This is a genomic window from Plantibacter sp. Mn2098, from assembly GCF_049319745.1.
In the GTDB taxonomy this organism is placed as follows: domain Bacteria; phylum Actinomycetota; class Actinomycetes; order Actinomycetales; family Microbacteriaceae; genus Plantibacter.
On record NZ_JBMOUH010000006.1, the window covers coordinates 56,901 to 172,243 of the forward strand.

At 68.4% G+C, this 115,343-nt stretch carries 94 protein-coding genes (2 of these 94 cut by a window edge); 51 read left to right on the plus strand and 43 right to left on the minus strand.

All coding sequences use genetic code 11. The annotated features are described in order from the left end of the window. The 3 genes from ACL9RL_RS10495 to ACL9RL_RS10505 all read right to left on the minus strand — a co-directional run. Nucleotides 1-112 carry the start of a glycosyltransferase gene (locus tag ACL9RL_RS10495; RefSeq protein ID WP_422780197.1) on the minus strand. The gene continues 707 nt to the left of window position 1, outside the view, so 112 of the gene's 819 nt are visible here — the first part of the coding sequence; the start codon lies at nt 110-112; the stop codon falls past the left edge of the window. A gap of 130 nt (nt 113-242) precedes the next feature. After that, nucleotides 243-1,949 (minus strand): glycosyltransferase, encoded by a 1,707-nt coding sequence (locus ACL9RL_RS10500; protein ID WP_422780198.1) that lies wholly within the window; start codon nt 1,947-1,949, stop codon nt 243-245. A gap of 112 nt (nt 1,950-2,061) precedes the next feature. Beyond that, nucleotides 2,062-3,837 carry an ABC transporter ATP-binding protein gene (locus ACL9RL_RS10505; RefSeq protein ID WP_422780199.1) on the minus strand — a complete coding sequence of 592 codons (1,776 nt, stop codon included), beginning with the start codon at nt 3,835-3,837 and terminating at the stop codon, nt 2,062-2,064. A 163-nt stretch (nt 3,838-4,000) separates the two neighbouring features. Between ACL9RL_RS10505 and ACL9RL_RS10510 the strand changes: the two genes are divergently transcribed. Continuing rightward, a complete protein-coding gene (locus ACL9RL_RS10510; protein ID WP_422780200.1) occupies nt 4,001-5,308 on the plus strand; it encodes a glycosyltransferase in 1,308 nt (435 codons plus the stop codon). Then, the gene (locus tag ACL9RL_RS10515; protein ID WP_422780201.1) at nt 5,305-6,060 is read left to right on the plus strand and encodes a PIG-L family deacetylase; all 756 of its coding nucleotides are present in this window, start codon (nt 5,305-5,307) and stop codon (nt 6,058-6,060) included. The genes ACL9RL_RS10510 and ACL9RL_RS10515 overlap by 4 nt, the downstream gene beginning before the upstream one ends. Nucleotides 6,061-6,095: 35 nt before the next feature. Here the strand turns inward: ACL9RL_RS10515 and ACL9RL_RS10520 are convergent, their stop codons facing one another. After that, nucleotides 6,096-7,325 (minus strand): MFS transporter, encoded by a 1,230-nt coding sequence (locus tag ACL9RL_RS10520; RefSeq protein WP_422780202.1) that lies wholly within the window; start codon nt 7,323-7,325, stop codon nt 6,096-6,098. 145 nt (nt 7,326-7,470) lie between these two features. Between ACL9RL_RS10520 and ACL9RL_RS10525 the strand changes: the two genes are divergently transcribed. After that, nucleotides 7,471-8,238: a DeoR/GlpR family DNA-binding transcription regulator gene (locus ACL9RL_RS10525; protein WP_422780203.1), complete on the plus strand. Its 768-nt coding sequence runs from the start codon at nt 7,471-7,473 to the stop codon at nt 8,236-8,238. Nucleotides 8,239-8,262: 24 nt separating this feature from the next. On the opposite strand, the gene ACL9RL_RS10530 is transcribed toward ACL9RL_RS10525, so the two are convergent. The 5 genes from ACL9RL_RS10530 to ACL9RL_RS10550 all read right to left on the minus strand — a co-directional run bounded on the left by ACL9RL_RS10530 (nt 8,263) and on the right by ACL9RL_RS10550 (nt 14,772). Further along, entirely contained in the window at nt 8,263-9,552 is a 1,290-nt protein-coding gene (locus ACL9RL_RS10530) for an ROK family transcriptional regulator (RefSeq protein ID WP_422780204.1), read from the minus strand. An 82-nt stretch (nt 9,553-9,634) separates the two neighbouring features. Further along, the gene (locus ACL9RL_RS10535; protein ID WP_422780205.1) at nt 9,635-11,092 is read right to left on the minus strand and encodes an ROK family protein; all 1,458 of its coding nucleotides are present in this window, start codon (nt 11,090-11,092) and stop codon (nt 9,635-9,637) included. A gap of 132 nt (nt 11,093-11,224) precedes the next feature. Then, complete coding sequence (locus ACL9RL_RS10540; protein WP_422780206.1) at nt 11,225-12,226, minus strand: sugar phosphate isomerase/epimerase family protein; 1,002 nt, start codon at nt 12,224-12,226, stop codon at nt 11,225-11,227. Between the two features lie 82 nt (nt 12,227-12,308). After that, nucleotides 12,309-13,487, minus strand: a complete 1,179-nt coding sequence (locus ACL9RL_RS10545; protein WP_422780402.1) for a Gfo/Idh/MocA family protein — start codon at nt 13,485-13,487, stop codon at nt 12,309-12,311. Between the two features lie 241 nt (nt 13,488-13,728). Next, nucleotides 13,729-14,772 carry a substrate-binding domain-containing protein gene (locus ACL9RL_RS10550; protein ID WP_422780207.1) on the minus strand — a complete coding sequence of 348 codons (1,044 nt, stop codon included), beginning with the start codon at nt 14,770-14,772 and terminating at the stop codon, nt 13,729-13,731. A gap of 357 nt (nt 14,773-15,129) precedes the next feature. Between ACL9RL_RS10550 and ACL9RL_RS10555 the strand changes: the two genes are divergently transcribed. The 4 genes from ACL9RL_RS10555 to xylB all read left to right on the plus strand — a co-directional run bounded on the left by ACL9RL_RS10555 (nt 15,130) and on the right by xylB (nt 20,776). Beyond that, entirely contained in the window at nt 15,130-16,695 is a 1,566-nt protein-coding gene (locus ACL9RL_RS10555; RefSeq protein WP_422780208.1) for a sugar ABC transporter ATP-binding protein, read from the plus strand. A 133-nt stretch (nt 16,696-16,828) separates the two neighbouring features. After that, entirely contained in the window at nt 16,829-17,902 is a 1,074-nt protein-coding gene (locus ACL9RL_RS10560) for an ABC transporter permease (protein ID WP_422780209.1), read from the plus strand. An 88-nt stretch (nt 17,903-17,990) separates the two neighbouring features. After that, on the plus strand, nt 17,991-19,184 hold the full coding sequence (gene xylA, locus ACL9RL_RS10565) for a xylose isomerase (protein ID WP_422780210.1): 1,194 nt from the start codon (nt 17,991-17,993) through the stop codon (nt 19,182-19,184). 110 nt (nt 19,185-19,294) lie between these two features. Further along, the gene (gene xylB / locus ACL9RL_RS10570; protein WP_422780211.1) at nt 19,295-20,776 is read left to right on the plus strand and encodes a xylulokinase; all 1,482 of its coding nucleotides are present in this window, start codon (nt 19,295-19,297) and stop codon (nt 20,774-20,776) included. Between the two features lie 60 nt (nt 20,777-20,836). Here the strand turns inward: xylB and ACL9RL_RS10575 are convergent, their stop codons facing one another. Continuing rightward, a complete protein-coding gene (locus ACL9RL_RS10575; protein WP_422780212.1) occupies nt 20,837-21,640 on the minus strand; it encodes an SDR family NAD(P)-dependent oxidoreductase in 804 nt (267 codons plus the stop codon). 70 nt (nt 21,641-21,710) lie between these two features. Here ACL9RL_RS10575 and ACL9RL_RS10580 point away from each other — a divergent pair, with 70 nt between their 5' ends. Next, complete coding sequence (locus ACL9RL_RS10580; RefSeq protein WP_422780213.1) at nt 21,711-23,150, plus strand: DUF2252 domain-containing protein; 1,440 nt, start codon at nt 21,711-21,713, stop codon at nt 23,148-23,150. 258 nt (nt 23,151-23,408) lie between these two features. Continuing rightward, nucleotides 23,409-24,797, plus strand: a complete 1,389-nt coding sequence (locus tag ACL9RL_RS10585) for an APC family permease (RefSeq protein WP_422780214.1) — start codon at nt 23,409-23,411, stop codon at nt 24,795-24,797. A 114-nt stretch (nt 24,798-24,911) separates the two neighbouring features. Here the strand turns inward: ACL9RL_RS10585 and ligD are convergent, their stop codons facing one another. Beyond that, on the minus strand, nt 24,912-25,931 hold the full coding sequence (ligD, locus tag ACL9RL_RS10590; RefSeq protein WP_422780215.1) for a non-homologous end-joining DNA ligase: 1,020 nt from the start codon (nt 25,929-25,931) through the stop codon (nt 24,912-24,914). A 158-nt stretch (nt 25,932-26,089) separates the two neighbouring features. On the opposite strand from ligD, the gene ACL9RL_RS10595 reads away from it, so the two are divergent. Further along, the gene (locus tag ACL9RL_RS10595; protein ID WP_422780216.1) at nt 26,090-27,244 is read left to right on the plus strand and encodes an NYN domain-containing protein; all 1,155 of its coding nucleotides are present in this window, start codon (nt 26,090-26,092) and stop codon (nt 27,242-27,244) included. Between the two features lie 51 nt (nt 27,245-27,295). On the opposite strand, the gene ACL9RL_RS10600 is transcribed toward ACL9RL_RS10595, so the two are convergent. The 7 genes from ACL9RL_RS10600 to ACL9RL_RS10630 form a co-directional block, all read right to left on the minus strand. Then, entirely contained in the window at nt 27,296-28,627 is a 1,332-nt protein-coding gene (locus tag ACL9RL_RS10600) for an LCP family protein (protein ID WP_422780217.1), read from the minus strand. A gap of 190 nt (nt 28,628-28,817) precedes the next feature. After that, on the minus strand, nt 28,818-29,690 hold the full coding sequence (locus ACL9RL_RS10605) for a class I SAM-dependent methyltransferase (protein ID WP_422780218.1): 873 nt from the start codon (nt 29,688-29,690) through the stop codon (nt 28,818-28,820). A 117-nt stretch (nt 29,691-29,807) separates the two neighbouring features. Continuing rightward, nucleotides 29,808-31,049: a helix-turn-helix transcriptional regulator gene (locus ACL9RL_RS10610; protein ID WP_422780219.1), complete on the minus strand. Its 1,242-nt coding sequence runs from the start codon at nt 31,047-31,049 to the stop codon at nt 29,808-29,810. 531 nt (nt 31,050-31,580) lie between these two features. Further along, nucleotides 31,581-33,074 carry an NtaA/DmoA family FMN-dependent monooxygenase gene (locus ACL9RL_RS10615; protein WP_422780220.1) on the minus strand — a complete coding sequence of 498 codons (1,494 nt, stop codon included), beginning with the start codon at nt 33,072-33,074 and terminating at the stop codon, nt 31,581-31,583. Further along, nucleotides 33,071-34,405 carry an LLM class flavin-dependent oxidoreductase gene (locus tag ACL9RL_RS10620; RefSeq protein ID WP_422780221.1) on the minus strand — a complete coding sequence of 445 codons (1,335 nt, stop codon included), beginning with the start codon at nt 34,403-34,405 and terminating at the stop codon, nt 33,071-33,073. Before ACL9RL_RS10620 ends, ACL9RL_RS10615 begins: the two co-directional genes overlap by 4 nt. Further along, nucleotides 34,402-35,496 carry an LLM class flavin-dependent oxidoreductase gene (locus ACL9RL_RS10625; RefSeq protein ID WP_422780222.1) on the minus strand — a complete coding sequence of 365 codons (1,095 nt, stop codon included), beginning with the start codon at nt 35,494-35,496 and terminating at the stop codon, nt 34,402-34,404. Before ACL9RL_RS10625 ends, ACL9RL_RS10620 begins: the two co-directional genes overlap by 4 nt. Then, nucleotides 35,493-35,912, minus strand: a complete 420-nt coding sequence (locus ACL9RL_RS10630; RefSeq protein ID WP_422780223.1) for a DUF427 domain-containing protein — start codon at nt 35,910-35,912, stop codon at nt 35,493-35,495. The genes ACL9RL_RS10625 and ACL9RL_RS10630 overlap by 4 nt, the downstream gene beginning before the upstream one ends. Nucleotides 35,913-36,115: 203 nt before the next feature. Here ACL9RL_RS10630 and ACL9RL_RS10635 point away from each other — a divergent pair, with 203 nt between their 5' ends. The 5 genes from ACL9RL_RS10635 (at nt 36,116) to ACL9RL_RS10655 (ending at nt 42,558) form a co-directional block, all read left to right on the plus strand. Then, complete coding sequence (locus ACL9RL_RS10635; RefSeq protein ID WP_422780224.1) at nt 36,116-36,961, plus strand: DUF427 domain-containing protein; 846 nt, start codon at nt 36,116-36,118, stop codon at nt 36,959-36,961. Nucleotides 36,962-37,154: 193 nt separating this feature from the next. Beyond that, nucleotides 37,155-38,738 (plus strand): ABC transporter substrate-binding protein, encoded by a 1,584-nt coding sequence (locus ACL9RL_RS10640; RefSeq protein ID WP_422780225.1) that lies wholly within the window; start codon nt 37,155-37,157, stop codon nt 38,736-38,738. A gap of 68 nt (nt 38,739-38,806) precedes the next feature. Beyond that, entirely contained in the window at nt 38,807-39,913 is a 1,107-nt protein-coding gene (locus ACL9RL_RS10645; RefSeq protein ID WP_422780226.1) for an ABC transporter permease, read from the plus strand. Nucleotides 39,914-39,916: 3 nt separating this feature from the next. After that, the gene (locus ACL9RL_RS10650; protein WP_422780227.1) at nt 39,917-40,864 is read left to right on the plus strand and encodes an ABC transporter permease; all 948 of its coding nucleotides are present in this window, start codon (nt 39,917-39,919) and stop codon (nt 40,862-40,864) included. Beyond that, nucleotides 40,861-42,558, plus strand: coding sequence for an ATP-binding cassette domain-containing protein (locus ACL9RL_RS10655; RefSeq protein ID WP_422780228.1), 1,698 nt, complete (start codon nt 40,861-40,863; stop codon nt 42,556-42,558). Before ACL9RL_RS10650 ends, ACL9RL_RS10655 begins: the two co-directional genes overlap by 4 nt. Here the strand turns inward: ACL9RL_RS10655 and ACL9RL_RS10660 are convergent. Together ACL9RL_RS10660 and ACL9RL_RS10665 are read right to left on the minus strand one after the other, a co-directional pair. Continuing rightward, on the minus strand, nt 42,548-45,031 hold the full coding sequence (locus ACL9RL_RS10660; RefSeq protein ID WP_422780229.1) for a bifunctional lysylphosphatidylglycerol flippase/synthetase MprF: 2,484 nt from the start codon (nt 45,029-45,031) through the stop codon (nt 42,548-42,550). The genes ACL9RL_RS10655 and ACL9RL_RS10660 overlap by 11 nt on opposite strands. Before the next feature lie 323 nt (nt 45,032-45,354). Next, on the minus strand, nt 45,355-46,869 hold the full coding sequence (locus ACL9RL_RS10665; protein ID WP_422780230.1) for a hypothetical protein: 1,515 nt from the start codon (nt 46,867-46,869) through the stop codon (nt 45,355-45,357). A gap of 305 nt (nt 46,870-47,174) precedes the next feature. Here ACL9RL_RS10665 and ACL9RL_RS10670 point away from each other — a divergent pair, with 305 nt between their 5' ends. The 10 genes from ACL9RL_RS10670 to ACL9RL_RS10715 all read left to right on the plus strand — a co-directional run bounded on the left by ACL9RL_RS10670 (nt 47,175) and on the right by ACL9RL_RS10715 (nt 58,535). Then, the gene (locus ACL9RL_RS10670; protein ID WP_422780231.1) at nt 47,175-48,161 is read left to right on the plus strand and encodes an ABC transporter substrate-binding protein; all 987 of its coding nucleotides are present in this window, start codon (nt 47,175-47,177) and stop codon (nt 48,159-48,161) included. A gap of 343 nt (nt 48,162-48,504) precedes the next feature. Continuing rightward, a complete protein-coding gene (locus ACL9RL_RS10675; RefSeq protein ID WP_422780232.1) occupies nt 48,505-50,136 on the plus strand; it encodes an ABC transporter substrate-binding protein in 1,632 nt (543 codons plus the stop codon). Between the two features lie 19 nt (nt 50,137-50,155). Further along, entirely contained in the window at nt 50,156-51,109 is a 954-nt protein-coding gene (locus ACL9RL_RS10680) for an ABC transporter permease (RefSeq protein ID WP_422780233.1), read from the plus strand. A gap of 2 nt (nt 51,110-51,111) precedes the next feature. After that, nucleotides 51,112-52,041, plus strand: a complete 930-nt coding sequence (locus ACL9RL_RS10685; protein WP_422780234.1) for an ABC transporter permease — start codon at nt 51,112-51,114, stop codon at nt 52,039-52,041. Then, a complete protein-coding gene (locus ACL9RL_RS10690) occupies nt 52,035-52,883 on the plus strand; it encodes an ABC transporter ATP-binding protein (RefSeq protein ID WP_422780235.1) in 849 nt (282 codons plus the stop codon). The genes ACL9RL_RS10685 and ACL9RL_RS10690 overlap by 7 nt, the downstream gene beginning before the upstream one ends. Then, complete coding sequence (locus tag ACL9RL_RS10695) at nt 52,880-53,725, plus strand: ABC transporter ATP-binding protein (protein WP_422780236.1); 846 nt, start codon at nt 52,880-52,882, stop codon at nt 53,723-53,725. The genes ACL9RL_RS10690 and ACL9RL_RS10695 overlap by 4 nt, the downstream gene beginning before the upstream one ends. A gap of 1 nt (nt 53,726) precedes the next feature. After that, on the plus strand, nt 53,727-54,767 hold the full coding sequence (locus ACL9RL_RS10700) for an LLM class flavin-dependent oxidoreductase (RefSeq protein WP_422780237.1): 1,041 nt from the start codon (nt 53,727-53,729) through the stop codon (nt 54,765-54,767). Further along, nucleotides 54,764-55,774 (plus strand): LLM class flavin-dependent oxidoreductase, encoded by a 1,011-nt coding sequence (locus tag ACL9RL_RS10705; protein WP_422780238.1) that lies wholly within the window; start codon nt 54,764-54,766, stop codon nt 55,772-55,774. Before ACL9RL_RS10700 ends, ACL9RL_RS10705 begins: the two co-directional genes overlap by 4 nt. Continuing rightward, nucleotides 55,771-57,147 (plus strand): LLM class flavin-dependent oxidoreductase, encoded by a 1,377-nt coding sequence (locus ACL9RL_RS10710; protein ID WP_422780239.1) that lies wholly within the window; start codon nt 55,771-55,773, stop codon nt 57,145-57,147. Before ACL9RL_RS10705 ends, ACL9RL_RS10710 begins: the two co-directional genes overlap by 4 nt. Continuing rightward, nucleotides 57,144-58,535 (plus strand): LLM class flavin-dependent oxidoreductase, encoded by a 1,392-nt coding sequence (locus ACL9RL_RS10715; protein WP_422780240.1) that lies wholly within the window; start codon nt 57,144-57,146, stop codon nt 58,533-58,535. Before ACL9RL_RS10710 ends, ACL9RL_RS10715 begins: the two co-directional genes overlap by 4 nt. 83 nt (nt 58,536-58,618) lie before the next feature. Here the strand turns inward: ACL9RL_RS10715 and ACL9RL_RS10720 are convergent, their stop codons facing one another. Then, complete coding sequence (locus ACL9RL_RS10720) at nt 58,619-60,166, minus strand: O-acetylhomoserine aminocarboxypropyltransferase/cysteine synthase family protein (protein WP_422780241.1); 1,548 nt, start codon at nt 60,164-60,166, stop codon at nt 58,619-58,621. Nucleotides 60,167-60,375: 209 nt separating this feature from the next. Between ACL9RL_RS10720 and ACL9RL_RS10725 the strand changes: the two genes are divergently transcribed. Both ACL9RL_RS10725 and ACL9RL_RS10730 read left to right on the plus strand, forming a co-directional pair. After that, a complete protein-coding gene (locus tag ACL9RL_RS10725; protein ID WP_422780242.1) occupies nt 60,376-61,035 on the plus strand; it encodes a pentapeptide repeat-containing protein in 660 nt (219 codons plus the stop codon). Between the two features lie 163 nt (nt 61,036-61,198). Continuing rightward, nucleotides 61,199-61,768 (plus strand): NUDIX hydrolase, encoded by a 570-nt coding sequence (locus ACL9RL_RS10730; protein ID WP_422780243.1) that lies wholly within the window; start codon nt 61,199-61,201, stop codon nt 61,766-61,768. A 7-nt stretch (nt 61,769-61,775) separates the two neighbouring features. Here ACL9RL_RS10730 and ACL9RL_RS10735 read toward each other — a convergent pair whose 3' ends face one another. The 10 genes from ACL9RL_RS10735 to soxR all read right to left on the minus strand — a co-directional run bounded on the left by ACL9RL_RS10735 (nt 61,776) and on the right by soxR (nt 73,763). Beyond that, the gene (locus ACL9RL_RS10735; protein ID WP_422780244.1) at nt 61,776-62,771 is read right to left on the minus strand and encodes a metallophosphoesterase family protein; all 996 of its coding nucleotides are present in this window, start codon (nt 62,769-62,771) and stop codon (nt 61,776-61,778) included. Then, the gene (locus tag ACL9RL_RS10740) at nt 62,768-63,853 is read right to left on the minus strand and encodes an HAD hydrolase family protein (protein WP_422780245.1); all 1,086 of its coding nucleotides are present in this window, start codon (nt 63,851-63,853) and stop codon (nt 62,768-62,770) included. The genes ACL9RL_RS10735 and ACL9RL_RS10740 overlap by 4 nt, the downstream gene beginning before the upstream one ends. Continuing rightward, complete coding sequence (locus tag ACL9RL_RS10745; RefSeq protein ID WP_422780246.1) at nt 63,840-64,979, minus strand: ABC transporter ATP-binding protein; 1,140 nt, start codon at nt 64,977-64,979, stop codon at nt 63,840-63,842. The genes ACL9RL_RS10740 and ACL9RL_RS10745 overlap by 14 nt, the downstream gene beginning before the upstream one ends. A gap of 54 nt (nt 64,980-65,033) precedes the next feature. Next, nucleotides 65,034-66,329, minus strand: coding sequence for an extracellular solute-binding protein (locus ACL9RL_RS10750; RefSeq protein ID WP_422780247.1), 1,296 nt, complete (start codon nt 66,327-66,329; stop codon nt 65,034-65,036). Between the two features lie 82 nt (nt 66,330-66,411). After that, nucleotides 66,412-67,236: a carbohydrate ABC transporter permease gene (locus ACL9RL_RS10755; protein WP_422780248.1), complete on the minus strand. Its 825-nt coding sequence runs from the start codon at nt 67,234-67,236 to the stop codon at nt 66,412-66,414. Further along, nucleotides 67,233-68,102 (minus strand): carbohydrate ABC transporter permease, encoded by an 870-nt coding sequence (locus tag ACL9RL_RS10760; protein WP_422780249.1) that lies wholly within the window; start codon nt 68,100-68,102, stop codon nt 67,233-67,235. The genes ACL9RL_RS10755 and ACL9RL_RS10760 overlap by 4 nt, the downstream gene beginning before the upstream one ends. After that, a complete protein-coding gene (locus ACL9RL_RS10765) occupies nt 68,099-69,013 on the minus strand; it encodes a MurR/RpiR family transcriptional regulator (protein ID WP_422780250.1) in 915 nt (304 codons plus the stop codon). Before ACL9RL_RS10765 ends, ACL9RL_RS10760 begins: the two co-directional genes overlap by 4 nt. A gap of 75 nt (nt 69,014-69,088) precedes the next feature. Further along, nucleotides 69,089-71,266 carry an ABC transporter ATP-binding protein gene (locus ACL9RL_RS10770; protein ID WP_422780251.1) on the minus strand — a complete coding sequence of 726 codons (2,178 nt, stop codon included), beginning with the start codon at nt 71,264-71,266 and terminating at the stop codon, nt 69,089-69,091. Then, the gene (locus ACL9RL_RS10775; RefSeq protein ID WP_422780252.1) at nt 71,266-73,002 is read right to left on the minus strand and encodes an ABC transporter ATP-binding protein; all 1,737 of its coding nucleotides are present in this window, start codon (nt 73,000-73,002) and stop codon (nt 71,266-71,268) included. The genes ACL9RL_RS10770 and ACL9RL_RS10775 overlap by 1 nt, the downstream gene beginning before the upstream one ends. A gap of 269 nt (nt 73,003-73,271) precedes the next feature. Then, nucleotides 73,272-73,763, minus strand: a complete 492-nt coding sequence (soxR, locus tag ACL9RL_RS10780) for a redox-sensitive transcriptional activator SoxR (RefSeq protein WP_422780253.1) — start codon at nt 73,761-73,763, stop codon at nt 73,272-73,274. Nucleotides 73,764-73,894: 131 nt separating this feature from the next. On the opposite strand from soxR, the gene ACL9RL_RS10785 reads away from it, so the two are divergent. The 7 genes from ACL9RL_RS10785 (at nt 73,895) to ACL9RL_RS10815 (ending at nt 79,515) form a co-directional block, all read left to right on the plus strand. Next, nucleotides 73,895-74,404 (plus strand): flavin reductase family protein, encoded by a 510-nt coding sequence (locus ACL9RL_RS10785; RefSeq protein ID WP_422780254.1) that lies wholly within the window; start codon nt 73,895-73,897, stop codon nt 74,402-74,404. A gap of 79 nt (nt 74,405-74,483) precedes the next feature. Next, on the plus strand, nt 74,484-75,107 hold the full coding sequence (locus ACL9RL_RS10790) for a superoxide dismutase (RefSeq protein ID WP_422780255.1): 624 nt from the start codon (nt 74,484-74,486) through the stop codon (nt 75,105-75,107). Nucleotides 75,108-75,260: 153 nt separating this feature from the next. Then, complete coding sequence (locus ACL9RL_RS10795) at nt 75,261-76,232, plus strand: HAD family hydrolase (protein WP_422780256.1); 972 nt, start codon at nt 75,261-75,263, stop codon at nt 76,230-76,232. Nucleotides 76,233-76,241: 9 nt separating this feature from the next. Beyond that, nucleotides 76,242-76,709 carry an SRPBCC family protein gene (locus ACL9RL_RS10800; RefSeq protein WP_422780257.1) on the plus strand — a complete coding sequence of 156 codons (468 nt, stop codon included), beginning with the start codon at nt 76,242-76,244 and terminating at the stop codon, nt 76,707-76,709. Between the two features lie 89 nt (nt 76,710-76,798). Next, complete coding sequence (locus ACL9RL_RS10805) at nt 76,799-77,455, plus strand: SRPBCC family protein (RefSeq protein WP_422780258.1); 657 nt, start codon at nt 76,799-76,801, stop codon at nt 77,453-77,455. A 102-nt stretch (nt 77,456-77,557) separates the two neighbouring features. Next, the gene (locus ACL9RL_RS10810; protein ID WP_422780259.1) at nt 77,558-78,286 is read left to right on the plus strand and encodes a hypothetical protein; all 729 of its coding nucleotides are present in this window, start codon (nt 77,558-77,560) and stop codon (nt 78,284-78,286) included. 107 nt (nt 78,287-78,393) lie between these two features. Next, entirely contained in the window at nt 78,394-79,515 is a 1,122-nt protein-coding gene (locus tag ACL9RL_RS10815; protein WP_422780260.1) for a bile acid:sodium symporter family protein, read from the plus strand. On the opposite strand, the gene ACL9RL_RS10820 is transcribed toward ACL9RL_RS10815, so the two are convergent. Further along, nucleotides 79,483-80,382, minus strand: coding sequence for a LysR family transcriptional regulator (locus ACL9RL_RS10820; protein ID WP_422780261.1), 900 nt, complete (start codon nt 80,380-80,382; stop codon nt 79,483-79,485). The two genes, ACL9RL_RS10815 and ACL9RL_RS10820, sit on opposite strands and share 33 nt — an antisense overlap. 74 nt (nt 80,383-80,456) lie before the next feature. Here ACL9RL_RS10820 and ACL9RL_RS10825 point away from each other — a divergent pair, with 74 nt between their 5' ends. Continuing rightward, on the plus strand, nt 80,457-81,542 hold the full coding sequence (locus ACL9RL_RS10825) for an FUSC family protein (protein ID WP_422780262.1): 1,086 nt from the start codon (nt 80,457-80,459) through the stop codon (nt 81,540-81,542). 22 nt (nt 81,543-81,564) lie between these two features. Here the strand turns inward: ACL9RL_RS10825 and ACL9RL_RS10830 are convergent, their stop codons facing one another. After that, nucleotides 81,565-82,518, minus strand: a complete 954-nt coding sequence (locus ACL9RL_RS10830) for a MetQ/NlpA family ABC transporter substrate-binding protein (RefSeq protein ID WP_422780263.1) — start codon at nt 82,516-82,518, stop codon at nt 81,565-81,567. 225 nt (nt 82,519-82,743) lie between these two features. Here ACL9RL_RS10830 and ACL9RL_RS10835 point away from each other — a divergent pair, with 225 nt between their 5' ends. The 3 genes from ACL9RL_RS10835 to ACL9RL_RS10845 are packed head-to-tail and all read left to right on the plus strand — an operon-like array spanning nt 82,744 to nt 85,712. Next, nucleotides 82,744-83,766: a methionine ABC transporter ATP-binding protein gene (locus ACL9RL_RS10835; RefSeq protein ID WP_422780264.1), complete on the plus strand. Its 1,023-nt coding sequence runs from the start codon at nt 82,744-82,746 to the stop codon at nt 83,764-83,766. After that, nucleotides 83,763-84,425, plus strand: a complete 663-nt coding sequence (locus tag ACL9RL_RS10840; RefSeq protein WP_422780265.1) for a methionine ABC transporter permease — start codon at nt 83,763-83,765, stop codon at nt 84,423-84,425. The genes ACL9RL_RS10835 and ACL9RL_RS10840 overlap by 4 nt, the downstream gene beginning before the upstream one ends. An 18-nt stretch (nt 84,426-84,443) precedes the next feature. Next, on the plus strand, nt 84,444-85,712 hold the full coding sequence (locus ACL9RL_RS10845) for an acyl-CoA dehydrogenase family protein (RefSeq protein ID WP_422780266.1): 1,269 nt from the start codon (nt 84,444-84,446) through the stop codon (nt 85,710-85,712). Between the two features lie 75 nt (nt 85,713-85,787). Here the strand turns inward: ACL9RL_RS10845 and ACL9RL_RS10850 are convergent, their stop codons facing one another. Next, nucleotides 85,788-87,191, minus strand: a complete 1,404-nt coding sequence (locus ACL9RL_RS10850; protein ID WP_422780267.1) for an NtaA/DmoA family FMN-dependent monooxygenase — start codon at nt 87,189-87,191, stop codon at nt 85,788-85,790. Between the two features lie 184 nt (nt 87,192-87,375). Here ACL9RL_RS10850 and ACL9RL_RS10855 point away from each other — a divergent pair, with 184 nt between their 5' ends. Further along, on the plus strand, nt 87,376-88,683 hold the full coding sequence (locus ACL9RL_RS10855) for a bifunctional phosphopantothenoylcysteine decarboxylase/phosphopantothenate synthase (protein ID WP_422780268.1): 1,308 nt from the start codon (nt 87,376-87,378) through the stop codon (nt 88,681-88,683). A gap of 6 nt (nt 88,684-88,689) precedes the next feature. On the opposite strand, the gene ACL9RL_RS10860 is transcribed toward ACL9RL_RS10855, so the two are convergent. The 3 genes from ACL9RL_RS10860 to ACL9RL_RS10870 all read right to left on the minus strand — a co-directional run bounded on the left by ACL9RL_RS10860 (nt 88,690) and on the right by ACL9RL_RS10870 (nt 91,952). Then, nucleotides 88,690-89,922, minus strand: coding sequence for a P1 family peptidase (locus ACL9RL_RS10860; protein ID WP_422780269.1), 1,233 nt, complete (start codon nt 89,920-89,922; stop codon nt 88,690-88,692). Between the two features lie 10 nt (nt 89,923-89,932). After that, a complete protein-coding gene (locus ACL9RL_RS10865) occupies nt 89,933-90,790 on the minus strand; it encodes a phosphatase PAP2 family protein (protein WP_422780270.1) in 858 nt (285 codons plus the stop codon). Between the two features lie 175 nt (nt 90,791-90,965). Further along, complete coding sequence (locus ACL9RL_RS10870) at nt 90,966-91,952, minus strand: iron-siderophore ABC transporter substrate-binding protein (RefSeq protein ID WP_422780271.1); 987 nt, start codon at nt 91,950-91,952, stop codon at nt 90,966-90,968. A 191-nt stretch (nt 91,953-92,143) separates the two neighbouring features. Here ACL9RL_RS10870 and ACL9RL_RS10875 point away from each other — a divergent pair, with 191 nt between their 5' ends. Then, nucleotides 92,144-94,897, plus strand: a complete 2,754-nt coding sequence (locus ACL9RL_RS10875; protein WP_422780272.1) for a hypothetical protein — start codon at nt 92,144-92,146, stop codon at nt 94,895-94,897. Nucleotides 94,898-95,125: 228 nt separating this feature from the next. Next, entirely contained in the window at nt 95,126-97,222 is a 2,097-nt protein-coding gene (locus ACL9RL_RS10880; RefSeq protein ID WP_422780273.1) for a hypothetical protein, read from the plus strand. Between the two features lie 110 nt (nt 97,223-97,332). On the opposite strand, the gene ACL9RL_RS10885 is transcribed toward ACL9RL_RS10880, so the two are convergent. The 3 genes from ACL9RL_RS10885 to ACL9RL_RS10895 all read right to left on the minus strand — a co-directional run bounded on the left by ACL9RL_RS10885 (nt 97,333) and on the right by ACL9RL_RS10895 (nt 101,948). Further along, a complete protein-coding gene (locus ACL9RL_RS10885) occupies nt 97,333-97,881 on the minus strand; it encodes an NADPH-dependent FMN reductase (RefSeq protein ID WP_422780274.1) in 549 nt (182 codons plus the stop codon). 112 nt (nt 97,882-97,993) lie between these two features. Further along, a complete protein-coding gene (secA2, locus tag ACL9RL_RS10890; RefSeq protein ID WP_422780275.1) occupies nt 97,994-100,330 on the minus strand; it encodes an accessory Sec system translocase SecA2 in 2,337 nt (778 codons plus the stop codon). A gap of 118 nt (nt 100,331-100,448) precedes the next feature. Then, a complete protein-coding gene (locus ACL9RL_RS10895) occupies nt 100,449-101,948 on the minus strand; it encodes an MDR family MFS transporter (protein WP_422780276.1) in 1,500 nt (499 codons plus the stop codon). A gap of 269 nt (nt 101,949-102,217) precedes the next feature. On the opposite strand from ACL9RL_RS10895, the gene ACL9RL_RS10900 reads away from it, so the two are divergent. Continuing rightward, nucleotides 102,218-102,802 (plus strand): TetR/AcrR family transcriptional regulator, encoded by a 585-nt coding sequence (locus ACL9RL_RS10900; protein ID WP_422780277.1) that lies wholly within the window; start codon nt 102,218-102,220, stop codon nt 102,800-102,802. 154 nt (nt 102,803-102,956) lie between these two features. Here ACL9RL_RS10900 and ACL9RL_RS10905 read toward each other — a convergent pair whose 3' ends face one another. Then, the gene (locus ACL9RL_RS10905; protein ID WP_422780278.1) at nt 102,957-103,550 is read right to left on the minus strand and encodes a hypothetical protein; all 594 of its coding nucleotides are present in this window, start codon (nt 103,548-103,550) and stop codon (nt 102,957-102,959) included. Nucleotides 103,551-103,691: 141 nt separating this feature from the next. On the opposite strand from ACL9RL_RS10905, the gene ACL9RL_RS10910 reads away from it, so the two are divergent. After that, on the plus strand, nt 103,692-104,234 hold the full coding sequence (locus ACL9RL_RS10910; RefSeq protein WP_422780279.1) for a CGNR zinc finger domain-containing protein: 543 nt from the start codon (nt 103,692-103,694) through the stop codon (nt 104,232-104,234). 58 nt (nt 104,235-104,292) lie between these two features. Here the strand turns inward: ACL9RL_RS10910 and ACL9RL_RS10915 are convergent, their stop codons facing one another. Next, nucleotides 104,293-105,324 (minus strand): LacI family DNA-binding transcriptional regulator, encoded by a 1,032-nt coding sequence (locus ACL9RL_RS10915; RefSeq protein WP_422780280.1) that lies wholly within the window; start codon nt 105,322-105,324, stop codon nt 104,293-104,295. A gap of 254 nt (nt 105,325-105,578) precedes the next feature. On the opposite strand from ACL9RL_RS10915, the gene ACL9RL_RS10920 reads away from it, so the two are divergent. From ACL9RL_RS10920 to ACL9RL_RS10950, 7 genes are all read left to right on the plus strand, one after another. Beyond that, nucleotides 105,579-106,526 carry a nucleoside hydrolase gene (locus tag ACL9RL_RS10920; RefSeq protein WP_422780281.1) on the plus strand — a complete coding sequence of 316 codons (948 nt, stop codon included), beginning with the start codon at nt 105,579-105,581 and terminating at the stop codon, nt 106,524-106,526. Continuing rightward, nucleotides 106,523-107,959: an MFS transporter gene (locus tag ACL9RL_RS10925; RefSeq protein WP_422780282.1), complete on the plus strand. Its 1,437-nt coding sequence runs from the start codon at nt 106,523-106,525 to the stop codon at nt 107,957-107,959. Before ACL9RL_RS10920 ends, ACL9RL_RS10925 begins: the two co-directional genes overlap by 4 nt. A 238-nt stretch (nt 107,960-108,197) precedes the next feature. Next, the gene (locus tag ACL9RL_RS10930) at nt 108,198-109,166 is read left to right on the plus strand and encodes a ribokinase (RefSeq protein ID WP_422780283.1); all 969 of its coding nucleotides are present in this window, start codon (nt 108,198-108,200) and stop codon (nt 109,164-109,166) included. A 198-nt stretch (nt 109,167-109,364) separates the two neighbouring features. After that, nucleotides 109,365-109,772, plus strand: coding sequence for a hypothetical protein (locus ACL9RL_RS10935; protein WP_422780284.1), 408 nt, complete (start codon nt 109,365-109,367; stop codon nt 109,770-109,772). Between the two features lie 123 nt (nt 109,773-109,895). Next, complete coding sequence (locus ACL9RL_RS10940; protein ID WP_422780285.1) at nt 109,896-110,108, plus strand: hypothetical protein; 213 nt, start codon at nt 109,896-109,898, stop codon at nt 110,106-110,108. 147 nt (nt 110,109-110,255) lie between these two features. Then, entirely contained in the window at nt 110,256-110,792 is a 537-nt protein-coding gene (locus ACL9RL_RS10945; protein ID WP_422780403.1) for a DsbA family protein, read from the plus strand. A gap of 3 nt (nt 110,793-110,795) precedes the next feature. After that, on the plus strand, nt 110,796-111,638 hold the full coding sequence (locus tag ACL9RL_RS10950; RefSeq protein WP_422780286.1) for a cytochrome c biogenesis CcdA family protein: 843 nt from the start codon (nt 110,796-110,798) through the stop codon (nt 111,636-111,638). Between the two features lie 78 nt (nt 111,639-111,716). Here ACL9RL_RS10950 and ACL9RL_RS10955 read toward each other — a convergent pair whose 3' ends face one another. Further along, nucleotides 111,717-112,520 carry a siderophore-interacting protein gene (locus tag ACL9RL_RS10955; protein ID WP_422780287.1) on the minus strand — a complete coding sequence of 268 codons (804 nt, stop codon included), beginning with the start codon at nt 112,518-112,520 and terminating at the stop codon, nt 111,717-111,719. Nucleotides 112,521-112,865: 345 nt separating this feature from the next. Between ACL9RL_RS10955 and ACL9RL_RS10960 the strand changes: the two genes are divergently transcribed. Beyond that, nucleotides 112,866-115,343 carry the 5' portion of an OmpL47-type beta-barrel domain-containing protein gene (locus ACL9RL_RS10960; RefSeq protein WP_422780288.1) on the plus strand. 396 nt of this gene lie beyond the right edge of the window, so 2,478 of the gene's 2,874 nt are visible here — the first part of the coding sequence; the start codon lies at nt 112,866-112,868; its stop codon lies beyond the right edge, outside the window.

A 115,343-nucleotide genomic window follows, 5' to 3' on the forward strand; every position in this document is an offset into this window, starting at 1 on the left:
TCACCGTCGGGCGGCCGTCGACACGGTCCGGGAGGTCCGGGAGTTCAGAGAGGTCCGGGAAGTCGGGAACGCCGGCATGTTCTGCATCGTCGGGCAGGTTGCTCTGGTTCATTGCGCTGATCCTTTGTTCGGTGGGCGTCGGTTGCACAGAGGCAGGAGGCGTGAGGCAGGAGGCGTGAGACGACGAGCATCGACAGCGAGCCGATCGCATGGGCGAGCGGGCTTGTGCACGTCAGCACGACTCAGACCGCCTGGAGCGCCACCGGTGAGGCGATGGGTCGGGTTCCGACCAGTTCGTCGACGCTCGTGAACGCCCCGACCGATCGGTCTCGCCCGCTGAACGCAGTGAGGTACCACGCGGCGCCCGCACACCCGACGAAGACAACAGCTGGGGCGAACGACTGGACGAGCAGCAACGCGAGGGCGATGGCGACCACGGCGACGCCGGCCTCGATCGCCGCGGTGGCCCGCCATCCCTTCGCGCTCCGTCGCTTCGGGGTCACCGCGAAGACGGCTCTGGCGCCGAAGGCGACACGGGCGCTCGAGCGGATCGTGACCCACAGCACCGAGGCGAAGAGTGCGAGCGCGCGACCCAGGAAGACGATGGCGGCAACGGGTCGACCGGTACCGATCCGGCGGAGGACCTCGCCGAGGAGCGGCGCAACACCGCAGATCGCAAGCGTCGCACCCATCCAGGACGGCAGAACCGCTCCGCCGTCCGGGCCGAGCGGAAGCAGGCCGGCGAGGAACAACACGAGGGCGAACGCGGCACCGGCCGGAGCCATGACGGTCTCGAGCAGGAGGTCGATCTTCTTCACAGCGCTCAGCTCCGAGCGGAGGATCGTCGACGAGTACCGTCCGACGAACTCGGTGGCGCCCTCGACGAACTTCCCGTGCTGCTTCTTGAACGCGTGGTAGTCGACCGGGTAGTCCTCGGCGCTGACGAGTTCCGGTGCGTAGACGATGTCGAACCCGGCGCGCTGCACCTCGAGGCTGAACGCGAGGTCCTCCATCACCATCTCGGGGAACCCGCCGACGGCCTCGACGCACTCCGCGGTGATGAGGGCGCCGCGCCCCATGAAGAACGAGAATCCGTGCCTGGCGCGGACGAGCTGGGTGACCCGGACGTGCGTCTCGAACATCTGGCCGAACTCGTCCGCGAACCGCGAACGCCCGCGGTTGGCCAGGTGACGGCCCTGGACGACGCCGACGGCACGGGTCTTGGATTCCTCGGCAAGACGGGCGAGCGAACGCTCGACGAAATCAGGCTGGATCACCTCGTCGCTGTCGAGGATCACGTACGCGTCGTATCCGGGCCGCGTTGCGAAGAAGTGGTTGAGGTTGCCGGCCTTGTAGCCGGTGCGCTCCACCCTCCGCACGACCTGGGCGCCGGTCGCACGGGCGAACGCGTCGATCTCCCGCCTGACCGCGGCGTCGCTCGAATCGTCGAGGATGACGGTGCTGACACCCGGGTGGGTCTGACGCATCGAGGCGGTGAGCGCCCCAGCGTCGAAGTCGTTCGCCGTGCAGTAGAGCAGCGCGACGTGTGCCTGCCGGCGGGGGCGCTCTGCGGAGACGGAGGCGACCGCCAGAGCTTCGGCGTCGATCTCACGCGCCGCCCGGGCGGCGCGCTCCCGGCGGGCGACGAACGGATAGGCGGCGAGGATCCCGATGGTCCTGAAACCGCCGAGCCAGAGTGTGCCGATGAGCGCGCCGACCAGGACGATCACGATCATCGCGAGCCAGTTGGACGTTCCGGTCGCAGCAACGAGGCCCGCGACGGCGGCAGCGATGAGCCCCGCCCAGAGTGCGAGCGTGACGACGGTGATGAGCACATCGCCCCGTGATGCGGCCGCGCGAGGAGCGCCGGCGAGATCGGCCGCGCGAGGAACGGCGGTGGCCGCGGTGGCAGCGGAAGCAACGATTGGAAGCTCATCTGATCGACTCATATTTCCAGTGTCGCGAGCCGCCAGCCTGATTACCTCATACTCCAGTACGATCTTTTGGCGCGCCGAATCGCACCGTCGGCAGTTTCAGAAATACGTGAGTGCCAGTTACGGCTCAGAGCGCCTGGGCGCGATGCAGCGCGGCGTACCGGCCGTCGGCTGCGAGCAACTCGTCGTGGGACCCGATCTCCACGATCCGACCGGCATCGACGACCACGATGCGATCAGCCGAGCGGATGGTCGACAGCCGGTGCGCGACGACGAGCGTCGTCCGATCCCGCATCAGCCGGGCGAGCGCCTCCCGCACCTGCGACTCCGACTGCGCGTCGAGCGCCGACGTTGCCTCATCGAGCAGCAGGATCCGCGGATCGCGCACGAGCGCCCTCGCGATGGCCAACCGCTGTCGTTGCCCGCCGGACAGCCGCGCACCGCGCTCGCCGACGATCGTGTGCCAGCCCTCTGGCATCGCATCGACGATCTCCAGGGCGTTCGCATCCCGCAACGCCTCGATCACCCGATCGTCCGAGACGTCGTCGAGACCGTAGGTCACGTTGTCGCGGATGGTCCCCTCGAACAGCACGGACTCCTGCGGCACGACGGATACGGAGGACCGGAAGCTGCGGAGGTCGATGGATTCCATGTCGACGCCGTCGAGCAGGATGTGCCCGCTCGTCGGCCGGAGGAAGCCGAGCACGAGGTTCAGGAGCGTGGACTTCCCTGAGCCGGACGGACCGACGAAGGCCACGGTCTCCCCCGGCGCGATCGCCAGATCGATGCCGTCGAGCGCCGGCGGGGCGCCCCGCTCGAAGCGGTAGCCGACATCGCGCAGCTCGACGGCGCCGTTCACCCGGTCCACCCGGCGTTTGCCCGCGTTGTGTTCGAGGTCGGGCTCCTGCATCACCTCGCCGATCGACTTGATCGACTCCATACCCTTGCTCATGATGGGCACGAGCATCAGCAGACTCGTGATGCCGCCGGTGAGGATCGTGAAGTAGGTGCTCACGAGGACGACCTCGCCAGCCGTGATCGGGATGAAACCGGTGAGCGAGAACACCGCGGCGACGATGAGGGTCCCGAAGGCGAGCACCTGCATCACGACCCACGTCGCAGACCCGAACCGGCCGTTGAGCATGTCGAGGGTGAAACCGGCGCTCCGCACACCCTCCGCGGCGTTCGCGACTCGCGACTGCGCGACGCCTTCCAGCCCGTGCGCTCTCGTGATCGGCATCAGCGTCGCCATCTCGCCGACGCGCGCCGAGAACTGCTCGACCTCGAGGCGGAAGAGCTCGTTGCGGCGGTTGGCCCGCAGCCGCACCATCGCGAACAGGCCGACCGCGATGGGCACGGTCAGCGCGAACACCACGATGAACTGCGGGACGAGGATCGCCGTGGTCGTGATCGCACCGATCAGCACGAACACCGCGGACAGCGCGGGCGCACCGGCCTGCTGCAGCATCAGCTCGACGTTCTCGACGTCGCGGACCACCTTGGTCTGGATGATCGATGCGCTCGCCCGCGAGTGGAACCCGATCGACAGGCTCTGCAGGCGGGCGGCGAGCGAGTTGCGGAGATCAGCGCCGAGGTGCCTCGTCGACCCGCTGTAGAGACGCGTCCACAACACATGCGACGGGTAGTTCTGCACCAGCACAACAACCGCGATGCTCGCGTACAGCCACAGCTTGCCGAGCGGTCCGCCCGCGACCACGACGTCGATGATCGCCGAGGTCAGGATCGGCATGAGCCACAACGGGCTGTCCTTCACCGCGAAGACGAGGACGGCCGGGATGAGCTTGCCCTTGTACCGCCCGAGCAGGTGCAGGAGCGTGCGGGCCGGGTGTGTGCCGTCGACCGTCACCGTCCTGGTCGACGCCGTCGTCGTAGCTCTCTCCACGCTCACCCCTCTGTGTGCTTGCCGCGCCGCGCCGTGCGGTGCTGTGCTGTGCTGTGCTGCGCATCGCCGCGCCGCTGCACCAAGCACCAATTATGGGTGCGAAACAGGTCTCACGGGCACTCCTGGACGGGCGCGGGGGTTCACGGCCCGTTAAGCTCGGGATGTGCCTCACGAGTCGACCACCCAACTGCCAGCATCGGAACCCCTCCGCATCGCGATGGTCTCCCTCCACACCTCCCCGGGCGACGAACCGGGATCGGGCGACGCCGGCGGGATGAACGTGGTCGTGCGTCACCAGGCGGACGCGATGGCTGCGGCCGGTCACACGGTCGACCTCATCACCCGACGATCCTCCCCCGACCAGCCGGAGCAGGTCGAGCTGGCCGACGGGGTGACCCTCCGGTTCATCACGGCAGGCCCGGCACGGCCGGTGCCGAAGGGCGACCACGAAGGGTTCATCGCCGAGTTCGAGGACGGCCTGCGGGCGCTCGGACCGTGGGACCTCATCCACTCGCACCACTGGTTCTCCGGAATGGCCGCGTTGCCGATCGCACGAGAACGCCGCATCCCGCATGTGCAGAGCTTCCACAGCATCGCGGCAGACGAACGCACACCGCTGTCGGAGGGCGAACGACCGGAGTCCGCAGGGCGCCTCGCGGGTGAGGCCTGGCTCGCGCAGCACTCCGACGTCGTTGTGGCGATCAGCGAGGCGGAAGCCGAGACGGTCGTCACGAGGCTCGGCGGCTCGCCGGATCGGATCGCCGTGGTCCCGCCAGGGGTGGACGGTGCGCTCTTCCACCCGAGCGCAGGTGCGGACGGGGCCGCCGGATCACCCGCAACCGACGCCGGATACGCGATCGTCGCGGGCCGCCTGCAACCGCTCAAGGGGTTCGACCTCGCGATCGAAGCCGTCGCAGCCGTTCCGGAGGGTCTCCGACCCGAACTGGTCGTCGCCGGCGACGTCTCGGCGGACTACGACGAGTACATCGCCGAGCTCGAACGCCTCGCAGCAGCAGACGGCATCGAACGCGAGGTCCGATTCGTCGGTCCGCAGTCCAGAGCAGGACTCGCCGGGCTCCTCCGCGGCGCGCGCATCGTGCTCGTGCCGTCGCACTCGGAGACCTACGGGCTCGTCGCGCTGGAAGCGGCGGCCTCCGGGGTTCCCGTGATCGCCGCGGCGTCCGGAGGGCTCCGAGAGGCCGTCGTCGACGGTGTCACGGGCATCGTGCTCGACTCGCGTGATCCTGCCGTCTGGGCGGAAGCCGTCACACGCGTCCTGTCCGACCGGCCGTTCGCCGACCGGCTCGGAGCCGCCGCACGGACGCGGGCAGAAGCGCTCGACTGGGAACGCTCCGCCGCTGGGCTGGTCACGGTGTACCGCGCGGCACTCGCGGACGCGGATCGCGCTGAGACCCCCACGGCTGCAGACTCCGCCCACGACGCCACCGCCCCGGCGGACTGCGCCAGGTGAGCGGCATCGTGTCGCTGCACCATCCGGGGACGGTGCTGTTCGTCCACGCGCACCCCGACGACGAGACGATCTCGACCGGTGCGCTCATCGCGGAACTGATCGCGCGAGGCAGCACCGTCGTCCTCGTCACGGCGAGCAGGGGCGAACGGGGCGAGGTCGTGCCCGGGCCGCTGTCGGCGCTCGTCGGCACGGAGGAACTCGCACACGAACGCGAACGTGAACTCGATCGCGCGACGACGACGCTCGGCGTCGCGCAACGCTTCTGGCTCGGGGAATCACCCGCGAGAGCTGCGGGCCTCGAGTCGCGGAACTATCGGGACTCCGGAATGCGGTGGGTCCGTCCCGGACTCGCCGGACCGGCCGACGACATCGATGACGACGCACTCGTCGCAGCACCGCTCGACGAGGTCGTCGGCGACCTCTCGCACCTGATCGATCTGCTGCAGCCGAGCCTCGTCGTCAGTTACGACGACGGCGGCGGCTACGGACACCCCGACCACGTCCGGATGCACGACGCGACACTCGCGGCATGCGCGGCGCTCGGGGTGCCGTTCGCGGAGGTCGTGCCTGAACCCATCGTCGACGCCGAATGGTTCGATCTCGGGAGCCGCCTGGGCGTCGTGACCGATGCGTTGCGCCACTACGCCAGCCAGCTCACGGTCGACGGGACCGACATCGTCCACTCGGGCGGTCAGCGCGAGCCCATCACCACCTCGGTCGGCCTGCGCCTGCACGAGAACCGCTCCGCGTAACCGACTCGCACGCGGACGGCCGTCCGGGTCGGAGTTCAGCGACGCTTCGTGGAGGACACGATCGGCGCGAGGATCACACCGAGCACGCAGAACGCGATCGGCAGGATGAACGCCATCGTGAGCCCGATCACCCCGCCGAGGAAGCCGATCACCGCCGGCCCGGCCAGGATGCCGATGTACCCGACGCCGACGACGCGCGACAGGGTCACCCCTGAGCTCGCTGCGTCGAGATTGCCGGCCGCCGTGAAGATCTGCGGGACGATGCCGGAGATGCCGATGCCGAACAGGGCCCACCCGACGAGCGTCAGCCCGAACACGGGCGACAGGACCACCACGAGCATGCCGAGGGCCGCGATCGCCGAACCGTACCTGACCACGTTGACCGGCCCGAACGCGTGCGAGACCCGGTCGGCGCACAACCGGCCGATCGTCATCATGATGGCGAAGGTGCCGTAGGCGAGCGATGCCGCAGCCTCCGGCTGGGCAAGGTGCTCGACGGCCTGCAGCGCACTCCAGTCGCTCGCGACGCCCTCGGAGAGCATCAAGAGGAAGGCGAGCGTTGCGAGGGCGAACACCCGACGCTTGATGTTGATCTGACGCGCGGGAGCGCCCGCGTCGACCGTCGCCTCCAGGGCGGCAGCAGCATCGAGCTCCGCCTTCCGCTCCTCGAACGCCCGTTCGTCGCTCGTGGACAGGAGCATGGACGCGCAGAACAGCGCGAGCACGGCACCGATCCCCGCCGCACCGAGCAGCGACCAGTGCAGGTCGAGCCCGATCGACTGGGCGAGCGCACCGAGCAGGGCGCCGGCCGCTCCGCCGAAGGAGAAGAACGCATGGAACGCCGACATGATCGGGCGCGGGTACTCGCGCTCGACGACGACCGCCTGGTGATTCATCGCGACGTCGGCAGCACCGTTGCCGAGACCGAAGACGAACAGGGCGATGCCGAGGGTCACGGCGTCCGTCGCGAGCCCTGGGAGGTTCACAGCGACGATCATCAGTGCGACTCCCGCCATCGTGGCGAAGCGGCTGCCGAGCTTGTCGATGATGACGCCGGTGATCTGCATGGCGATGAACGATCCGAGGCCGAGCAGCAGGATGAGTCCGCCGAGCATCGCGTGCGAGACGCCCGTCTGCTCCTGGATGGCCGGGATGTTGACCAGCCAGATGGCCATCAGGAACCCGACGACGAAGAAGATCCCGAAGACGCCGAAGCGGGCGCGTCGGAGACGGGGTGTGACGCCGGGGAGGGCGGTGGTGGTCATGTGGGGTTCTCCGGTGCTGTGTTCGAGGTTCGGAAGGTGTTCGCCGTGCGGTCGCGCTCGATCGAGTCGTGATCGATCTCAACGAAGATACACGAAACATGCACGAAGTACGTTCATTTGAACATTTCCAATGTATGTTTATTCCATGAGCGGAACCACTCGTCACGAACAGATCCTCGATCGCCTGAACCAGGACGGACGCGTCGACGTGGCGGCGCTCGCGCTGGAACTGAACACCTCCGAGGTCACCATCAGGCGCGACCTGGATCAGCTCGCGCAGGTCGGCGTCCTCCGCCGGGTCCGCGGCGGCGCCGTGAACCTCATGATGCGCGGAGAAGGACTCCCGTTCGCGATGCGCGGACTCGACGCGAGCGCCGTGAAGGAGCGTATGGCGGCAGCGGTCGGCGCACTCGTCGCGGACGGCGAGGCCGTGACGATCGACAGCGGCACCACGGGAACCGCCGTCGCCAAGGAACTGGCGAGTCGCCGCCTCACCGTGATGCCGTTCTCCGTGCAGGCCATCACGAACCTCGCCGGCAGCACCACGGTCACACTCATCCTGCCCGGCGGAACCGTCCGCCCGGACGAGGGATCGATCGTCGGCCCGCTGGCGGAGGCATCGCTGCGTTCGCTGCGCTTCGACACCGCGGTCCTCACCTGCTGCGGACTGTCCACCGCGGACGGCATCATGGCATACGACCTGCAGGACGCCGCCGCGAAGCAGGCGATGATCGGTGCGGCCAGACGGGTCATCGCCGTCGCCGAGGGCGCCAAGTTCTCCAGATCGGCGATGGCCGTCGTGTGCGAGCTCTCGGCGATCGACGTGCTCGTCACCGACGACTCGGCACCGCAGACAGCCCTCGACGAGATGCGCGCGCAGGGCATCGAGGTCGTGGTCGTCCCGGCGACGTAGTCCGCGGCGCAGCGCGGCGCCGGGTCAGCCCGCGAGCACCCGCTCGACGGAGGCCGGATCCGCGAGGATCGGCGCGAACGCGAGTTCTGCTGCGCCGACGATCAACAGATCCCGTCCGAGTGCGGCACGGACGGTCGACACGTCGTCACGAGGACCCATCATGGCCGATGTCGCAACAGCGTGTTCGATGCGCTCCGGCGCGATCTCCGACAGGGCGCCGAGGAACCCGCCGAGGATCACGAGCTTCGGGTTGAAGACGTTCACGATGTTGCGCAGCGCCACCCCGAGGTACGCGAGCTGACGGTCCACCACCGCTGCGATCTCCGGGGCCACCCGGTCGGGATCGGCGTATGCGGCGAGCAGCGCGCCCTCGAGCTGATCGCCCTCGGTCGGATCCAGTCCGAGTGCTTGGAGCAGGGGCTCGCGTCGCACCTCGGTCTCGAGGCAGCCGGTGGCGCCGCAGTGGCACACGACGCCCGCGCTGTTCACGAGGGTGTGCCCGAGCTCCCCCGCGTAGCCGTTGACGCCGCGCAGCAGCCGGCCGTCGCTGACGATGCCGCCGCCGATGCCGCTCGCCCCGCCGTTGAGGTACACGAGGTCCTCGACCCCGCGCCCGGCTCCGAAGATGCGCTCGGCGACGACCCCGACCGATGCGTCGTTCGCCGCGAACACCGGCAGCCCGATCGCGTCCTGCAGCATCTGGGAGAGCGGTTCGTTCCGCCAGCCGAGGTGCGGCGTCAACGTCACGACGCCATCGCCAGCGCGCACCAGTCCGGGGACGGCGAGCCCGATGCCGACGGTGTCGTAGTGCGCATCGAGTTCGTCCCGCATTCCGGCCACGACCGCGGAGACGATGTTGACGACCTCTTCGACCGACGGGATGCGGATGGTGTCGTAGCGGATGCGTTTGATGATGCGACCGCCGAGGCCCACCAGGCCGATCGTCACGGCGTCGAGTTCCGGGTTGACGGCGAGCGCCACCGTCCGCGTGCTCGGCATGATGACGGGCGACGGGCGGCCGACCTGCTTCGTGGTCGTCGGCTCTGCTTCGTCGACGAGCCTCAGGTTTACGAGTTCCGCGACGAGCGCGCCGACGGTCGACCGGTTCAGTCCGGTCTCTCTCGTCAGCTGCGCGCGGGACACGGCGCCGCCCGTGTGCACGAGGCCGAGCACGGCCGCGAGGTTGTTGCGGCGCACGTCGTCGAGGTTGTTGCCCTTCGTGCCGACGACGGCGATGGGCGGGGTCGCCGCGGCGGGGTTCGCAACGTCCGCGGACGGCACGCGGCCGGAGGTTGCGACGCCGGATTCTGGCATCCCGTATCCCTTCTCATTCACCACCTCCGCCGGCGGTGCTGCGAGCGTTCCAGCAGAGGCGACCGGGTGGGATCACAGCATGTTACAGCGGCGATGCCCGCGCACCCTCTGATTGGCCCGCGTCGCGGCCGATCTCGGTAGTCGTGTGCGGTGATACCGGCGCCGGTCCCTGCGTTGATCCGTGAGGAGATCCGTGTACTGATCCCTGCGTCGCCCCGTGCCAGGCGCCGTGCCAGCCGCCGTGGCCCGCTGGGTCGGCGAGCACGCCGGAGAAGGCGAGCTCCGCGGCGCCGATCATCAGCAGGTCCGATCCCAGCTGGGCGCGCAGGATCGTCACGCCGTCGGCCGGGCCGTCCATCGACTCCGTCAGGACGAGCGCGCTGAGACGTTCTCCGGCGATGGAGAACAGTGTGCCGAGGAAGCCGCCGAGGACGATGCGCTCCGGGTTGAAGACGTTGACGATGCCCCGCAGCGTCACGGCGAGACAGTCGAGCTGTCGTTCGACCTCCGCCAGCACGGCTGGGTCGTTCGACGCCGCGAGCGCCTGTTCGAGCTGTTCGTTGTCGCCGATGGGTGCTGGATCGCTTCCCGCTCCGTGCTCGTGCACCGCATGATCGGGCGCCGCATCGTCGAGCGCCGCCTGACCGGGTGCCGCACGACCGAGCACCGCGAGCAGCCGCTTCCGGCTGACCTCGGTCTCCAGGCAGCCGACCGCCCCGCAGTGGCACTGCGCCCCCTCGGAGTTCACGAGTGTGTGACCGAGTTCACCGGCATATCCGCTCGAACCGGTCCGCAGGCTGCCGCCGCTGATGATGCCGCCGCCGATGCCGCTCGCCCCGCCGTTCAGGTACACGAGGTCGAGGGTGCCGCGGCCTGCGCCGAAGATGATCTCGCCGCCGGCGCCGAGCGAGGCGTCGTTCGAGGCGTGCACCGGATATCCGGTCGCCGCGGACAGCATCGCCGCGACGGGCTCCTCCGTCCAGCCGAGGTGCGGCGCATAGGTGACCATGCCGTCCTCCGCCCGCACGAGACCTGGGACCGCGACACCGATGCCGACGATGCGGTACGACGCGTCGAGTTCGTCCCGCATCCCCGCGATGACCGCTGCCGCGATGTTGACGACCTCCTGGACGGTGGGCCGATGCTGCGTCTCGTACCTGATGCGCTTGATGACCTTGCCGCCGAGGCCGACGAGACCGATCGTCACGGCGTCGACCTCCGGGTTCACGGCGAGCGCCGCGGTCGCAGGATCTGCGTGGACGTGCGGGCTCGGACGTCCGACCGTCGCGCTCGACCCCGGCGCCGTCTCGTACACCAGGCCGAGTTCTCCGAGCTGGGCGATGAGCGTCCCGACGGTGGACCGGTTGAGCCCCGTCGCCCTGGCGAGTTCCGCCCTCGTCAGCACCCCTCTGTGGTGGACGAGGGAGAGCACGAGTGAGAGGTTGGTGCGCCTGGTGTGGTCGTTGGTCGTCGCGGCGCTCGTCGCACCGAACAGCGCCGATCCGAAGAGCGCGGACCGGTCTACGGCTCGTTCATCCATGGTCTTCCCTCCCCGTGCGATTCATCGGCGCGCGCTGGCGTCGGCGGGTGTTCCCGCCGGTTCCGCGCACGCCGGATGCGGGTGTCGCGATCCGCACACACAGAACGATCGCGACACCCGGTCAGAGACGACTCAGCGGGTGCTGAACGCCGAGTCGAAGGCCGCCGTCGGCGCGTCGAAGGCGAGACTCTTCACAAAGGCGAGAGCCTCTGGCGCCCCGACGAGCCGGTCCATGCCGGCGTCCTCCCACTCCACTGAGATGGGACCGTCGTAGCCGATGGCGTTGAGCGCCCGGAAGCTCTTCTCCCACGGGACGTCGCCGTGGCCCGTTGAGACGAAGTCCCAACCGCGACGCAGGTCGGCCCAGGCGAGGTGCGACCCGAGGCGGCCGTTGCGGCCGTTTCCGGTGTTCATCTTCACGTCCTTGCAGTCGACGTGGTAGATGAGGTCGCCGAACTCGAGGATGAACGCCACCGGGTCGAGCTCCTGCCAGACGAAGTGGCTCGGGTCCCAGTTGAGGCCGAACGCCGGGCGGTGCCCGATCGCGTCGAGGGTGCGGATGGTCGTCCAATAGTCGTAGGCGATCTCCGACGGGTGCACCTCGTGCGCGAACCGCACGCCGACCTCGTCGAACACGTCGAGGATCGGGTTCCACCGGTCCGCGAAGTCCTGGTACCCGGCGTCGATGGCCTCCTGGCTGACGGGCGGGAACATCGCGACGTACTTCCAGATGCTCGATCCGGTGAAGCCGACGACGGTCTTGACGCCCAGCTTCGCGGCGAGTCTGGCGGTGTGCTTCATCTCCTCCGCAGCACGTTGACGCACGCCCTCCGGGTCGCCGTCTCCCCACACGACGTCCGGCAGGATGTCCTGGTGGCGCTGATCGATGGGGTCGTCGCACACGGCCTGGCCCTTGAGGTGGTTGGAGATCGTGTAGACCTTCAGCCCGTGGCGTTCAAGGGTGTCGAGCTTGCCCTGGACGTACTCGTCGTCGTCCCAGCGCCAGGGATCGAGGTGGTCGCCCCAGCAGGCGATCTCGAGGCCGTCGTAGCCCCAGCCGGCTGCGAGCGCGCAGACCTCTTCGAACGGCAGGTCGGCCCACTGGCCGGTGAACAGGGTGATCGGTCGTGCCATGGTGTTCTGCTCCTTGTGGTCGGGAGTTGGTGCGTGATCTGACGTGGGTGGGTGATCTGGGGTCGGGCCGGGCGCGACGCGCTCAGGCGCCGATCGCGGTCCAGGCGCTGCCGTTGTCCGAGCTCGTCTCGACGGCGTCGAGCACCTGCTGGACCTGCAAGCCGTCTGCGAAGGACGGATGCGGCTGCACGCCGGCGACGATCGCCTCGACGAAGTCGCGCGCCTGGTGCGAGAAGCCGTGCTCGTAGCCGAGCATGTGACCGGCCGGCCACCAGGCGGAGATGTAGGGGTGCTCTGGTTCGGTGACGAGGATCGTGGTGAACCCCTGTTCGCCTGCCGGAGCGGTGGCGTCGTAGAACTGCAGCGAGTTCAACTGTTCGAGGTCGAAGGAGATCGCGCCCGCTGAGCCTGCGATCTCGATGCGGAGGGCGTTTTTGCGTCCCGTGCTGAACCTCGTCGCTTCGAAGGAGCCGAGGACCCCGTCGTCGAAGCGGCCGGTGAACAGGGCGAGGTCGTCGACGGTGACCGTGCCGCGCGCGGAGGCGGCTTCGTCTCCCGCTGCGTCCGTCGCACCGGCGGATGATGCGGAGAGCCCCCGTCCGTCGGCGACGAGCGGACGATCGCGCACGATCGTCTCGAGGACGCCGGAGACGGAGACGAGGCGTCTGCCCGCGATGAACTGTGCGAGGTCGACGGCGTGGGCGCCGATGTCGCCGAGTGCGCCCGAGCCGGCGAGTTGCTTGTCGAGGCGCCAGCTCATGGGGGCGTCGGCGTCCATGAGCCAGTCCTGCAGGTAGGAGGCGCGCACCTGGCGGATCTCGCCGATGCGACCGGCGGCGACGAGGTCGCGTGCCAGGGTCGCTGCCGGGACACGGCGGTAGGTGAAGCCGACCATCGCGAGGACCCCGCGGGCTGCAGCGCTCTCGGCTGCTGCGGCCATCGCCTCCGCTTCCTCGACGGTGTTCGCAAGCGGCTTCTCGCACAGGACGTGCTTGCCGGCTGCGAGGGCTGCGATGGCGATCTCGGCGTGCGAGTCGCCCGGGGTGACGATGTCGACGACGTCGATGTCGTCACGGGCGATGACCTCACGCCAATCGACGGACGTCTCGGCCCAGCCCCACTGGTCGGCCGCGGCCTGTGTGCGCTCCGCGTTCCGTCCGACGAGCACCGCCATCTCGGGTGTCGCCCCGAGATCGAAGAATCGAGGGGCGACGCGCCAGCCCTGGGAGTGCGCTGCCCCCATAAAGCCGACGCCGATCATCGCGACTCGCAGTGTGGATGCGGGGGCGGTTCCGGTCACGGGTGTGCTCTCTTTCTGTCACGGTGTGGTGCGGTGCTTGGTCGTACGGTGGCACTGGTGGTGCTCGATGTTGTTGAGCGGTGCTCGGCGGCGCTGAGCGATGCTCGGTGGTGCCGCCCGGCGGGCGCCGCCCTCAGGAGAGGACGACACCCGCCGGACGTGGTGCGGTACTGCGATGCTGCCGTTCCGGCGCCGTTTCGGCCTAGGACTCGAACGCGCTCGGCAGGTAGACCGCCACGTTGTCCTTCGTCACGACGGGTGCGTACAGCTGCACCTTGCGCGGGACGCTCGACTCGACGAGGTCGCTCATGCCCTTGCCCTGCACGATGAGGCGGGCGAGTGCGATGCCGTCGGCAGCCTGCGTGGACGGGTAGATGACCGTCGCCTTGAGGACCGAGTCGCCGGCCTCGATGGCGCGCATCACGTTGGCAGAACCTGCGCCGCCCACCATAAAGAACTCGTCGCGACCGGCGGTGTCGATCGCCGCGAGGACGCCGACGCCCTGGTCGTCGTCGTGGTTCCAGATCGCGTCGATCTTCGGTGCTGCTGCGAGGAGCTGCGATGCTGCAGCCTCGCCGCCCTGCACGGTGAAGTCGGCTGCGACGCGGTTGTTGACCTTCAGGCCGCAGTCGCTCAGCGCGTCCTTGAAGCCTTCGCTGCGCTCCTGCGTGAGCGGCAGGCTGTCGATGCCGGCGATCTCGGCGACGACGGCGTCCTTCTTGCCGTCGAGCTGCTCGCAGATGTAGGTGCCGGCGCTGACGCCCATGCCGTAGTTGTCACCGAGGATCGTGGTGCGTGCGGCGAAGGTGCTGGAGAACTCCCGGTCGACGTTGATCACGGGGATGCCGGCCTGCATGGCCTTGATGGCGACATCGGTCAGCGCAGCACCGTCGGTCGGCAGCAGCACGATGGCGTCCACCTTGTCGTTGATGAAGGTCTCGACCTGGCTGATCTGGAGGTTCGCGTCGTTGGTGCCCTCCGCGATGACGAGGTCGACGTCGCTGAACTTCTTTGCCTCGGCGATCGCCGCCGTGTTGATGGCGCCGAGCCAGCCGTGGTCGGCGGCCGGGCCGGAGAAGCCGATCTTGATGGTTTCGCCGGTCTTGGCGTTCTCCGCTGCGGTGTCGACAGCGGCGGTCGTCGATTCCGGCGTTCCAGCCGTACACGACGTCATGAGTCCGATCACGGCGAGAGATGCGCCGGATGCGATGAGCAAGCGGCGACGCAGCGTGCGTGATGCGAGCATGTGTTCCTCCTTGGGTTGTGCGTGCGGCGTGAGCCGCATGCAACTTGAGTGCAGTGTGAGTGCAGTTCGGGCTCGCCAACGGGAGGTGCATTGGCGAGCATCCGGGCCGGGTGTGCCCGTCTACTCGACGAAAGTCCACATTGACGTTTGATGCAACATAACAGACTTTCGCCGCACGTGTCGGATTGTTTTTTGCCGGATTTGTCACAATCAGATCACCGACGCCTCGCCTGCAACAAACGTGTTGCGACGAAACAAACCCCGGAAAGACGCGAGAGTACGCATCTGAAACACGCATTTGAGTTTCATGGACCGAATTGCGTGCATAGCCGCAACAATTCTGTTAGCTTGCCTCTCATGATCAACGTGGACCATGCCGCTGGGGCGTCCCAGCCATCAGCATCCCGACCCCCGTCGGACCTGGCTCCGCTCCTTTCGGTGCGCGGCCTCACCAAGAGCTTCGCCGGAGTCCAGGCCCTCAAGGGCGTCGACCTCGACATCGTCCCTGGCGAAGTGCACTGCGTGCTCGGCCAGAACGGCGCCGGGAAGTCGACCCTCATCAAGACGCTTTCCGGCGTGCACCAGCCGGACGGCGGCGAGATCGTCTGGCAGGGCGAGACGATCTCCATCACCGACCCGATCGCGGCCCTCGGCCTCGGCATCGCGACGATGTACCAGGAACTCGACGTCGTCGACGGGCTCACCGTCGCCGAGAACATCTTCCTCGGACACGAGTACGCGACAGCCGGCGTCACCAACCGCCGCACCACGAACAAGCGCGCCAAGGAGATCATGACGCGCCTCGGGCACGGGGACATCTCCCCCGGCCGCGAGGTCGCGACGCTCTCCGCCGCGAACAAGCAGATCGTCAGCATGGCTCGGGCGCTGTCCCACAACACGAAACTGATCGTGATGGACGAGCCGAGCGCCGTGCTCGACTCCGAAGAGGTCAAGAACCTGTTCCGCGTCGTCCACGAACTCACCGCATCGGGCATCGCCGTGATCTACATCTCGCACCGCCTCGAAGAGATCCGTCAGATCGGCGACCGCATCTCCGTCATCAAGGACGGCCAGAGCGTGGCCAACAACCTGCCGGTGAGCGACACGCCGACAGCCGACCTCATCAAACTCATGACCGGCCGGGCCGTGACGAACGTGTTCCCGGTCGCCGCTCCGATCCCGGCCGACGCGCCGGTGCTCCTGTCCGTCGACGGGCTCTCCCTCGGGACGGTGTTCCAGGACGTGACCTTCGACATCAAGGCCGGCGAGATCGTCGGTCTGGCCGGACTCGTCGGCTCCGGTCGGTCCGAGATCATGGAGACCCTCTACGGCGCCCGGAAGGCGACCTCAGGCACGGTCAGCGTCGATGGCAAGGTCCTGCCGGCAGGCTCCGTCCGGGCCGGCGTCCACGCCGGCATGGGGCTCTCCCCCGAGGAGCGCAAGAGCCAGGGCCTCATCCTCGACGAGCCCGTGTACCGCAACGTCACCCTCGCATCGTTCGCCAGATGGGCGAAGTTCGGTCTGCTGAACGAGCGCAGCGAACGCGCCGTCTCGCGTGCGGAGCTCGAATCGCTCGAGCTGCGACCCGCTGACCCGGATCGGGCTGCCAGGACGCTGTCCGGCGGCAACCAGCAGAAGATCCTCCTCGCCAGATGGCTCGTGCACGGCACCCGGGTGCTGCTGCTCGACGAGCCGACCCGTGGCGTCGACGTCGGCGCGAGAGCCGAGATCTACGCCCTCATCCGCAAACTCGCCGAAGCAGGCACGGCCGTCCTCGTGATCTCGAGCGAGATCGAAGAGGTCCTCGGACTCTCCGATCGTGTGCTCGTGATCGCCGAGGGCCGCGTCGTCCACCAGGCGCCGGCGAGCGACATCGACGAGCACCGTGTGCTCGACCTCGTGATGCAGGGCAGCGCGGCATGAGTAGCGCACCGTCCGTCCAGGGACGCACCGGCACCTGCAGCACGATGCCGAACGGCACGCCGGCACACTCCAACACCCCACACACCTCCACCCGATTTCCAGCCCGAACCATCCTCGAGAAAGTGAGTGCCGCGTGAGCGAGCAGACGACAGTGACCGGACAGGTCGCACTCGACCCCAACGGCGGCCCCATCCAGCCCCACTCCGGCAAAGACGCCGGCGGAGGCTCCGGCAGCATCTTCAGCCGCGTCTTCAGCGGATCCGCCGCGCGCAGCATCGGCCTCATCGTCGCTCTGGCCGTGCTCTTCCTCGTCGGAACCATCACCGCCGGCGATCGCTTCGCGAGCTTCGACAACGTCCTCACGATCGTCAGGTACGCCTCCATCATCGGTGTGGTCAGCATCGGTATGACCTTCGTGATCACGGCTGGCGGCATCGACCTCTCAGTGGGCTCCGTGCTCGGCCTCTCCTCCGTCGTCGCGACGATGGCGTGGGCCCAGCAGCTCGCGAACTCGACCAGCTGGGTGGTCATGGTGATCCTGGCGATCGCCGTCGGCGCCGGAGCCGGCCTCATCAACGGCATCGTGATCGCCTACGGCAACGTCGTGGCGTTTATGGCGACCCTCGCGATGCTCGTCGGCGCGAGAGGACTGGCAGAGGTCCTCGCCAACCGCACGACCCAGATCGTCAACGTCAAGGGCTTCCTGACCTTCTTCCGCGGCGACTTCCTCGGCATCCCGGTGCTCATCTGGATCTTCATCATCGTGATCATCGGCGGATGGTTCCTGCTCAACCGCACGACCTTCGGTCGCCGCACGGTCGCGATCGGCGGCAACCTCGAAGCGGCCCGACTGGCCGGCATCAAGGTCAAGCGCCACCTCGTCTACGTGTACGTCCTCTCCGGTCTCCTCGCCGGTGTCGCCGGCATGATGATGCTCGGCCGCACCACGGCAGGCACCTCCACCCACGGCGGACTGATGGAGCTCGACGCGATCGCCGCCGTCGTCGTCGGCGGAACCCTCCTCATCGGTGGTCGCGGAACGATCATGGGCACCGTCCTCGGTGTGCTCATCTTCGCGACCCTCACCAACGTGTTCACCCAGAACAACCTCTCTACATCGGTCCAGGCCATCGCGAAGGGCGTCATCATCGTCGCCGCCGTGCTCCTGCAGCAGCGGTTCGCGTCGCGCGCGAAACGGAGTCGATGAGTCGCCCCGCAGCGACGCAACACCGTCCAAGTCGTACCACCGCGTCCCCGGACGCTCATCACCGCAACACTCAACAGAAAGACCACTCATGACGATCACTCCCACTCGCGCCGACCGGTTCTCTTTCGGCCTCTGGACCTTCGGGTACAACGGAACCGACCCGTTCGGTCCGGCGACCAGACCGGCCGTCGACGTCGTCGAGGGCATCAACAAGCTGTCTGAGCTCGGCGCGTACGGTCTGACCTTCCACGACGACGACCTCTTCGCCTTCGGCTCGACCGATGCAGAGCGTCAGAAGCAGATCGACCGGATGAAGCAGGCCCTCGCCGACACCGGCATCGTTGTGCCGATGGTCACCACCAACCTGTTCAGCGCGCCGGTGTTCAAGGACGGCGGCTTCACGTCGAACGACCGCGGCGTCCGCCGCTTCGCGCTCCGCAAGGTGATGCGCAACGTGGACCTCGCAGCCGAGCTCGGTGCGAAGACGTTCGTGATGTGGGGCGGCCGGGAAGGCGCGGAGTACGACACCGCGAAGGACGTGCAGAGCGCACTGGAGCGCTACCGCGAAGCCGTCGACCTGCTCGCGCAGTACACGGAGGACAAGGGCTACGGCATCAAGTTCGCGATCGAGCCGAAGCCGAACGAGCCCCGCGGAGACATCCTGCTGCCCACGCTCGGCCACGCGCTCGCGTTCATCTCCACGCTCGAGAGGCCGGAGCTCTTCGGTGTGAACCCGGAGGTCGGGCACGAGCAGATGGCCGGCCTCAACTACACCGCCGGCATCGCACAGGCGCTGTACCAGGGCAAGCTGTTCCACATCGACCTGAACGGTCAGCGCGGCATCAAGTACGACCAGGACCTCGTGTTCGGTCATGGCGATGTGCAGAACGCGTTCTCGCTCGTCGACCTCCTCGAGCACGGCGGCCCCGGTGGCGGCCCCGCCTACACCGGCCCCCGTCACTTCGACTACAAGCCCTCGCGCACCGAGGACATCACGGGCGTGTGGGAGTCGGTCAAGGCGAACATGCGCATGTACCTGCTCCTCAAGGAGCGCACCGAGGCCTTCCGCGCCGACCCTGAGGTGCAGGAGGCACTCCTCGCCGCCCGCGTCGCAGAGCTGGCTCAGCCCACGCTCAACCCGGGTGAGGGCTACGACGAGTTCCTCGCGGACCGCAGCTCCTACGAGGACTACGACGCGGACGCGCACTTCGGCGGCAACGGCTACGGTTTCGTACGCTTGCAGCAGTTGACCATCGAGCACCTCATGGGCGCGCGCGGCTAGTCCGAGCCTGCCCCCGGTGGCGTCGCGGGAGCACCCGCGGCGCCACCGATCGTTCACCGAGATCCATGCCAACGCACCACCCCAGATCCCGCATCAGAAACAGGAGCACCGTGACCCTCGTCGCCGGCGTCGATTCATCGACACAGAGTTGCAAGATCGTCATCCGCGACGCCCAGAGCGGTGCACTCGTCCGTGAGGGGCGTGCATCGCACCCGAACGGGACGGAGGTCGCTCCATCCGCATGGTGGGACGCGTTGCAGGAGGCGATCCTCGACGCCGGCGGACTCGACGACGTCGCGGCGATCTCGGTCGCCGGGCAGCAGCACGGTCTCGTCGCGCTCGACGCCGACGGCCGGGTCGTCCGAGACGCGCTCCTCTGGAACGACACCCGTTCGGCGCAGGCCGCCCTGGACCTCATCGCGGAGTTCGGTGCCGACGAGCTCGCACGACGGACCGGATCCCTGCCCGTCGCATCGTTCACGTCGACGAAGGTGCGCTGGCTGCGCGATGCGGAACCGGAGCACGCCGCGCGCGTCGCGGCCGTCGCCCTCCCGCACGACTGGCTGACCTGGCGTCTGCTCGGGTACGGTCCGGCCGGCGACGACGCGAGTCCGCTCGGCCCGGTCCTCGACGCGCTGACGACGGATAGATCCGATGCGAGCGGCACCGGCTACTGGGACCCGTCGACCGGCGACTACGACCGGAGTCTGTTCACCGCTGCGCTCGGTCACGACGCCGTACTCCCCCGTGTCCTCGGCCCCGGCGACCGCGCCGGCGTCACCGTTCAGGTGAACACGCCGTCCGGTGCCGTTGTGCCGGCCGGACTCGTCGTCGGTGTCGGCGCCGGTGACAATGCGGGCGCGGCGCTCGGCCTGGGAGCCCGTGAGGGCGATGTCGTTGTGTCGATCGGCACGAGCGGCACCGTGTTCGCGGTCACCCCGGAGCGGGTGAGCGATGTCACGGGAACCGTTGCGGGGTTCGCCGATGCGAGCGGCGCCTTCCTGCCGTTGGTCGCGACGCTCAACGCAGCACGCGTCCTCGGATCGATCGCCGAAGTGCTCGACGTCGACCACGCCGAGTTCGCACGCCTCGCGCTCGAAGCAGAGCCCGGTGCCGGCGGGGTCGTGCTCGTGCCCTACTTCGAGGGAGAACGAACCCCCAATCTGCCGGACGCGACCGCGAGCATCACCGGCCTGACGATCGCGTCGAGCACCCGCGCGAACTTCGCGAGGGCCGCCATCGAGGGCATGTTGTGCGGCTTGGCGGCCGGCCTCGACGCCGTTCGTGCGGTGGGAGTGGCCGACAAGCGCTTGCTGTTCGTCGGCGGGGCGGCGCAGAACCCGGCCGTGCAGCAGATCGCGGCCCAGGTCTTCGACACCGAGGTCGTGATCCCGAAGCCGGGCGAGTACGTCGCCGATGGTGGCGCCGTGCAAGCCGCCTGGGCGCTGACCGGTGTCCGGCCTGACTGGGAGCTGGAGGTCGTCGGGCGACCGGCGCCGGACCACCGGCCGGAGATCCGCGCCGCGTACACGATCGCGGCGGCGGCTGTTGCTGAGGCGACGGCGACTCGTGTGGCCACGTCAGGTCACTGATCCACCAGCTGACGGAAGACGTCCGTCACCTCGGGTCGACGGAGCGCAGCGCGTGCGAAGCTAGTAGTCAGTCGGCGCGATCCTGCGGAGGATGCCGCCTGCGACCGGCTTCGGCAGGGCGCGGAGGGTCCGCACCAGCGCCGCCGTCTGCCAGGGGAACAGGACGTCACTGCTGCGTGACTCGATCGCACGGATGATGTGCGCTGCAGCCCGGTCCTCGGAGATCTCGAACGGGGCAGGAACTCCGTCGTCCGCGCGGCGCTTGGTCGCGATGAATCCCGGATAGACCGAGAGGAACCGGATCCCCGAGCCGCGCAACTCGATCCTCGCGGTGTCGATCAGCACCCGAGCGGCGGCCTTCGCCGCGGAGTACGGTCCCTGCATCGGCATCGCGAGGAAACCGGCGAGCGAGTTGGTGTGCACGATGACGGCGTGCTCGCGACCCGCACTCGAACCGCGTCCGCGCAGGTGGGCGATGAGCGGCACGAGGAAGTTGACGGTCGTCGAGTAGTTGAGCTGCATCGCATCGGTGATCTCTACTGCACTCGCCCGCCGGAGATTCGCGACGGGACCGGCGCCGATGTTGAGCAACGCGACGTCGATCGGCCCGACCTCGGCGACGACCCGCGCAACGAGAGCGGCTGTGCCCTCCGCGTCAGCGGCGTCGCCGTCATAGGCGACGCATCGGCCGGCACCCCCACCTCCCGACGACTCGGCCACGACCTCGTCCAACAGCTCCCGCCGCCGTCCGGTGATGACGACCGTGTGCCCCGCCGCCACGAGCCGACGTGCGACGGCACGACCGATGCCCGTCGAGCCGCCCGCGACGAGCACGGTGCGCCGAGTACCGTTCTGCAACTTCATCGATGCCTCCAGCTGGCGTGTCCACCGAACATAGCGGTCGAACACGGCGCCGGACCAGCAGAATGAGACCATGTCGACACACCTGAACCGATTGCAGGAACTCCACGCGCCAACTCGCTCGCACGCTGAGGTCGTCGAGGCCGGCCGTGTCGAACGGTCGCAGGTGCCCAGGTCGGCTCACGCCGACTACCGGATGGGCGACCGCGACCCGCTCGCGATCCTCACGGAACAGAACAACACCAGGGTCCAGTCGCTCGTCCCGCTGCGGATGGGTCGCATGCTGCAGAGCCCGTTCACCTTCTACCGAGGCACCGCCGGCATCATGGCAGCCGACCTCGCCAGGAACGCGTCGACCGACATCGAGGTCATCGCCTGCGGCGACGCACACATCAGCAACTTCGGCTTCTTCGCCTCCCCACAACGGACCCTCGTCTTCGACCTCAACGACTTCGACGAGGCGGCGCCCGCACCGTGGGAATGGGACCTCAAACGGCTGATCGGCAGCGTTGTGATCAGCGGACAGCAGTCCGGATACTCGGAGACCGACATCCGTGCGGCAGCGCTCGGCACCGCTCGGGTGTACCGCGAAACGATGGCGGCGCTGTCCCGGGCCGATGTCCTGAAGCGGTACTACGCCATCGCCGACGTCGAAACGGTGCGGAACCAGCTCAACGCCGAGGGCCGCAAGATCCTCGCCAAGGCCCGCAAGCAGGCGATGAAACGGACGTCGAGCGCCTTCCTCGAGAAGGTCACCACCCGCGCGGCCGACGGCACCCGGCTCATCGTCGAGCAGCCGCCCGTCCTCACCCACCTCCCCGAATCAGGCGAGACCGACGTCGAAGCGCTCTTCGAGCAGTACCGCGCGACCGTGTCGCCCGACGTCGCGCTGCTGCTGTCGCAATTCCGCTTGACCGACCTCGTGATGCGCGTCGTCGGCGTCGGCAGCGTCGGGACACGATGCTTCCTCCTCATCCTGACCGGGCCGCAGCAGGAGGGTATCGTGCTGCAGATCAAGGAGGCGCAGCAGTCCGTCCTCGAAGGCTACGGAGCGATCCCGGCCGGCCCGGGCGGGTTCGGCACGCCGGAGCGGCACGAGGGGCGCCGCGTCGTCGGCAACCAGCGCATCCTGCAGGCGGTGTCCGATCCCTTCCTCGGCTACCTGCGGAGCGACGGACCCATCGCGCCTGGCGGACCGGCGCCGACGAGTGCACCGCACCACGACTTCTACGTGCGGCAGTTCCGCGACATGAAGGGATCGATCGACCCAGAGTCCCTCGACCCGCAGTCGTTCACGAGCTATGTCGAGGGATGTGCGATCCTGCTCGCCCGCGGACACGCCCAGAGCCCGGACGCACCGGCCATCGCCGGGTACCTCGGTCGATCGGACGTGTTAGACCGGGCGGTCGTGGAGTGGTCGTTCGGCTACGCGAGGCAGTCGTTGCAGGACTTCCACCGGCTGCGCGACGCCGTGGCCGCGGGCGAGGTCGAGGTGGTGGACGAGGAGCGCTGAGGCTCGGCGCTGAGGCGCGACGCTGAACGTCGGCGCGCCGGCTGAACACACCTCTCAGCAGCGGCGGATGTGATCCGGCCGCTGCTTCGTCGTGTAACCGCGACGTTTCGTCCGCGTTACCTCTTACGGCCAATTTAACACCACACCTATACCACTATGACGATTGGGTGTATGAATGGGTAAACGGTTTCCCGGCTCGGGGCCGATGCGTACCTGACGCGAATCCCGAGCGCTCCAACGCAAGGATCGACGCACTCAATGACGACAGCGGCACTCCAGACCGGCGGCGACAACAGGCTCAGAAGAAGCCTCGGCACGCCGGCCCTCCTCCTCTTCGGCCTCGCCTACATGCTCCCCCTGGCGGTCTTCACCACCTACGGCCTCGTGACCGAGATCACCTCCGGCCACCTGGCCGGCGCCTACGTCGTGACCACGATCGTGATGCTGTTCACCGCGAACAGCTACGCGAGCATGGTCCGCGCCTACCCCGTCGCCGGATCGGCGTACACCTACACCCAGCGCACCTTCGGGTCCCACCTCGGCTTCCTCACCGGGTGGACGCTCCTGCTCGACTACCTCGCGCTCCCCCTGCTCAACTACCTCGTGATCGGCATCTACCTGAACGCCTCGTTCCCGGCGATCCCGATCTGGGTGTTCGTCGTGGCGTCCGTGCTCCTCGTGACCGTCCTCAACGTCGTCGGCATCATGCTCGTGTCGAGCATCAACCTCGCCCTCGTCGGTGTGCAGCTCATCTTCCTGGTCGTCTTCGTCTCCACCGGCATCAGCTTCCTCGGCGGCACCGGCCAGACGCCGGACGTCTTCGGTCCGTTGTTCGGCGGCGACGCGTCGATCGGCAGCATCGCGGCCGGCGCAGCCGTCCTGGCGCTCGCGTTCCTCGGCTTCGACGCCGTCTCCACCCTCTCCGAGGAGGCGAAGGAACCGCGGAAGTCGATCCCGCGGGCCATCCTGCTGTGCACCCTCGTCGGCGGTCTGCTCTTCACCGTCACCGCGTATGTCGCAGGACTCGTGTTCCCCGACTTCCAGAACTTCGGCAACGCGGACTCCGCGGCCCTCGACGTGATGACCCGCATCGGCGGAGCCGCCCTGTTCACCTTCTTCACGGCGGCCTACATCGCCGGTTCCTTCGCATCGGCGATCACCTCTCAGGCGAGCGTCGCCCGCATCCTGTTCGCGATGGGACGCGACGGCCAGCTCCCGAAGCGCGTCTTCGCGGTGCTGCACGCCCGCTTCCGCACCCCGTGGATCGCGATCGTCATCGTCGGACTCGTCGGGCTGTTCGGCGCACTGTTCATCCCGCTCGACGTCGCGGCATCGGTCATCAGCTTCGGCGCGCTCGTCGCATTCAGCTTCGTGAACCTCGCCGTGGTCAAGCACTACATCTTCGACAAGGGTGAGCGAGGCACAGCTGCGAACATCCGCTACGGCGTCGCACCGATCATCGGCTTCGCTCTCACGGTGTGGCTGTGGACGAGCCTCACGAGCACAACGCTCATCGCCGGTGCGATCTGGGTGGTCGTCGGCGTCGTGATCCTGGCCGTCCTGACCCGCGGATTCAAGAAGCGTCCGCCGGTAATGGACTTCACCGAGGAAGACCCGGCCGTCGAGGAGCCCGTTCCAGCGGCGTAGGTGCCGGATCCCCGGTCGCTGAGATTGTCGAAGGGCAGCACGCTTCGACAAGCTCAGCGACCGGCGTGAAAGTACAGCGACCGGGACGGACGGGAGGGCGAGCAGCCGACGGCGTCAGTCGTGCCGCGCCCGACTCGGCTGGACGCGCGGGGGCTCACCTGGCATCTTCGGGAAGTCCGGCGGGAACGGCAGCTCGCCGAGGCCCGACGCCGCATCGTGATCCCACCAGGCGAGGAGGGCATCGATGCGACCGGGTCGCTCCCCCATCCCGGCCCACGGATCGCCAACGGAGCGCAACCGCTCCGGAACGGTGAGGACCGTGAACGCGGCAGGATCGACCTCGTCGAGTTCATCCCACCCGACAGGACAGGAGACGGACGCCCCCGGCAGGGCACGCGGGCTGTACGCGCCGGCCATCGTGCGGTCACGGTTCGCCTGATTGAAGTCGACGAAGATCTTCGCTCCGCGCTCCTCCTTCCACCACTTGGTGGTCACCGTCTCCGGCAGGCGCCGCTCAAGCTCCCTGGCCGCCGCGATGACGGCGTGCCGCACCTCGAGGAACTCGTGCGTCGGCTCGATCGGTGCGAAGACGTGCAGCCCACGGTTGCCGGACGTCTTCACAAACGCCTCCAACCCCGCATCGTCGAGGACCCGCCGCAACTCGTGCACCACCGGAACCGCATCCGAGAAATCCGTCCCCGGCTGGGGGTCGAGGTCGATGCGCAACTGATCCGGGTCGTCGGGGTCGGCGGCTCTGGACGCCCACGGATGGAAGACGACCGTGTTCATCTGCGCGGCCCACACGATCGACGCCGGCTCGTCGAGGACCAGTTGTGGGTGCGAGCGGCCGCTCGGATAGACGACCGTCACCGTCCGCACGAAGTCCGGCGCCCCCTTGGGCGGGTTCTTCGAGAAGAACTGTTCGCCATCGATCCCGCCCGGGAAACGTTGCAGCGAGACGGGACGGTCGCCGTTGGCGGCGAGGAACGCCCCGGAGACCTCGATGAGGTAGTCGGCGAGCGCACGTTTCGTGACGCCGAGCTCCGGCCAGAGCACCCGATCCGGGCTGGACAGGCGCACCTCGCGGTTCCCGGACGGACCGGGAACGGTGAGCACAACGGCGTCGCCTGCCATGTCCGTATCGTACGCTCACCGACGCTCGGAGCACACCGCAACGGCGATGGCGGCCCGTGCTGCACCTGCTGAAATCACCCGAGACGCGAGTTCGATTGTCGCTCATGCCGAACACCCGACAGACTGGGTGCACATCTCCAACCGGGAAGAGCTCCGACATGACCGAACCCATCGACGCACGCGTCGCCGTCTACATCGACTTCGACAACATCGTGATCTCGCGGTACGACCAGGTGCACGGCCGCAGTCAGTTCATGCGCGACAAGCAGAAGGGGCTCACCCGAGCAGACCGGCAGGCGGATCCGGACATCGCGGAGAAGCTCAACCGCGCCACCGTGGATGTCGGGTCGATCATCGACTTCGCGTCCTCCTTCGGCACGCTCGTCCTCACGCGCGCGTACGCCGACTGGTCGGCTCCGGTCAACGCGGACTACCGCGGCCAACTCGTCAGCCGCGCGGTCGACCTCGTGCAGCTCTTCCCGGCGGCAGCGTATGCCAAGAACGGCGCGGACATCCGGCTCGCGGTCGACGCGGTCGAGGACATGTTCCGCCTGCCCGATCTGACCCACGTCATCATCGTCGCCGGCGACTCCGACTACATCGCGCTCGCCCAGCGCTGCAAACGACTCGGCCGCTACGTGGTGGGGATCGGTGTCGCCGGGTCGACGAGCCGTTCGCTCGCTGCCGCGTGCGACGAGTTCGCCACCTACGACGCACTCCCCGGCGTCAAGCCCATCCCGCCGGCGACCGTCGTCGTTGCCGAGCAGACGGGACGCGCTCCGCGCGGCACCGCAGGCAAGGACGCTGCCGAGACGCCGAACCTCAAAGCGAAGGCGACGATCCTCCCCACGTTCAGCGCCGAGGCGGGAGCCGGCCCGCAGTCGGAGTCCGGCACCATCCCGGAGCCGCTGCCCGTCATCGACCTCGGTGAGGATGACGCTGCGACCGACCGCGATGCGGCGGGCGCCGGCGCCGGCGGCGCCAAGAAGCGGCCGACGCGCCGGGCGAAGTCGCCGGTGCAGCTCGACGACGACCTCGACGACGACCTCGAGGCCGAGGACCCGCAGGACGTCGCGACCGGGCTCCTCGAACGGGCGCTCCGTCTTGGTCATGAGAAGGACGACGCCGACTGGTTGCACTCCTCCAATGTCAAGACGCAGATGAAGCGCATGGACCCCTCGTTCAGCGAGAAGGCGCTGGGCTTCCGGACGTTCTCCGACTTCGTGAAGTCGCACGACGACATCGCGGAACTCGACGAGAGCAGCACCGCACGCCTCGTGCGGCTCGCCCCGGATCTCGCCGACGAGGACTGACCCTCCGACAGAGCCCGCGAACTGGCAGTCCTGGTCGTTCTGGCGGGCTGACTACTTGGCGCAGGTGGCGTCTGCGGCGGTCTGGCCCTTCGCCTGGTCCGGCAGGGCCACTGAGGTCACCGGCGGAGCGGCCGGAGCCTCCGTCGATCCGTCCGCTGGCGTGTCCGTCGGGGCGTCGCTCGGCGTGCCGGTCCCCGGATCGCTCGCGAACGTCAATGGCTGATCCGCCTTGAGCGCCGCGAAGATCGCAGCAGACTGGTCCGCGATGGGCTGCACCCGGTTGGGGTCCGGCAGATAGTCCTCGACGGGCAGCTGGATGAGCACCATCCTGTTGAGGTCCACCCCGGCGAGCGTCCCGGCCAGTCCGACGAGCGCTGCCGGGTTGCCGAGGCCCTCGTCGACGGTGATGGACTTCGTCGCGGAATCGGCGAGGTTGAACAGCGCGACCGGGTTGGTGAGCGTCCCGGCGCTCTTCACCTTGCGCGCGAGCGAGGAGAGGAACGTCTGCTGGGCGGAGATCCGACCGAGGTCGCTGCCGTCGCCGAATCCGTGCCGCGTCCGCAGGAACGCGAGCGCCTGCGCACCCTGGATGGTGTGCTCGCCAGCGGTCAGCTGCAAGCCGGAGTACGGGTCGTCGACGTCTTCGGCGACACACACGTCGACCCCGCCGATCGCATCCGTCATACCGATCACGGCGTCGAAGTCCACCACGATGAAGTGGTCGATGTCGAGCCCCGTGAACGCCTTGATGGCGTCGAGCGAGCAGAACGGCCCGTTGTCGAGCGCGCCGTTGATCTGGGCGACGCTCTGGGCGTCGACGACCGTCCCGTCCGCCTTCGTGCACTGCGGGATCGCCATCATCGTGTCGCGCGGGATGCTGATGAGGGTCGCGTTCTTGTGGTCGGCCGAGACGTGCAGGACCATCATGACGTCGGAGCGGGCGCCCGATTCGTCCGCCTGCCCGTAGTCGCCGGTGGTCTGGCCGGTTCGGGTGTCAGATCCCATGATGAGCAGGTTGACGGCGCCGTCCCAGTTGGGGATGGTCGGCGCCTGCGACGTGCTTGTCGAGCCAGGTCGCGCGACCACGTTCTCCGAGATGTTGCCGACGACGCGGAAGTAGGTCGTCGCGGCGAAGGCGATGACCGCGATGAGGACGACGGCGAGGGAACCCGCGGTCCACCAGACGATCCGACGGCGCCTCGTCCGCTTGGTGACGCGCGAGCGGCGGGCGACGTGCCGAGGAGGGGTTTCGACCGGGATCTCGGCTTCGCGGGCGGCCGCGCGGGCTGCTGCACGGGCGTCATCCCCGCCGGCGTCGGAGCGGAGGCTCCTGCGGGAGGGCTGATCGCCGCCTGACGGTTGGGAGGGGGTCGGTCGTCGCACACGGATCCAATCAGCTCGAACCGCGCGACGAGGCACCGTCTGGACGGTCCCGGGCAACGCAGTTCTCGTTCACCTGCGTGGCCGGAACACGGCCACCGGGGCAGCCTATCCAGCGCTTGCTGAAGAGTGTCTGATACTGGGCTGATTCATCGAAACCCTCCGTTCGATGCCTCGAACTTTCAGTTTCGCATCAGGACGAGGCGTCCGTGGCTGCTTCCTCCGGCCGCCCGATGATGAGACACAGCGATCCCTCGAACTCCGGCAAGGCGCGCAGCCCACCGTGGGCAGCGTCCCACGCCCCAGATGCAAGGTCAGCGCGGAGGTCGCGTTCGAAGCGGTCCTGCACCGCCTGATCGACGAAGCTCCACGCTGAATTCGCCAGGCGTGCACCGGGGTCCAGCAGCGCCTCAGGTCGTCCGAAGTACGCCTCGCTGAACCCGTCGGTGCAGTCGAGCGGGATGGGCAGCGACCGAACTTCGACATCCCCTCCGAGCAGCCGTGCGATGTCGCGGGGCGCCGGGTAGCGCCTGGCCTCCGTCGCGATGACCTCCGGTGCGTACTCGGTGATCCACGAGCGGTCGAGCAGTTCAGGATCGCACGTCAGGATGACGACCGGGCCGGTCGTCACACGGCGTAATTCGCGCAGTCCGCCGGCGAGATCCGACCACTGGTGCACCGTGAACGTGGCCATCGACGCATCGAACGCACCGTCCGCGAACGGCAGGTCCTCCGCCGTCGCATCGATCGCCTCGACGAGGACCGCCGGACGCTGCGCACGCATCGAAGCACTCGGTTCGACCGCCGTCACATCGAGGTTGCGCGGCTCGTAGGACCCGGCCCCCGCCCCGACGTTGAGCAGCGTTCTCGCGTCGCCGAGCGCCGAGCGGATGGCCGCCGCGAGATGCGGATCCGGCTGCCGGTAGTCGATGTAGCCGCCACCGATTGCCCCGTAGTCCGCGTCGCCGGCGCTGCCGTCCGTGCTCCGAGGGTGCTCGTCGTGCGTGGTGGTCCGACCGTCGCCGATGCCGTGTGCAACGGCGGTGTTCGCGTGATCTACTCCCATCAGACGAGTGTTCCAGAACCGGGGGTCGACGCACGACCCCCAGTTCTGCACAACCGCAGATCAGGCGTCAGGCGCAGCAGAGGCCGCAGGAGAAGCAGCAGCTGCAGGAGCAACCGCTCAGAAACGCATGTCGTGCAGCAGGTCCGCCAGCTCGTCGCGGCTCGAGACCCCGGTCTTCGCGAAGATGTTGCGCAGGTGCGATTCGACCGTCCGCTTGGAGATGAACAGGCGCTTCGCGACGTCCGCCGAGGAGAAGCCGAGACCGGCCAGGTTCGCGATCTCCCGTTCACGGACGCTCAGATCGTCGAGCGTCGACGAGAACGGCGGCACCCAGATGCCGTGCCTCGCGAGCTCGCGGACACCGACGGCCGTCCGGCCGACGTCGATCTGGTCGACGAGTGCGTCAGCCACCGGTGCGTCGCACAGACGTGACAGGACCTCGGCGCGCGAGATGAGCGCCTCGCTCCGCTCACCGCAGAGCGAACGGAGGTGGATGGCGTGCAGCTCCATGAGCGGCAGGTTGTGGCGCGCAGCATACGCGTGCAGCTCACGTGCGTCCTGGAGGGCGACGTCGTCCATCCGCGCCCACAGCGATGCGAGGGCGCACAGGTACCGGATGTGGGCTTCCAGCGAACGGTTGCCGATCGACATCGCCGCGAGGGCGTCGTCGCGGGCGATCGATGCGACGAGCTGGTCGCCCTGCACCGCCGCGACGAGGGCGAGGTAGGCGGCGATGTGCGCGCTGCCGTCCGCCGGGTCGACGAGGCGTTTCGTCCGCCACTCCGTCGTGTCGAGGACGATCGCGTCGAGGAGTTCACGGGCTTCCGTCCACCGTCCGTGGGCGACGTGGATCATGGTGTGGCCGAGGGACACGAGCGATCCGTCGCGCTGCTGAGTCAGCTGGACGCCTTTTGTGCGCATCATCGCCTCACCCGTGGAGAGGATGAGCCCCGCCCGGCGGGGGCGACCGGCGAGGAGCTCGGCGAGGAGGATGCCGGCGCCGAGTTCGAGGAACGGGAGCGCCGCCCGGGAACCACAGGTGAGCTGCGCGCGCACCGCACGCTGGAAGACGTTGCCGGCGTCGCCGCGCCGCCCCTGCAATCCATGGAGGGCGACGAGTGAGGCGAAGCACTCCTCCGTGTCCGGGGTGGGTGTCGGCGCACACGCGGCTTCGAGCATCCGCGCCGCGCCGAGGAGGTCGCCGGCGTAGAAGTGGTGCTGTGCGCGCAACGCTTCCAGGCGAGCTGGCGTCGGCGGCTCTGCGCCTCGTTCCATGTCCTCGATGATGCGCAGCGCCTCATCGAGGTCGCCCGCGCCGAGGTTGGCAGCCATGGCCAGTTGGCCGAGCTCATCGTGCATGGGATGCTCCTGACGGGTCGAGCCGCGGCAGCGCGCGTGACGTCGGTCGGGCTGGGCAAGGACACGACATGATCGCATCCGCCAGTGAACAGTGTCCACGTCATCGTGAAGCACACCAGGACCGGTCGTTTTTCGGGCTCGACCGTCCGGGGCGTCGCGCGCGCTGCACACGACATCGTCACGATACCGTGAAGCGCGGCGTCGATGTCATCGGTGAGAATTACTCAGTGGCCCCCGAACGGGGACCACGGTACTCTCTCCGCCGCATCGTGTGGTGCGTCGTGATTCCCGCATCGCGAGGCGCTCGTGACGTTCGCAATTCAGGAGCACGCTCGGCGTGTCGCCGCCGCGAGGCTGGTGCGGGCTCGACACGCCGAGGCGCTCCTGAATTGCGAACGGACCGCGATGCGGATCAGCGGGATGGCGCGGGCGAGGGACTACCGTCCGCGGACGGCGACGGCCAGGCCGAACCGTCCCCGGAGCCGACGGCCGTGGTCCCGTGGATCGCCGGGTACCAGAACAGCAGGTCGTTCACGCGGACACCGAGGTGGCGGCCGGGAGGGACGCCGTTCCGCTTGCGGTCGCGGCCGCATCCGCGACTCCCGGAGGAGCAGACACAGCCGCAGGCGCGTCCGAAGCCGAGGCGCGCCGCACTGGGCGGTCGAGACCGAACCGCTCCCGCAGCGTCTCGTCGCGGTACTCGGTGCGCGTCAGCCCGCGCCGCTGCAGCTCGGGCGTCACGAGGTCGACGAACCGTTCGAGGCTGTCCGGCTGCGTGAGCCCCTGCACGATGAACCCGTCGGCGGCCCGGGACGTGAACCGCTCCTCGATCTCGTCGGCGATCTCGGTCGCCGTGCCGATGAGCGTGTGCTCGCGGAACGCCTTCGCGTAGATCTCCCGTGCTGTGACCGGGCCGGCGCCGAGCAGCGCGTCGTGGATCCGGCCAGGCGACTTGGACTCGTTCGAGACGTCGACGTCGGGTGCGTGGATGAAGGGGTCGTCCGCGGTGAGACCGGTGAGGTCCTGCCCGATAGAGTGCGAGACGTCCTCCAGGATGAGCGCATCCGGCGTCGACGCGAGCAGTTCCTCCGCGATGTCCTCTGCCTCGGCCCTCGTCGTCGCGACCACGGGGCGGATGCCGGGGAGGATCGCGAATCGCTCCGGGTCGCGACCGTGCGCTGCGACCCGTTCCTTCAAGCCCGCATAGAACTGCTGCGATGCTTCGAGCGGCAGCAACCGCGCGAAGACGGCATCGGCCGTCGCCGCGGCGAGCTCCTGCCCGGCCGGAGAACCGCCGGCCTGGAACTGCACCGGGTAGCCCTGCGGCCCCCTGGCGACGTTGAGCGGACCGCGCACCGTGAAGAACTCGCCCTGGTGGTTCGTCGTCCGCAGCTTCGCCGCGTCGGCGAACACCCCGCTCTCCTTGTCGGCGACGAACGCGTCGTCGGCCCAGCTGTCCCACAGCGCCTCGACGACCTCCACGAACTCGGCCCCGCGCTCGTAGCGCCTGGAGTGGTCGAGGTGGCTGTCGCCGCCGAAGTTGCGCGCCTCCTCGTCGTAGCGGGAGGTCACGAGGTTCCAGGCCGCTCGGCCACGGCTCAGGTGGTCGAGCGTGGCGAGGGCCCTGGCGACGTGGTACGGCTCGTTGTAGGTGGTCGAGATCGTCGCAGCGAGTCCGATGTGACGCGCGTGCACCGCGAGCGCGGACAGCAGCGTGAGCGGTTCGGGCCGCACCTGGCTGTAGTGGTCGGTCCCGGACGGGAACCGGTCCCACAGGTACAGCCCGTCGGCGAGGAAGATCGTGTCGAAGACGCCGCGCTCCGCCGTCTGCGCGAACCGCTTGAAGAAGTCGATGTCGAGGTGCCCCTCCGCATCGGCCGTCGGGTGCCGCCAGCCGGTGACGTGTCCGCCGCCAGGGTGGAAGAGGAACGCGCCGAGGAGCAGGCGCCGCTCGAACGGGGCGTCGGCGCTGCCGCCGCCGGATCTGCCGCCGCCGCTGCCGTAATACCCGTCGTTGCCGCTCATGATGCGTACCTTCCTACTGGTCGGGAGAGACCCAGGTTCTCGCGAAGCGTGTCTCCCGCGTACTCGGCGCGGTACACACCGCGGTCGATGAGACGGGGCACGATGCCGGCGACGAAGTCGTCGAGCGAATCCGGCAGGGTGGGGAACATCACGATGAAGCCGTCGGCCGCACCGCGCTCGTACCGCTCGGCGATCCAGTCGGCGAGGGAGTCCGGCGTGCCGAGGACGAACCGTCGGCGCAGGAGCGTCCGGTACAGCTCGCGGATCGTGAGGTCCTTGCCCTCGACGAGGGCGGCGATCGACGCATACCCCGACTTCGACTGGTTGAACGAGTCGTGGTCGAAGTCGAAGACGAACCGCTCGTCGATGTCCCGGTCGCTGATGTCCTCGCCGAGATAGTGCGAGAGCAGGTCGAGGGAGACCAGGTCCGGCGTGAGTTCCTCGATGAGCCGCAGCTTGTCCTCGGCCTCTGCCCTCGTCCGACCGATGATGGGCGACAGGGCCGGCAGCACACGCAGGGCTTCCGCATCCCGGCCGGCGGCGACGGCACGGCGCTTGTAGTCGTCGTAGAGCGCCGTGGCGCCGTCGATGTCGTCCGGGCTGATCGTGAAGACGGCCTCGGCGGTCCGACCGGCGAGCGCACGACCGGCCTCGGACGCTCCGGCCTGGAACAGCGGCGGATGACCCTGCGGCGGGCGCGGGACGTTGAGCGGGCCGCGGACCTGCAGGAACTCGCCGTGGTGGTCGAGGACGTGGAGCTTGTCGCGGTCCGCGAAGATCCCGGATTCGCGGTCGTAACGGAATGCGTCGTCGTCCCAGCTGTCCCACAGGCCTTGCACGACGTCGACGAACTCCTCGCCGCGCCGGTATCTGACACCGTGGTCGAGGTGGCTGTCACGACCGAAGTTGCGCGCCTCCTCGTCGCTCGCGCTCGTCACGAGGTTCCAGGCCGCACGGCCGCGGCTCAGGTGGTCGAGCGATGCGAGCTTCCTGGCGACGTGGTACGGCTCGTTGTACGTGGTGGAGATCGTCGCCGCGAGGCCGATCTTCGACGTCAGCTGCGAGAGCGCGCCGAGGAGCGTGAAAGGCTCTGGCCGGATGTTGACACCGTGCTCGATGCCGGAGGCAAAGCGGTCCCAGACGTACAGTTCGTCCGCGATGAACAGGGTCGCGAAGACGCCCTCCTCCGCGGTCTTCGCGAAGTTCGCGTAGTAGTCGAGGTCGAGGTACCGGTCGGGCTGGGCCGCCGGGGAGCGCCAGCTCGTGACGTGCTCGCCTCCCGGGTAGAAGATGCCGGCTCCGAGGGCGAGCGGCGCGCGGGCGTCGCTCATCGCGATGCCCCTGCGAAACCTGCGTCCGCGGCGGCCAGGTCGGACTCGGCCGCCTGGACCGCAGCGCGCTCCGCCGGTGGCACCCAGCCGAGCGCAGGCGCGACATCGCTGACGAACAGTTCGAGGGCGTCGTGCCTCCTGGCGAAGCTGTCGTACAGCAGCTCCACCTGCACCTGGAGGTGGGTCGTGTGCTGGAAGGACGGGTGCGATGCGATCGACTCGGTGATCTGCTCGGCCGTGCCGTAGTGGATGTTGAGCGACGCGGCGATCTCTTCGAGCGTGTTCGCGGCGGGCAGGAAGTCCTTGCCCCACTCCCACTTCTTCAGGATGCCGGCCTCCGCCTCGCGCAGTCCCGTCTCCCGGTCGACGGCCGGGTAGATGAGCGTCGAGACGGCGACGCGGGGTGTGACGCCCTCCGGCAGTCCGCGGAAGTACGCCGCCGTCGTGACCTCGCCCGGGATGGTCTGGGTCGTGCCGACGAGGACGCCGTGGCCGCGCCCTGCCGCTTCGAAGGCACTCGTGTCGCTGAGCGTCGCCTGCCAGATGCGGTCCGTGATCCCCGGCGTTGTGGGCGAGAGGATCTGGCCGGCCTCGTTCACGGGTTCGCCGTCGAGGGCTGCGATGAGCGCGTCGAGTGCACGCAGGTGGTCGGCGCGGCGCTTGCCGAGGTCGTCGGAGAGCCGCTGGCCGTATGCATCGGCGAGGCCGGGGATGCCGCCGCCGTTCGCGATGCCGAGTTCGACGCGCCCGCCGCTCAGGATGTCGAGCACCGCCGCGTCCTCAGCGACCCGGAGCGGGCTCTCCAGCGGCAGGGTGACCGCGGCGGTGCCGAGGCGGAGGGTCGTGGTGCGCTGAGCGAGGGCTGCGAGGAAGACGAACGGGGACGGCAGCCCGCCGGCGCGACGGCCCTGGGCGTCCTGCAGGTGGAACTGGCGGAGCCAGGCGTAGCCGAAGCCGAGTTGTTCGGCGTGGGCGAAGAGGTCGAGGAAGTCGCCGTACACGTCCTTCGCGGACTGTTCCTCCGCGAAGTGCGCGAAGACGCCGAGCTCCAGCGGAGCATCCGTCACGCGGTCGATCGAGAAGGCGCTCATGCGAGCACCGCCGCGGCCGCTGCGCCGTCGGCCGGAGCCGACGCCGTGATCGTGAGCGTGTCGTAGAAACCGAGGTGACCGGCGATCGGAGCCGATGCGTCGATCGGGTCGGGGTACGACCAGGCCACCGGCGTCCCTGACTCGTCGCCTGCGAGCGTCCAGTAGTCGCTCGCGTCGCCCTTGAACGGGCAGTGGCTCGTCGTGTCGATGGCGCGGAGCGCTGTCAGATCGACGTCGTCTCTCGGCAGGTAGTAGCGGACGTCGTGCCCGCGCTCGTGCAGTTCGAGCGCTGCAGAGGACCGCGCGATGAGCTGTTCGCCGTTGTGGACCTCGACCGTGCCCTGGGCCTGGACGATGCGGATGCGCTGCGCCGCCACGCGGTTCTGGGCGGTCAACGTGTCGGGAGCTGTAGTCATGGGAAGCCTCCAGGCGTGGGGTCGTCGGTAGTCGAATTGGGGCAACGCTAACGGCGTCGGCGCGGGGCTCCGTCGATGATGACGGCATGTTTCCTCCTGGCGGGCGCAGGAGTTCCCTCCACGAGCGCCGTCACCGCACACTGATCACTCGGCGCAGACGACACGTCTTCCCTGCGCCACACGCACGGAACCGATTGGACACCATGACCGCCACAGACCCCACCGCCAGGACGACCACGCCTGTGCCTCCCCGCGCACTCCCCCAGGCCGGGCCGAACCTCGTTGCACGCTTCGAGTACCCGTCGACCTGGTCGTTCAGCCCGAGCGAACGATGGCTGCGCGGCGTCGTCGGCGAGGTCGCGATCGTCGACAGCCGCGACCAGATCCTCGTGTGGGAGCCCAAGGCGAAGGTTCCGGAGTACGGCTTCCCGCTCGCCCAGGTGCGCACCGACCTGCTCGTCGAGACCGACGCGCCGCCGGCCGACCGCGGCTTCTACCGTCCACGACGCCCGGCAAGGACCTGGTACGACCTGCACGTCGACGGCCGCATCATCCGGCACGCCGCGTGGACCTGGGACATTCCGGAGCTCGAAGGATTCATCGCCGTGAACTGGTTCCACGACGTCCTGGACGCCTGGTACGAGGAGGACGAGCGTGTCATCACCCACCCGCGGGACCCGTGCAACCGCGTCGATGCGCTGCCGAGCAGTCGGCACGTCGTCGTCTCTCACGACGGCCGGGTGATCGCGGACAGCACCGACGCGGTCCTCGTGTTCGAAACGGGACTGCCGACGAGGTACTACCTGCCGAGGAACGATGTCGACCTCACGGCACTCGGGGCGTCGACCACCTGGTCCGAGTGCCCGTACAAGGGATTCGCGACCGACTACTGGACCCTGCCGAACGCCGAAGGGGTCGACGAGGACGCCGCCTGGTCGTACCCGGATCCCAAGTACCCGGTCGCCCCCATCGCCGGCCGTATTGCGTTCTTCCCCGAGCGTGTGCAGATCACGGTCGACGGTGTGGACGTCGGGACCGGTCGCCGCTGAGCGCCCCCCGCACCTCGGGGCCGTCACGCCGATGTTGCGCGATGTGTCACGGGACATTCGACCAAACGACGGATCGACTGTTCGATGGTCAACCACCGGCACCGCGCGCACCAGCGGCGAACACCCGAACAGCCTCCACACCTCCCGCCGGCTTCACAGCTCGAAGCCAGGCCGACTCCAAGGAGCCACCACGATGACCAGCAGCACAGCCCCACGCGAACGGCGCGTCCCGCGCCTGCCGCGACTCCCCCGAATCCCCGGTTTCCGCGCCATCGCGGCGGCCGTCACCGTCGGCGCACTGGCCGTCGCCCTGTCCGCGTGCGGCGCGCCGGCCGCCGGCGGCACCGCATCGGCCGCTCCCGCCATCTTCAAGGTCGGCATCAACGACCCGGGCGGTGACATCGACCCGACGACCGTCGCCGACTACAACGCGATGATCGTCACCGGCCTCGCCTCCGACGGCCTCGTCGGCGTCGACGCGAAGGGTGGACTCTTCCCGCGCCTCGGCACGAAGTGGGAGCCCTCCGCGGACGGCCTCACCTGGACCGTGACGCTCCGCGAGGGCGCGAAGTTCAACGACGGCACCCCGGTCACGGCGAAGGACGTCGCCGCGACGTTCGAGACGATCATCGCCCCGGACAGCACCTCACCAGGCAAGAGCAGCTTCGCCGGGGTCCTCGACCACGCCGCCCCGAACTCGGACGGCACAGCGGTCGACTTCACGCTCATCCGTCCGTTCTCCGACTTCCCGCGCCTGCTCTCCGGTGCGAACGTGAACATCCTGCCCGCCGGGTACAAGCCGGGTGACTGGTTGAAGCACCCGATCGGCGCCGGCCAGTTCGTCCTCGACTCCTACACCCCGGGTCAAGGAGCCAAGTACTCCAAGAACAAGGACTACTGGGACGCGAAGGACATCCACCTCGACGGCGTCGAGCTCAAGATCTACGCCGACCCGCAGGCGACCCTCCTCGCCTTCCAGGCCGGCGAGATCGACCGCATCGGCCTGACCTCCGAGGTGCGCTCCGCCGTGGACGTGTCGAAATACGACACGGTCTCCTCCGGCTACAACAAGTTCGACGGCATCTTCCTCAACCAGTCCGTCGCACCGTTCAACGACCCGACCATCCGTGAGGCGCTCGCCTGGGCGATCGACCGCAAGGCGCTCGTCAAGGACGTCTACGACGGAGCAGCGGACGTCGCGAACGACTCGGTGTACTTCCCCAACTACGACGTGCAGCCCAAGGGGCTCGAACAGCGCGAGCAGAACCTGCCGAAGGTCGCCCAGCTGTTGAACGGTCGCACCGTCTCGTTCACGATCACCACCGCGAACCAACTCTACGGCGAGGTGTTGCAGCAGCAGCTCAACGCCGTCCCCGGGTTCGACGTCAAGCTGAGCGTCCTCACCAGCCCGCAGTACTACGCGGACGGCGACGACTCCCCCTGGCTGAACGCGCCGCTCACCATCACCAACTGGGCAGCCAGGACGCCGTCGCAGTACGTCGGCCTGATCTTCACGACCGGTGCGGCCTGGAACGCGTCCCACTACAGCAACCCGACACTCGAACAGGCGTCGGCCGCGTTCGATGCGACGACCGACAACGCTGAGCGTCAGAAGTACGTGAACGAGATCGCCGGGATCGAGTGGAAGGACCTCGCGGTCATCGTTCCGACGTTCGCTCGGGCCGAGGTGCTCCAGAACAAGCGCATCGAGGGCACGTTCAAGGGCGTCTTCGACTTCCCGACCGGGTTCGCGTTGACCGGCATCTCGATCAAGTAGCCGCATCGATCGACCAGTCACCATCACAACCGACCACCACGACCGACTGAATCGAATCGAGTGAACCGATGAGTGTGTCCAGCCCCCGCCAGAGCGCTCGCCAGCCCTCCTCCGAGGCGTCAGGCGATGCTCGACCGGACCCCGCGGGTTCGCGGCGGGGGCTGGACGCACACACGCCGACCGACCAGGCGCCTCGCCTGGCGGACCGGCACCGACGCATCCTGACGCTCGTCGGCCAACGGCTCATCCAGATCCCGATCGTGCTCTTCGTCGTCTCGGTCCTCGTGTTCTGGCTCCTGCAGATCGTGCCCGGCGACCCGGGACGGAACGCGCTCGGTCAGGACGCGACCCCGGAGCAGGTGGCGCAGTGGAACGTGGACCATGGCCTCGTCGGGTCGATCCTCGATCGCTACATCCACTGGATCGGCGGGTTCCTCACCGGCGACTGGGGTACGAGCATCATCTACAACCAGCCAGCATCCGAACTCATCCTCGGCCGCCTCGGCAACTCGCTGATCCTCGGACTGTTCGCCTTCCTCATCATCGTGCCCGTCGCGATCGCACTCGGCGCCGTCCAGGCGTACCGGGAGGGCACGAAGTCCGACCGGGCCATCACGGTGGCCCTCATGTCGCTCTCGGCCATCCCGGAGTTCGTGATCGGCGTCGTCCTCCTCATCGTGTTCGCAGTCGGACTCGCCTGGCTGCCCGTCCAGGCCGGAGCCGATGCGACCTCCGTCGATCCGCTGCTGCGGCTGCGGGCGATGACGCTCCCCGCCGTGACGCTCGCACTCGGCTACGTCGCGATCCTCGCGCGGATGGTGCGTTCAGGGGTGCTCGAAACCATCACCTCGCAGTATCACCGCACCGCCGTCCTCAAGGGGCTGCGACCCGGCCAGGTCGTCAGGCGACATGTGGTCCGCAACGCGCTCATCCCGACGGTCTCGCTCCTCGGGCTCTACCTCGGCTCGCTCCTCGGCGGCAGCGCCGTGGTGGAGACGCTGTTCGGCTACCCGGGGCTCGGCGCGCTGCTCGTCACGGCGACGGAGAAGAAGGACATCTTCCTCCTCGAAGCCGGCGTGATGGTCACCGGTGTCATCTCGCTCGTCGCGCTCCTCATCGCCGACATCTGCTTCATCCTGATCGATCCGCGCATCCGATTCACCGAGGGCGAGTGAGCCATGAGTGTCCTGAAAGCAGAAGTCGTCGCGGGCAACGCGGCAGCGCTCGAACCGGGGCTCGATCCGGCGGGCGATCCTGAGCCGGGCACCGGGAGCGGTGCACCGCACGATCAGGAGCCCACGCACGGCGCACGCCGTGCGACCCGGATCCGCCGCCTCCTCCGGCGTCCGACGTTCACGGTCAGCGTCGTCGTCGTCCTCTGGTGGATCGTCGCGGCGGTCGGATGGCGCTGGTTCGGGCTCGATCCGTTCGCCAAGGCCGGCGAATCGCTCGCAGCGCCCGGAGCGCAGCATCTGCTCGGGACGGACCATCTCGGTCGTGACGTGTTCGCACGGGTCCTCGCCGGTGCGGAACCCGCGCTGCAGATCGGTCCGGCCGGCACGATCCTCGCAACCGTCCTCGGATCGGCGATGGGTCTCGTGGCCGGCTACTACCGCGGCTGGGTCGACACGGTGTTCATGCGGGTGTTCGACGTCTTCCTCGCCCTGCCGACCCTCATCTTCCTGCTCGTGGTGATCGGCGCCTTCGGCAGCACGGTCCCCGTCCTCACCCTCGCCGTCGGACTCCTCTTCGCCCCCGGCATCGCCCGCATCATCCGTGCGGCGGTGCTCGTGGAGATGGGCAAGCAGTACGTGACGAGCGCGCGGATGCAGCGGGAGTCGTCGTGGCGCATCGTCTTCCGTGAACTCCTGCCGAACGTGCTGCCCGTCATCATCGTGCAAGCGACCCTCAGCCTCGGGTCCGCGATCTTCATCTCCTCCTCCCTCTCCTTCCTCGGGCTCGCGTCCGCACCACCGTCTCCGGACTGGGGCCTCGCGATCAACGAGAACCGCGTCTACCTGCAGAGCGCGTGGTGGACGATCGTGTTCCCCGCCATCGGCATCGCGTCCCTCGTGGTGTCCGTCAACCTCATCGCCGACAACTTCAAGGAGGTGTTCCGCCGATGAGCACACCGACGAGACTCCGTACCGCTCCGACGACCATTCCCGGCGCTGCTCCTGGAGCGACTCCGGGATCAGCTCCAGGATCCGCTCCGACGACCGCCGCGATCAGGACGGCCGTGCACGGGGATGCGCTGCCGGCCGACGCGCACGCGGCGCCGACGGTCCGGATCAGGGACCTGCGCATCGAGTACCGCACGGACGAGATCGACCGGGCGGTCGTCTCCGGCGTGTCCATCGACATCGGCCCGGGCGAATCCTACGGGCTGGTCGGCGAATCCGGATCAGGCAAGAGCACGATCGCGCTGGCCCTGACACGGTACCTGCCGAAGAACGCCACGGTCTCGGCGGCAGAGCTCACCGTCGCCGGACGCGACATCACGTCTCTCGACAAGCGCGAGCTGCGGGACTACCGTTCCGGCACGATCGGCTTCGTCTACCAGGAGCCCTCGCTCGCCCTGAATCCGACGTCGACCGTCGGCTCCCAGGTCGCGGAGGTCTACCGTGTGCACGGTTCGTCCAGGCGTGAGGCTGCGGCGCAGGCGGTCGAGGCGTTGTCGCTCGTCGGTCTGCCGGACCCGGCGCGGATCGTCGGACGCTACCCGCACGAGCTGTCTGGTGGACAGCAGCAGCGTGTCGTCATCGCGATGGCGCTCGCGACGAGGCCGTCGCTCCTCATCCTGGACGAGCCAACGACGGGACTCGACAGCAACGTCGAGGCCGACATCCTCGCCCTCATCGACCGGCTCCAGGCCGAGCTCGGGTTCGCGACCCTCCTCATCAGCCACAATCTGCCGCTCGTCGCGTCGCACTGCAGCCGCATCGGGGTGCTGCAGCGTGGTGTGCTCGTGGAGACGGGCGATGCGGCGGCCGTGATCGGCGCGCCGGAGCATCCGTACGCGAAGGCACTCGTCGGCGCGTTGCCCGACCTCGACGCCGAGCGTGCCCCCAGGGCGGTCTCCACCGCGGATCGACCACTCGTGAGGATCAGCGGGCTCACCAAACGCTACGGGCACAAGCTCGCGCTCGACGGTGTGGACCTGACGATCGGTCGCGGCGAGGTGCTCGGTGTCGTCGGCGAGTCCGGCAGCGGGAAGACCACACTCGGTCGCGCCGTCGCCGGACTGACGAGGTTCGAGGGCTCCGTCACGTTCGACGGCGATGCCGATGCACACACCGCACCGCCGGTCCAGGTCGTCTTCCAGAGCCCCGATGCATCGCTCAACCCTCGCCGCACCGTCCGGCAGGTGCTCACCCGCTCGATCGCCCTCCTCGGCGGAGACACCGACGCCGCGACCCTCGCAGAGTCGACCGGGCTCCCCCGCGACGCGCTCGACAAACTGCCGCACGAGTTGTCCGGCGGGCAGAAGCAGCGGGTGGCGATCGCACGAGCCTTCGCCGGCCCGGTGCCGCTCGTGGTGTGCGACGAGCCGACCTCGGCGCTCGACGTGTCCGTGCAGGCGCGGATCCTCGATCTCCTGGCGGAGCTGCAGGAGCGAACGGGCGTCTCCTACCTCTTCATCACGCACGACCTCGCAGTCGTCCGCAGGATCGCCGATCGCATCGCCGTCCTCCAGCACGGCGTCCTCGTCGACGAGGGCAGCACGGAGGACGTCTTCGCCGGCGGGCGGCATCCGTACACCGAGTCCCTCATCGGTGCGGCGAGAGCTCTGCGCACGAAGCGGTCGGTCAGGAACTGAGCAGGGAACGCACGAGCGCGACCGTCTCCTGACGCGACAGGTCCGGGAGGTAGGCCCCACCGATGGCGCGTCCGATCACGGGCAGCGTCAGCGGGTCGCGGTAGACGAGCGACAGCGTCTCGTACCGCGGATGGAACTTCGCCTTGTAGCGGAACAGCGAGGAGAACCCGTAGGCGGGTTCGAGCTTCTTCGCGAGGAGCTCCAACACCCGGGAAAGCGCCGTCGGCGCGGCCTCCTCCTCACCGGCGGCGAGCGGCGGCGTTGCGAGCGGAGCGCCGGACAGCGAGAGGACCTCCGCGCCGTCCGCCTGCATCTGCAACGCAGCGGACGCGATGAGGAACTCCATGATGCCCGGCATGCTCGTCGGCGTCTTCCGCATGAAGTCCAGCGTCCAGCCGACGGCCTGACCGTCACGGAAGACCGGCAGCCAACTCGTGACCGCCTGCAGCCGTCCATCGGGACCGACGGCGAGCATCAGCCGCACCTCCTGGTCCCGCAGCTCCTCGAATCCGCCGAGGGTGAAGCCCATCTCCGGGAGTTCCTTCTCGGTCACCCACTGCTCCGAGATGTCCCTGATCTGTGCCTGCATCGACCGCGAGAGCGCACCGTACGTCGTCCACTCGGCGACGATGCCCTCCTTCACCCCGCGGTTCAGCGGTGTGCGGATGTTCTGCCACGACTTCCCCGTGAACGCGAGCGTCGGCAGATCGAGCGTCGTCTCGACGGCGACCGGAACGGTCTCCCAGCCGAGGTCCGCGGCGATCGGGAGGTACCGCTCGTGGACGCTGTAGAACGCCGGGATCCAACTGTTGGCGTCGCAGTAGGCGATGAAGCCGAGCATCGCCTCGTGTTCTGTGCCAGGACGACAGATCGGGTCGGACAGGGTGATCGCGACACCGCCGATCACTCGGTACGCGACAGCTGTCTCGCCATCCGCACTCAACCAGTACTGGTTGCCCGGCCACAACGCCATCCACCCGAGGGTGCCGGCGCCACGCTCGACGAGCGCACGCACCTCGGCCTCGCCCGCTCGGCTCGCGACGGCCCTGGACGAGTCCAGCACACGGCTCAGACCGATCACCACGATCGTCCAGAACACGGGACCGACCCACTGCAGCACAAGGGACGTCAACGGGTGCGCCGAGGCGTACACGGCGTCGTTGGTGAGGAAGAAGTTGACGGGCAGGAACCGCAAGAGCGTGTCGAGGAACAACTGCCCGGGCGCCACCGCCGGGCTGAACGTCCCGATCGTGATGAGTGACACGAGGAGTGTCCCTCCCGCGAGCAGCAGGAACGAGACACCCGTCCAGATCGCGAACCGCGCCATCGCCGCTGGCTCCGAACGCAGCGCGAAGTGGCGTCGATTGAGGATCAGCACGACGCACAGCACCACGGGGATGAGGACCGGCCCGCAACCCCAGATGAGCAGCTCGACGACATCGATCACCCGCAGACCGGTGTCCGGCTGGAAGACGAGCGCGATCGAGATGATCGCGTACACGGACGCCAGTGCGGTGATCACGATGTTGACGCCGACGGCGAGGACGAGGCCCAGCCTGCGGCCCTTCCGCAGCCCCTTCGCCGCGAGCAGCAGCAACACGAGGGGCAGGAAGAGCAGGATGATCGAACCGGGGCCGTGCAGTTGCAGGAACGCGCTGTCGTGCGCACACGCGAGAGCCGACTCCGAGGCGCACGCCTCCTTGACCCCGGCTGCGTCCGGGAACGGGTCGCCGAAGATCCAGCCGAACATCGACAGCACACCGAGCCCCTTGGGGTTGATCGCGGCGACGAACGGACCGACAGCGCTGATCGCGACCGTCAACGCGAGCAGGTTCCTGGTCTCGGCATGGGAGCTGCGGTGCAGATTGAACCGGGTGCGGCCGTGCTGCAGGATCGCGCCGAGCACCAGCCCCGTCGCGGCGGCGAGCAGACGATAGGCGTCGGTCGATGCCCCGTTGTACAGGGCGAGGACGATGAGCACGGCGAACGCCGAGACCCTGAGCCGGCGGCGCCACAACGGGCCGATGAACGCGCTCGCAGTCAGGAGGGTCCCCACCACGGACACGAACGGGTCGAGGGTGATGTCCGTCCAGGTCTCAGCAGACCACGCTTCACCGATCAGGTTGCCGACCCACTGGGCCGCGAGCCCGATCGCAAAGCCGCCGACACCGGTGACGACGATCGCGAGCGCCGTTCTCCGGTGACCGAGACGGCGTTCGGACCATCCGACCACAACGAGGATCGCCGCGACGACCACGAACATCCGCACCGGTCCGACCGGAACGACGAGCGCACTGAAGATCGTCCACCACTGGCCGTCGGAGAAGACCACTTCGACACCGGTCCCCCAGGTGGCGAGCGTCTGCTTCGGGAGGTAGCGGAACGCGGTCCCTGCGAGCAGGGCCGCAATGACGACGATGGAGGCGAACCCGATGCTCACCGGGATCGACGCGAGGTAGCGTCCGAGATTCACGGCCAGGGACTGCGCTCGGCGGACGGCCGGGTGCAGCTCGCGTCGGCGCGTCTGCTCGACCGGCTGTTCGCCCCGGTGGGGCTCCGGCTGCGCTGCCGAGGCCGGTGCACTCGTGGTGTTCGTCCGGGCGTCGTTCGCGCCGTGATCGGTGTTGGCTGTACTGATGATCGCGTTCCTTTGTGTTCCGGACGACGCATCGTCCGGAACCAGGGTACGGAATGTGGAGACCCTTGGAGTCGTCCATGAGGATGATCCACAGCTGTCGGGTGTCGTCCTGCAGTCGGGTCCTGGGTCGGAGGCTCAGCCGTCCACCGGTCGGCTGCTCAGTCCCTGGCGGCCGGAAGCGGAACGGACGGTGCCTCGACCTCGGACGGCTCGACGACGTCGGCCGCACCACCGGCGGGGCCTTCGGCATCGGCGGGGTCCTCATCGGCGAGGTCTTCACCGTCGGCGTCGACCGGCGGCCGTTGCAGCAGTTCGAGCAACGCGATCACCACAACGGCGACGACGAGCGTCCACACGATCCCGCCCACGGTCAGCGGACGGACGAACAGCACGATGGCCGCCGCACCGATCGCGACGACCACGCGGATCGCGGCCCGCTGACGCCACAACCATTCGCCCGTGCGACCCGTCGAGACGCCGTGCGCCTTCGCGGAGCTGCGAATCCACCCGACGCCGGCGGAGAAGAATCCGCGGAGCCGTCTCGGGACCTCGAACGGCCCCGAGTACCAGGCGACCACCGCGACCACGATCGCGAGGACCAACACGGAGACGGCCGTATCCCGCATGGCCCCTGCAACCGTGTCGAACAGGAGCGACGCCACGTTCGAGGGCAGCACCGAGGGGCTGATCGATGCGGAGAAGACGATGGCGCCGATGCCGAACGCCGCGAGCGTCAACGCCGTCGACAGCGCGAGCGCGACCGCCGACCACACCAGCGCGACCGCGCGTCGACGGGCGACGAGCACACCGGCCGCGAGGAACAGCAGTCCGACCCACGGCAGCCAGGCTCCTGCCGCGATCGCGAGACCGTACGCGAGCTGCACCGTCGGGATCGCGTCGGACTGCGCGATCGTAATGGTGCGGTCGACGGTGGGGATGCGGTCGGCGAAGGTGATCCCCTGGGCCACGAGGTTCTGCTTGACCGCCTCGATGATGGGGGCGAGTTGAATCCCGATCGAACCGTTCGCTCCGAGGTCGATCGCGGCGTTCGGGTCGTTCTGCAGGGCGGCGACGAGCTGCGTGTGGCTGACGCGCAGCGCCTGCGCCCACACGTTCGCGAAGGCGTCGGAGGTGATGACGTTGGACACGCCGGAGCGGATGAGCGTCCTGATGCCCTCCGCCGCAGGACCCTTGAGCGCTTCGAGCGCACGCGTCGCGACCGGTCCGGTGCCGAGCTGGGTGATGCCGTCGATGACCTCCGAGGTCAACTGGTCGATGTCGACCTGCTGGTTCACGATCGCGACGGTCTCGTCGGTCAGGTACGCACGGAAGACGGGATCGGTCGCGAGCGGCGCGTAGGCGGCGACGAAGCGATCCGTGTCCGTCAGCTCGACCTTGGCCCAGGACGCGACGACCGCCACTGGAGCGAGGATCGCACCGATCACGATGAGGACCGTCGCGAGGAGCGTCCAGCTCCAGTTGCGTCGATGCTTGCGACGCACGGGTGTCGCGGCGCCGTCCAGGAGGTCCGGCAGCTCCTTCGTCGGGATGCCGTCCACGCCGTCGCTGTCCGGTGTCGACGATGCGGCACGATCCCGGGAACGGAGTGCGATGTTCTCCGCCTCGAGATCATCGATTCGGCGAAGGAGCTCCGCATTCGTCAAGCGCGCCATAACACGGCCCCAATCCTGTGTGCTCGCGGTCGTCCCGCACGGTCGTCGTGCTCACTGTAGCGGAGCGGGCGATTGCACCGCAGACCGAGTTGCCACGCGGGTTCATCACGGCGAACCGCCACGATCTGGCACACCGGCGACATGGTTTGGCGGGGTCCCGACAACGGCCCGATCCGGGTTGGCTAGGCTGAAATCGAAGCCAGGGGTTTGGATAGCCTTACCTCGCTTCCGAGCGGCGTCCGCCTCGCGGCCCGCACCAGGTGCACCGCCCCGCGTGCACACCAGCCCTCCCGAAAGAATCAACCATGCGCATCACTCTGTCCACCTCCGCGCTGCCAACTTCCGCGCTGTCCGCCCGAGCGCGCTCGATCGGCGCCGTCGTCGTCGGCGCGGCACTCGTCGCCGTCGCCCTCACCGGATGCTCGACATCCGACCAGACCGCAGCAGCAGGCGGCTCGACGAGGTCAATCGAGACGCTCTACGGCTCCGTCGACGTCCCGACCTCGCCCAAGCGCATCGTCGCCATCGGATTCACCGAGGCCACGACCCTCGCGGACCTCGGCATCAAGCCCGTCGGACGCACCAACTACATCCCGTCCCTCGACGCCTACGACACGTTCTTCAAGGACATCCCCGTTGTGGAGGATGCCAACGCCAACCCCGACCTCGAGAAGATCGCCTCGTTGAAACCCGACCTCATCGTCGGATCGGAATTCGCGGACAAGGCGGACAAGGCGGCATTCGCGAAGCTCTCGGCCATCGCACCGACGGCGATCTTCGAGTGGAAGCCCGCCGCGGCGAACTGGGAGAACGAAGCCGCCGGGACGGCTGAGGCCGTCGGACGCACCGCCGACCTCGACAAGCTCAAGGCCGACTACGCCGCGAAGGCCGCCGAGATCAAGGCGAGCTACCAGGACTATCTCTCCACCCACACCGTCGATGCGCTGAGTGGTGACGTCGACAACTGGTACCTCGACGGTCCGACCTCTGCCCCCGGCCGGGTGCTCGGCGATGCGGGCGCCCGCCTCGGCGCCGGCGCAGGTCAGAAGGACGGATACGTCCAGTACTCGCCGGAGCAGTACGGGATCCTCGCGGACACCGACCTCATCTTCGTCTCCGCCGACACGACCGATGATGCAACTCCGGTGACGTCGAACGCGGTCTTCGCGACGACGAAGGCCGCGAAGGCGGGACAGGTCGTGCAGAGCGCACACTTCTACAGCGGCAGCTACCAGATGGCGAACGCGCTGCTCGCCGACTTCTCGAAGGCGCTCGCGGCACACGCGGGGTAGCGGAGCAAACTGGCGCACGGCGGGCTCGGGGACCACACGGTCTCCGGGCCCGTCGGCGTTCGCCCTTCGACAAGCTCAGGGACCCCGCCACCGGTCACTGAGCCTGTCGAAGTGCCCGACAGCTGCCCTTCGACAAGCTCAGGGACCGGGCTCCAACGCTCAGGGACCTCACCGCCGGTCACTGAGCTTGTCGAAGTGCCCGTAACCGCGGGCGGCCGCAACAACTCGTCACACGGATCAACACTGCGCAACACCGCCGGACGACGCCCACGGCCGATGGAACACTGACTGGCACCGCAGCGCACCGGCTGCACTCCCACAGCAGCGTCCGAAGGGCCATCCCATGAGCGAACCGAGCACCCCACCAGCGTCGACACCACCCGGCGACACCCCACCCACCGATGCAGCGGCGACCGCACCGGCCCCGAAGGAGCGCCGTCGCCGCCGCACCGGACCGCTCATCGCGGCCGGCGTCGTCGCCGTCGCGCTCATCGCCGGCGGCATCACCTGGGCCGTCTCGGCGAACAGCGGTTCGCAGGCGAACGCGGGCGGCGTCGTCGACACGACGGCGACCGTGAACGTCGGTCTGCGCCTCCAGCCGGACAACCTCGACGTGCGCAAGACGAGCGGCATCGCCCTCGACCAGGTGCTCCTCGACAACGTCTACGAGGGCCTCATCACGCGTGGGCCAGACAACACCTACGTGCCGCGGATCGCCCAGAAGTACGAGGTCTCGGCCGACGGCCTCACCTACACCTTCACCCTCCGCGACAACGTCACGTTCCACGACGGGGCCAAGCTCACCGCCGACGACGTCGTGTGGTCGTACAACACGGTCAAGGACGACGACAGCGTCAACGGCCACGGCGACTTCGCCGACGTCTCGAAGATCTCCTCCCCCGACGCCAAGACGGTCGTCATCACCCTCACGAAGCCGAACCTCGGCTTCCTGTGGTCGCTAACCGGCCGGGCGGGCATCGTGCTGGAGCAAGCGGCGAAGAACGACCTCGCGACCACGGCGAACGGAACCGGTCCGTTCACGATCGGCACGGGCGGCTGGAAGCAGGGCGACAGCCTGACCCTCACCCGGAACCAGAAGTACTACCTCGACGCACCGTCGATCGCTGCGGTCACCTTCATCTACTACTCCGACCAGTCAGCACTCGACAACGCACTGCAGGCCGGCGACCTCGATGTCGGATCGACGACGAAGGCCGTTGCGAAGGGCTACGACTCCAAGGCCGGCTGGTCGGTCAAGGAGACGAGTTCGAGCGATGTCTGGACCATCGCGTTCAACAACCAGAAGGCTCCGCTGAACGACGTGCGCGTCCGTCAGGCGATCCGTCAGGCGATCGACCACAAAGCGTTCCTCGCCCTCGACGACGTGAGCGGCAAGGCGCTCGGCAGCCCCATCCCCGACACCGACCCCGGCTACACGGACCTCACGTCCATCGACCCCTACGACCCGGCAGCGGCCAAGAAGCTCCTCGCCGACGCCGGCTACGCGAACGGCCTCGACCTGACCCTGACGATCCCGAGCCTGTACGGCGCGACCGTGAGCGATCTGCTCACGTCCCAGCTGCGCGAGGTCGGCATCACCCTCACGGTCAAGCAGGTCGAGTTCCCCGTCTGGCTGGACTCCGTCTACAAGCAGCACGACTACGACCTCAGCTTCGTCGACCACGCCGAGGCTCGGGACTTCGGCAACTACGCGAACCCGAAGTACTACTTCGGCTACGACAACCCGAAGGTGCAGGACCTGTACACGCAGTCGCAGGAGACCACCGACCTCGCCGCCTCCGACAAGCTCCTCGCCCAGGCGTCGAAGCTCGTCTCGGAGGACGCTGCAGCCGACTGGCTGTACAACTCCAGCGGCAACCAGATCATCCGTTCGACGATCTCGGGCTTCCCCACGACGAACACCAACGCGAGGCTCGACCTCTCGAAGGTCGTCGTGGACTCCGCCAAGAAGTAAGCGCAGGACTCGTCACACCATGCTCAGGTTCCTCTCGGCCAGGCTCGTCCTGCTCGTCGCGGGTCTCGTCCTCGCGAGCGTCCTCGTCTTCCTCACCCTGCGGGTCCTCCCCGGTGACGTCGCGCAGGTGCTCGGCGGGATGCAGGCGACCGATGCGCAGCTGCGGGCCATCCGGGAGAACCTGGGCCTCGACCGCCCGCTCATCGTCCAGTACCTGGACTGGGTGGGCGGTCTGGTGCGGTTCGATCTCGGGAACTCGCTCGTGACGGGTTCGCCCGTCGCAGCGGAGCTCGCGCAGAAGGCTCAGGTCACCGTTCCACTCGCCCTGCTGTCCCTGCTGTTCTCGATCCTGATCAGCTTCCCGCTCGGGTTCCTCGCGGCGGTGCACCACCGCAGGCCGAGCGGCACGATCCTGTCCTTCGGCGCACAGGCCGTGGCATCGATCCCGGCCGTCTGGGCCGGCATGGTCCTCGCGATCGTGTTCGGCCTGGTGCTCGGGTGGCTGCCCGTCGGCGGGTTCCCGAGGGACGGCTGGGCCGATCCGGGCAAGGCGCTCGTGTCGCTCATCCTCCCGGCCATCACGATCGCACTCATCGAGGGTGCCGTGCTCCTGCGGTTCGTCCGTTCAGCGGTGCTCGAAGTGATCGGCACCGACTACGTGCGTGCCGGCGCGGCCCACGGACGCACGAGGACGCAGGCGCTCCTCATCCACGGGCTGCCGAACGCCGGCCTCAGCCTCGTGACCGTGTTCGGCCTCCAGGTCGCGACGGTGCTCGTCGGGGCGGTGGTGATCGAACAGCTCTTCAACCTGCCCGGCATCGGTCGGATGCTCGTCGGCGACGTCGGCGGGCGCGATCTGGTGAAGGTGCAGAGCGAGATCTTCGTGATGACGGCGTTTGTGCTCGTGGTCGGGTTCGCGATCGACATCGTGCACCGCCTCATCGACCCCCGGCAACGACAGAGAGCAGCTTGAGGATGACCACCTACACGATCGGCTCAACCGCCTCCGCCGGCAGGACGCTGCGGGCGCCGCTGTGGCTGCGCGAGCTGACGCGTCGACCGAACGGGGTCATCGGACTCGTGACGATCGTCCTGTTCGTGACGGTCGCGATCGTCGCGGCGCTCTGGACGCCGCACGACCCGGTCAGAGCCGACCCGTATCAGCAGTGGCTCGCGCCGTCCTGGCAGCACCTGCTCGGCACGGACGGCCTCGGGCGCGACACGCTCAGCCGGTTGATGGCGGCGACCTCGACCGCGCTCGTCGTCGCGTTCTCGGCGATCCTGCTGTCCGGGGTCGTCGGCATCCTCCTCGCCGCGCTCAGCTCCCTCACCTCGGTGTGGTTCCGGGAGGCGACCGCCGTCCTCATCGATGTCCTCGTCGCATTCCCGACCCTCCTCATCGCGATGATGCTCGCGTCGACGTTCGGCGGGTCGCTCGCCGTGGTGATCCTCGCAGTCGGCATCAGCTTCAGCATCTCGATCGGACGGGTGACGAAGGCCGAGATGGCACGGGTCACGGCGAGCGACTACGTGCTGGCCGGCCGCGCCTCCGGCTTCGGTCCGGTGCGGACCCTCGTGGAGCACGTCGTCCCGAACGTCGGTTCGGTGTTCATCGTCCAGCTGTCGATCGCCGGCGGCGTCGCGATCCTCGCGGAGGCCGGGCTCTCCTACCTCGGCTACGGCGCGCCGCCGAACACGCCGTCCTGGGGTCGGATGCTCGCCGATTCGCAGTCGTCCATCACCACACACCCGTGGTCGGTCATCTGGCCGGGGATCACGATCGCGGTCTTCGTGTTCGGGCTGAGCCTCCTCGGCGACGGACTGCGTGAGGCGACGGACCCGAGACTCAAACGCGGTCGGGTGCCGGCAACCGTCGAACAGACCTCGGAGGAACTCACATGGTGACCGTGGAAGCAGCACGGGCCTCTGGATCGGCGGCGTCCGGTGAACTCGTCGTCGAACACCTCTCGATCGAGCTCGGCGGACGACGCGTCGTCGACGACGTCTCATTCACGCTCTCCCCCGGCGACCGGCTCGGCCTCATCGGCGAGTCCGGGTCCGGGAAGTCCCTCACGGCGCTCGCGATCCTCGGACTGCTGCCAGAGCAGGCGACGGCGACCGGCAGCATCCGCCTCGACGGCGTCGATCTGCTCGTGCAGGACGACTTCGAACTGGCCGGCATCCGTGGACGTCGCATCGGGATGGTGTTCCAGGAGCCGCAGACGGCCCTCAACCCGCTGCTGCCGGTCGGACGCCAGATCTCAGAACCGATCCGAGCCCACTTCCGCGTCTCCCGTCGCGAGGCGAACGATCGCGCCATCGAGCTCGCGGCCAGGGTCAAGCTGCCGGACCCGGAGCGCATCGTGCGGTCGTATCCGCATCAGCTCTCCGGCGGACAGCGGCAGCGGGTAGCGATCGCCGCCGCGCTGTCCACGAGCCCGGCCATCCTGATCGCCGACGAGCCGACGACGGCTCTCGACGTCACGATCCAGTCCGAGATCCTCGGCCTGTTCGAACGACTCGTCGACGAGACGGGCGCTTCGCTCCTCTTCATCACGCACGACCTGGCCGTGCTCTCCCGCATCAGCACCCACGCCGTCGTCCTCGCGGGCGGACGCGTGGTCGAGCGCGGGAGTGTCGTCGACCTCGTCCACGACCCGTCGCACACCGTGACGAGACAGCTCATCCGCGCGGCACGGGCGACGAGCTGGACGCCTCGGGCGACACCGAGCGGAGCAGAACGATGAGCGCCGGGCCGACGACTGGACCGACCACCGCGCAGACGACACCGCTCGTGCGCGTGCGCGGCCTGTCCCGCGACTACCGGCTCCCCCGCGAGCACCTCTTCGCACCGGCTCCCGTGCACCACGCCGTGCGCGGCGTGGACCTTGACGTGTTCGACGGCGACGCCGTTGCGATCATCGGCGAGTCCGGTTCGGGCAAGTCGACGCTCGTCCGGACGATGCTCGCGCTCGACGAGGCGAGCGCAGGCACCGTCGAGTTCGACGGGCGAGCGGTCCAGCAGGGGTCTGCTGCGTCCTTGCACTGGTTCCGCAGTCAGACGGGCATCGTCTTCCAGGACCCGTACTCGTCGCTCGATCCCCGGCAGTCCATCGGTCGGATCATCTCCGAACCGTTGCGCGCGCTCGGCGACGCGGTCGGCGACGTCCGTGACCACCGGGCGCTCGTGCACGAAGCCCTCGAGCACGTCGGCCTGCACACCTGGCGGGCGAAGCAGTATCCGCACGAACTCTCCGGCGGGCAACGGCAGCGGGTCGCCATCGCCCGTGCCATCGTGCACCGACCGCGGCTGCTCGTCGGCGACGAGGCGCTCAGCGCACTCGACGTCACGATCCGCGCCCAGATCCTCGAACTCCTCCGCCGGCTCCGAGCCGAACTCGGTCTCACGATCGTGTTCGTGTCGCACGACATCGGACTCGTCCAACATCTCTGCAACCGCGTCGCCGTGATGCACGACGGCCGGATCGTGGAGGTCGGCGACACCGATGCCGTCCTCGAGACGCCACAACACCCCTACACGGCTGCGCTCCTCGCAGCCGTGCCGACGCTCATCGAAAGGACGGCCTGACATGACCGAACACTCCACAGGACCAGCATCATCGGAGGCCGGACGCACACCGTTCAAGCTCGGCTTCCTCAGCCACGGGACGGCGAGCGGAAAAACGCCGCGTGAGCACTACCGGCAGGTGCTCGATGTCATCCAGGCGGCCGAGGACCTCGGGTACGACGGCGCCTGGATCGCCCAGCACCACCTGAGCGGCGACATCGGCGTGTCCTCGCCGCTTGTGACGTTCGCTGCGGCGGCCGCCCGCACCTCGCGCATCGAATTCGGCACCGCCATCACCACGATCCCGCTCGAGGACCCCCTCCGGCTGGCGGAGGACGCTGCCGTCCTCGATGCGCTCTCCGGCGGACGATTCCAGCTCGGCCTCGGCTCGGGGGGCGCGAACCAGCCCGCGTTCACGGCGTTCGGCATCGATGCTGAGGAGGCGCGTGCCATCGGCGACGACAACACGCAGGCGCTCCGCTCCGCACTGCTCGGCGAGCCGATCAGGGACACCGGACTCGTCCTGCAGCCCCCGGCCCCCGGCATCGCGGATCGGATCTGGCGCTCGACGTCGAGCCCCGACCGTGCCGTCCGCATCGCCCGCGACGGTGACGGACTGCTCCTCGGCACGGCGTTCCACGATCCGCTGACGGTGCAGCGGCCATTGCTCGACCGCTATCTGGGAGCGTGGACGCATGCCGCGGCGCCTCGCGTCGGCATCGTCCGCGCGGTGTGGCCGGCGGCCGACCGGCAGCAGGCCCTGGCGGAGATCGCCCCGGCCTACGAACAGCGGGGAACACTCCGATGGGCGGCGGACGGCGACCGGACGACGGCCGAGATCGCGGCATCGCTCAACGTGCATCTCGGCAGCGTCGACGAGGTCGTCGCAAGCCTCGCAGCGGACCCGGCGCTCTTCCCGTTCGCCGACTACTTCATCCCCGTGGTCGATCACGCGTTCACCCCCGTCGACGACGTCATCCGTCGACTCGAAGTCATCGCGACCGAGATCGCCCCGGCGTTCGGCTGGGTCGCACCGCGCACACACGAGGAGGTCGCAGCATGACCACGTTCCGTCTCGGGTTCCAGACCCACGTCCACGGCCATGCGCCGGCGAACGAACTGATCCCGGGCCTCGTCGACCTCTACGTCGCCGCGGAGGAGCTCGGATTCGAATCCGGCTGGGTCGCACAACACCACCTGCGGACGGAGAACGGGAGGCTGCCGTCTCCCCTCGTCCTGCTTGCTGCGGCCGCTGCGAAGACCACGAGGATCCGCCTCGGCACGAGCGTCATCGTGCTGCCGCTCGAACAGCCCATCCGCCTCGCGGAGGACGCGGCGACGGTCGATGCGATCTCCGACGGCCGCCTCGAGCTCGGCCTCGGAACGGGCGGACCGAGCGCATCGGAATTCGCGGCGTTCGGGCGGAGTGCCGATGAGCGGCACGGCGCCTACGAGCGCGCGTTCGTCGCGCTCGTGGACCTCTTGTCGGAGCGAACCGTCATCGGCGGCAACCAGTTGTCCCCCGCCGCGCCAGGGCTCCTCGACCGGATCTGGGACTCGCACTATCGGCAGGCTGAGGTGGCGCAATCGGCGACGCACGATCGGGGACTCCTGCTCGGCATCGGTCCGGCGCGCTCCGTCCAAGAGCCGTTGGCCGGCCTCTACCGACAGCACCACGGTGCGAGCCATCCGACGAGGCAACCGCGGATCGCCGCCTTCCGCGGCGCCTTCCCCGGGGAGAGCCGACTCGAACGCGAGCGGGCCCTCGCCCCCGACATCCAGCGGATGACCGAATACCTCATCACCTCGGGCACCCTTCGCATCGGCTCCTCCGCCGCGGAGACGCTCGAGGCGCTCAACGTGCAGTACGGCACCCCGGACGACATCGTGTCCTCGCTGCGGCGCGACCCGGTGCTCCCCTACGCCTCCGACCTGGTGCTCGCCGTGCAGGCCGAGAGCACCTCGATCGCCGAGGCCATCCGGAACCTCGAGGTCATCGCGACGGAGATCGCGCCGAGGCTCGGGTGGTCTCCGACACGCGCACAGGCCGGAACGGAGCACGCGGCATGACCCGCGAACTGCATCTCAACGGCTTCCTGAAACCTGGCGGCACCCATCTCGCCGGCTGGCGGCATCCGGACGCCGTGCCGGACGCCGGTGTGAACCTCCGCTACGTCACGGAGCTCGTCCGCACCCTCGAAGACGCCAGATTCGATGCGATCTTCATCGCGGACCTCATCGCCGTCCCCGACTCCGGCGACGAGGTGCTGTCACGCGTCTCCGTCGTGAACGACGGCTTCGAGCCCATCACGCTCCTGGCTGCACTGGCCGCGGCGACCTCGCGCATCGGCCTCATCGCGACCGCGTCGACGAGCTACAACGAGCCGTACACGCTCGCCCGTGCCTTCGCATCGCTCGACCACCTCTCGGGCGGCCGGGCAGGCTGGAACGTCGTGACCTCGCTCGTCGACGCCGAAGCACGCAACTTCGGCCTCGGCGAACACCTCGCCCACGCCGACCGGTATGCACGCGCGCGTGAGTTCTTCGAGGTCGTCACCGGGCTGTGGGACAGCTTCGACGACGACGCGTTCACGATCGACCGGGCGAGCGGGCGGTACTTCGAGCAGGACGCCCTCCACTCCCTCGACCACCGCGGCGAACGATTCCGGGTGGCGGGACCACTCAACATCGCGCGTCCGCCACAGGGACGGCCCGTCATCGCGCAGGCCGGTTCCTCCGAGGACGGGCGTGCGCTCGCAGCGGAGATCGGCGAGGTCATCTTCTCGGCGGCGCGCGACTTCGAGACCTCCCTCGCGTTCACCACGGACATCAAGGAACGCGCTGTCCGGGCCGGACGCGACCCGGACCAGGTGCTCGTGCTGCCGGCACTCACCGCGTTCGTCGCGCCGAGCCGCGCCCAGGCGGAGGACGAACATCGAGAGCTCGCCGCGCTCCTGCATCCGCGGGTCGCGCTCGCTGACCTCGAATACTTCCTCGGCGGCGTCGACCTGAGCGCCAACGACCTCGACGGACCGCTCCCTGTGCTCCCGACGTCCAACCAGGCGTCGAGGAGCGGCCGGGAGCTCATCATCGCGCTCGCCGCTCAGGAAGGACTCACGATCCGACAACTGGCCGAACGGGTGTCCAGGTCCGAAGAGGCCGTCGTCGGCACACCGACGGACATCGCCGATCACATCGAGGAATGGTTCACGGCCGGCGCAGCCGACGGATTCAACGTCGCCTTCCCGTATCTGCCGACATCGCTCACCCGATTCACCTCGCTCGTGGTGCCTGAGCTCCAACGACGCGGGTTGTTCCGCACCGAGTACCGCGGACGGACGCTCCGCGAGAACCTGGGGCTCGACCGCCCGCGGTCGCGGTATGCAGGGGCGACACAGGGATCCACATCGACGGACACCACACGATCGGAGCACACCGCATGAGCGCGGACCAGAGCAACCAGCACGGCCACGGGCGACGCGGCCTCGACTTCGGCGCCCTGCTGCACGGCGCCGGCAGCCACCTCGCCGCGTGGCGGCACCCCGGGTCCGCAGCCGACGGCGAACTGGACTTCGCACATCACGCCTCCGTCGCGAAGACCCTCGAAGCCGGCGGGTTCAGCGCGATCTTCATCGCCGACGTCGTCGCCGTATGGGGCCACCACCTCGACTCCCTCAGCCGGACGACGCGTGCGAGCTATTTCGAGCCGCTCACGCTCCTGTCGGCGCTCGCCGCCGTGACCGAGCGCATCGGGCTCGTCGCCACCGTCACCACGAGCTACAACGAGCCGTACAACGTCGCGCGGAAGCTCGCGTCGCTCGACCACCTCTCCGGCGGCCGCGCCGGATGGAACGTGGTCACGAGCGTCGTGCCGTTGGAGGCCGCCAACTACGGCCGCGACGAGCACTTCTCGCACGAGGACCGCTATCGGCGCGCGGCCGAGTTCGTGGACGTCGTCACGGCCCTGTGGGACAGCTTCGACGACGCGTCCGTCATCCGCGACCGTGAAGCCGGGCGCTACTTCGTACCTGGCGGTCGGGCGGCGATCGACCATGTCGGCGAATTCTTCAGCGTGTCAGGACCCCTCAACACCTCCAGACCGCCGCAGGGGCACCCGGTGATCTTCCAGGCCGGAGCGTCGGAGACCGGGCGAGCGTTCGCCGCGTCCGTCGGCGAGGTCGTCTTCGCGGCGCCCCGGACGATCGAGGAGGCGCTCGCCTACCGCAGCGCGCTCGATCGGGAACTGCTCGCCGTCGGGCGATCCCACGGCGACGTCCGGGTCTGGCCGGTGCTCACGCCGTTCATCGGTTCGACGGAGGCGGAAGCGCATGCGAGACACCAGGCCCTGCTCGATCTCGTCCACGACGACGTCCTGCGCCGAGCCGTCCAGGACAACGTCGGCGACGTGGACCTGAGCGACGCCGACCTCGATGCGCCACTGCCGGAGATCCCGGACACCAACCGCTCGAAGAGCCGACGGGAGGGCATCCTCGCGCTCGCGGCGGAGGAGCGTCTGACACTGCGCGACCTCGGGCGGAGGCTTGTCGGCAGCGGCACGATCGGCACCCCCGAGCACATCGCGGACCACATCGAGCGATGGTGGAAGGCCGGCGCCGCGGACGGGTTCAACGTCTCGTTCCCCGTGCTGCCGGAGGACGCCGGGCTGTTCGTCGAGCACGTGCTTCCGGTGCTCGAGGAGCGCGGGTCGTTCCGGCCGCACCTGGGCTCGACCCTGCGTGAGACGCTCGGGCTGCAGAAGCCGGCGCTGCGTGCGCGTCGGGGTGCCGGCCTGGCATCCGACGAAGTCGTCGACGGCGCACGCTCCGCCTGAGCCGCAGCCGGGCGGGAGGTCCCGCCAACAGTTCAGCCCGACATCGCACCAGTGATGTCGGGCTGAACTGCGTTCTGCGGACGTCAGGACGTGATGTCCGCCAACTCGGGTTCGGCGGGTGCGACGTCGGCATCCGCCGCTTCGACCGTCGCGGGCACGAGTCCGGCGGCCGCGACCGCCGCGAGTCCTGCACGCACGTCGAACAGCAGATCGTCGATCGACTCGATCCCGACGGAGAGCCGGATGAGGCCGTCGACGATGCCGAGGCGTGCTCGGTGCTCCGGCGTGAGCGTCAGGTGGGTCGTGGTCGCCGGGTGCAGAACCATCGACCGGACATCGCCGATGTTGGTCATGCGCGAGAACACCTGCACACGATCGATGAACGCCTTCGCGCCGGCTTGGCCGCCGTGCACGGTGAAGGCGAAGACCGATCCGGTCCGTCCGCCGTAGAGCCGTTCCGCGACGTCCGCGAGCGGGTGCCCCGGCAGGCCGGAGTAGTCCACGGAGATCACCTCCGGCTGTTCCGCCAGCCACAGCGCGATCGCGCGGGCGTTGTCGACGTGACGTTCCATCCGCAGCGAGAGCGTCTCGATGCCCTGCTGCAGGAGGAAACCGTTGAACGGTGAGAGCGCCGGACCGAAGTCGTTGACGGCCGTGAGCCGCAGGTAGTGCTCGAACGCGTGCTCGATGCCGAAGGTGTCGAGGAACGACGGCTTCCCCGGCGCCTGCGAATCGGTCAGCAGCGGGTACTTCCGCGACGTCGCCGTCCAGTCGAAGATGCCGCCGTCGACGATGACACCGGACATCACCGCCCCGTGTCCGGACAGGAACTTCGTCGACGAGTGGATGACGATGTCCGCACCGTGTTCCAGCGGACGGATGAGGTACGGCGTGGCGACCGTGTTGTCGACGACGACCGGGATGCCGTGACGCTTCGCGACCCGCGAGACGAGGGCGAGGTCGATGACGTTGTTGCGCGGGTTCGGGATGGTCTCCGCGAAGATCGCCTTCGTCTCGTCGCGAACCGCCGCCTCCCACGCCGCTTCGTCCTCGGCGTCGTCGACGAAGGTGACGGAGATGCCGAGGCGTGCGAATGCGCGGGAGAAGAGGACGCGGGTGCCGTTGTAGATGCTGGAGGCGGACACGAGGTGGTCACCGGCCTCCAGGAGGCCGAGCATCGTCATCGTGATCGCCGCCTGGCCCGAACCGACCACGATCGCGCCTGCCCCGCCCTCGAGGGAGGCGATGCGGCGTTCTGCGACCTCGTTCGTCGGGTTGCGGTGACGCGAGTACGAGTGTCCGTCGACGGCGCCGGAGAACCGGTCGGCCGTGCCGTCGAACGATTCCTGACGGAACGCGTTGCTCAGGTAGATGGGGGTGATGCGCGCGCCGTGGCTGGGTTCGTCGTATTCGCCGGCGTGGACCTGCCTGGTTTCGAAACCGAAGCCGTCCCAGTCGAAGTTGGCCGGCCAGACGGTGGATTCCGGCGCTTCCGGCGCTTCCGACCAGTTCGCCAGTTCTGGCGATTCCGTCAGTTCTGGCGATTCGAGCGGATCAGCCGTCGTCGACGACCCGGCCGACGGCTCCACCGTTGTCGGTCGGGTGTGGTTCACTGACAGCTGATCGGTCATCCTCGTTCGTACTCCGCTCTGCACCGGTGGTGCGTGCCGACGCTGCACGAGCAGTGCAGCCGTGATCGTCAGCGTAAGCGCGGAGGATCAGGACGGGAAAGGGGCGACGTAGCGTGGAGTCATGTTCCGGCGCCGACGCGCACACTCGATGACGCATCACCCCAGAGCAACACCCAGTACGAGACACTCCGAGCAGACGGTAGGCAGTCGTGGCGAAGAAGACCAACAACATCACCCCCAGGATCGATCCAATCGTGCTCAACGACCTGCTCGAGGGCGACGTGGAGCAGGTGTACGCGCATGAGACGTCCGAGGGATACCGGTTCGATGCCGCCGACTTCGACGGTCGGGATCTTGCGGGGGTCACGTTCCGGGAGTGCGAATTCGTCGCTGCGTCTGCGCACGAAGCCGACCTGCACGCCTCGGCGTTCGTGGACGCCGTGATCGAGCGGCTGAACGCACCGGTGCTCAGGGCCGCGCGGTCCAGATTCCGGGATGTGAGCATCGATTCGTCCCGGATCGGTTCTGCGGAGATGTACGACGCGAACTGGCAGTCGGTGCACATCCGGAACTCGAAACTCGGATTTGTGAATCTGCGCGGTTCGTCGTTGCAGGACGTGCTGTTCACCGATTGCACGATCGACGAACTCGATCTCGGGGATGCGACCGTCAATCGGGTCGCGTTCGTCGACACCCAGGTCAACAGCCTGGACCTGACCCGGGCGAAGTTGACCAATACGGATCTGCGCGGGTTGGAGCTGCGGAAGATCTCGGGGCTCGAGGGGCTGCGCGGTGCGACGTTGAGCGAGTATCAGGTGTCGGAGCTCGCGCCGTTGTTCGCGGTGCATCTGGGGATCGTCGTCGCGTAGGGCCCTTCGACAAGCTCAGGGACCGGGCTCCACCGTGCGAACCCGGTCGCTGAGCTTGTCGAAGCGCGCCTGGCGACGGCCTCAGGGACCGGGCTCTGCGCACCCGCGACAGCTGCCAGACTGGACTTCACCCCCGTCCACCGACCCCAGGAGATCCACCACCGTGCTGCCGGAAACCGCTCTCGCCGATGTCGCCTCCTACCGCCCCCGCGATGCCGACGACGCAACACTCCTGCAGCACTACCTCTCGCAGATCACCGAGCACGGTCCGGCGTCCCTCGACCGCTCGCGCTCGGAGCACCTCACGGCCAGCGCATTCGTCCTCGACGACGACCTCACGCGGACGCTCCTCTGCTATCACCGCAAGGGCGACTTCTGGGTGCAGCCAGGCGGCCACCTCGACGAGACGGACGAATCGCTTCACTCCGCTGCACTGCGCGAGCTCGGCGAGGAGACCGGCATCACCCGATTCGTGGCCCAGAGCCAACGACCCGCCGACATCGACCGCCACGCACTCGGCGACGGCTTCGGCGCCTGCTCCTGGCACCTCGACGTCGGCTTCATCGTGATCGCCGATCCGACCGAGCTCACCACCCTGAGCGACGAGAGCCTCCAGTTGGCGTGGTGGCCGCTCGATGCGCTGCCCGACGGCGTCGCACCCGGGTTCGGCCGCCGCATCGCGAACATCGCGCTCGCGGCGGCGGCCCAGCTCGGTGAAGACCACAACGCCTGACCGGCGACTACCCGCCGGACAGCGCGAGCCCGGTCGCCGACGCCGAGCCGAGCATCGACGCGGAGACGACGTATCCCGCACCGGCCTCCACCCCGACGATCACTGTCGCTGCGCCATCGACAGAGGGCTGACGGACCGACGCTCCCCCGTCAACCGGCAACCGGAACTCCAACCAGCCGATCCACTCGTCGCCGACCGCCTGCTCCATGTCCGCACGATGCGGGATCGGCCCGGCGAGGCTCGGCGCCGAGACGTGTCGCACACCGTCCACCACGGCGCCGAAGGCACGATGCGTGTGTCCGCTCGCGATCGTCAGCGATGCCGCCTCGCGGAGCACCGATTGCAGCACATCGCCGGCCTCCGCCGGAACCGCCATCCATGAGTCGTCCCAGCGCGCCTGCCCGTCTTCGTGTCCATCCGCTTCAGTGCCAGGACCCCGGCGCGTACCCGGCCCATCGCCCTCGGTCTCCGCACGGCGACTCGGCACAAGCGCCTCGTGCAGGAACACGATGACCTCGCACCCGCGGATGAGCGCTTCGCTGATGCCGCGCAACCAGGCAAGCTGACGCAGCTCGGCATCGAGGCCGGAGCCGACGATCTGCGAGTTCAGCCCGATGATCGTGCGCCCGCCGCGCTGTTCGACCCACCACGACGGACCCCAGAACGCCTCCCAGGACGCCACCCGTTCGGCCGTCACGGTCTTGCCGTGCCAGTCGGCCGGCAGTCCTCGGCGCACGGCGTGGTCGCCGACGTCGTGGTTGCCGGGCACAACGAGCGTGGGGACGGGCAGCGCGGCGATGAGCGCGCGGGCCGCACGATGGTCGTCGGCGTCGTCCGGGTCGTCCACCACCAGATCACCGGTCAGCACCACAAGCTCCGGCCGATGCTCCTCAACCGCACGAGCGAACTCCGCCCACGCTTCCGATGCCCGATCCTCGCGTTCCGGACCGCCGGCGGCACCGAGATGCAGATCCGACGCCTGCCAGATCCGGAGAACGCTCATTCGGCAGCCTCGACCGGCAGCACGCCTGGCACGGTCGGGACGGCCTGGACCATCGCACCTCGCGCCGCGAGCAGCAGTTCCAGGACCACCGCGACGCCGTCCTCATCGTTCGTCGCCGTGACGAGATCGGCGTGCGCCGCGACCTCCGGCCGTGCGTTCCCCATCGCAACACCGACGCCGGCCGCTGCGAGGAGTGCGATGTCGTTGAGCTCGTCCCCGAAGGCGAGCACGTGATCGATCGACTCCCCCAGGCTGTGCGCCCAGGCGGACGCCGCGACGGCCTTGTCGGCGCCGACCGATGCGATCTCGACGACTCCGCCGTCGGAGTCGGTCACGGTCACCGCCGCCGATTGCGCGTCGTCGAGCACCTGGACGGTCCGCGCCAGGAGATCACGCGGCTGCGCGTCCGGCACGGCGAAGACGAGTTGGTGCACCGGGCCGGCCGGCCCGATCAGGATCGTGTCTTCGGCAGTGTCTCGCAGGATGCGCTGCCGCTCCGCGAGCGCCTGGAACGTCCGGTCGCACGCGAACGTGTGTCCGAGTTCCCAGCCGAAACCGGCCTCCGGCCACTGGGTGCGGACCGCCTCGATGATCGAGGTCGCGGCAGCGGCGCTCAACACGACCTCCGCAACAGCAACAGGATGCGCGACCGCAGGTGCGACTGCAGTCGCGCCCGCTTCGTCACCCCGGTCCCCAGCGCGCGGGACGAATCTGGCGGCGCCGTTCGACGCCATCACCGCGCTCACGAGCCCGCTCGCCAGCAGACCGTCCCCGTGGCCAGCGTCCCCGTCCAACACCTCCTCGATGAGGCGCAACGGCCGGGCAGAGGCGACCGCGAACCGGATCCCGGCATCCCGCAAACCAACCAGCGCCTGCACCGTGCGCCGTGAAACGCGTTTGCCGCTGCCGAGGAGGGTGCCGTCGAGATCCGAGACGACGAGTCTGATCCGGGAGAGATCAACGCTCCGGGGCTCGGCGTCCGATGCTCCCCCGCTGAAACCCGCACCGGAACGCGCGCCGGAATCAGGAGCGGAACCAGGACCGTCCGCATCGCCACTCGTGTGCATCTCAGACGTCAACACGCACCCCCGTCGCACCGTCGAACACGTGCACGTGCTCCGGCCGAGCCGTCAGCACGACCCGCTCGGACAGCATCCGACCGGAGTCGACGCGCGCCTTCACGATCGTGTCGTCGACCCGGACGTGCACGAGCCGGTCCGTGCCGAGGAGCTCCGTGTGGACGACGTCGCCTTGGAGCACCGCGCCGCCCGAGCTCCCAACGGCGCTGACACCAACGCCGAGACGAAGCCCGCTGTCAGGCGTATCCTCCGCCCGGACGACGTCCAGGTGCTCCGGCCGCACACCGAGCATCATCGGTGCGCCGGGGACCGACGTCCACACGCCGTCGGATGCGCCGCCGGGCAGCAGGTTCATCGCCCCAAGGAAAGCGGCGGCGTAGCTCGTCGCCGGACGGTTGAACACCTCCAGAGGCGTCCCGGACTGCTCCACGACACCCGCCCGCATCAGCACGAGTTCGTCGGACATGCTCATCGCCTCGCCCTGGTCGTGGGTGACGTACATCAGCGTCGAGCCGATGCGACGCTGCAGGGCGACGAGCTCGGTACGCATCTCGATGCGGAGCTTCGCATCCAGATTGGACAGCGGTTCGTCCATCAGGAGCGTGCCAGGGTCGCGGACGACGGCCCGGCAGATGCCGACCCGTTGACGCTGTCCGCCGGAGAGCGCTGCAGGCAAGCGGTCGAGGACGTGCTCGATGTGCATGATCTCGGCCACGGCTGCGGCACGTGCTCGACGCTCGGCGGGCGCGACACCGGCCATCTTGAGCGGGAACTCGATGTTCTTCCGCACCGACTTCGACGGATACAGCCCGTAGTTCTGGAACACCATGGCGACGCCGCGTCGCGACGGCGCAACGGCCGTGACGTCCCGTCCGCCGATCACGACCTGGCCGGCTGTCGGTTCTTCGAGACCGGCGACGATGCGCAGGAGCGTCGTCTTGCCGCATCCGGACTCGCCGAGGACGGAGGTGATCCGGCCCGCCGGCATCGGGATCGTCACCCCGCGCAGCACGGGGGTCGCGTCGCCTGCGGACTGGCTAGGGAAGGACTTGACGATGTTCCGCACCTCGACCGGCTCGCCGACGAGTGTCGGCGAGCCGTTGAGGCCAGAACCTGACGGTTCAGACATGGTGTGTGCTTTCAGATCTGGGTGAGTGGTGTGGCTGCGGCCGGTGTGCCGGAGTCAGCCCTTGAGCAGGGCGTTGGCCTGCGAACCGAGCGTCTTGGCCGCGTCATCCGGCGACTGGCTGCCGTTCAGGACCTTCGTCTGCGCGTTGATGTAGTCCGTCGTGTACTCGGCGTTCTTGCCGTCGGGCAGGGACACCCACGGCACGACCTGCTGGTCGCGGACTGCGGCCCAGTCCGGGTGCTGCTTGTAGACGTCGGCGAGGTACTTGGCGTCATCGATCGTGGCGGTGTTGAGCGGGATGGTCGCGGTCGCGGTCACCGTGCGGGTCACCGCGTCGGGCGAGACGAGCGAGAGCAGCGCGTCGCACACGGCGGCCTGCCTCGACGGGTCCTTCGTCGTGATGACGAACCCGTTGGTCGACGTGACCGCAAGCGCCTTGCCGGCCGCCGGGTGCGGCGCGGGGGCGATGCGGAGGTCGAACGCGCCGGACTTGGCGAGTGCCGGGTATCCGGATGCCGAGGTGACCATCATGCCGAGCCGTCCACCGGCGAAGGCGTCGTTCGCCTCGGCGAAGAAGTTCGAGTACACGGGACTGCTGCCGTCGGCGACCATCGACGCGTAGGACGAGAAGACGGACCGGCCGGCGGCGGAGTCGATGCCGATCTTCTTCGTGTCGGGGTTGTACGCCGATGCGCCGAGGGACGCGAGGTAGCCCTGGAAGTTATAGTCGTTCCCGAAGTAGGTCACGGCCCCGGCAGGCTTCTGCGGCAGCGCTGCGATGGCCTTCGCATCGGCGGCGACCTGTTCGAGCGTCGTCGGCGGCTTGTCGGGGTCGAGCCCGGCCGCACGGAAGAGGTCGGCGTTGTAGAACAGGGCGTTCGGCGTCACGTACCAGGGCATCTGGTAGACCGTCCCGCCGACGGTGATGCCGTCGAGCAGGCCCTTGTTGAGGTCGGTCGCCTGCGCGAGGCAGGTGGTCGCCGGCTGGGCTGCGCCTGAGTCGATGAGCGTTCGGTAGGTCGCGTTCGTCACCCGCACGGCGTCCGGGCCGTGGCCGGAGGAGAGGTCGAGGAGCACCTTCTGGGCGGTGTCGACGTCGGAGTCGTTGGAGAGTTGCAGGTCGACCTGCGTCTTCGGGGCGCCGACGGAACTCTTGCCGGCGTTGTAGTCGCTGAACAGGCTCTTCAGCAGATCGCCGTTCTGGGCTTGCTGCCCGGAGACGATGGTGACTTGGGCGACAGGCGTCGCCGATGGTGCACTGCCGGCGGCGGAGGTCGAGCAGGCGGCGAGGGGGACGACGAGCAGCAGGCCCGCCGACGCCAGGATGACGCGAGTGGATGCAGAGCGCATGGGGTTGGTCTCTTTCATGGGGTGTGAAACGGGTGTGTTGAGGGGGTGGGTGTTGGGGTCGGTCAGGAACGTGGAGAGCGCCTCAGCCGCTCTGACCCGTGAGCGCGAGCCCACGGATGAACTGGCGTTGGGCGAGCAGGAACGCGATGAGCAGCGGGAGCACCGACAGCGTCGCCATCGCCATCTGGGGGCCGTAGTCAGTGCCGGCGTCAGAGCCGAGGAAGGAGACGACGCCGAACGGCACGGTCGCGACCGATCCGTCGGTCAGGACGAACGACGGCCAGAAGTACGCGTTCCACGCCGCCGTGACGGTGAAGATGCCGAGGGCGAGGAGGGCTGGCCTGCTCGATGGGACGACGATCTCCGCCAGGACCTGCAGCGTCCCCGCCCCGTCGAGTTTCGCCGCGTCGAAGACCGAGGCGGGGATCGAGAGGAAGAACTGGCGCAGGAGGAAGATCGCGAACGCCGACCCCACGAACGGCAGCACGAGCGCCGCGTAGGTGTTGACGAGCCCGGTCTCCCGGAACATGAGGTAAATGGGGATGGCGATGACCTGGAACGGCACGAGCATCAGGATGGTGAGCATCAGCATCGAGACGGTGCGCCCCGTGAACCGGAGGCGTGCCATCGCGTAGGCGGCCGGGATACACACGATGAACTGCAAAAGCAACGTCGCGACGCACACCACAAACGAGTGCAGATAGTAGCTCCACACCGGGACGCGGTCGAAGACAGTGCGATAGTTGTCGAGGGTCAATCCGTCGAGGAATCGCCCCGCTGTGACGTTCGACGTCGGCGTGAAGGACGCCAGGAGCATCAGCACGATGGGGCTGAGGATGTACACGGCCACAACGGCGAGGACCGCGTGCCGCAGGAGTTGTGCACCGAGGCGCTGCATGGCGTTCATCGGGTACCGGCCGTTTCGAGTGTGCGTCCGGTGCGGCTGCGCTGAGCCCCCGTGATGACGAGCGAGAGTCCGAGGAGGAAGACCGAGAGCACGGCTGCACGTCCGAGGTCGAAGTACCGGATGCCCCGTGTCCAGATGGCGTAGGTGAGGGTCTCTGTCGCGCCGGCCGGTCCACCGCCGGTCATCGCGACGATCGTGTCGTACGCCTGCAACGCCGCGCTGCACGTCACGACGACGGCGAACACCGTCGTCGGCCCGAGCGCAGGCCAGGTCACGTGCCAGAAGCGGTTCACCGCCCCTGCACCGTCGAGGCGCGCACTGTCGTACGGGTCGGTCGGGATGGAGCCGAGCGCCGCGAGGTAGAGGATCGCGACGAGGCCGATCTGGTGCCAGTTGCCGACGACTGCGATCGCCACGAGCGCGAGCTGCGGGTTGTTGAGCCAGTCGGTGACGCCGAGGATCGGGCCGAAGACCTGATCGACGATGCCGATGTCCGGCTGGAACATCCATCGCCACACCGACGACATCGCCACGAGGGTGCAGGCGACCGGCAGGAAGTAGACGCTGCGCCAGAATGCCTGCCCGCGGTCGAGGCCGGAGATCAGGAGTGCGATGCCGAGTCCGATCCCGAGCGACGGGACCACGGTGTACAGGCCGTACAGGATCGTGTTCCGCACGGCCGTCCAGAACGCGTCGTCGCCCAGCTCTGTCGCGTAGTTGGTGAAGCCGACGAATTTCAGCTGATTCGTGATGAGGTTCAGGTCGAAGAAGGACAGCACCGTCACGAGCACGAGCGGCAGGACGACGAAGACGAGGAGCGCGAGGACCGCCGGTGTGAGCAGCGCGTACGGGGTGAGGCGTCTCACAGCCGGTCCTCTTCGATGAGCTCTCCGATCGCGTCGAGCGACGCGTCGAACCTGACCGGGTCTGAGCGCCTGATCGCGAGCACGAGCGCGTCGACCGCCAGGAGGAACGCGAGCCGGCTGCTCCACGCGTCGACGCCGCTGCGCACGCTGTCAGCGCCGACGACGAGTGGGAAGGTCGCGACGTCGGCGAGTGGTGTGCCGCCGAAGGAGGTGAGGGCGATGACGGTCGCTCCGGCAGCCGCGGCGTCGCGGGCCGCTTCGACCACACGCGGGTAGGTTCCGCCGTGCAGGATTGCGATGCACACGTCGCCCGGTCCGAGCGACCTCGCGCGGATGCGCTGGATCTGGCTGTCCTGCGGCGCCTCGGCCGGCAACCCGAGGTGGTTGAGGCGATAAGCGACGTCGAGTGCGACAGGGGCGGTGAGCGAGGAGGCGACGCACACGACATGGCCGGCCGCTGCGAGCGCCTCGGTCGCTCCTTCGAAGACGGCAGGGTCGATGGCGGCCGGCAGCATCCGAACGGTGCGTGCGGCCCTCGCGGCGACGGAGGCGAGGAGCTCGGCCGCCGAGTCAGACGGTGCTCCGTCGTCGACGGGCTCGTCGAGCTGCTGTTCACTGACCGCGAGCCCGATCGCGAGCTGCTGGTACCCGGTGAAGCCGACGGTCCTGGCGAATCGGATGACGGTCGTCGCCGAGGTGTTCGCGCGCGCACCGAGCTGGGAGGCGGTGAGGCCGATGACGTCGCGCGGCCGTTCGAGGACGACCTCCGCGACGCGGGCTTCACTTGCGACGAGGCTGCCGAGCATCGACTGGATGCGGGCGATCACCTGGTCGCCGGTGGCGAGCGTGCCGGCCGCTCCGGGGGCACCGGCCGATCCGGCCGCCCCGGCGTCTGTCGTGGTTTCTTCCATGACCAGAACGCTAAGCAGCCGGAGCGACCAGCCGATGAATCGTGTATTTCGAGAACGTGAACTCAGTGCGTCATGTTATGCCGTGACATCGCTCTCCGACGGTGCGGTGATACCGGATCCGTCGGCGTCCACGCCGGCAGGTGAGCCGGAGAGCGAGCCAGAGAGCGCACCGGCCTCAGCCGACGGCTCCTCCTCTCCACCCTGGAACTGCGCACGGTAGAGCGCTGCATACGCGCCGTTCGCCGCGAGCAGCTTCGCGTGATTCCCCTGCTCCACGATCCGACCGGCCTCCATCACGAGGATGGTGTGGGCATCGCGGATGGTGGACAGACGGTGCGCGATGACGAACGATGTCCGGTCTGTCCGCAGCGCCGCCATCGCCTGCTGGACGAGCAGCTCGGTTCTGGTGTCGACCGACGACGTGGCCTCATCCAGGATGAGCAGCGACGGATTCGCGATGAACGCGCGCGCGATCGTGATCAGCTGGCGTTCACCGGAGGAGACGCTTCCGCCGTCGGCGTCGAGCACGGTGTCGTAGCCGTCCGGCAGCTGCCTGACGAACCGGTCCACCATCGTGGCCTTCGCAGCCTCGACGACCTCCTCATCCGTCGCGTCGAGCCTGCCGTAGCGGATGTTCTCGCGGATGGTGCCCTCGAACAGCCACGCGTCCTGCAGCACCATGCCGACCTGGGAACGCAGCTCGGCTCGTGACAGCGCCGTGACGTCGACGCCGTCGAGCAGGATCCGACCGCCGGTGAGCTCGTAGAAGCGCATCACGAGGTTCACTAGCGTCGTCTTGCCCGCGCCGGTCGGCCCGACGATCGCGACCGTCTGGCCTGGCTGCGCCGAGAACGACAGGTGCTCGATGAGCGGCGTCTCCGGGGCGTAGCTGAAGGAGACGTCCTCGAACTCGACGTGACCGTCCGGCCGCTCCGGCAGGTGCTCGGTGACGTCGTCCGCCTCCTGCTCGTCCGCATCGAGCAGCTCGAAGGTGCGTTCGGCGGAGGCCACACCGGACTGCAGCATGTTGGCGAGGCTCGCCATCTCGCTGATCGGCTGGGTGAACTCCCGCGAGTACTGGATGAACGCCGTCGCGTCGCCGAGCGTCATCTGTCCGCTCGCCACCCGCAGGCCGCCGACGACGGCGATCATCACGTAGGAGAGGTAGGAGACGAAGGTCATGGCCGGCATGATCATGCCAGACACGAACTGCGCGCCGAACGACGCCTGGTACAGCTTCTCGTTGCGTTCGTCGAACTCGGCGAGCATCTCCTTGTCCCGGCCGAATGCGCGCACGATCTCCTGACCGGAGAACGTCTCCTCGATGTGCCCGTTGAGCGACCCGGTGTTCTTCCACTGCGAGGCGAACAGCTTCTGCGACCGCACCCCGATGACTCCGGCGATGAGCGCGGACAACGGCAATGCGATGAGCGCGATGATCGCGAGCTGCCACGACACGATGAACATCATGATCGCGATGCCCACCACGGTGAGCAGCGACTGCACGAGCTGCGAGAACGCCTGCTGCAGCGCGGCCTGGATGTTGTCGACGTCGTTCGTCACCCTGGACATCAGGTCGCCGCGCTGACGGGTGTCGAAGTAGCTGAGCGGCAGGCGGTTGAGCTTGGTCTCGATGTCCTGGCGCAACCGGTACACGACCCGCATCACCAGCTGGTTCAGGATGTATCCCTGCGCCCACATCAGCACGGAGGCGACCGTGTACATCACGAGCACGGTGAGGATGAGCATTCCGAGCTTCGTGAAGTCGATCCCGGCGCCCGGCACGATCGACGTGCCCTGGAGCATGTCGGCGAACTGGTCGTTGCCCGCGGCACGAGCCTGCTGGATCGCCTCGTCGAGTGTGACGCCAGAGGGCAGCTGCGAGCCGATGACGCCGTTGAAGATGACGTCCATCGCCTGCCCGAGGATCTTCGGTGCGACGACGGTGAGGATGACCGACACGATGACGAGGGCCACCACGAGCGAGAACTTCGCCCGCTCCGGCTTGAGCAGGCCGATGAGCCGCTTCGCAGAGGGCCAGAAGTGCTGCGCCTTCTTCGCCGGGGTCTCGCCGAACATGCCGCCGTCGGCCTCCGTCGGCGTGTACTCGTCCTCGATGAGCGCTTCCTCGTCGTCGACGAGAGCCGTCTGCTGCGCCGCCTGCTGATCGATGCCGGCTCCGGCGTCCACCGAGGCGGCGCCCCGCTTCGTGCGACGGACCCGCCCGCGTCGTTTGTCCTGTGACTCGCTCATCAGGCCACCTCCTCCACGCTCAGCTGCGATTCCACGATCTCCCGATAGGTGTCGTTCGACTCGACGAGCTCGTCGTGTGTGCCGCGGCCGACGATCCGCCCGTCGTCGAGCACGATGATCTGATCCGCCTCGGTGATGGTCGACACCCGCTGCGCGACGATGATGACGGTCGCGCCGGCCGTCGCGTCGCCGAGTGCGTCGCGGAGGCGCGCATCGGTCGTGACGTCGAGCGCGGAGAAAGAGTCGTCGAACAGGTAGACGCGCGGCTGGGCGACGAGCGCCCGTGCAATGCACAGCCGCTGGCGCTGACCGCCGGACACGTTCGTGCCGCCCTGGGCGATGGGTGATTGCAAACCCTTGGTCTTGGCCCGGACGAAGTCGTCGCCCTGCGCCACCTGGAGCGCGGTCCACAGTTCATCATCCGTGGCGTCGGCGCGGCCGAAACGCAGGTTGGAGGCGATGGTCCCGGAGAACAGGTACGGCTTCTGGGAGACGAGGCCGACGACGCTCGACACCTGGGCGCGCGTCAGCTCGGACACGTCGACCCCGTCGATGAGCACCTGTCCCCGCTGCGGGTCGTAGAGCCGTGGGATGAGGTTGACGAGCGAGGTCTTGCCAGCGCCCGTCGAACCGACGATCGCCGTGGTCTTGCCCGGCTCGGCGATGAAGCTCAGGCCGTCGAGCACGGGACGCTCGGCGCCCGGATACCCGAACGAGACGTCGCGGAACTCGACCTGGCCGCGCGTCGGGGTGTCGACGGTCGGCTCCGCGGTCACGGCTTGGCTCGACCGCGTCGACAGCACCTCGTCGATGCGCTCGGCGCACACGACGGCGCGCGGGATCATCATCACCATAAAGACGCCCATCATGACCGCCATGAGGATCTGCAGGAGGTACTGGAGGAACGCCGTGAGCGACCCGACCTGCATCTCCCCCAGATCGACGCGGTGGCCGCCGAACCAGAGGACGGCGGCTGTGGCGAGGTGCAGCACCATCATGATGACGGGGAACATCAGCACGAAGATGTTGCCGACGCGTACGGACACCCTGGTGAGCGCCTCGTTCGCGGTGCGGTAGCGCTCCGATTCGAACGGCTCGCGCACGAACGCACGGACGACGCGGATGCCGACGATCTGCTCGCGCAGCACACTGTTGATGCCGTCGATGCGGTCCTGCATCTGCCGGAACAGCGGCATCAACAGGTAGACCATAAAGCCGACGATGACGAACAGGACCGGGACGGAGACCCAGACGAGCCAGGACAGCCCCGCATCCTCGCGGAGCGCCATGATGATGCCGCCGATGCACATGATCGGGGTGGACACCATGAAGTTGAGCGTCATGAGCACGAGCATCTGCACCTGCTGCACGTCGTTGGTGCCGCGCGTGATGAGCGTGGCAGTGCCGAAGTGGCCGAGTTCGAGGGCGCTCAAGGAGTCGACCTTGCGGTACACCTCGCGGCGGAGGTCGCGACCGACGGCCATCGCCGTCTTCGCTCCGAAGTAGACCCCGCCGATCGCGGAGGCGACCTGCACGAGGCAGACGGTGAGCATGGTCATGCCGGTCGACCAGATGAAGTCGGTGTCGCCGCTCGCAACGCCCTTGTCGATGATCTGGGCGTTGAGGCTCGGCAGATAGAGGGCAGCGATCGTGGCGATCAGTTGCAGTGCGAACACTGCGACGATCCACGATCGGTACGGCTTCGCGTACTGCAACGCGAGTGAGACGAGTTTCACGGGTTCCTCACTGGTGGCGGCCGCCGGTGGTCGACGACGACTGCTGCTGAATGGGCGGGCACGCGACCCCCGTCGTGTGACGCTGCACGGGGTCGTCGGGACTCGTGGGTGACTCAGTGGAGGAATGAGTCGGGAGTCCGGGTATGCGGAAACTCTGCCACACCATTTTTTCTCCTGCAATGCACTTGCGGAGATCGGCCCGAATGGTGATCAGACTGTGAACTGCGCTCCCGTGAGGTGGACGATGAAGCCCTGGCCGGACACGACGCTCAGGCGATGACGCGCCTCGGTCCGCTGCCCTCGTCGCCCAGGCGATCCGCGGAGTTCACCACGGCGCATCGCGTCTGCGACAGGCATCCGCACCCGATGCAGCCGCTCAGCTCCTCTCGCATCCGGTCGAGCACCGCCTGGCGGCGTTCGAGGTGTTCCTCCCACCTGGCGGAGATGCGGTCCCAGTCGCGCGGCGTCGGCGGGCGGTCCGACGGCACGTCCACGAAGAGCTCCGCGACCTCGGCCAGCGGCACGCCGTACTTGACGGAGATCTGGATGAGCGCGATGCGACGCAGCACGTGGCGAGGGAACAGGCGGTTGTTGCCCGCCGATCGGACGGCCGGGATGAGGCCGAGCGATTCGTAGTATCGGACGGTCGAGACGGGGACTCCGGCGCGGCGCGCGACGACGCCGATCGGCAGGAGTTCACCCGGCGTGTGATTGTCGTGGCCGTTGTGGTCGACGTTTCCGAGGTTGCGTGCTGCGCTCATCGATCGACGCCCTTCCGGCGTGTCGTCGCATCGCCACGCCTCGAATTGATCTCAAGTTCACTTGAGATGCTACCGTGGCGGACGGCGGACAACACCGGTTGTCCCACAATCCAGCACCCTCAGGAGCACCTGTGACGGACCTGCGACAGGCCACGATCGTCGACGCATTCAAGACTGCGTTCCGACGCCATCCGGCCGGAGTCGCCGTGGTGACCACGACCGGACCGGACGGCCCCGTCGGCCTCACGGCGTCGAGCGTCGCCTCCGTCTCGGCCGATCCGCCGGTCCTCGTCTTCTCCGTCACGACGAACGCCGGCTCGGCCGGAACCGTCCTGCAGGCCAGCAGCTTCGTCGTCAACCTCCTGCGCAGCGACCACGTCGACATCGCACGGGCCTTCGCCGTCTCCGGCGCTCCGAGGTTCACCACGGAGCAGGGCTTCGCCACGAGGCACTCTGGCGAACCGGTCCTGGCGAGCGCAGCCGTCGCTCTCCTCTGCCGGCCGTTGCAGATCGTCCCGGTCGGCGCATCGAGCCTCATCGTCGCCGAAGTGCTCGACATCGACGAGGGCGACCCCGGCACACCGCTCGTCTACCACGACCGCACGTTCCACGGACTGGACGACCGCAGCGCGCTCCGTTGAGCGTCGCCCGCCTCACGTCGCCCCCGATCCCCATCCCACCCAGAACCTCCCTCTTCCGCAATCGATGAAAGGAATCACCATGCCCACGTACTCCCTCCCCGAACTGCCGTACGACTACGCAGCGCTCGAGCCGGCGATCAGCGGCCGCATCATGGAGCTGCACCACGGCAAGCACCACCAGGCCTACGTGACGGGCGCCAACACGGCACTCGACAAGCTCGCAGAAGCCCGCGAGTCCGGCGACTTCGCAAACGTCAACAAGCTCGAGAAGGACCTCGCGTTCAACCTCGGCGGCCACGTCAACCACTCGATCTTCTGGACCAACATGGGCCCGGCCCGCGAGCTCCGCCCAGAGGGCGAACTGGCCGCTGCACTCGACGACGCGTTCGGCTCGTTCGAGCAGTTCCAGGCGCACTTCACGGCAACCGCCGTCGGTGTGCAGGGTTCCGGCTGGTCCGTCCTCGCCTGGGACTCGCTCGGCCAGCGCCCCATCATCGTGCAGCTGTTCGACCAGCAGGGCAACCTGCCGGTCGGCCTCGTGCCGCTGCTGATGCTCGACGTCTGGGAGCACGCGTACTACCTCGACTACCTCAACGTGCGCGTCGACTACATCACCGCGTTCTGGACGGTCGTCGACTGGGAGAACGTCGCAGCACGCTTCGAGCGCGCACGCACGGCGACCGCAGGGCTTATCACCCTCTGACGCCTCGCCTCAGCGCTCGACGGCGCCCCGGAGCTCGGCCCGGGGCGCCGTCGTCGTCGCGGCGGTGCTCGATCCAGGCCGCGCGGCCCGGGCCTCGCTCAATCACCCATGAGGGGTGAGGTCCGCAGACGCAGGTCCTGACAGGATGCCGACATGAACGCATCCAGTGAAACGAACCCTGGACCGGAACTGGCCTCCTGGCGCGACACCGCGACGCGGCGGGCGATCATCGATTTCGTCGCAGCAGTCACAGAGGGACCGTCCCCCGTGCCGCTGCCGGATCGGGTGGCCGTGTTCGACAACGACGGCACCCTGTGGACCGAGAAACCGATGCCGACGCAGCTGCACTACATCGTGCGGACGTGGGCCGCAACCGCGAAGGCGGACCCCTCTCTCGCGGACACGCAGCCGTATCGTGCGGCGGTGACGGGAGACCTGTCCTGGTTGGCCGGCGCCGTCGACAAGCACTATGCCGGAGACGATGCGGATCTGCGGGTCATGATCGGTGCGCTCGTCGGCGCGACGGACCAGATGACCGTCGAGGCGTACGAGGCCTCCGTCTCCGCATTCCTCTCCGAAGCATCGCACCCGACGCTGCGCCGCCCGTACCGCGACGCCGTCTACCAGCCGATGCTCGAACTGCTGCAATACCTGGAGGCGCACGGCTTCACCTGTTACATCGTCTCCGGCGGCGATCGGGACTTCATGCGCCCGATCACGGTCGACTACTACGGCATCCCCGCGGAGCGCGTCGTCGGGTCCGCCCTGGGTCTGGAGTACGACGCGGAGGCGAACGAGGTGCGCCACCGCGCATCGTTCGACTTCATGAACGACGGCCCGGAGAAGCCCGTGCGCATCTGGACCAGGATCGGCCGGCGCCCCATCCTCGCCGTGGGGAACTCCAACGGCGACGTGCCGATGCTGCGCTACGCCCTGGGGAGTCCGCTCGGCCTCAGCCTCCTCATCCACCACGACGACGATGCGCGGGAGGACACCGCATACGACCGCGGAGCCGAGGACGCCCTCGCGGCGGCGCCGAAGGAGGGATTCACCCTCGTGAGCGTCAAGGACGACTGGTCGAGCGTATTCCGCAACCCCGTTGTGGGCGGGGCGGGTGAGGCGTAGCCTCCCGGCATGGAAACGTTGCAGTTCAGCGTCGACATCGACGCCCCCGTGCACACCGTCTGGTCGAGCATGCTCGACGACGCCCCGTACCGCGAGTGGACGGGCGAATTCCATCCCGGCTCGCACTACACGGGCTCCTGGGAGCTCGGCTCCGACATCCGGTTCATCGGACCGAACGACGACGGCACGATGAGCGGGATGCTCGCGACGGTCGTCGAGCATCGGCCGGACGACTTCCTCTCCCTCGAATACCTCGGGCAGATCGACCACGACGTCGACGACCTGGAGAGCGACGAGGCCCGCCAACTGGCCGGCTCACACGAGAACTACACCTTCCGCGAGCACAACGGCGTGACGACCGTCGCCGTCGATCTGGAAAGCACCGTGGACCTCGCAGACATGTTCAACGATCTGTGGCCGAAAGCGCTCGCGAAGCTCAAGGATGTCGCAGAACGCGCCGCCGCAGCTGGCGCCTGAACGGACAGATTTCCCCGGGAATCGGTCATGCGGGCATCAATCGTCGAGCCGCGTGCGGAATCGGCCCCCGAACAGGGCAGACTGGAACCATGCACGATCGGGGGATCTACGTCGAAACGACCATCGCCGCACCCATCGACCGCATCTGGGAGCTGACGCAGAACCCCGACTTCCACGCCAGGTGGGACATCCGTTTCAGTTCCATCCTGCTCGGCGAGCGGCTGCCGAGCGGCGGACAGCGATTCACCTATGAACGGACGATCCCGTTCCACACGATCATGGGCACCGGGACGTCGATCGCCGAGGCGAGTCGCCCTGACGGCACGAGGTCGTCCGCGCTGCGGTTCACCACGCCGGATCCGCGGTCGCCCATCGGCACCGGCCACGGCTATTGGCGCTATCTGCCGGTCAGCTCGACGGTCGGCCCGTCCGCTCGCGGGTCTGCGCATGCGGAGGCCGCGACCTTCACGACCTTCGTCACCGGTTTCGACTACCGGCCAGCGTGGGGGGCCGTCGTCGACCGTCTCATCATGCGCCGGGTCATCGGTTGGATGACGGCGTGGAGCTTCGACCGTCTGCGGATCTGGGCCGAGACGGGTGTCGAACCGGAGCGCTGGCCGGTCGCATCGGCGTTCGCCTTCTGGGAGACGGGTCGGCCGCGGGCCGCACGATGCCGCCGCATCCCACAGCGGGGTCGGGCGCTCGACGACGCCCCGACGACGCTGGACACGCTCGAGCACCCGTGACGGCACGATGCCGGGCAGTGCGCAGGCCGGTGTGAACAGCCGGCTGCCCGTCTCACTGCGGCAATGCGCGGTCGGCCGCGTCCCAGTCGGTACAGTGTCCGCATGAGCACGATCGACCCGTCGGCCGTCAGAGCGGCCCGGCTGAACCGACGCCCAGGCGCTGCGCGCGTCACCATCGCCCTTCTGCTGCAAGGTGCAGGGGGCACGCTGATGGGCTTCGGATGGCCGGCGCTGTTCGGCGGCACGATCGCCACCCCGGACGGGGTGTTCGATCCGTCGATCGCCGCACTCGTTGGGGTGATCGGCGGAATCCCGCTCACCGTCATCGGCACGATCCTCTGGGTCGGCGTTGTGCTGAAGCGCCCGGATCTCGGCCTCCTGTTCGGGTGGGGCGCGTTCTGGATCGGCGTCGGGATCGGCGTGTTCGCGGCGTCGCTCTCCCTCCCGGAGCTGCCGGTCCTCGGACCGATCGCCGGAGCTGCAGCCCTGCTCGGCCTTGCCTTCGTGGCGCTCGGCTTCGTCGCCAGACGGAAGCGGTCGACCGCCGCGACCCGTCAGGCGGAGATCATGCGCACCGGGGTGCCGGTCATCGCAACCGTGTCTGACAAGGGCTACACGAGGTTCCACGAGAGCGATCGGATCCTCGCGACGGTGACCTTCACCTTCACGGACGGGAACGGTGTGCAGCGCTGGGTGCAGCGGCCGGTCGCGATCCACGCCTCCGCTCCCGTCGAGAACGGTCAGGAGACCCAGCTCTGGTACGACCGGACCGACCCGGGCGATGACGATGCGATCGTCGTGAAACTCGCCGTGGACTCGCCGCTCCGATAGCGCGCCCACATTTGCGGCCACACCGGCACCGACTATCGCGATTCGTGATCTTCATGATCGTGGGAACGCCGTAGCCGGATGATCGGGCCCGGCCGTACCGTCGTCGTGTGAACCTGCTCAAGCGCCTCCCGATCGACGGCTTCGTCGTCTCCATCCTCGCCACCGTCGGCATCGCATCGCTCCTCCCCGCCCGTGGCGCAGCCGTTCCGGTGACCGATTGGACGACGACGCTGCTCATCGGCGCCCTCTTCTTCCTCTACGGCGCGAGGCTCTCCTTCACCGAGACGATGCACGGGCTGCGATCCTGGCGGCTGCAGGCCTCGGTGGTCTCGGTCACCTTCCTCGTCTTCCCGCTCATCGGGATCGTGCTCCTGTTCACCCTGAATCAGGTCCTGCCGCCCGCACTGCTCGGCGGACTCGTGTTCGTGTGCCTCCTGCCGTCGACCGTGCAGTCGTCGATCGCGTTCACCTCCATCGCGGGCGGCAACGTCCCTGGCGCCGTTGTGGCCGCTTCGCTCTCGAACACCCTCGGCGTCGTCGTGACGCCGTTGCTCGCCGTCCTCGTGCTCGGCGGCGCCGGCACGACGTCGACCGCCGGCGGGATCACGTTCGACGGATCGTCGGCCGTGTCGATCGTCCTGCAGCTGCTCCTGCCGTACATCGCCGGCCAGATCGCCCACCGCTGGCTCGCCGGCTGGCTCGCGAAGCACCGCTCCGTGCTCAAGATCGTGGAGCGCGGATCGATCCTCGTCGTGGTGTACTCGGCGTTCAGCGAGGCGATGCGGGAGAACGTGTGGGCGGCGCTTCCTCCGCTGTCGATCGTCCTCACCGGGGTGCTGTGCATCGTGATCCTGGCGATCGTCCTGGGCGTCTCGACGCTGCTCGGCCGTGTGCTCGGGCTGGAACGGGCGGACCGCATCGTGCTCCTGTTCTGCGGGTCGAAGAAGAGCCTCGCCGCCGGACTACCGATGGCCGGGGTGCTGTTCGGCGCCGCCGGGCTCGGCATGGCGATCGTGCCGCTGATGCTCTTCCACCAGATCCAGTTGATCGTGTGCGCCGTGCTCGCCGGACGGATGGGCAGACGCACGGCGGCTGCCGCGGCGGAAGCTGCGGCGGAAGCCGCACGGCAGCTCGCACCGCCTGCCACGGATCTGACGACGGCGATCCCTGTCCAGCGCGGCGTCACCGGCGGCGGCTCACGCGACGGTGTGGTCGCTCCAACCGAGTGAGCCACGACCGATCCGATCGGCGTTGGCGAGGATGAGCTGCGACAGCGCACTCGCTGCGTGCGACACGGGCCCCGGCCTCGTCACCAGGACGAACTCGGTCCGGCCGGGCGACGGCAGCTGCGGCACCTCCACCAGACCGTTCGGCAACAGCGACCTCGCGTGCACGATGTTGCCGAGGCCTGCGAGGGCAGCCGCGCGCAGGCCGAGCAGGTTGTCGCTGACACACGTGATCCGATATCCGAGCGATGCCGCGTCGAGCGCTGCCAGCGCGGCCTGCCTCGTGAGACTCGGCAAGGGGTAGGTGACCACAGGGACGGGCGAGGCGACAGGCGAAGCGAGGGACGCCGCGGCCTGCTCGTCACCGCCGCGACCGGCCCAGACGAGCTCGTCGTCGAACACGAGTGTGCCGTGCCGCTCCCCCGGCTTCCGCTTGATGAACACGAGGTCGAGTCGATTGCTCTGCACCTGTTCGTGGAGGTGCTCGCTCAGACCGACGCGCAGATCGAGGTCCACCCGGGGATGCGCACGCCGGAATTCGAGCAGGAGGTGCGGCAGGTCCTCCGCGACGAGGTCCTCCGAGGCGCCGAACCGGATGCTGCCCGTCAGGTCCGTCCCAGCGAAGTACCCCTCGGCTGCCGCGACGGAGTCGAGGATGTCGCGCGCGAACCCGACCATCGCCATCCCGTCCGGTGTCAGCTCCACCCGGTGCGGATCGCGTTCGAAGAGCCGCTTCCCGACCTGTGTCTCCAGGCGCTGCACATGACCGCTCACCGTGGACTGCCGCAGCCCCAACTCACGGGCAGCACTGCTGAAGCCGCCGTTCCGGGCGACCACGAGGAAGGTCTCGAGCAGTTCAGGATCGATCACGGCGCCTCGTTTCGTCTCCCGACAGCGTACGACGTGTCGGCCGAGCGCCGTGCGAGCGAGTACCCTCGGAATCGATGAGCGAACGGACAGCGGGAAGGCGGGAGTCGACCGGTTTCGGAGCGCACGTCAGGGGGTTCTTCACCGTCCCGCCGCTCGAACGCGACCACCACGCAGCCGGCAGGATGCTCATCGGCATCGCGATCCCGGCCGCACTGCTTGTGCTCGTCGGTCACCCAGAGCTCACGATGTACGCCGTGTTCGGCGCATTCGCCGGGATGTACGGCCGGGCGGAACCGCACCAGCTGCGACTGTTCCACCAGCTCGGCGCCGCCGTCTTCCTCGTCGGCTGCGTCACCCTTGGCGTGACGATGTCGCTCCTGCACGTCGGCACGTGGACGCTCGTCGGCGTCGAGACGGCGCTCGCGGGCATCGGCTCACTGCTCGCTGACCGGTTGCGGCTGCGACCGGTCGGACCGTTCTTCGGCCTCTTCGCATTCGGCGCCTGCGCAGCAGCACCCGTCGCCACCCTGCCGTGGATCCCGTCATTCGTCGCCGTCGTCGCGGCGACGAGCGCGATCGTCGTCGGCTTCTCCGGCTGGATCCGCCATCGGGAGTGGACCCCAGGCGCCAGACGCCACGAGAGCGCAGTGCTCCGCGTGCCGTCGCCCCACGAGGCACTGCACGCCGGCCGGTACGTCATCGCGGTCGGCGCAGCCGGGGCGGTCGCGACCCTCTGCGGTCTCGGGCACCCGTACTGGGCGATGGCCTCGGCAGCCGTGCCGCTCGCAGCAGCAGACCTCCCCGGCGGGATCCGACGCGGCGTCGACCGGATCCTCGGCACCTACGCCGGGCTCGTCCTCGCCGGCCTCGTCCTCGTCTGGTCGCCGCCGGCCGCGGTGCTCGTCCTCATCGTGGTGGCGTTCCAGTTCCCCACCGAGCTGTTTATCACGAGGCACTACGCGCTCGCGCTCGTCTTCTTCACCCCGCTCATCCTCGTCATGACGGATCTCGCACATCCCGGAGACCCGGCGACGATGGTCGTCGACCGGGGCGTCGAGACCACGATCGGCGCGATCGTCGGCATCGTCGTCGCCGTCGTCACCACCAGAAGAACGGGCCGGAGGAGCATGCAGACTCCCCCGACCCGGCCTCTGCCCTGAACCGGAGTTCAGGCGCGACTGCCTAGAACTGCTTCTTCTGCTGTTCCAGGATGCTGTTGAGCTCCTTCACCGAGGTGTCCTTGAAGATCCCCTCGAAGCCGTCCTCGGCCTGGATCGCCTGCTTGACCTCGTCGGACTGGTAGATCTCCACGATCTTCTTGAGCGCTGCGTTATCCGCGTCCTCTGCGCGAACGGCGAAGATGTTGATGTACTGCCCGAGGTCGTCGCGGTTCGCGTCCTCCTCGTAGATCTTCTGCGAGGCGGTGAGACCGGCGGCCTGCGCGAAGTTCGAGTCCACGAAGGCGATGTCGACGCTGTCGAGCGATGCGGCCGTCTGCGTGGGGTCGATCGGGGTGATCGTGCCGATGCGCGACTTCGAGTAGTCGACGTCGTCGAGGGTCGCGTTCCAGCCCGGGTCGCCCTTCAACGTGATGAGGCCGGCCGCCTGCAGCGCGAGGAGCGGGCGGACCTGGTTCGCCGGGTTGTTGCTGAGGGTCACCTCGGCGCCCTGCGGGATGTCGGCGACGGACGCCCACTTCTTCGAGTAGAAGCCGATGGGGTAGATCTCGCTCGCGCCGATCGGCACGAGGTCCTCGCCCTGCGACTTGTCGTACTGGGCGAGGTACCGGACGTGCTGGAACTTGTTGATGTCGATGTCGCCGTTCGTGAGCGCCGGGTTCGGCGTCGTGTAGTCGCTGAAGGACACGATCTCCAGGTTGATGCCATCCTCCTTCGCACGCTTCACGACGATGTCCCAGAAGCTCTTGCCGGCGTCGACGACACCGAGCTTCACCGTGACGGGCTTCGCACCGGCGGCGGCTGCGGAGTCGTCTGCTCCGCTCTTGAACAGGTTCGGGATGATCAGGACGGCCGCCACGATGACGACGACGACCGCAACGGCGATGCCGATGAACAGGCCGCGCCTGCCCGATGTGGCCTTCTCTGGCAGGACGGGTGCTGGGGAATCGTTGGACATGGTTCCTCTTCGAGAGTTCGGGCTCGATCGGCGATCGGCGGGTGAGTGCCCCATCGTGGTGCGCGCCGCCGGCTCTCCGCCAACCGTGAGACGCTCGGTGACCCAGGGTTACGAATTGTTCCCGCTGGCAAAAAACCCGCGCGCCCACTCGCCTATCGTCGGGAATCGGCTCGTTCCGGGCGTCTGAACGCGCACCAGGAGCGACACACGAAGAGAGGCGGCAGCATGGCATCGATCATCGAGTTCCGGGGTGTGTCGAAGACATTCCCCTCCGGGAATACGACCATCGCAGCCGTCGACGGGGTCGACCTCGAGATCGAAGCGGGCGAGATCTTCGGGATCATCGGCTACTCCGGCGCCGGCAAGAGCACACTCGTCCGACTCATCAACGGTCTGGAGCGCGCCACGAGCGGCACGATCCGGGTGGGCGATGTCGAGATCACAGCCCTCAGCGAACGCGAACTCCCGCCCGTCCGAGGGACGATCGGCATGATCTTCCAGCAGTTCAATCTGCTGCGCTCCCGCACGATCGCCGGCAACGTCGAGTTCCCGCTCAAGGTCGCCGGCTGGCCGAAGGCGAAGCGGAGGGCCCGCGTCGCACAGTTGCTCGACTTCGTCGGCCTGCTGCATCGCGCCCACGACTACCCGGAGCAGCTCTCCGGCGGTCAGAAGCAGCGTGTCGGCATCGCCAGGGCGCTGGCCGTCTCACCGTCGGTCCTCCTCGCGGACGAGGCGACGAGCGCCCTCGATCCCGAGACCACGAGGGACGTGTTGCGCCTGCTCAAGAAGACGAACCGGGAGCTCGGCGTCACGATCGTCGTCATCACCCACGAGATGGACGTCATCCGGGAGATCGCCGATCGGGTCGCCGTCCTGGACGGCGGCCGGGTCGTGGAGATCGGCAGCACCTACGACGTGTTCGCCGAGCCGAAGTCGCCCACGGCGCAGCGCTTCCTGCGGACCGTCGTCCGCACTCGCCCGAGCGACGACGACCTCGCCCGCATCCGCCGGAACCACCCTGGACGCGTGGTGATCGTGGAGGTCGAGGACATCGCGTCCCTCAGCGAGCAGCTCGCCCACCTGAAGGACCTGGGGGTCGGCGTGACGCTCGCGTTCGGCGGCATCGACTCCCTGCAGGACCGGGAGTTCGGCAGTCTCACGCTCTCCCTCACCGGCGATGACGCCGCGATCGACCGCGGAGTCGCCGCCCTGCGGGCAGTGACGGCCGTCGAGGAGGTCGCAGCGTGAACACCGGCTGGGACGTTCTCCTCCCCAAACTCCTCGCGAACCTCTGGATCACCCTCTACATGGTGTCCATCACCCTCGTTGTGAGCGGCATCCTCGGGATGCTCCTCGGCCTCGCGCTCTACACCTCGCGGCCGAACGGCCTCCTGCAGAACCGGTTCGTGTTCGCAGGGTTGAACCTGTTCGTCAACATCGTGCGCCCCATCCCGTTCATCATCCTCATCTCAGCGCTCCTCCCCGTGACCCGCGCGGTCGTCGGCACCCACATCGGCACAAACGCCGCGATCTTCGTGATGATCGTCGCGGCGACGTTCTACATCGGGCGGATCGTGGAGCAGAACCTCGTCGGCATCGATCCGGGCGTCATCGAGGCGGTCCGTGCTGCCGGCGCCCGGCCGCTGCGGATCATCCTGACCGTCCTGATCCCTGAGGCACTCGGTCCACTGGTGCTCGGGTACACCTTCGTGGTCATCGGCATCGTCGACATGTCGGCCCTCGCGGGCGTCATCGGCGGGCGGGGACTCGGCGACTTCGCGTTGGTGAACGGGTACAACGTGTTCCGGTGGGACGTCACGCTCGTGGCGACCGCCGTCATCGTCATCATCGTCCAACTCGTGCAGTTCATCGGCAACCGGGTGTCCCGCCGGGTGCTTCGCTACTAGATCCGGAGATCCAACACCATGACATCCACTCCAGCTCCAGCTCCAGCCGCATCTCCCTCCGGCGAGACGCACTCCTTCGATGAGGTCGCTGCGCGCTTCCGCCCGATCTTCGCCGACATCCAGGCGTCGTCCGTGCAGCGGGAGACCGATCGGGAGCTGCCGTTCGATGCGGTGCGGCGGCTCAAGGAGGCCGGGTTCGGCGCGCTGCGCGTCCCGGTCGAGTTCGGCGGATCCGGTCTCACGCTCGAACAGCTCTTCGTCCTGCTGATCGAGCTCGGAGCGGCCGACTCCAATCTGCCGCAGCTGCTGCGCGGGCACGTCGCGTTCGTCGAGACGCAGCTCGCCCTGCCGCAGACCGAGCATCGCGACCGGTGGTTCCGGCGGATCGCCGATCGCGACATCCTGTTCGGCAACGCGCAGGCCGAACTCGGTGAAGCGACGAACCCGACGACGGCGATCACCGAACGGGACGGCGCCCTCCGCCTGGACGGTCGCAAGTTCTACTCCACAGGGACGCTCTACGCCGACTGGATCTGGTCGCTCGCCCACTACGAGGGCGAACTCGTCGCCCTCGCCGTGTCAGCCACCGCGCCAGGGGTCACCCGCATCGACGACTGGGACGGATTCGGGCAGCGGCTCACGGGCAGCGGAACGACGATCTTCGAGGACGTCGAGATCGACCCGGCCGAGATCCTGCCGTCCTCCGTGAACGACGCCGTCCGCTCCCACGCGTACATCAGCGGGCTGTATCAGCTCATCCTGCTTGCGGCCCTCGCCGGGATCGCCCGTGCGGCGGAGCGGGAGGCGATCGACTTCGTCCGCCCCCGCACGCGCACCTTCGGCATCGCGGGGCTCTCCTCGCCCAGGGCGGATCCGCTCGTCCAGCGCGTCGTCGGCAAGCTCTCCAGTCTGCGCTTCGCCGTCGACGCATCGGTGCTCACCGCCGTGCGGGAGTTCGAACGGGCCGATGTGACCCGGACCCACGACGATGCGGACGAAGCCAGGTACGAGGCGGCGCTCGTCGGTGTGTACGAGGCGCAGCAGATCGCCACGCGCTTCACCCTCGAGGCGACGAGTGAGCTCTTCGAGGTCGGCGGGGCGTCAGCCGTGACGACGGGCCGTCAGCTCGACCGCCTGTGGCGGAACGCCCGGACGATCTCCTCACACAACCCGTCGATCCTGCGCGAGCAGGCCATCGGCGACTACCACCTGAACGGCACCACCCCCGTCACCCGTTGGGCGACGGCCAAGACCCCCGCTGCACCCGCCGCTCCCGCCTCCGCTTGACCACGCGAGGGGAGGCGAACGGCGCCTGCTCGGCGTGCGCGCAGCAGTTCGCCTCCCCTCGCGCGGTGACACGGCTCAGAAGCGCAGGGGCTCCACTGGGACGTCGAGGTTGGCGCCACCGCGATAGCGCGCAGCGGTGTGCGTCTCGGGCAGGCGGCTGCGGCCGGCGCCGAACAGGCGCTCGCGCAGCGTCTCCCCCGGCACGTAGCCCTCGCGGAGACGACCCCGGCGCCGCAGCTCCGGCACAACGAGATCAACGAAATCGCGGATCGTGTCGAACGAGTGATACTGGCGCAGGTTGATGCCGTCGATCCCGTCCTCGTCGAGCCATCGCTCGATCTCGTCCGCAACGGTCTTGGGCGTCCCCGCGACGAAGAACCGCCCCTCACGGCCGTCGCGCAGCTGCCCGAGCGCCTCGCCGACGGTCGTTCCCTCCGCGAAGCCGCGGAAGAAGGGATGGCCGACGGCGCCCTCTGCCTCTGCGACCTGGCTCATCAGCGTCTCGGACGGGTACGCCGGGATGTCCCACGGGACGCCCGCGTGCGCGAGCATCCCCTCGACGCTCGTGCGCTCACGGTAGAGGCGCAGCTTGTCCGCCGCCTCCTCCTCGGTGCGCCCGACGACGACGCCGGCCTGGATGACGAACCGCACGTCGTCCCTGGCCCGCCCGTGCCGCACCGCGGCATCGCGCATCTCGTCGGCGTTCTTGCGGAAGTCCGCCGCCGTCCTGCCGCCCGTGAACACGATCTCGGCGTGCCGACCGGCGAACTCGATGCCCTCCGGCGATCCCGTCGCCTGGTAGAGCACCGGCGTCCGCTGGAGCGACGGCTCAGCGAGGTGCGGCCCCGCGACGCGGAAGTGCTCGCCGACGTGATCGATCGCGCGCACCTTGGCCGGGTCGGAGTACACACCGCGTTCTGCGTCGCGCAGGACGGCGTCATCGTCCCACGAGCCCTCCCAGAGCTTGTAGACGACGTCGAGGAACTCGTCGGCGAGTTCGTACCTGCGCTGCTTCGGCATCTCGTCGTCGAGCCCGAAGTTCCGTGCGGCGTTCGAGAGGTACGAGGTGACGATGTTCCAGCCGACCCGTCCCTTCGTCAGGTGGTCGAGCGTGCTCATCCGACGGGCAAAGGAGAACGGCGGCTCGTACGTCGTGGAGAAGGTGACCCCGAACCCGAGCCCCTTCGTCACGGCGGCCATCGCTGGGATGACGAGCAGCGGATCGTTGCTCGGGATCTGCAAACCCTCGCGGATCGCCGTGTCGGCGTTGCCGCGGAACGTGTCGTACGCCCCGACGACGTCGGCGAGGAAGATGCCGTCGATCCCGCCTGATTCGAGCAGCTGGGCGAGCTCGATCCAGTAGTCGATGTCGTTGAACCGCTGACGGTTGTTGTCCGGGAGCGTCCACAGCCCGTGGGTGATGTGGCTCACGGTGTTCATCTCGAACAGGTTGACGATCAGCTGTTTCGGCTCAGGCACCGGCGCATCCTCCAGAGTGTCGTGCAGGGTGGTGCACAGGGTCGAACGTTGGCCGTACACGAGCGGATCGGCTGCACGGCACGTGTTGGTCGGGGTCCAGCCAGTCTACGGGCGGGGCGCCGAACGATCCGCGACCGCGTAACACGGGGGCACGACGCCCGGCGGCCTGTGCCAGCATGGTCGTGTGAAGATCATCGTGGGCGTCACCGGCGGCATCGCAGCGTACAAGAGCGTCAGCCTCGTCCGGCTGCTCATCACCGCCGGGCACGACGTGAGCGTCATCCCGACCGAGTCCGCGCTGCGGTTCGTCGGCACCCCGACCTGGGAGGCCGTCAGCCGCAACACCGTGACGACGACGGTGCACGATGACGTCGCGCGGGTGCGGCACGTCGCCCTCGGGCAGGAGGCCGACCTCATCATCGTCGCTCCTGCCACCGCGAACTTCCTCGCCAAGCTCACCGCAGGCCTCGCCGATGATCTGCTCGGCACCACGCTGCTCGCCACGAGGGCGCCTGTTGTCGTCGCTCCGGCGATGCACACCGAGATGTGGCAGCATCCGTCCACGGTCGACAACGTTCAGACGCTTCGCCGACGCGGGGTGCACATCGTCGGGCCGGAGAGCGGTGCGTTGACGGGCGGTGATGAGGGGCCTGGGCGGATGTCGGAGCCGGCGGCGATCGTCGAGGCGGCGCTGGGGTTGGTCTCTGGCGCAGGTGGCGTTGCTGACGTTGCTGCCGTCGCTGGAGTTGCAGGCGCCGGCACGGACGCGGCCGCCCCCGCCGGACCGACGAAGCCGGAGCAGGACTTCGCCGGTCTGCGCGTCCTCGTCTCGGCTGGCGGCACACGCGAACCGCTCGACCCCGTGCGCTTCCTCGGCAACCGGTCCAGCGGCCGGCAGGGCGTCGCGATCGCGGCGGCAGCTGCCGAACGCGGAGCATCGGTCACGATCGTCGCGGCCAACATCGGCGCAGACGTCCTCGGCGCGCTGCCGCCCGAGGTCGCCGTTGTGCACGTCGGGACGGCGACCGAGCTGAGCGATGCCGTCGGCTCGGTCCGCGACTCGACCGATGTCATCGTGATGGCCGCCGCCGTCGCCGACTATCGACCGGCCGAGGTGTCGAACGGCAAGATCACGAAGGAATCCGCCGGGGCGGAGCTCACCATCCACCTCGTCGCGAACCCGGACGTGCTCGTCGGGCTCGTCCAGGACCGCGCGGCCGGACAGTCACCCGCGTCGCAGACGATCGTCGGGTTCGCCGCCGAGACGAGCCCGACCCGTGAGGACCTCCTGGAACGGGGACGCCGGAAGCGCGCGCGGAAGGGCGCCGACCTGCTCGCCGTCAACGCCGTCGGCTGGGAGTCCGGGTTCGAGTCGCCGGACAACACGCTGGTCATCCTCGGAGCCGATGACAGCGTCGTCGCGGAGGCGTCCGGCAGCAAGCGGCTCGTCGCAGACGCGCTCCTCGACGCCGTGCTGCACGTCCGCGGCTGATCCGGATCAGGCGAACAGGTCCCTGTACGACGGAAGCAGCCCCGCCGGCGTCTCGATCGACGTCGCCGCGAGCACCGCGTGCACGATCGCACGGGAGACCACATCCGCTCCGGCCGTGAGGATGCGGTTGACCTGATCATTGCGCTGGTGGTTCTCGAGCAGCGCTGGATCTGGCGTCGGCCACCCGCCGCGAGCTGTCGAGAGCGCGAAGACGAGGTCGCCGTCCCCCAGCGTGTGCACCGGTCGGATGCCCCTGGCGATGCCGTCATGGCTCGTGCCGGCGAGCTTCCACAGCTGCGCGCGGTCGAGCGGTGCATCGGTCGCGACGATCGCGAGCGTCGTGTTGAGCGGGCGCAGGGCCGGGCGGGCGCGCGCTGCGGCTTCGAGGCGTTCCCTCGCGCGGGCGACGGCCGCCGCATCGGGTGCCGTGAGGCCGAATTCTCCGCTGCCGTCGGCGAGGAGCAGCTCACGACCGATGCCGAGCGGGATGCCGGTGCGCGGGTCGAGCGCCGACCCGTCGGCGTTGACCACCACGAGTGCCGCCACCGTCACGCCACCGGGCAGCACCACGCTGGCCGAGCCGATTCCGCCGCGCATCTCCCCCGTGATGGCTCCGGTTCCGGCGCCGACCGACCCCTGGACGACCGGTGTCCCGGCCGCGGCCGCGAGTGCTGCGCGCGCCGCTTCCGCGCCGAGTTCCGCATCCGGTCTGGCTGAGAAGTCCCCGCCTCGGCCGAGGTCGAACAGCGCAGCCGCCGGAACGATCGGGACGACTCGTCCGTAGGCGGCGCCGACGCGGAATCCGCGGTCCGCCGCCTCGAGTTCGCGCATCACGCCGCCGGCGGCATCGAGTCCGTAGGCCGACCCTCCGCCGAGATGCACGGCCTGGATCGCGTCGACGACACCCGTCGGGTGCAGCGCATCGGTCTCCCGCGATGCCGCACCGCCGCCGCGCACATCGACCGCAGCCCGCAGGTCGACGTCGGCGAGGACAACGGTCGATCCCGTCAACCAGCCGTCGCCGACCCTGGAGGCATGCCCGACACGGAGGCCGGGGACGTCGGACAGGTCGTTGTTGGGGCCTGGACGTCCGCCGCCCTCGCCGCCGAGGCGCCAGTCGAATGCGTTGCCGGTGGCTCCGGCTTCCGCACCAGAGGTCCCTGCTTCGGAGAGCCCGGCATCGGGACGCCCGGCATCGGGGTTCAGCGGATTCGGTGCCTGGGGGCCGTTCGACGTCATGCAGGCAACGCTACGCGGTGACCGTGCGTCCCGTCGCATCGGTCGACGCAGTTCGTCTCGGAGCGATTCTCGGAGCGATGAGGCACACGAACCAGATCGCGAACACGACCGATCCGATCGCGGCGGCCTGCGTCGCGAGGAGCAGCAGCCCGGACTCCCGCGAGCCGCGCACGATCGCCGCGATCAACAGCAGCGCAACCGCAGCCGCGGCGAACAGCACGGTCGCACCGATCGAGTACACGCGGAATCCGAACGGCGCCCGCCACCTGGCATCGGTCATCCTGGGGGGAACGACGAGGTGCGCGAGTCCGACGGCGCTGAGGGTGATCATCACACCGCCGATGACATCGCTCAACCGGTGCCAGCCGAAGCCGAGCAACTGGAACACGACGACGCCGAGGACGAGTGACGCGAACACGGCGACGAGCACCCGGATTCGAGCCGGCACGAGGATGATGAGCACGAACAGCACGGATGAGAACGCCACCGCGTGACCTGAGGGGAAGGTGTTTCGCGCATCGAGCGCCGCGAAATCCGGTCGGACGAGGATGCCGTACTTCAGCACCTGGGCGACGACGTCGGCGACGCCGACGATGAGGACCGCGCGGATCGCCCCACGCGGATTGCGTTGCACGACCGCGAGGACCACGAGCGCGACGAGGGCGATCGCGAGGTCGCGGGCGCTCACGAGGTCGAGCAGGCCCCGCCACTGCGATTCATACGTCGAGGACTCGAGCGCGCGGTTCTCGACTCGCTGGCCGCGGCCGGTGAGGACGCCGAGCCAGTACACGCCGCCGACGATGATCGCGCCGAGGACGACCGTCACCGCAGAAAGCGTGAGGAGTCCCGTGCGTTCGCGTTTCAACATCGTCCACGACCCTAACCGTCACCGCTCCGGAATCCCTGAGCGCCGCTCCCGTGTCACCCCTCGCCCGCCCGCATCCCCTCCAGAATTCCGGAACTTTTGCAGAATTCAGGACGTTTTCGCCGGTTTCCGGGCGAAAACGTCCTGAATTCACGCAGAGTTCCGGAATTCTGAACGGCTAGGACTTCAGCGCGCTCGCGATGAGCGGCACGACGTGCGCGATGGCGTAACTCGCCGCGAGGGTGGTCCCGAGCGAGTACGCGGCGGACAGATCGCCGTCGATGACGACGGATCGGCCGTCTGCGACCGCCGGGATCAGCTTGAACAGCGGGTCGTCGGTGATCTGCTTCGTGTCGATGAAGATCGGGAACGCGACGAGGAGATCGGCGTCCAACTGATCGAGCTGCTCGGTCGAGATGTCCACGGAGAACCCGGATGCGTTCGGCTTCAACGCCGCGATCTTCGGACTCTGCACAAATCCGAGGCGTTCGAGGAACGTGACACGCTCGCTGCCGTCGATGTACGCGCCCCAGCCCTCGCTCGTGCGTGTCGCCGCTGCGACCGTCTTGCCCTTCCACTCCGGATGCGCGGCAGCGGCGGCCTGGTACTCCGCGTCGACGGCCGCCAGCAGGCGCTTGCCCTCATCGGCCTTGCCGAGCGCCTGGGCGATCATCGTCGTCTGCTGATCCATGCTCGTGAGGTAGCTGTCACCGCCCTTCGGGACGCCGATGGTGGGTGCGATGGACGCGAGACGTTCGTGACGGGTTTCGTCGCCCGAGCTCTTCACGTCGAGGATCAGGTCCGGCTTGAGCGCAGCGATCGCCTCGTAGTCCGGCTTGAGCGTCTCGATGATCTTCGGTGATTCCTTGTACAGGCCGTTCGCCCACGGCCCGACGCCGTCGCCGCCGAATCCGAGCCAGTCCGAGGCGCCGACGGGCTGTCCGCCGAGCGCGAGCACCGTTTCGGCGTCTCCCCAGCCGAGAGCGACGATCCGTTTGGGCGCAGCGTCGATCGTGACCGTGCCGAATTTCGTGTCGACCTTCGCCGGGAAGGCCCCGCCGGGCGCCGCTGTCGCAGCCTCGTTCGCGGGTGCACCGCTCGAGCATGCGGTCAGGGCGAGTGCTGCGACGGTCGCGATGACCAGTCCGATGCGCGTGAGTTTCATGAGGATAGCCTAACCTCAGCCAGCGCTTGCGGACACAGCTTAGGTATGGCTAACCTAAAAACATCGCCACCGCTGCGCCGGTCGGGCGTCCCCCACTTCCGGCGTCCACGCTCCGCGTACCATCCGCCCGCCTCGCGACGGCGCCATTCGGCGCGCCTCGACGCGGCGACGACCAGAGGAACACCACAGGAATGACGCACGCCGCGCGCTCCGCTCTCCCGCCCATCGGCCGGAGATCGATCCCATCAGCCCACCATCGGCCCCACGACGGCAGACCCCTCGGACGCCGGGCGTCCGGTCTCGTCCTCGCAGCCGCCCTCGCCTTCGGAGCGGTGACCGCTGCCGGGCTCGGCGCCGGCAGCACGCCGGCGAACGCGGCCGGGTCCAACGCGGCCGAGTCCACAGACATCGCGACCCCCATCACCAACGCGACCTTCGAGTGGGGCGTCAACGACCAGCACCAGCTCGGCTCGCAGTTCGGCGGATGCGACTACTTCTCCGCCGGCCTCTCCGACGGCAGCGCCGGCCAGTACCGCACACAACAGGGCAACGTCCAGATCATCAAACGTGCGGCCGACGGGTCCGTCCAGGCCGTCGGGCTCGCGAACCGCTGCACCCCGGCATCGTCCGGCAGTCTCGACAACGGGCAGCACCTGCTCTTCACCAAGGGCACCGGATCGACCGATGCCGCGTCCGGCGCGACCACGATCTCCTGGACCGGCGTCGCCACCGTCAACTCCTACGGCGGCCTCGTGCCGTGGAGCATCACCGACCCGAAGCTCACCGTCGCGGCCGACGGCACCGGGCACCTGACGGCGACCGTCGGCGGTTGGGCGTCCTCGATGGACGACCCGAACACGAAGAACCCGTTGCCGCCGACACCCGACGTGACGCTCGCCGATTTCAGCGAGGTGCAGGTGAGCGCCGCCGGCATCACGGCGACGCCGCTCTTCGCCGGGATCGACTACTTCCCGCTGGTCGACGGTGTGCGTTCGACCGTCTCCGCCATCTCCGATCAGGTCAAGATCCAGCGCCCCGGCTGGGGTTCGTGGCCGCAGAGCTTCGTCGACTTCCAGTACCGCACAGGCCTGTCGACGTACTGGCACACCTCCGGCCTGAGCGCCGACGCGAAGAAGCCGCCACTGCCCGTGACGTTCGCGTTCGATCAGGACGCGCCGAGCACGGCACCCGTCATCGTCCGTCCGCCCGCCGACGTCACCGTGAGCGAGGGCGCGACGGCCACGTTCCAGACCGAGCAGGCCGGCTCCCCCGCGCCCACACTGCAGTGGCAGACGAAGCGCGGCGACGCGGCCTGGACCGATGTCGCCGGTGCGACCGCCACAACGCTCACGATGCCATCGGTCGCGTTCACAGACGACGGCCTGCGCGTGCGCGCGGTCAGTTCGAACAGCATCGCATCGACGCCGTCCGCCGCCGCGACCCTCACGGTCCACCAGGCCGCCGGCATCCAGATCCTGAAGCAGCCGCAGTCGGTCACGGCGAAGGCCGGCGCGATCGTCCGCCTGAGCGTCACCGTCGCAGGGTCGTCCCCGCAGTACCAGTGGCAGCGCAGCACCGACAGCGGCACGACCTGGGCCAACTGGGGTACGGCCACGGCGACGAGCGGCCTCATCCCGACCGCGTCGGTCGGCAACAACGGCGACCAGTACCGCGTCCTCGTGTCGAATGGCGTCTCGGACCCGGTCACCTCCGACGTCGCGACCATCACCATCACGACCCAGGCGGCGACCATCACGGAGAACCAGGTCGATGCGATCGGTTTTGTGGGCGGCAAGGTCATCTTCCGGGCCTACGGGTCAGGTGCGCCCGACCCCACCTGGGAGTGGCAGCGCAGCACCGACGGCGGCGCGAGCTGGAAGACGTGGTCCGCCAATGCGAGCTCGCTCATCTACGTCGAGCACCTCACGGCAGACATGAACGGCAACCTGTTCCGCGCCGTCGCCGCGAACGGAGCCGGCCCTGACGCTGTCTCCGCACCCACGAGGCTCACCGTGCTCCCGGAGACCGAGCGGACCGTCGCCTTTAGCCCGTCGGCGGAGATCGATCCGGCCGGCCGGACCGTGCTCGCACTGAGCGGCGCGGGATTCCGCGTGCCGGACAGCTACGCCTCGTTCCTGCGGGTCGGCATCGTCGAGGCGTCCGTGTGGGGCGACGGGTCGAAGCCGGACAAGGACATGTTCGTCGGCGACAGCGGCTCGGTGTTCGCGTCGACGCTCAAGCGCGACGACGGTGCGTTCGCGCGGACGCTCGTGATCGCCGCGGGCCAGCTCGACCCCGCAAAGCGGTACGTCCTCGCCTCGTTCAGCGCCGCAGCAGGTGACGGTTCGCTCACGAACGCGGTCCCCATCGTGCTGCGCGGCCAGGACGTCCAGTCGAGCGCCGCACCGAAGACGCTCGACGATCCGAAGAGCGGCAAGCTCGCGGCATCGGACCTCGGTCTTGTGGACGTCAAGCGCGGCGCCCAGCTCACAGTGAAGCATCTTGAGCCCAATTCGTGGTTCTTCGCGACGGCGCACTCGGAGGCGACGCCGCTCGGGTGGCACCGGACCGACGCCGACGGGTCGTTCACCGTGATCGTCCCTGAATCGCTCGACGTCGCGACGCACTCCTTGGTCGTGCAGAACACCGCCGGCGTGTTCCGTGCATGGCAGTCGTTCGGGGTGCTCGCTGCGGACCTGCCGCCCGTCGACCCGCCGGTCGACCCGCCTGTTGTGGTGCCGCCCGTTGTGGATCCGCCGACCACGGCGAAGCCGACGCCTGGCGCGGTCGACGCCGGATCGTCCTCCGGCCCGGGTTCGCACTCGGGCGGAAGCCTCAGCAGCACCGGATTCGCGGGTGCCCTCCCGCTCCTGATCGCCGCCGTCGCCCTGCTCCTCGGCGCCGGCATCCTGGCGATCGTCCGCCTTCGCCGCTCCCGCCGCTAGCCGCCCTTCTTCAGCCCGCGAAGGGTCGCAAACGGTCAGTCCAGGCCGGTCCTGACCAGCCGTTTGCGACCCCTCGCGGGCCGAGATGAGATGTCGATGACAACGATCGCCCCAGACACGATCGGAGTGGAAATGCAGAACTGCACTGAGCAGGAACGACAGCGTCGACGGGAGCGCGAACCTGGGAGGGGACGGCGCTCGAGGAGGGGCGGCCGACGGCGGCGGACGGTGCTCGCGCTGCTGGTCGCCGGTGCGCTCCTCACGGCGAATGCGCCGGCGGCCATCGCCGGCACCGCCAGAGGGACGGACACCGACCGGCAACACCTCGATGCGGTCACGTTGGAATGGGGCGTCAACCCGCTCTATCAGGCCGCTTCGGATGCGTCCGGTGCCAGTTGCAACTTCTTCAGCGCGGGGACCGACGAGGCGTACAGCGCAGAGTCCGGCCCCGTGATGATCCTCAAACGCGATGCGGACGGCACGGCGGTCGAGGTCACGGAGTCCTCGAAATGCCTTCCGGCCGAAGGACTCTCCCTCAATCAGCGAATTCTCTTCACCGCTGGCCACGGGTCCTTCTCGCCAGCGACCGGCTCCGGTGAAATCGCCTGGAACGGTGGATTCCGGGCGAACGCTTACGGCGGGCTCGCACCCTGGTGGGTCGAGAACGTGCGCCTCAGCATCGTGGACGGGACCGGCACCCTGCGCGGCACGGTGAGCGGCCCCGACGTGCATCCGGGCGGAGACGGTGGCGTGATCAGTGCGGATGATGTTGTGCTGGCGACGTTCTCGGGCGCGCGGGTGACCGATGCCGGCCTGGACCTCTCGCCGGACTTCCGAGGCGTCGACTACCACGCCATCGGCGCCGACGGCTCGCGGGAGCAGGCGTCGGCCATCGGCGACGAGGTGAAACGCGCCGATCCCGACTGGGGTTCGTGGCCCGAGTCCTTCGTCGATCTCCAGTACCGCACCGGTCTGTCGACCTATTGGCACTCGAGCGGCGGCGGGGCGGACGCGGAGAAGGCTCCACTCGATGTCCGTATCGCCTTCTCCGGCACAAAACCGACGTTCGACGCGCCATCGCTCATCAGCGGCCCCGAACGGTTCGACGGCATCATCGGTCGTCCGGCGAGCTTCGAGGCGGTGTTCGCGGGGGCGGACCCGATGCGCTACCAGTGGCAGATGAAACGCACGGGCGCCGTGTGGACGGATATCGACGGCGCCACAGCATCGACCCTCACGATCACCGCGCTGCGGGCAGAGGACAATCGCGCGTACGTGCGGGTCACCGCAGCCAATCCGCACGGCTCAGTCACCTCGCCTCAGGCGTACGTGACGGCGATCCCCCACGTGCAGGTGGAAGCGGTCCTCGATCCGACCGACACCGCGGCCATCGCCGGGAGCCCGGCTGAACTGACCTTCAGGTTCGTGGGCGCCCCCGCGCCGAGCCACACCCTCGAGATCAGCCGGGACGATGGCCGCACCTGGCTCGCCTGGGCGGGTTCGTCCGTGTCGACGCAGACGATCGCGCCGAAGAATCAGGTCGCGGTGACGCCCGTCCTCACCGATGCCGACGACGGCGCCCTCCTGCGAGGGAGAGCGGCGAACGCGGACGAGAGCGCAACGACCGCGGCCGTCCGGCTGCGCGTCGCGCCGAATCTCGGGCGGCCGCAGGTCGCCGTCTCGCCGGGTGCTCCGCTCGACCCGACGGTCGACAACACGGTGTGGGTGAGTTCGGCGAATCTCGTCGTACCGTCCGACTGGACGGGATCGCTCGTCCTCGCCGTCTTCGAACGCGGCGTGTGGGAACCGGGCCGGCCAGGGACATCGGACTGGGTCGCGGTGAACGCCGCACAGGCGAAGGGCACGATCCCGGCGCAGCAGATCCGCGCCCGCGGCGGCTTCGTCGCGCCCAAGGCGATCGTCATCCCGGCCGGGACACTGGATCCCAAGAAGGAGTACATCGTCGCGGCGTTCGCGCAGCAGCCGATCGGCGTGTTCACCGATCGGATCCTCGATGCTGCGGCTCCGTTGCCGCTCAAGCAGCAGGGTGGCGGGTCCGACGGTGGCGGCTCCGACGGTGGTGGCTCCGACGGTGGACCGGGCGGAAACGGGTCCGGTGGCGGTTCCGACGGCGGCTCCGATTCCACCAGCGCTGCTGCATCATCCGGGGGTGTCAACCAGTCACTCAGCGCTACCGGTTTCGGAGCTGCGTTCCCGACGATTGCGGTGGCATCGCTCCTGCTCCTCGGCTTCGGCGCCCTCCTCGCCGCGCGTTTCCGTCGCCCGGCCAGCCCCACCAGCCCGCGAACTGTCACTCGTGGCTGATTAGCCTCCCTCCAGAACGACCACTGCTGTCAGCTCGCGAGCTGTCACCAGTGGTCGTTCTGGCGCCGCGAGACCAGCCACGACTGACAGCTCGCGGGCCGGCGGTGAGGTCAGGCTGCGGGGGTCGCGGCTACCAGGGCTTCCAGGGCCGCGAGCGCACGCAGACGCCAGGACTCGTCGGTCACCAGACCCGCCGCATCAATCACCGAGCGGTCGACCGGTGCCGCGATGCACGCATCAGGAACCAAGCTGGCTCCCGTGTATTCGAGCACAACACGGAGACCGTCGTACGTCGCCCGAGCACCCGCCGGATTCGTCGACGGGTTGATCCATCCGGTCGGCTTGTCCGTGATCTCGACGCCGCCGATCGTCCATTCGAGGAGGTTCTTGAGCGCCCCAGACATCATCCCGCCGTACTCTGGCGTGCTGAACAGGATCGCGTCGGCGGTCGCGATGGCGGCCCGCAGGCGCACGACGGCTTCCGGCAGCGGTTCCCGGTCGAGATCCGGATTGAACAGCGGCAGAGCCCCGATCCCCTGGAACACAACACCGGTCACTCCCGCCGGCGCGATCGCCGCCACCGTTTCGAGCACCGCTTCGTTCACGGACCCCCGTCGAACGCTCCCGCTGACGAGCAACACACCGATCTCACCGTTCATCCTCCGACCCTAGCCGTCCACTCCCGACTCCCTCTGCCGAGGTGTCACAAACTGCGGGTCGAGCGCGTCAGCACCCGCAGTTTGCGACCCCTCGGCAGAGGTGGAGGGGACGTCACGGCTCAAGACGAGCGACGCTCGTTCGCCAGCGTTTGCCGAGGCCTCGGGCGAAGCGGTCGCCGGGGCTGCCGAACGGATCGTCCGTCACGAGGTACGTCCACGTCGAAGACGGACGTCTGAGCCCGAGGTCGTCAAGAGTGCCGCCGATGGACGAAGCGTCAATTGAAGCGACGAACGATGCGGCCCGTTCCATCGAGACGTCCAGGAACCCGTTGAACTGTCGAAGCGCGATCTTGTGGAACTCCTCCACCGGCCGATCTCCGCCCAGTGCCCGCAGGTGAATGCCGTCACGCACTTCTGCGAGAACCGCGAGATGCTCTCGCCATCGGTCATCGAGCGTGTAGAGAACAACTCCCCGCACGAGCTCGGCGACCGACTTGCGCCCACCCGCTGCTTCGAGACGGGCAATGTGCTCCGGGATCAACAGCCGCAGCTCATCAACCGCACCGTTCAGAGTCGCAACTTCCTCCCGTCGCGCCAGGACGGTTTCCCGCTGAGCGGCGATCGCCCGCGCGTACTCCCATGTCGACCGATGACGGTCACGACGGAGCGCGTCCGCGATCGATTGTGCTTCGTCCACGATCTGCCGACGTACGGGCATCGCCATCGAAGTCCCGTGCCGGTCGATGCGCGTCGCAATGTGAACGGGGACCGTTGTTTCGACGAGCTCGTCGTCAAGCGCCGCAAACGATACCGTACCGCCGGGATCGCCCTGCCTCCCTGCCCGTCCACGCAATTGCGCATCGAGTCGTTTCGACGGGAACCTGCTGGTGAGCACCACGAGCAGACCACCAACACCGACGACCTCGTCACGGCCACTCTCGTCTGCTCCGCCGAGCCTGATGTCGGTGCCTCTGCCAGACATCTGAGTGGAGATCGTCACCGCGCCGAGTTCCCCGGCGCTCGCGATGATCGCTGCTTCGTCCGCATCGTTCTTCGCGTTCAAGACCCGGGGCGTCATCCCCTCCGACTCGAGCAGAGCCGCAAGCTCTTCCGATTCCGCGACGCTCTGGGTGCCGACGAGGATCGGGCGGCGTGTGGTGTGCACCGACACGATCAGACGGACGACGTCCGCGTACTTCTCATCCTGCGTCACGAGCACCCGCAGTGGTTCGTCCGTCCGGATGTCGGGGACGTGCCTCTGCACCCGCCCGGTCGACAGGCGGAAGAATTCGAGCAGCTCCTCGGCCACTTCGCCGACAGTCCCGCTCATACCGGAGAGCGTCCGATACCGTAGCACCAAGTCGTGCACCGTCATTGTGTCGAGGACCACCCCTGCCGGACTGACCGGCAGTCCTTCCTTCGCCTCGATCGCTGCGTGCAGCCCGTCCGGCCATCGCTGGAGGGAAGCGATCCGTCCGCGAGACGCGTTGATCAGCACGATTGCGCCGTCCTGGACGAGATAGTCGACATCGCGATGCATCACCGCCCTGGCCTGTAGCGCGAGCGTCAGACGAGTGAGCGTTCCGACTCCGTCCTCCGTGTAGAGATCGATCCCGCCAAGGCGCCGCTCGAGGAGATCGAGTCCTGCATCCGTCAGAGTCGCGTTCGCTCGCTCAGCGTCGACCTCGAAATGCTCGTCGACGAGCAACTCGGCAACAAGAGCCGTGGCTGCGGCGAAGTCCTCCGGTGCTGCATCATCCGTGCCCGCCAACACGAGTGGCACCATCGCTTCATCGATGAGGACAGCGTCCGCTTCGTCCACGATCGCGACATCGAAAACCGGAGCCACCCGGTCCTCGTCGTTCACTGCGAACCGGTCCCGCAAGACGTCGAACCCCACCTCGCTCACTGCGGCGTAGACGACGTCGGACGTGTACGAGGCGCGACGGCTGTCGTGGCCGCTGCGCTGGCCGACCCAATCGACCTTCACGTCGAAGGCGGCGAACAGAGGCCTCATCCACGTGGCATCACGTTCTGCGAGGTAGTCGTTGACCGAAACGACGTGGACCCGTCGACCACTCGCGACCTGGCCGATGGCGGCAATCGCGCCGACGAGCGTCTTCCCCTCGCCGGTGTCGAGTTCGACGGCGTGGCCTGAGATCAGTGCGCAGCAGGCTAGCAACTGTTCATCGAATGGCCGAAGGCCAACGGTTCGCGATGAGAATTCCCGCGCGATGGCGAGGAATACAGCCATGTCGTCGGGGACGATCACCCCGTCAGGCGCAGGGATGACTCGACCAGCGTTTTCGCGCAGTTCTTCGTCGGGGCACGCTGCGAAGTGCGCGCCCAGTTGACCGGCACAACGGACGATCTGCTCGAATCGCCGAAACGACACGGCACCCGGGAGCCCCAGCACGTTGGTCAACCACGCAGGCAGACGCAGCTTCACCTCATTCTCCTGCGGAGTCCCATTCTCCGACCCTATCCCGCGAGGGGTCGCATCCGGCCAGTCCGGATGCGCCGAGACGAGCAGTTTCCGACCACTCGCGGGAGGAGAAGGAGGAGTCCTAGTGGGCGGCGATGGGGGCCGGGGCGCCGGGCTGAGCCGCCGGCGGCTTGATGAAGAATGCCGCTACGATCGCGAGCATCGAGATGGCAGCACCCCAGGTGAACGCCGAGTGGATACCACCGGCGACCGCAGCCGTCTGCGCAGACCCCGACGCGACCAGGTTTGCCGTCTGCGACGTCATGATCGTGATGAACAGGGCCGTCCCCGCCGCACCGGCGAGCTGCTGCACCGTGCCGACGATCGCGCTGCCGTGCGAATACAGGTCGGGACGGACCGATCCGAGACCGGCTGTGAACAGCGGCGTGAACGTCAACCCGAGGCCGATGCTCAAGAAGATGTGCACCCCGAGGACCGCGATGAACGGCGTCGACGCCGTGAGCAGCGTCATCGTCCAGAACGCGGCACTGATGATCACCGCACCCGGCACGAGCAGCACCCGCGGCCCACGACGGTCGTAGATCCGACCGACGAACGGCGCGAGCAATCCCATGAGCAGACCGCCGGGCAGCAGCATCAGACCGGTCGCCAACGGGTCGAACCCGAGGACCGTCTGCACGTAGATCGGCAGCAGGATGAGTGTGCCGAAGAGCGTCATCATGCTGAGGGACAGCATCGCGATCGACACTGTGAACGTCTTCGACAGGAACGTGCGCAGATCCAGCAGCGCACGATCGAACTTCTGCAGGTTCAGCTGACGGAGGATGAAGACCGCCAATGCCACAACACCGATCGACAGAGCGATGACGGAGGGCAGGATGCCGGTGTGCGCGGACTCGCCGAGGCTGCTCAGCCCGTACACGAGACCACCGAACGCGAACGCGGACAGCACGACGGACAGCACGTCGATCGGGATCTTCCGCGGCGTGGTGACATTCTGGATCTTGAACGCGCCGAGCACGAGTGCCGCGACGGCGATGGGCAGGACGAGCCAGAACATCCACCGCCATTCGAGGACGCTCAGGATGAGGCCGGAGATCGTCGGGCCGATCGCCGGAGCCACCGACATCACGATCGACACGTTGCCCATGACCTTGCCGCGAGAGGCGATCGGAACGAGCGTCAGGATCGTCGTCATCAGCAACGGCATCATGATCGCGGTGCCGCCGGCCTGCACCACCCGGCCGACCAGGAGGATCGTGAACCCTGGAGCGGACGCGGAGATGAGCGTCCCCGCGCTGAAGAGCCCCATCGCGGTCAGGAAGACCGGACGCGTGTTGAAACGCTGCAGGAGGAAGCCGGAGATCGGGATGACGACGGCCATCGTCAGCAGGAACGCGGTCGTGAGCCACTGGGCTGCACTCGCGGTGATGGACAGGTCGTGCATCAGGCGGGGCAGCGCGACGCCCATAATCGTCTCGTTGAGGATGACCACGAAGGTGGACGTCAGCAGCAGCGCGATGACGAGGGTGTTGCGGGAGGAGTGGTCTGGAGCGACTTCTGCGACGGGTGCTGTCGCATCGCCCGTCGCGAGCTCGGGTGTTGCGGTGCGTTCTGCCATGCGTGTTCCTGTCGCTCTGGATGCTTGCTGGATGTTGGATGCGAGATGCACGGACCGCGGCGATGGGATCGTGTGCGAGATCGATTCCGGTCGGCGGCGCGACTGCTTCGAAGTGCCGAGACGGCGGACGTCACGACCGTGACGTGCAGCATCGCCAACCAGGGAACTCAACCCTACTACAACGGAACGTCAGCGTTCCATTACTGATTTGTGAACATCCAGAGAAGTCTGCTCTCCGCCCGTTCTGGAAGGGTGACTATGCTTGCCGCATGAGCAACGACATCCTGGAGCACCCGGTCGGGACGCGTTCCCGCACCCGGAGCGCCATCCTCGAGGCCGCCGCGCGCTCACTCTCCCACGACTGGGCGGCGACGATGCCAGAGATCGCCGAAGCGGCAGGTGTCGGTCGGACCACCCTGCACCGCTACTTCCCCGACCGCGAGACGCTCATCCACGCCACCACGACCGACTCGCTCGAAATCGTGCAGACCGCGATGAACGAAGCCGGGCTCGACGAAGGCTCCCCGCTCGAGGCGATGCGCCGCGCGGTCTCCGCGATGGTGTCGGTCGGCGATCGACTGCTCTACCTCTTCGGCGACCCGCGCGTGCTCGCCAACTACAGCGAGACCGGCTCCTGGATACCGGCGGAGGAGGACCCGCTCCTGCATCTGATCGAACGCGGTCAGGCCGACGGCATCTTCGATCCCGAGCTCACCGCATGCTGGATCCAGCACTCACTCTGGGCGCTCGTCGGGCGCGCGTGCGCCGACGCGGCGGAGGGACTGCTCCCGAGGCACGGCGTCGCAACCCTCGTCATCCGAACCCTCGAAAACGGCATCCGCTGCCACAGCTGACCCCATTTTCACCCCCGCCACCTCAGCCACCCCAGCCCTCAGCCCCGGCTCAGCCCGCGAACTGTCAGTTGTGGCTGATTCCAGCCCTGCCAATCCAGCCACCACTGCCAGCTCGCGGACGGAGGCGAGCAGGCAGGCAGATCAGGCAGGCCGGTCAGAAGTCGAAGTCGAAACCGGTGACGTCTGCGCCGAAGTCGAACCCGGGATCGCCGATGCCGGGGTCCGAAGCGGATCCGTGGTCTCCACCCGTCATGCCGTCGTGACCGCCGGCCGTGCCGTCGTGATCCGTCTCGCCGTCGGAGCCCCCGTCGTCGCCCGCCATAAAACCGGAGGCGGGGTGCGATGCGATGACATATCCGGCGAGGACGACGAACATCGCGCCGCCGAGGACGGCAGCAGCCGGCACGCCGAACCCGTAGCCGAACAGCCGCTTGAGCGCACCAGGTTCCGTCGCCTCGGCATCGGTCGCCGCCGTCGCGAGCGACTCCGGCCGAGCGTCCGGCGGGCGGACGGCCGGCTTTCCGGCCAGCTCTGCAGCATCGGCGTGTTCGGTGAATCGATCGAAGAGGATCGCGAGCTGCTCAGGCGTCAACCGCTCGAACGCCTCGACGTGCGCCTGCTGGATCGTGTCGGTCGGCGCCGTTCGGAGAAGCCGCTCGTACCGCTCCACGGCGAGCTCGTCGGCCGACCTGGGCGAGGCGGGCGGCGGCGTGAGGTTCCGTCCGAGCAGGCGGTCGAGGAATCCCATGGGATGCTCCATTCTCCGTGTTGCGAGTCGACGCCGAACGCATAACCGGTTCGACTGGTGACGATACTTGCAGCGAAATCGTAACCTGTCAAGGTGGTGATTTCCGATGAAGGAGCCCGCGTCACCGACTAGAGTGGTGACATGGAACACGCCTTCCCCTGCGGCAACACCTCTCTCGACTTCGTCGGCACCCTCCGCGCGCGTCGCAACCAGGAGCCCACCGAGATGCTCGGCAGCGCAGACAGCCTCGACGCCTGGTTCCGCGAGTCGGGCGTGAGCGACACCGCCCCGGGAGCATCCACAGCGGATCTCGATGCCGCACTCACCCTGCGCGAGGCGATCTACACGCTCGTCGCGGGTCGGATCGCCGGTGACGACTATCAGGATGACCCTCTCTCGATCATCAACGAGGCCGCGGCGCTGCCCTCCCCCGTCACGCACCTCGATCACCACGGCAAGCACACCCAGGCGACTCCGGCCCAGGCCCTGTCCGCCGTCGCACGGGACGCGATCGACATCCTGAGCAGGCCGGCCTCCGACGTCCTCAAGGAATGCGGCCGCCCGGAGTGCACCCAGGTCTACCTCGATCTGTCCCGCGGAAGCCGCCGGGAGTGGTGCGCCATGGAGACCTGCGGCAACAAGATGAAGGCCGCGGCGTACCGGGCCCGCAAGCGCGCGGCCTGAGCAGCAGCGGCGGATCCAACCGACTGGACGTCACCGGCCGACCGTCACCGACCGATCGTCACCGACCGATCGTCGACGCCCTCCTGATGAGCGGCGCCCGCAACACCGGCGGCCGCTCCGCGACGCGTCCCTCGATCTGCGCGAGCAGCGCGAGCGCACCGGACCGGCCGAGCGCCTCGCCCGGCAGTTCGACGGTCGTGAGCGGCGGGTCGCTGATGGTCGAGTACGGAAGGTTGTCGAAGCCGGTGACCGCCAGATCCTCCGGGATGCGCAGCCTGAGCGAACGGGCCGCGGCGAGGACGCCGTACGCGTGCGTATCGGTCGCACACACAACAGCCGTCACGCCGAGCGCACTCCACGACGGCCACACGTCGAGGAACGCAGCCGACGCAGCTTCCAGGTCGATGATGCTCGCCGCGACATCCGCCGCGTGGACCGCGATCCCATACCCGGCCGCCGCATCCTCGACCATCCGCTCCCGCAGGATGAAGGTCTCGGTGGCGGTCCGTCCGGCGAGATAGCCGAGGGTTCGATGCCCGAGTTCGTGCAGGTGTGCGACGAGGTCGCGCACGCCGGCCTCGAGATCGAAGTTCACGGCCGGCGGCGCCGCATCGTGACCGGGGGCGTCGAGCAGCACGAGCGCGGTCTGCAAGCGCATCTCCTGCAGGAACGTCTCGCTCGGCGCCTCGACCAGCAGTCCGGCCGGACGCAGCGCGGAGAGCTGCCCGAGTCCTGCCGCGGTGGGCACACGCCCCTCCCCCGTGACCGACACGAGCAGTTGATACGGGGTGCCGAGTTCGGCGCGGATGCCCGAGATCACGCTCCCGAAGAACGGGTTCGACGCGTCGGGGGTCACCAGGACGACGATGTTGCTCGTCCCGGTCGCGAGGGACTGCGCCGCATGGTCGGCGACGTAGCCGAGCGCATCGATCGCTGCCCTGACGCGCTCGACGTTGCGGACGGACACGCGGCCCTCGTGCTTGCCGTTGGCGACGAGCGACACGGTTGCGACCGATGTCCCGGCTCGCGCTGCGACCATCGCGGCGGTCACGCGCTTGCCGGTCGGGTGTCCCACCGTCTTGTCAGCCATCTGTCGATCGTATCGATCCCCCATCGTGAGTGCGCAATTCCGGAACTCTGCGACGGGAATGCGCATGGCGCGCCCGGAAAGCGCTTCATCGGCGCGATCGGGCGCAACAGTTCCGGAATTGCGAACAGGACGGCACGTGGATTTGACACGTAAAGCGCTTGACGTATAGTTGCCGGAGCGCGTAAAGCGCTTGACGTAGGCGGATCAGATCCCTGCTGATGCTCGGTTCGACCACCCCAACGATGTGGAGCTGTATGACCAAGAAGATCATTCTCGACTGCGACCCAGGGCACGATGACGCCATCGCGATCCTCCTGGCCCACGGGAATCCCGAGATCGAACTCCTCGCCGTGACCACGGTCGTCGGCAACCAGACCCTGCCGAAGGTGACGCGCAACGCCCTCGCCGTCGCCCGCATCGCCGGCATCACCGGTGTCCCGTTCGCGGCCGGCGCCGACCGCCCGCTCGTCCGGCCGCTGGAGAACGCACCAGAGATCCACGGCGACTCCGGTATGGACGGCCCCGTCCTCCCCGAGCCGTCGATCGAGCTCGACGAGCGTCACGCCGTCGACCTCATCATCGACCTGATCATGTCGCACGAGCCGGGCGAGATCACCCTCGTCCCCACGGGAGGCCTCACCAACATCGCGTTGGCCGCCCGCAAGGAGCCGCGCATCGTCGAACGGGTCAAGGAAGTCGTCCTCATGGGCGGCGGCTACCACGTCGGCAACTGGTCCGCCGTGGCCGAGTTCAACATCAAGATCGACCCTGAGGCCGCGCACATCGTCTTCAACGAGTCGTGGCCGGTCGTGATGGTCGGCCTCGACCTCACCCACCAGGCCCTCGCGACGCCTGCAGTCGTCGAGCAGATCGCCGCCGTCGGCACGAAGCCGGCGCAGTTCGTCGTCGAGCTCGTCGACTTCTTCCGCGCCGCGTACAAGGACGCTCAGGGCTTCGACGCTCCCCCGGTGCACGACCCCTGCGCCGTCGCGTACGTCATCGACCCGACCATCGTGCAGACCGTCAAGGTGCCGATCGACATCGAACTCACCGGAACCCTCACCCTTGGGATGACGGTAGCGGACTTCCGCGCACCGGCCCCGGACGACTGCACCACCTGGGCGGCGACGACCCTCGACGCCGACCGTTTCTGGAACCTCGTGACCGACGCCCTCCGCAACATCGGGGAGGTGGAACTGTGAGCGACCTCGCCCAGAAGCCTGCGGTCCGCGTCGGCGCACTGATGACCGCGCTGCTCGCAGCGTGCGTCGCCTTCCAGCTCAACGCGAGCATGCTGAGCCCTGCCCTCGTGAGCATGGCCCACGAGCTCGGCACCGACGATGCCACGATCGGTCTCTCGCAGACCATGTTCTTCACCACCGCCGCGCTGTTCTCGGTCTTCCTCCCACGCCTCAGCGACATCGCCGGCCGCAAGCGGATCCTGACCTGGATGCTCGTCGTGATGCTCGTCGGCACCGTCGTCGCGGCTCTCGCCGTGAACGTCGAGATGCTCTTCATCGGCCGCATCATCCAGGGCGTCTCCGGCCCGGTCGTCCCCATCGCGCTCCTGATGCTGCGCGCTGAGATCACCGATCCGAAGCGATACGGCGCGATGATGGGTCTCATCACGGCCGTCAACGGCGGCATCGCCGGCGTCGACGCCCTCGCAGGCGGTTGGCTCGTCACGAACCACGGCTTCCGTTCCGTGTTCTGGACGATGGCCGTCGTCGCGGCGATCGCGATCGTGTTCGTGGTCCTCTGGGCCGCGGACTCGCGCCCCTCGAAGGGCACGAAGATGGACTGGTGGGGCGTCCTACCGCTCGTCGTCTCCATCGCGGCACTGCTCACGGCGTTCAACGAGGCCGGCAAGCTGGCCGACGCGAACTGGCTGCTCGTCGGCGGCGCGATCGTCCTGGCACTCGTCGCGTTCGGCATCTTCTGGACGGTCGAGAACCGGGTCGCGGAACCGCTCGTCGCCACGAAGTACCTGCGCCAGCGCAGCACCTGGGCGCTCCTGCTGACGACGCTGCTCACGATGACCGGCATCTTCGCCGTCGTGAACGGCCTCGTCACGTCGATCGCCCAGAACGGCGACGCCGGATTCGGGATGGAGGCCGACCTCGCCTCGCTCGCCTTCCTGACGCCGTACGCGCTCGTCGGGTGGCTCGTCGGGCCGTTCGCCGGTCGCCTCGCCCCGACGTTCGGGTACCTGAACGTGCTCCGGATCGGCCTGATCGGCAGCATCGTCTCGACCGTCATCATGGCGCTCGTCGGTGTGCACTCGCTCCCCGTGCTGATCGCCGCGACCGTGCTCATCGGCGCGACCTACGCCGGCATCGGCAACATCATGCTGAACGGTCTGGGGATCGTGCTCTCGCCGAAGGACAACCCCGGGTTCCTCCCCGGATTGAACGCCGGTGCGTTCAACCTGGGCGCCGGCCTCAGCTTCGTGGTGCTGCCTGCTCTGCAGATCGTCGGTTCGCCGTCCGGAAGCAGTTCGACCTCCGGCTACACGAATGCCATGCTCTTGGGAGCGGGGATCACCGTCGTCGCCCTGGCGATCTCGTTCCTCATCCCGAAGCCGGTCAACGCCGAAGTCGGAAGCGAACCGGTCCTCGACCGGGCCGCGAAGTAACGACTCGCGCGGGAGACCGCGCACGGTCCGGGTCGGCAACCGCTGCGGTTGCCGACCCGGCCGCACGAGCATTCGGCGGTGGTCGTGCCGTCGATTCCGTCCGATACGGTTCTCGACGAATCGTCACGTCCAGCACGTTCCAGTAGTCCCCAACAGTACCGATGCAGCATCCCAGTCACCCATCCGGCCGACGTCCTCTCCAGCACAGCACCGACCGGAAGTCAGGAAAGGCCCCACCATGCAGAGTTCCCGGATTGTCGTCGTCGGCTCGCTGAACGCCGACCTCGTTGTGCACACCGCGCGCTTCCCGCAGCCGGGCGAGACGCTCCTGGGTTCCGAGCTGACCGTCGTCCCAGGCGGCAAGGGTGCGAATCAGGCGGTCGCGGCCGGTCGTCTGGGCGGATCGGTGTCGATGGTCGGCGCCGTCGGCGATGACCCGCACGGGCGTCTCCTGCTCGATTCGCTGCGCGACTCCGGAGTCGACGTCGATCACATCGACCGGCTCCACGGCGTCGCGACGGGCACGGCGGTCATCACCGTCGACGACGCGGGTGAGAACACGATCATCGTCTCCCCCGGTGCGAACGGGACGCTCGGCGTCGACGCTGCCGACTCGACGGTCGTCGATCGGGTGACGACGGTCCTCGACGGCGCGGGTGTGCTGTGCCTGTGCCTGGAGATCCCGATGGAGACCGTGCTCGCGTCGGCGAAGCTCGCCCGCGACGCCGGGGCGCTCGTCCTGCTGAACCTCTCCCCGTACGGGCCCGTGCCAGAGGAGCTGCTCGAATTGACCGACGTCCTGCTCGTGAACGAGCACGAGGCCGTTGATCTCGCCGGGACGACCGCACGTGCCGACGGGGGTGCCGCATCGGACGACGGCTCCGTCGACTGGGATGCGACGGCATCCGCGCTCGGCACCCTCGGTGTCGACCGGGTCGTCATCACGACCGGCGCGGCGGGGAGTGTCGTCGTCGACGGCGCCCGCCCGATCGTCGCCGTCCCGTCGCCCAAGGTCACCGCGGTCGACACGACCGGTTGCGGTGATGCATTTATGGGATCGCTCGCACTGCGTCTTGCGAACGGCGACGAACTCGTCGACGCCGCACGGTTCGCGTCGACGGTCGGCAGCTATGCCGCGACGGGAGCCGGCGCCCAGGCGTCCTACCCGACGCCGGCGCAGCTCGAATCGTTCCTCGCGGCGCGCTGAACCGGGCTTGGTCGGTTTGCCGGGAGTCTCCCAGGGAATGAGGCTGCGCTCGGGGAGAATGGGATCAGGCTCGGCCGATGCCAGTCGGATCACCTGCTCCGCAGCGGAACCGATCGGGTCGTGGCCGGCACTCCGGCAGACGATGCGAACGAACCACAGAACCACTCGAACTGACCGACCATTGAGGAGCGAGCGACGATGACCAGCCGCGCCGTCCTCTCCCATCCGCTTCGACTCGTCGTCACGCTCGCGATCGTGATGCTCCTCGCGCTCGGCGCCATCGGCCAGCGATGCGCGACCCTCCCAGCAGCATCGGCCACGGTTCCAGCGGCGTCGGCGACCCTCGCTTCGCAAGCGACGACGACAACAACAACGACCGTGCCCGTCGACGTCCAGCTGTCGCCGCCCGGCTGCGGCGTCCCGGACGACACACCGACGAACGGGCGCGACATCACCCTCGCCGGCCACGGCTGGGCCACAGCCGCTGCCCCGGACGGCGCGTCCCCGGTGCTGACCGCGACGACCTCCCCGAGCCCCGTCCTCGCAGCGTTCGGCCACGAACCCCTCACGCTCACGATCATCGCCCTCTGCATCTCGCGAACCTGATTCGGCCCGAACCGCGCCTCGGCGCGCTCGAAACGACCAATCAGACCTGCGACACGACGATCGACCCTGCCATTGCTGCAGACATCGCCGTGCCGTCTCGACACCCGCGAAAGCAGCACATCCATGACCAAGCAGCACCCCAAACGCCACGAGCAGGCCCAGAACACCGCACAACCGCGCACCACACACGCTCGCACCGCCAGAGCCGACGCGTCGCGATCGCGCGCCACCCGACAGGCGCAGGAAGCCCGTGCGCGCCGCACGAGGATCGTGTGGTGGTCGATCGGCGGCGCGGCGGCGCTCGCGATCGTGATGATCCTCGCCGGGCTCCCGTAGGGCGACGCGTCGCGCACCCCCGGCGACGCCATCGGGAATCCGGACCCGGCAACCGGCCAGCAGGACGCGGGCTCTCCCTCCTTCAACCTGGAACGCCGCGACCCGGACGACGTCACCGCGATCGGACGTGTCGACGCCCCGGTCGTGATGGTCGAATACGCCGACTACCGATGCCCGTTCTGCGGCGTCTTCGACCGCGACACCAAACCGGCCCTGGTCCGCGAATACGTCGATGCAGGCAAGCTGCGCATCGAATGGCGCGACCTGCCCGTGTTCGGTGAGCAGTCGATCGCAGCAGCCGTCGCCGCGAGGGCGGCCGGCCGCCAGGGCATGTTCTGGGAGTACCACACGGCGATGTTCGCGGCGGCGCCGGAGCGCGGCCACCCGGAACTGCCGCGCGAGCGCCTGCTCGAGTTCGCGCGGGAGATCGGCGTGCCGGACATCGCCCGGTTCACCGCGGACCTCGACGACCCAGCCCTCGCGAGTGCCGTCCAGACGGACTACGCGGAGGGCACGCGCATCGGCATCGCCAGCACGCCGATCTTCATCATCAACGACACCCCGGTCGCCGGCGCGCAACCGATCGACGTCTTCCGACAGACGATCGACGCCGCCATCGCCGTCGCCGAAGCGTCCGACGTATCGACCCGGCCGACTACGCCGGCCTCCCAGAAGGCGGAGTAGCGCGTGGGCGTCATCGACATCGGATACGCCGGAGCATTCCTCGGCGGCATCCTGACCCTGCTGAGCCCGTGCTCGGTCATGCTCCTGCCCGCGTTCTTCGCGTACGCGTTCTCCAGCCCGACGAAGCTCCTCGCCAGAACGGGACTGTTCACGGCCGGGCTCCTCGTCACACTCGTCCCGCTCGGGCTCCTCGCCGGGGTGCTCGGATCGCTCGTGACCGAGCACCGCACGATGATCGTGACCGTGGCAGCCGCCATCGTCATCGTGGTCGGACTGCTGCAGATCATCGGCGTCGACCTGCCGGGGCTCCGCCGCGGCGCCGGCGGGGAGGGCACCTCGGCGATCTCCGTCTTCGTCCTCGGCTCCGTCTGCGCGGTGGCCGGGGTGTGCGCAGGGCCGATCCTCGGCTCCGTGCTCACCGTCGCCGCCGTCGGCGGAAACCCGCTCTACGGCGGCATCATGCTCGCCGTGTTCGCGCTCGGGATGGCGTTGCCCCTCGGCGTGCTGTCGTTCGCCTGGAGCCGGTTCGACCTCGGCAGCCGGGCGTGGTTGCGCCCGCGACGATTCCGCATCGGCCGATGGGAGAACTCGGTGTGGATGGTCGTCTCGGGATCGCTGTCGATCGGCATCGGCGTGCTGCTCATCGCCACGCAGGGAACGGCATCGCTCGGCGGAGTCCTGACGATCAGCGCGCAGTACGAAGCGGAGACCTGGGCGTCGCGGGCATCGGCTTCCGTCTCGAACCTGTGGTTCGGCATCGGCGCGCTCGTCGTCCTCGGCGTCGCAGCGATCGTGTACGCGATGCGGTCGAGACGCAGGGCGGACGCGTCGGAGCGGATCCGGTGATCCAGGCGCGACGATGCCGACTGGGCGATCCAGGCGCTGCGATCACGGCCAGGAACCTCGACAAGGTCCGATCGGAGGTCAGCCGAGCGACGCGCGCCCGACCTTCCAGTAGCCGATGAACGTGATGTTCGACTTCGGAACGCCCTGCGAGACGAGATGGCGACGGGCGCCCGTGGCGAGGGCGCTCTCGCCGACGATGAAGCTGTACGCGTCCGCTGCGGGCGGCTTCGCCCGGCGCAACGTCTCCAGCGCGAGTTCTCCGGGCGCGCCCTCTCGGCCGTCGCGCGGCAGCCAGTGGACCTCGACGTCGTGGAGGTGCGGCGTCTGACGGATGTCCTCCGTCGTCGGCACCTCGAGCAGCACCTTCGCGCGCAGTTCCGGCGGCGACTGCTCCAGGATGCTGAGGATGGCGGGCACAGCGCTCTCGTCGCCGACGATGAGCTGGGAATTCGTGTCGGTCGGCGGCAGGTACTGGATGCCCTCCGGGAAGAGTCCGGCCTCGTCGCCCGGCTGTGCATGGGTGGCCCAGTAGGACGCAGGGCTGTCGTCGCCGTGGGCGACGAACTCGATGTCGACCTCGCCCAGCTCCGGCCGGTGCGCTCGGATCGTGTAGTTCCGGACGTGGGGCCTGACCGATGACGGCAGGAGGTAGAACTGGGCGATCCAGCCGTTGCCCGACGCGGTCGGCATTCTGAGCGACTGCTGGCCAGGGCGGGGGAAGAAGAGCCGGACGCACTGATCGAGGCCGAGGTAATCGAAATCCGCGATGTCCTCGGATGCGAGAGTGACGTTGACGAAGTGCGGTGTCAGGCGCGTGACGCGCACGACTCTCGTGCGCATCATCTTGCGCTGCTTCGAGATCTGGATCTTCAGACTGGACACACGTCTCCTCAGGCCACCTTCAGCAACACCCGCTGCTTAGGCAAGCCTAACCTCACTCACCCCGCTCGCGCACCCCTCCTCGCACGCCCCATCCACAATTCCGGAACAATTGCGCGATCTCGGCGATTCTGTCCGAAACCCGCGCGGAATCGGCGCGGAATGCGCTATCCGGCGAGCGAGTTCCGGAATTGCGAACAGGGCGAAGGGCGGGGTGACGCGGTATTTCGTTTTGTCGTAAAAACTTACTGACAAGTAAGTGATGTTCCCCTAGGCTAACCGCGGACGACGACGTCCAGCGGGAATCGCCGTCGATTCCTGCAATCCAGTTCAAAGGAGAACACCCACGTGACGAGACATCACGCAAGAACGGACGCTCCACCGGCCGTCATCGGCCGCGCAACCAATGCGACATCGAGGACGACCACCACGATCCGCGCCGCCGGCATCGGCGCGACCATCGCGGCCGTCCTCGCCGCAGGCACCGTCTTCGCCGCACCAGCGGCAGCCGCACCAGGCCCGGACTTCGGGCCGAACGTCATCATCTTCGACCCGAGCGACTCGGTCGAGCACATCAACCAGACTCTCGTCTCCATCTCGAACGAAGCGGAGTTCAGCCCCAACCGCCACGCCGTCTTCTTCAAGCCGGGCACCTACGGCAGTGCAGCCGGGCAGAACAACCCGGAGACCGCGACCGGCATCGTCAACGCCGAGCTGGGCTACTACACCTCGGTCGCCGGCCTCGGAGCGTCGCCGGAGGACGTGCGCCTGAACGGCGCCATCCACGTCGAACCCGTCCGCCAATGCGAAGACACACCGTGGGCCTGCCAGCAGCCCGGTTCCCTGACGCGCTTCTGGCGCTCCCTCAGCAACGTGACCATCAACCCCATCCAGCAGCCCGTCGGCGCCGATGCCCTCCGGCCGATCCCGAACGGTGTCGCACCGGCGCACACGCTGCGGTTCGCCGTATCGCAGGCGGCTCCGCTTCGCCGGGTGAACATCGAGGGCGACCTCTCCGTGTTCGGCCGATTCGGCGAGTACGCGAGCGGCGGCTACCTCGCAAACTCCCGCGTCAGCGGCACCGTCTCCACCGGATCGCAGCAGCAGTGGTTCACCCGCGACAGCGAGGTGGGCTCGTGGGACGGCGGCGTCTGGAACACGGTGTTCTCCGGTGTCGACGGCGCTCCCGCCACCGACTTCGCGCCGGGGAACAAGACGACGATCGATGAGACCCCGGTCACCCGCGAATCGCCGTACCTGTACCTCGACGGCGACGACTACAAGGTCTTCGTGCCGTCCGCCAAGACCAATACCTCCGGTGTGAACTGGGGCACGAGCACGTCCGACGGCGCGGCCATCGACATCGCCGACTTCTACATCGCACACGAGGGCGACTCGGCCGCGACCATCAACCAGGCACTCGCCTCCGGCAAGAACCTCCTGCTCACCCCCGGTGTCTACCGCCTCGCGGAGTCGATCAAGGTGACCCGCGCCGACACCGTCGTGCTCGGCCTCGGCTACGCATCGCTGACTCCGACCGCCGGCACCTCGGCGCTCGAGGTCGCGGACGTTCCGGGCGTCGTCGTCTCCGGCATCACCGTCGACGCCGGCACGACCGAGTCCGCAACGCTCGTGAAGATCGGTTCCGCAGCAGGCGCAGCCGGGGACGCGAGCAACCCGACGACCCTGAGCGATGTCTTCATCCGCATCGGCGGCGCGTGGGCCGGCAAGGCGAAGACGAGCATCGAGATCAACAGCGATGACGTCCTCCTCGACCACATCTGGGCCTGGCGCGCAGACCACGGCGATGCCGGCGCGTTCGGCTGGGATGTCAACACCGGTGCGCACGGCGTCGTCGTGAACGGCGATGACGTCACGGCGACCGGTCTGTTCGTCGAGCACTACCAAGAGAACCAGACCGTCTGGAACGGCGAGCGCGGACGCACGATCTTCTACCAGAGCGAGCTGCCGTACGACCCGCCGAGCCAGGACGCCTGGAACGACGGCACGCGCAACGGCTACGCCTCGTACCGGGTCGCCGACGACGTCCGCGTCCACAACGCGACCGGGCTCGGCAACTACTCGTTCTTCGAACGCGGCATCCCGATCCTCGCCGAGAGCGGCATCCAGGCGCCGAAGTCGCGCCAGGTGACGTTCACGTCGATGACGAGCGTGTTCCTCAACGGTTCGGGCGGCATCTCGCACATCATCAACGACGCCGGAGCAGGAGCGGTCGGGACCTTCGGATCCCCGCAGTTGGCTTCGTACCCACCGACCGACACGACCGCGCCGACGGTGACGATCACCCCGAACACCACGGCCGTCGACGGCTGGCACCCGGCGACGTCGCTCACCATCACGGCGACCGACGACTTCACTCCCCCGCCCGCGGTGGAGGCGAACGTCGACGGCGCCGGTTGGGTCGCCGTCACCGGGCCGATCGTCCTCACGGAGGGCGAGCACACTGTCCTCGCACGGGCGACCGATGACAGCGACAACGTCTCGGACGACGTCACCTGGACGGGACGGGTCGACATCACGGCGCCGGTCGTCACGGCAACCGTCGACGACACGGCCGGGACGGTCGCACTCGCGGCCACCGACACCGGTTCAGGCGTCGCGACACTCGAGTACGCGCTCGGCAGCGCCGTGGCGACGGGTGCGAGCACCTGGACCGCCTACAGCACGCCGGTCGCGGTCACACCAGGCGCACGGGTCGTGAGCTTCCGAGCGACCGATGCCGTCGGCAACGTCTCGCAGATCGGCTCCAGCCGCGTCGCTGCGACGACCGCACCGAGCATCTCGTTCGGCGGCGGCACACTCACG

Excerpts from the sequence above, each read along its gene's own strand:
- xylA (WP_422780210.1), top strand. The coding sequence starts at position 17,991 with ATGACGATCACTCCCACTCGCGCCGACCGGTTCTCTTTCGGCCTCTGG.
- ACL9RL_RS10835 (WP_422780264.1), top strand. The coding sequence starts at position 82,744 with ATGGCATCGATCATCGAGTTCCGGGGTGTGTCGAAGACATTCCCCTCC.
- ACL9RL_RS10545 (WP_422780402.1), bottom strand. The coding sequence starts at position 13,487 with ATGATCGGCGTCGGCTTTATGGGGGCAGCGCACTCCCAGGGCTGGCGC.
- ACL9RL_RS10800 (WP_422780257.1), top strand. The coding sequence starts at position 76,242 with ATGGAAACGTTGCAGTTCAGCGTCGACATCGACGCCCCCGTGCACACC.
- ACL9RL_RS10605 (WP_422780218.1), bottom strand. The coding sequence starts at position 29,690 with ATGGGAGTAGATCACGCGAACACCGCCGTTGCACACGGCATCGGCGAC.
- ACL9RL_RS10535 (WP_422780205.1), bottom strand. The coding sequence starts at position 11,092 with ATGGATGAACGAGCCGTAGACCGGTCCGCGCTCTTCGGATCGGCGCTG.
- ACL9RL_RS10805 (WP_422780258.1), top strand. The coding sequence starts at position 76,799 with ATGCACGATCGGGGGATCTACGTCGAAACGACCATCGCCGCACCCATC.
- ACL9RL_RS10790 (WP_422780255.1), top strand. The coding sequence starts at position 74,484 with ATGCCCACGTACTCCCTCCCCGAACTGCCGTACGACTACGCAGCGCTC.
- ACL9RL_RS10765 (WP_422780250.1), bottom strand. The coding sequence starts at position 69,013 with ATGGAAGAAACCACGACAGACGCCGGGGCGGCCGGATCGGCCGGTGCC.
- ACL9RL_RS10830 (WP_422780263.1), bottom strand. The coding sequence starts at position 82,518 with ATGTCCAACGATTCCCCAGCACCCGTCCTGCCAGAGAAGGCCACATCG.
- ACL9RL_RS10655 (WP_422780228.1), top strand. The coding sequence starts at position 40,861 with ATGAGCACACCGACGAGACTCCGTACCGCTCCGACGACCATTCCCGGC.
- ACL9RL_RS10875 (WP_422780272.1), top strand. The coding sequence starts at position 92,144 with ATGACGCACGCCGCGCGCTCCGCTCTCCCGCCCATCGGCCGGAGATCG.
- ACL9RL_RS10640 (WP_422780225.1), top strand. The coding sequence starts at position 37,155 with ATGACCAGCAGCACAGCCCCACGCGAACGGCGCGTCCCGCGCCTGCCG.
- ACL9RL_RS10715 (WP_422780240.1), top strand. The coding sequence starts at position 57,144 with ATGAGCGCGGACCAGAGCAACCAGCACGGCCACGGGCGACGCGGCCTC.
- ACL9RL_RS10675 (WP_422780232.1), top strand. The coding sequence starts at position 48,505 with ATGAGCGAACCGAGCACCCCACCAGCGTCGACACCACCCGGCGACACC.
- ACL9RL_RS10940 (WP_422780285.1), top strand. The coding sequence starts at position 109,896 with ATGACCAAGCAGCACCCCAAACGCCACGAGCAGGCCCAGAACACCGCA.
- ACL9RL_RS10530 (WP_422780204.1), bottom strand. The coding sequence starts at position 9,552 with ATGCCAGAATCCGGCGTCGCAACCTCCGGCCGCGTGCCGTCCGCGGAC.
- ACL9RL_RS10930 (WP_422780283.1), top strand. The coding sequence starts at position 108,198 with ATGCAGAGTTCCCGGATTGTCGTCGTCGGCTCGCTGAACGCCGACCTC.
- ACL9RL_RS10685 (WP_422780234.1), top strand. The coding sequence starts at position 51,112 with ATGACCACCTACACGATCGGCTCAACCGCCTCCGCCGGCAGGACGCTG.
- ACL9RL_RS10905 (WP_422780278.1), bottom strand. The coding sequence starts at position 103,550 with ATGGGATTCCTCGACCGCCTGCTCGGACGGAACCTCACGCCGCCGCCC.
- ACL9RL_RS10720 (WP_422780241.1), bottom strand. The coding sequence starts at position 60,166 with ATGACCGATCAGCTGTCAGTGAACCACACCCGACCGACAACGGTGGAG.
- ACL9RL_RS10935 (WP_422780284.1), top strand. The coding sequence starts at position 109,365 with ATGACCAGCCGCGCCGTCCTCTCCCATCCGCTTCGACTCGTCGTCACG.
- ACL9RL_RS10585 (WP_422780214.1), top strand. The coding sequence starts at position 23,409 with ATGACGACAGCGGCACTCCAGACCGGCGGCGACAACAGGCTCAGAAGA.
- ACL9RL_RS10755 (WP_422780248.1), bottom strand. The coding sequence starts at position 67,236 with ATGAACGCCATGCAGCGCCTCGGTGCACAACTCCTGCGGCACGCGGTC.
- ACL9RL_RS10525 (WP_422780203.1), top strand. The coding sequence starts at position 7,471 with ATGAGCGGAACCACTCGTCACGAACAGATCCTCGATCGCCTGAACCAG.
- ACL9RL_RS10845 (WP_422780266.1), top strand. The coding sequence starts at position 84,444 with ATGACATCCACTCCAGCTCCAGCTCCAGCCGCATCTCCCTCCGGCGAG.
- ACL9RL_RS10540 (WP_422780206.1), bottom strand. The coding sequence starts at position 12,226 with ATGGCACGACCGATCACCCTGTTCACCGGCCAGTGGGCCGACCTGCCG.
- ACL9RL_RS10620 (WP_422780221.1), bottom strand. The coding sequence starts at position 34,405 with ATGAGCGACGCCCGCGCGCCGCTCGCCCTCGGAGCCGGCATCTTCTAC.
- ACL9RL_RS10695 (WP_422780236.1), top strand. The coding sequence starts at position 52,880 with ATGAGCGCCGGGCCGACGACTGGACCGACCACCGCGCAGACGACACCG.
- ACL9RL_RS10575 (WP_422780212.1), bottom strand. The coding sequence starts at position 21,640 with ATGAAGTTGCAGAACGGTACTCGGCGCACCGTGCTCGTCGCGGGCGGC.
- ACL9RL_RS10750 (WP_422780247.1), bottom strand. The coding sequence starts at position 66,329 with ATGCGCTCTGCATCCACTCGCGTCATCCTGGCGTCGGCGGGCCTGCTG.
- ACL9RL_RS10810 (WP_422780259.1), top strand. The coding sequence starts at position 77,558 with ATGAGCACGATCGACCCGTCGGCCGTCAGAGCGGCCCGGCTGAACCGA.
- ACL9RL_RS10580 (WP_422780213.1), top strand. The coding sequence starts at position 21,711 with ATGTCGACACACCTGAACCGATTGCAGGAACTCCACGCGCCAACTCGC.
- ACL9RL_RS10885 (WP_422780274.1), bottom strand. The coding sequence starts at position 97,881 with ATGAACGGTGAGATCGGTGTGTTGCTCGTCAGCGGGAGCGTTCGACGG.
- ACL9RL_RS10645 (WP_422780226.1), top strand. The coding sequence starts at position 38,807 with ATGAGTGTGTCCAGCCCCCGCCAGAGCGCTCGCCAGCCCTCCTCCGAG.
- ACL9RL_RS10665 (WP_422780230.1), bottom strand. The coding sequence starts at position 46,869 with ATGGCGCGCTTGACGAATGCGGAGCTCCTTCGCCGAATCGATGATCTC.
- ACL9RL_RS10635 (WP_422780224.1), top strand. The coding sequence starts at position 36,116 with ATGACCGCCACAGACCCCACCGCCAGGACGACCACGCCTGTGCCTCCC.
- ACL9RL_RS10770 (WP_422780251.1), bottom strand. The coding sequence starts at position 71,266 with ATGAGCGAGTCACAGGACAAACGACGCGGGCGGGTCCGTCGCACGAAG.
- ACL9RL_RS10795 (WP_422780256.1), top strand. The coding sequence starts at position 75,261 with ATGAACGCATCCAGTGAAACGAACCCTGGACCGGAACTGGCCTCCTGG.
- ACL9RL_RS10690 (WP_422780235.1), top strand. The coding sequence starts at position 52,035 with ATGGTGACCGTGGAAGCAGCACGGGCCTCTGGATCGGCGGCGTCCGGT.
- ACL9RL_RS10825 (WP_422780262.1), top strand. The coding sequence starts at position 80,457 with ATGAGCGAACGGACAGCGGGAAGGCGGGAGTCGACCGGTTTCGGAGCG.
- ACL9RL_RS10745 (WP_422780246.1), bottom strand. The coding sequence starts at position 64,979 with ATGTCTGAACCGTCAGGTTCTGGCCTCAACGGCTCGCCGACACTCGTC.
- ACL9RL_RS10865 (WP_422780270.1), bottom strand. The coding sequence starts at position 90,790 with ATGTTGAAACGCGAACGCACGGGACTCCTCACGCTTTCTGCGGTGACG.
- ACL9RL_RS10895 (WP_422780276.1), bottom strand. The coding sequence starts at position 101,948 with ATGGCAGAACGCACCGCAACACCCGAGCTCGCGACGGGCGATGCGACA.
- ACL9RL_RS10680 (WP_422780233.1), top strand. The coding sequence starts at position 50,156 with ATGCTCAGGTTCCTCTCGGCCAGGCTCGTCCTGCTCGTCGCGGGTCTC.
- ACL9RL_RS10520 (WP_422780202.1), bottom strand. The coding sequence starts at position 7,325 with ATGACCACCACCGCCCTCCCCGGCGTCACACCCCGTCTCCGACGCGCC.
- ACL9RL_RS10650 (WP_422780227.1), top strand. The coding sequence starts at position 39,917 with ATGAGTGTCCTGAAAGCAGAAGTCGTCGCGGGCAACGCGGCAGCGCTC.
- ACL9RL_RS10945 (WP_422780403.1), top strand. The coding sequence starts at position 110,256 with ATGGTCGAATACGCCGACTACCGATGCCCGTTCTGCGGCGTCTTCGAC.
- ACL9RL_RS10595 (WP_422780216.1), top strand. The coding sequence starts at position 26,090 with ATGACCGAACCCATCGACGCACGCGTCGCCGTCTACATCGACTTCGAC.
- ACL9RL_RS10625 (WP_422780222.1), bottom strand. The coding sequence starts at position 35,496 with ATGAGCGCCTTCTCGATCGACCGCGTGACGGATGCTCCGCTGGAGCTC.
- ACL9RL_RS10860 (WP_422780269.1), bottom strand. The coding sequence starts at position 89,922 with ATGACGTCGAACGGCCCCCAGGCACCGAATCCGCTGAACCCCGATGCC.
- ACL9RL_RS10920 (WP_422780281.1), top strand. The coding sequence starts at position 105,579 with ATGACCAAGAAGATCATTCTCGACTGCGACCCAGGGCACGATGACGCC.
- soxR (WP_422780253.1), bottom strand. The coding sequence starts at position 73,763 with ATGAGCGCAGCACGCAACCTCGGAAACGTCGACCACAACGGCCACGAC.
- ACL9RL_RS10705 (WP_422780238.1), top strand. The coding sequence starts at position 54,764 with ATGACCACGTTCCGTCTCGGGTTCCAGACCCACGTCCACGGCCATGCG.
- ACL9RL_RS10555 (WP_422780208.1), top strand. The coding sequence starts at position 15,130 with ATGATCAACGTGGACCATGCCGCTGGGGCGTCCCAGCCATCAGCATCC.
- ACL9RL_RS10910 (WP_422780279.1), top strand. The coding sequence starts at position 103,692 with ATGGAACACGCCTTCCCCTGCGGCAACACCTCTCTCGACTTCGTCGGC.
- ACL9RL_RS10615 (WP_422780220.1), bottom strand. The coding sequence starts at position 33,074 with ATGAGCGGCAACGACGGGTATTACGGCAGCGGCGGCGGCAGATCCGGC.
- ACL9RL_RS10550 (WP_422780207.1), bottom strand. The coding sequence starts at position 14,772 with ATGCTCGCATCACGCACGCTGCGTCGCCGCTTGCTCATCGCATCCGGC.
- ACL9RL_RS10700 (WP_422780237.1), top strand. The coding sequence starts at position 53,727 with ATGACCGAACACTCCACAGGACCAGCATCATCGGAGGCCGGACGCACA.
- ACL9RL_RS10610 (WP_422780219.1), bottom strand. The coding sequence starts at position 31,049 with ATGCACGATGAGCTCGGCCAACTGGCCATGGCTGCCAACCTCGGCGCG.
- ACL9RL_RS10900 (WP_422780277.1), top strand. The coding sequence starts at position 102,218 with ATGAGCAACGACATCCTGGAGCACCCGGTCGGGACGCGTTCCCGCACC.
- ACL9RL_RS10735 (WP_422780244.1), bottom strand. The coding sequence starts at position 62,771 with ATGAGCGTTCTCCGGATCTGGCAGGCGTCGGATCTGCATCTCGGTGCC.
- ACL9RL_RS10915 (WP_422780280.1), bottom strand. The coding sequence starts at position 105,324 with ATGGCTGACAAGACGGTGGGACACCCGACCGGCAAGCGCGTGACCGCC.
- ACL9RL_RS10710 (WP_422780239.1), top strand. The coding sequence starts at position 55,771 with ATGACCCGCGAACTGCATCTCAACGGCTTCCTGAAACCTGGCGGCACC.
- ACL9RL_RS10870 (WP_422780271.1), bottom strand. The coding sequence starts at position 91,952 with ATGAAACTCACGCGCATCGGACTGGTCATCGCGACCGTCGCAGCACTC.
- ligD (WP_422780215.1), bottom strand. The coding sequence starts at position 25,931 with ATGGCAGGCGACGCCGTTGTGCTCACCGTTCCCGGTCCGTCCGGGAAC.
- ACL9RL_RS10670 (WP_422780231.1), top strand. The coding sequence starts at position 47,175 with ATGCGCATCACTCTGTCCACCTCCGCGCTGCCAACTTCCGCGCTGTCC.
- ACL9RL_RS10630 (WP_422780223.1), bottom strand. The coding sequence starts at position 35,912 with ATGACTACAGCTCCCGACACGTTGACCGCCCAGAACCGCGTGGCGGCG.
- ACL9RL_RS10500 (WP_422780198.1), bottom strand. The coding sequence starts at position 1,949 with ATGAGTCGATCAGATGAGCTTCCAATCGTTGCTTCCGCTGCCACCGCG.